The 89,145-nt window shown below is 41.9% G+C and carries 87 protein-coding genes, 5 tRNA genes, 1 rRNA gene and 1 other RNA gene; 9 read left to right on the forward strand and 85 right to left on the reverse strand.

The window, feature by feature from the left end; translation table 11 throughout:
• From B5Y67_RS09830 to pth, 34 genes are all read right to left on the reverse strand, one after another.
• A 16S ribosomal RNA gene (locus B5Y67_RS09830) occupies positions 1-113 on the reverse strand; the annotation flags it as partial.
• Between the two features lie 589 nt (positions 114-702).
• The gene (gene lysS / locus B5Y67_RS09835) at positions 703-2,193 is read right to left on the reverse strand and encodes a lysine--tRNA ligase (RefSeq protein WP_088226350.1); all 1,491 of its coding nucleotides are present in this window, start codon (positions 2,191-2,193) and stop codon (positions 703-705) included.
• A gap of 277 nt (positions 2,194-2,470) precedes the next feature.
• The gene (gene greA / locus B5Y67_RS09840; protein ID WP_088226274.1) at positions 2,471-2,941 is read right to left on the reverse strand and encodes a transcription elongation factor GreA; all 471 of its coding nucleotides are present in this window, start codon (positions 2,939-2,941) and stop codon (positions 2,471-2,473) included.
• 219 nt (positions 2,942-3,160) lie between these two features.
• On the reverse strand, positions 3,161-4,126 hold the full coding sequence (gene dusB, locus B5Y67_RS09845; RefSeq protein ID WP_088226275.1) for a tRNA dihydrouridine synthase DusB: 966 nt from the start codon (positions 4,124-4,126) through the stop codon (positions 3,161-3,163).
• A gap of 17 nt (positions 4,127-4,143) precedes the next feature.
• The gene (locus tag B5Y67_RS09850; RefSeq protein WP_088226276.1) at positions 4,144-4,911 is read right to left on the reverse strand and encodes a type III pantothenate kinase; all 768 of its coding nucleotides are present in this window, start codon (positions 4,909-4,911) and stop codon (positions 4,144-4,146) included.
• A gap of 17 nt (positions 4,912-4,928) precedes the next feature.
• A complete protein-coding gene (locus B5Y67_RS09855) occupies positions 4,929-5,480 on the reverse strand; it encodes a biotin transporter BioY (protein WP_088226277.1) in 552 nt (183 codons plus the stop codon).
• A 100-nt stretch (positions 5,481-5,580) separates the two neighbouring features.
• Positions 5,581-6,561: a biotin--[acetyl-CoA-carboxylase] ligase gene (locus tag B5Y67_RS09860; protein WP_088226278.1), complete on the reverse strand. Its 981-nt coding sequence runs from the start codon at positions 6,559-6,561 to the stop codon at positions 5,581-5,583.
• A gap of 26 nt (positions 6,562-6,587) precedes the next feature.
• Positions 6,588-6,971: an aspartate 1-decarboxylase gene (gene panD, locus B5Y67_RS09865; RefSeq protein WP_088226279.1), complete on the reverse strand. Its 384-nt coding sequence runs from the start codon at positions 6,969-6,971 to the stop codon at positions 6,588-6,590.
• On the reverse strand, positions 6,964-7,821 hold the full coding sequence (gene panC, locus B5Y67_RS09870) for a pantoate--beta-alanine ligase (protein WP_088226280.1): 858 nt from the start codon (positions 7,819-7,821) through the stop codon (positions 6,964-6,966). Before panC ends, panD begins: the two co-directional genes overlap by 8 nt.
• Positions 7,822-7,855: 34 nt before the next feature.
• Positions 7,856-8,740: a Rossmann-like and DUF2520 domain-containing protein gene (locus B5Y67_RS09875; protein WP_088226281.1), complete on the reverse strand. Its 885-nt coding sequence runs from the start codon at positions 8,738-8,740 to the stop codon at positions 7,856-7,858.
• 276 nt (positions 8,741-9,016) lie between these two features.
• Positions 9,017-9,478, reverse strand: a complete 462-nt coding sequence (folK, locus tag B5Y67_RS09880; protein ID WP_088226282.1) for a 2-amino-4-hydroxy-6-hydroxymethyldihydropteridine diphosphokinase — start codon at positions 9,476-9,478, stop codon at positions 9,017-9,019.
• Complete coding sequence (gene folB, locus B5Y67_RS09885) at positions 9,475-9,852, reverse strand: dihydroneopterin aldolase (RefSeq protein WP_088226283.1); 378 nt, start codon at positions 9,850-9,852, stop codon at positions 9,475-9,477. Before folB ends, folK begins: the two co-directional genes overlap by 4 nt.
• Complete coding sequence (gene folP, locus B5Y67_RS09890; protein ID WP_088226284.1) at positions 9,839-11,053, reverse strand: dihydropteroate synthase; 1,215 nt, start codon at positions 11,051-11,053, stop codon at positions 9,839-9,841. Before folP ends, folB begins: the two co-directional genes overlap by 14 nt.
• Before the next feature lie 17 nt (positions 11,054-11,070).
• Positions 11,071-11,553 carry an HD domain-containing protein gene (locus tag B5Y67_RS09895; RefSeq protein ID WP_088226285.1) on the reverse strand — a complete coding sequence of 161 codons (483 nt, stop codon included), beginning with the start codon at positions 11,551-11,553 and terminating at the stop codon, positions 11,071-11,073.
• A gap of 213 nt (positions 11,554-11,766) precedes the next feature.
• Complete coding sequence (locus tag B5Y67_RS09900) at positions 11,767-12,468, reverse strand: DUF881 domain-containing protein (RefSeq protein ID WP_088226286.1); 702 nt, start codon at positions 12,466-12,468, stop codon at positions 11,767-11,769.
• Positions 12,468-13,178, reverse strand: coding sequence for a DUF881 domain-containing protein (locus B5Y67_RS09905; RefSeq protein WP_088226287.1), 711 nt, complete (start codon positions 13,176-13,178; stop codon positions 12,468-12,470). Before B5Y67_RS09905 ends, B5Y67_RS09900 begins: the two co-directional genes overlap by 1 nt.
• Positions 13,179-13,314: 136 nt before the next feature.
• Positions 13,315-13,764, reverse strand: coding sequence for a nucleoside-diphosphate kinase (gene ndk, locus B5Y67_RS09910; RefSeq protein ID WP_088226288.1), 450 nt, complete (start codon positions 13,762-13,764; stop codon positions 13,315-13,317).
• Positions 13,765-13,790: 26 nt separating this feature from the next.
• A complete protein-coding gene (gene ftsH, locus B5Y67_RS09915; RefSeq protein ID WP_088226289.1) occupies positions 13,791-15,695 on the reverse strand; it encodes an ATP-dependent zinc metalloprotease FtsH in 1,905 nt (634 codons plus the stop codon).
• A gap of 95 nt (positions 15,696-15,790) precedes the next feature.
• A complete protein-coding gene (gene tilS / locus B5Y67_RS09920; protein ID WP_088226290.1) occupies positions 15,791-17,203 on the reverse strand; it encodes a tRNA lysidine(34) synthetase TilS in 1,413 nt (470 codons plus the stop codon).
• Positions 17,204-17,448: 245 nt separating this feature from the next.
• Positions 17,449-19,209 carry a formate--tetrahydrofolate ligase gene (locus B5Y67_RS09925; protein WP_088226291.1) on the reverse strand — a complete coding sequence of 587 codons (1,761 nt, stop codon included), beginning with the start codon at positions 19,207-19,209 and terminating at the stop codon, positions 17,449-17,451.
• A gap of 161 nt (positions 19,210-19,370) precedes the next feature.
• Complete coding sequence (locus B5Y67_RS09930; RefSeq protein WP_088226292.1) at positions 19,371-21,470, reverse strand: SpoIIE family protein phosphatase; 2,100 nt, start codon at positions 21,468-21,470, stop codon at positions 19,371-19,373.
• Positions 21,471-21,692: 222 nt separating this feature from the next.
• Positions 21,693-22,082, reverse strand: coding sequence for a S1 RNA-binding domain-containing protein (locus B5Y67_RS09935; RefSeq protein ID WP_088226293.1), 390 nt, complete (start codon positions 22,080-22,082; stop codon positions 21,693-21,695).
• A gap of 99 nt (positions 22,083-22,181) precedes the next feature.
• Positions 22,182-22,493, reverse strand: a complete 312-nt coding sequence (locus B5Y67_RS09940; RefSeq protein ID WP_088226294.1) for a septum formation initiator family protein — start codon at positions 22,491-22,493, stop codon at positions 22,182-22,184.
• Positions 22,468-22,710, reverse strand: coding sequence for a sigma factor-like helix-turn-helix DNA-binding protein (locus tag B5Y67_RS09945; protein WP_088226295.1), 243 nt, complete (start codon positions 22,708-22,710; stop codon positions 22,468-22,470). The genes B5Y67_RS09940 and B5Y67_RS09945 overlap by 26 nt, the downstream gene beginning before the upstream one ends.
• A gap of 148 nt (positions 22,711-22,858) precedes the next feature.
• Positions 22,859-23,353, reverse strand: coding sequence for a spore cortex biosynthesis protein YabQ (yabQ, locus tag B5Y67_RS09950; protein ID WP_088226296.1), 495 nt, complete (start codon positions 23,351-23,353; stop codon positions 22,859-22,861).
• 63 nt (positions 23,354-23,416) lie between these two features.
• Positions 23,417-23,695 carry a sporulation protein YabP gene (gene yabP, locus B5Y67_RS09955; RefSeq protein ID WP_088226297.1) on the reverse strand — a complete coding sequence of 93 codons (279 nt, stop codon included), beginning with the start codon at positions 23,693-23,695 and terminating at the stop codon, positions 23,417-23,419.
• A gap of 99 nt (positions 23,696-23,794) precedes the next feature.
• Positions 23,795-24,061, reverse strand: coding sequence for an RNA-binding S4 domain-containing protein (locus B5Y67_RS09960; RefSeq protein ID WP_088226298.1), 267 nt, complete (start codon positions 24,059-24,061; stop codon positions 23,795-23,797).
• A 103-nt stretch (positions 24,062-24,164) separates the two neighbouring features.
• Positions 24,165-24,440, reverse strand: a complete 276-nt coding sequence (locus B5Y67_RS09965; RefSeq protein WP_047809015.1) for an HU family DNA-binding protein — start codon at positions 24,438-24,440, stop codon at positions 24,165-24,167.
• Between the two features lie 83 nt (positions 24,441-24,523).
• A complete protein-coding gene (gene mazG, locus B5Y67_RS09970) occupies positions 24,524-25,981 on the reverse strand; it encodes a nucleoside triphosphate pyrophosphohydrolase (RefSeq protein ID WP_088226299.1) in 1,458 nt (485 codons plus the stop codon).
• Between the two features lie 134 nt (positions 25,982-26,115).
• Complete coding sequence (gene spoVT, locus B5Y67_RS09975; protein WP_088226300.1) at positions 26,116-26,682, reverse strand: stage V sporulation protein T; 567 nt, start codon at positions 26,680-26,682, stop codon at positions 26,116-26,118.
• A gap of 157 nt (positions 26,683-26,839) precedes the next feature.
• Positions 26,840-27,808, reverse strand: a complete 969-nt coding sequence (locus B5Y67_RS09980; protein WP_088226301.1) for a peptidyl-prolyl cis-trans isomerase — start codon at positions 27,806-27,808, stop codon at positions 26,840-26,842.
• Between the two features lie 36 nt (positions 27,809-27,844).
• Positions 27,845-31,420 (reverse strand): transcription-repair coupling factor, encoded by a 3,576-nt coding sequence (gene mfd / locus B5Y67_RS09985; protein WP_088226302.1) that lies wholly within the window; start codon positions 31,418-31,420, stop codon positions 27,845-27,847.
• Between the two features lie 123 nt (positions 31,421-31,543).
• Entirely contained in the window at positions 31,544-31,720 is a 177-nt protein-coding gene (locus B5Y67_RS25315; protein WP_170932655.1) for a hypothetical protein, read from the reverse strand.
• Positions 31,721-31,776: 56 nt separating this feature from the next.
• Complete coding sequence (gene pth / locus B5Y67_RS09990) at positions 31,777-32,334, reverse strand: aminoacyl-tRNA hydrolase (protein ID WP_088226303.1); 558 nt, start codon at positions 32,332-32,334, stop codon at positions 31,777-31,779.
• 92 nt (positions 32,335-32,426) lie between these two features.
• Between pth and B5Y67_RS09995 the strand changes: the two genes are divergently transcribed.
• A complete protein-coding gene (locus B5Y67_RS09995) occupies positions 32,427-33,155 on the forward strand; it encodes a PRC-barrel domain-containing protein (protein WP_088226304.1) in 729 nt (242 codons plus the stop codon).
• A gap of 19 nt (positions 33,156-33,174) precedes the next feature.
• Here the strand turns inward: B5Y67_RS09995 and B5Y67_RS10000 are convergent, their stop codons facing one another.
• The 8 genes from B5Y67_RS10000 to B5Y67_RS10035 form a co-directional block, all read right to left on the reverse strand.
• Entirely contained in the window at positions 33,175-34,116 is a 942-nt protein-coding gene (locus tag B5Y67_RS10000) for a ribose-phosphate pyrophosphokinase (protein WP_047809009.1), read from the reverse strand.
• Between the two features lie 2 nt (positions 34,117-34,118).
• On the reverse strand, positions 34,119-35,492 hold the full coding sequence (glmU, locus tag B5Y67_RS10005; protein ID WP_088226305.1) for a bifunctional UDP-N-acetylglucosamine diphosphorylase/glucosamine-1-phosphate N-acetyltransferase GlmU: 1,374 nt from the start codon (positions 35,490-35,492) through the stop codon (positions 34,119-34,121).
• 210 nt (positions 35,493-35,702) lie between these two features.
• Entirely contained in the window at positions 35,703-35,957 is a 255-nt protein-coding gene (spoVG, locus tag B5Y67_RS10010) for a septation regulator SpoVG (RefSeq protein ID WP_009617236.1), read from the reverse strand.
• Between the two features lie 97 nt (positions 35,958-36,054).
• Positions 36,055-36,903, reverse strand: a complete 849-nt coding sequence (purR, locus tag B5Y67_RS10015; RefSeq protein ID WP_088226306.1) for a pur operon repressor — start codon at positions 36,901-36,903, stop codon at positions 36,055-36,057.
• Between the two features lie 2 nt (positions 36,904-36,905).
• Positions 36,906-37,601, reverse strand: coding sequence for a GntR family transcriptional regulator (locus tag B5Y67_RS10020; RefSeq protein ID WP_088226307.1), 696 nt, complete (start codon positions 37,599-37,601; stop codon positions 36,906-36,908).
• A 20-nt stretch (positions 37,602-37,621) separates the two neighbouring features.
• Complete coding sequence (gene ispE / locus B5Y67_RS10025) at positions 37,622-38,488, reverse strand: 4-(cytidine 5'-diphospho)-2-C-methyl-D-erythritol kinase (RefSeq protein ID WP_088226308.1); 867 nt, start codon at positions 38,486-38,488, stop codon at positions 37,622-37,624.
• 156 nt (positions 38,489-38,644) lie between these two features.
• Positions 38,645-41,296, reverse strand: coding sequence for a cyanophycin synthetase (cphA, locus tag B5Y67_RS10030; RefSeq protein ID WP_088226309.1), 2,652 nt, complete (start codon positions 41,294-41,296; stop codon positions 38,645-38,647).
• A gap of 91 nt (positions 41,297-41,387) precedes the next feature.
• Positions 41,388-42,188 (reverse strand): cyanophycinase, encoded by an 801-nt coding sequence (locus tag B5Y67_RS10035; RefSeq protein WP_088226310.1) that lies wholly within the window; start codon positions 42,186-42,188, stop codon positions 41,388-41,390.
• Positions 42,189-42,310: 122 nt separating this feature from the next.
• On the opposite strand from B5Y67_RS10035, the gene B5Y67_RS10040 reads away from it, so the two are divergent.
• Positions 42,311-42,649 (forward strand): L,D-transpeptidase, encoded by a 339-nt coding sequence (locus B5Y67_RS10040; RefSeq protein ID WP_088226311.1) that lies wholly within the window; start codon positions 42,311-42,313, stop codon positions 42,647-42,649.
• A 93-nt stretch (positions 42,650-42,742) separates the two neighbouring features.
• On the opposite strand, the gene yabG is transcribed toward B5Y67_RS10040, so the two are convergent.
• Complete coding sequence (yabG, locus tag B5Y67_RS10045) at positions 42,743-43,579, reverse strand: sporulation peptidase YabG (RefSeq protein ID WP_088226312.1); 837 nt, start codon at positions 43,577-43,579, stop codon at positions 42,743-42,745.
• A 93-nt stretch (positions 43,580-43,672) separates the two neighbouring features.
• Between yabG and B5Y67_RS10050 the strand changes: the two genes are divergently transcribed.
• Entirely contained in the window at positions 43,673-44,551 is an 879-nt protein-coding gene (locus B5Y67_RS10050; protein WP_088226313.1) for a glycosyltransferase, read from the forward strand.
• A gap of 10 nt (positions 44,552-44,561) precedes the next feature.
• Here B5Y67_RS10050 and B5Y67_RS10055 read toward each other — a convergent pair whose 3' ends face one another.
• The 9 genes from B5Y67_RS10055 to metG form a co-directional block, all read right to left on the reverse strand.
• Positions 44,562-45,128: a hypothetical protein gene (locus tag B5Y67_RS10055; RefSeq protein ID WP_088226351.1), complete on the reverse strand. Its 567-nt coding sequence runs from the start codon at positions 45,126-45,128 to the stop codon at positions 44,562-44,564.
• Positions 45,129-45,348: 220 nt separating this feature from the next.
• Positions 45,349-46,179, reverse strand: coding sequence for a 16S rRNA (adenine(1518)-N(6)/adenine(1519)-N(6))-dimethyltransferase RsmA (rsmA, locus tag B5Y67_RS10060; RefSeq protein WP_088226314.1), 831 nt, complete (start codon positions 46,177-46,179; stop codon positions 45,349-45,351).
• Positions 46,163-46,714 carry a ribonuclease M5 gene (gene rnmV / locus B5Y67_RS10065; RefSeq protein ID WP_088226315.1) on the reverse strand — a complete coding sequence of 184 codons (552 nt, stop codon included), beginning with the start codon at positions 46,712-46,714 and terminating at the stop codon, positions 46,163-46,165. Before rnmV ends, rsmA begins: the two co-directional genes overlap by 17 nt.
• A 220-nt stretch (positions 46,715-46,934) precedes the next feature.
• A complete protein-coding gene (locus B5Y67_RS10070) occupies positions 46,935-48,107 on the reverse strand; it encodes a glycosyl hydrolase family 18 protein (RefSeq protein WP_088226316.1) in 1,173 nt (390 codons plus the stop codon).
• Positions 48,108-48,217: 110 nt separating this feature from the next.
• Complete coding sequence (locus tag B5Y67_RS10075; RefSeq protein WP_088226317.1) at positions 48,218-48,925, reverse strand: N-acetylmuramoyl-L-alanine amidase; 708 nt, start codon at positions 48,923-48,925, stop codon at positions 48,218-48,220.
• A 221-nt stretch (positions 48,926-49,146) separates the two neighbouring features.
• Positions 49,147-50,319, reverse strand: coding sequence for a 3D domain-containing protein (locus B5Y67_RS10080; RefSeq protein WP_088226318.1), 1,173 nt, complete (start codon positions 50,317-50,319; stop codon positions 49,147-49,149).
• A 79-nt stretch (positions 50,320-50,398) separates the two neighbouring features.
• Positions 50,399-51,340, reverse strand: coding sequence for a 3D domain-containing protein (locus B5Y67_RS10085; protein ID WP_088226319.1), 942 nt, complete (start codon positions 51,338-51,340; stop codon positions 50,399-50,401).
• A gap of 77 nt (positions 51,341-51,417) precedes the next feature.
• Positions 51,418-52,182 (reverse strand): TatD family hydrolase, encoded by a 765-nt coding sequence (locus B5Y67_RS10090; RefSeq protein ID WP_088226320.1) that lies wholly within the window; start codon positions 52,180-52,182, stop codon positions 51,418-51,420.
• Complete coding sequence (gene metG, locus B5Y67_RS10095; RefSeq protein WP_088226321.1) at positions 52,179-54,110, reverse strand: methionine--tRNA ligase; 1,932 nt, start codon at positions 54,108-54,110, stop codon at positions 52,179-52,181. Before metG ends, B5Y67_RS10090 begins: the two co-directional genes overlap by 4 nt.
• A gap of 212 nt (positions 54,111-54,322) precedes the next feature.
• Between metG and B5Y67_RS10100 the strand changes: the two genes are divergently transcribed.
• Positions 54,323-54,601, forward strand: a complete 279-nt coding sequence (locus B5Y67_RS10100) for an AbrB/MazE/SpoVT family DNA-binding domain-containing protein (RefSeq protein WP_041276183.1) — start codon at positions 54,323-54,325, stop codon at positions 54,599-54,601.
• Between the two features lie 91 nt (positions 54,602-54,692).
• Here the strand turns inward: B5Y67_RS10100 and rsmI are convergent, their stop codons facing one another.
• From rsmI to dnaA, 33 genes are all read right to left on the reverse strand, one after another.
• Positions 54,693-55,529 (reverse strand): 16S rRNA (cytidine(1402)-2'-O)-methyltransferase, encoded by an 837-nt coding sequence (gene rsmI, locus B5Y67_RS10105; protein WP_088226322.1) that lies wholly within the window; start codon positions 55,527-55,529, stop codon positions 54,693-54,695.
• Between the two features lie 36 nt (positions 55,530-55,565).
• Positions 55,566-55,871, reverse strand: coding sequence for an initiation control protein YabA (locus B5Y67_RS10110; protein WP_088226323.1), 306 nt, complete (start codon positions 55,869-55,871; stop codon positions 55,566-55,568).
• Positions 55,868-56,680, reverse strand: coding sequence for a stage 0 sporulation family protein (locus B5Y67_RS10115; RefSeq protein WP_088226324.1), 813 nt, complete (start codon positions 56,678-56,680; stop codon positions 55,868-55,870). Before B5Y67_RS10115 ends, B5Y67_RS10110 begins: the two co-directional genes overlap by 4 nt.
• On the reverse strand, positions 56,673-57,551 hold the full coding sequence (locus B5Y67_RS10120; RefSeq protein ID WP_088226325.1) for a DNA polymerase III subunit delta': 879 nt from the start codon (positions 57,549-57,551) through the stop codon (positions 56,673-56,675). The genes B5Y67_RS10115 and B5Y67_RS10120 overlap by 8 nt, the downstream gene beginning before the upstream one ends.
• Positions 57,548-58,987 carry an amino acid decarboxylase gene (locus tag B5Y67_RS10125; protein WP_088226326.1) on the reverse strand — a complete coding sequence of 480 codons (1,440 nt, stop codon included), beginning with the start codon at positions 58,985-58,987 and terminating at the stop codon, positions 57,548-57,550. Before B5Y67_RS10125 ends, B5Y67_RS10120 begins: the two co-directional genes overlap by 4 nt.
• Positions 58,988-59,139: 152 nt before the next feature.
• Positions 59,140-59,403: a sigma factor G inhibitor Gin gene (locus B5Y67_RS10130; protein WP_088226327.1), complete on the reverse strand. Its 264-nt coding sequence runs from the start codon at positions 59,401-59,403 to the stop codon at positions 59,140-59,142.
• Between the two features lie 32 nt (positions 59,404-59,435).
• Complete coding sequence (locus B5Y67_RS10135; protein WP_088226328.1) at positions 59,436-60,662, reverse strand: Ger(x)C family spore germination protein; 1,227 nt, start codon at positions 60,660-60,662, stop codon at positions 59,436-59,438.
• Entirely contained in the window at positions 60,652-61,752 is a 1,101-nt protein-coding gene (locus tag B5Y67_RS10140) for a GerAB/ArcD/ProY family transporter (protein WP_088226329.1), read from the reverse strand. The genes B5Y67_RS10135 and B5Y67_RS10140 overlap by 11 nt, the downstream gene beginning before the upstream one ends.
• A gap of 2 nt (positions 61,753-61,754) precedes the next feature.
• Positions 61,755-63,329, reverse strand: a complete 1,575-nt coding sequence (locus B5Y67_RS10145) for a spore germination protein (RefSeq protein ID WP_170932656.1) — start codon at positions 63,327-63,329, stop codon at positions 61,755-61,757.
• Positions 63,330-63,446: 117 nt separating this feature from the next.
• A complete protein-coding gene (locus B5Y67_RS10150; RefSeq protein ID WP_088226330.1) occupies positions 63,447-63,941 on the reverse strand; it encodes a CBO0543 family protein in 495 nt (164 codons plus the stop codon).
• A gap of 160 nt (positions 63,942-64,101) precedes the next feature.
• Positions 64,102-65,031 (reverse strand): DUF2935 domain-containing protein, encoded by a 930-nt coding sequence (locus B5Y67_RS10155; RefSeq protein WP_088226331.1) that lies wholly within the window; start codon positions 65,029-65,031, stop codon positions 64,102-64,104.
• Positions 65,032-65,208: 177 nt separating this feature from the next.
• Positions 65,209-68,736, reverse strand: a complete 3,528-nt coding sequence (gene nifJ / locus B5Y67_RS10160; protein WP_088226332.1) for a pyruvate:ferredoxin (flavodoxin) oxidoreductase — start codon at positions 68,734-68,736, stop codon at positions 65,209-65,211.
• A 262-nt stretch (positions 68,737-68,998) separates the two neighbouring features.
• Positions 68,999-69,253, reverse strand: coding sequence for a pro-sigmaK processing inhibitor BofA family protein (locus B5Y67_RS10165; RefSeq protein ID WP_088226333.1), 255 nt, complete (start codon positions 69,251-69,253; stop codon positions 68,999-69,001).
• A 226-nt stretch (positions 69,254-69,479) separates the two neighbouring features.
• Positions 69,480-70,076, reverse strand: coding sequence for a recombination mediator RecR (gene recR, locus B5Y67_RS10170; protein ID WP_088226334.1), 597 nt, complete (start codon positions 70,074-70,076; stop codon positions 69,480-69,482).
• Between the two features lie 7 nt (positions 70,077-70,083).
• Positions 70,084-70,428 (reverse strand): YbaB/EbfC family nucleoid-associated protein, encoded by a 345-nt coding sequence (locus B5Y67_RS10175; RefSeq protein ID WP_088226335.1) that lies wholly within the window; start codon positions 70,426-70,428, stop codon positions 70,084-70,086.
• Positions 70,429-70,477: 49 nt separating this feature from the next.
• Positions 70,478-72,148: a DNA polymerase III subunit gamma/tau gene (gene dnaX / locus B5Y67_RS10180; RefSeq protein WP_088226336.1), complete on the reverse strand. Its 1,671-nt coding sequence runs from the start codon at positions 72,146-72,148 to the stop codon at positions 70,478-70,480.
• Between the two features lie 144 nt (positions 72,149-72,292).
• Positions 72,293-72,558: signal recognition particle sRNA large type (gene ffs / locus B5Y67_RS10185), an RNA gene on the reverse strand.
• Between the two features lie 60 nt (positions 72,559-72,618).
• Positions 72,619-72,710: transfer RNA gene (locus B5Y67_RS10190), tRNA-Ser, on the reverse strand.
• 329 nt (positions 72,711-73,039) lie between these two features.
• A complete protein-coding gene (gene spoIIR / locus B5Y67_RS10195) occupies positions 73,040-73,876 on the reverse strand; it encodes a stage II sporulation protein R (protein ID WP_242975925.1) in 837 nt (278 codons plus the stop codon).
• Between the two features lie 137 nt (positions 73,877-74,013).
• A tRNA-Ser gene (locus B5Y67_RS10200) sits at positions 74,014-74,104 on the reverse strand.
• 103 nt (positions 74,105-74,207) lie between these two features.
• Positions 74,208-74,654, reverse strand: a complete 447-nt coding sequence (tadA, locus tag B5Y67_RS10205; RefSeq protein ID WP_088226337.1) for a tRNA adenosine(34) deaminase TadA — start codon at positions 74,652-74,654, stop codon at positions 74,208-74,210.
• 13 nt (positions 74,655-74,667) lie between these two features.
• A tRNA-Arg gene (locus B5Y67_RS10210) sits at positions 74,668-74,745 on the reverse strand.
• A gap of 117 nt (positions 74,746-74,862) precedes the next feature.
• A tRNA-Arg gene (locus tag B5Y67_RS10215) sits at positions 74,863-74,939 on the reverse strand.
• Between the two features lie 79 nt (positions 74,940-75,018).
• Positions 75,019-75,108, reverse strand: a tRNA-Ser gene (locus B5Y67_RS10220).
• Between the two features lie 109 nt (positions 75,109-75,217).
• Entirely contained in the window at positions 75,218-76,483 is a 1,266-nt protein-coding gene (gene serS / locus B5Y67_RS10225) for a serine--tRNA ligase (protein WP_088226338.1), read from the reverse strand.
• 28 nt (positions 76,484-76,511) lie between these two features.
• Positions 76,512-77,099: a pyridoxal 5'-phosphate synthase glutaminase subunit PdxT gene (gene pdxT, locus B5Y67_RS10230; protein ID WP_088226339.1), complete on the reverse strand. Its 588-nt coding sequence runs from the start codon at positions 77,097-77,099 to the stop codon at positions 76,512-76,514.
• A 2-nt stretch (positions 77,100-77,101) separates the two neighbouring features.
• Positions 77,102-77,986, reverse strand: a complete 885-nt coding sequence (gene pdxS, locus B5Y67_RS10235) for a pyridoxal 5'-phosphate synthase lyase subunit PdxS (protein ID WP_088226340.1) — start codon at positions 77,984-77,986, stop codon at positions 77,102-77,104.
• 111 nt (positions 77,987-78,097) lie between these two features.
• The gene (gene gyrA, locus B5Y67_RS10240) at positions 78,098-80,566 is read right to left on the reverse strand and encodes a DNA gyrase subunit A (RefSeq protein ID WP_088226341.1); all 2,469 of its coding nucleotides are present in this window, start codon (positions 80,564-80,566) and stop codon (positions 78,098-78,100) included.
• Between the two features lie 14 nt (positions 80,567-80,580).
• Positions 80,581-82,515, reverse strand: coding sequence for a DNA topoisomerase (ATP-hydrolyzing) subunit B (gene gyrB, locus B5Y67_RS10245; RefSeq protein WP_088226342.1), 1,935 nt, complete (start codon positions 82,513-82,515; stop codon positions 80,581-80,583).
• A gap of 151 nt (positions 82,516-82,666) precedes the next feature.
• Complete coding sequence (locus tag B5Y67_RS10250; RefSeq protein WP_088226343.1) at positions 82,667-82,918, reverse strand: extracellular matrix/biofilm biosynthesis regulator RemA family protein; 252 nt, start codon at positions 82,916-82,918, stop codon at positions 82,667-82,669.
• Positions 82,919-84,016 carry a DNA replication/repair protein RecF gene (gene recF, locus B5Y67_RS10255; protein WP_088226344.1) on the reverse strand — a complete coding sequence of 366 codons (1,098 nt, stop codon included), beginning with the start codon at positions 84,014-84,016 and terminating at the stop codon, positions 82,919-82,921.
• 7 nt (positions 84,017-84,023) lie between these two features.
• Positions 84,024-85,127: a DNA polymerase III subunit beta gene (gene dnaN / locus B5Y67_RS10260; protein ID WP_088226345.1), complete on the reverse strand. Its 1,104-nt coding sequence runs from the start codon at positions 85,125-85,127 to the stop codon at positions 84,024-84,026.
• A gap of 250 nt (positions 85,128-85,377) precedes the next feature.
• Entirely contained in the window at positions 85,378-86,739 is a 1,362-nt protein-coding gene (dnaA, locus tag B5Y67_RS10265) for a chromosomal replication initiator protein DnaA (protein WP_088226346.1), read from the reverse strand.
• A 358-nt stretch (positions 86,740-87,097) separates the two neighbouring features.
• Here dnaA and rpmH point away from each other — a divergent pair, with 358 nt between their 5' ends.
• The 5 genes from rpmH to B5Y67_RS10290 all read left to right on the forward strand — a co-directional run bounded on the left by rpmH (position 87,098) and on the right by B5Y67_RS10290 (position 89,052).
• On the forward strand, positions 87,098-87,232 hold the full coding sequence (gene rpmH, locus B5Y67_RS10270; protein WP_007777819.1) for a 50S ribosomal protein L34: 135 nt from the start codon (positions 87,098-87,100) through the stop codon (positions 87,230-87,232).
• A gap of 232 nt (positions 87,233-87,464) precedes the next feature.
• Entirely contained in the window at positions 87,465-87,803 is a 339-nt protein-coding gene (gene rnpA, locus B5Y67_RS10275; RefSeq protein ID WP_088226347.1) for a ribonuclease P protein component, read from the forward strand.
• A gap of 7 nt (positions 87,804-87,810) precedes the next feature.
• On the forward strand, positions 87,811-88,020 hold the full coding sequence (gene yidD, locus B5Y67_RS10280) for a membrane protein insertion efficiency factor YidD (RefSeq protein WP_088226348.1): 210 nt from the start codon (positions 87,811-87,813) through the stop codon (positions 88,018-88,020).
• A gap of 11 nt (positions 88,021-88,031) precedes the next feature.
• Positions 88,032-88,706 (forward strand): YidC/Oxa1 family membrane protein insertase, encoded by a 675-nt coding sequence (locus B5Y67_RS10285; RefSeq protein ID WP_088226349.1) that lies wholly within the window; start codon positions 88,032-88,034, stop codon positions 88,704-88,706.
• Positions 88,707-88,737: 31 nt separating this feature from the next.
• The gene (locus tag B5Y67_RS10290) at positions 88,738-89,052 is read left to right on the forward strand and encodes a Jag N-terminal domain-containing protein (protein WP_242975926.1); all 315 of its coding nucleotides are present in this window, start codon (positions 88,738-88,740) and stop codon (positions 89,050-89,052) included.
• Positions 89,053-89,145: the final 93 nt, after the last annotated feature.

The following is an 89,145-nucleotide window of genomic DNA, read 5'->3' on the forward strand; positions in this document are numbered from 1 at the left end:
CCCGTCCGCCACTAAGATCTTTCTAAGTAAACTTAGAAATCTCTCCGTTCGACTTGCATGTGTTAGGCACGCCGCCAGCGTTCGTCCTGAGCCAGGATCAAACTCTCCAAAAAAGTTATCTCAACTTCTCTTGAAGAAGATGATATCTTGCTCATGATTTCATGATTCTTTTGAAACTCTTGCGAGTTTCTCTCATTGGCTGTCCTTGTTGTTTAGTTTTCAAAGACCAGTAATATAATTTATTAGCTGATAAGATAACAGATCTCTTGTCAAGCTAGATTTCAATCATACCATTAATGACCACAAAAGTCAATATCTATTTTAGATCCATCTAACTTGAATTTCTTTTGTTTTACTTCAGCTCACAAATTACCAAGCGAACATTGACTAATATACCATACTTATATTCACTATTTCAACTATAATAATTCAATGTTTCTTAGGTTTTATAGCATTAATTATTATATATGCTCTCATATTCTCGGCATAGGTAAGCGTATCGCCCTTTTATGTTTTTTGTTTCTGTAGCCCAGATAACAATGCATCTTATGAAAAAGAGTCCGACTTCTGTTAGTCAGACTCTCAATCCTTAAACAAGTAGAAATAACTCTACAGCAATATCCATAATATGATCTTAATCAATTTGTCTTAATTCAGATATCTAACCAATTCTAAGCTATCTCAACATCCGCTAAGACAAAATTATTCTTCGCTATCGGCATCTAGAACACTCTCGTCTCGCGGACGCATGGTTGGGAAGAGGATTACATCTCGAATGGACGCAGAATCCGTTAATAACATGACTAACCGATCAATACCAATTCCCAAACCTCCTGTCGGCGGAAGACCATATTCCAAAGCTTGTACGAAGTCCTCGTCCAAAATGTGTGCCTCGTCATCTCCCTTGGCTCTTTCTGCAGCCTGGGCTTCAAAACGCTGCCTCTGGTCGATAGGATCATTAAGTTCCGAAAAAGCATTAGCAAGCTCACGCCCAAATATAAACGCTTCAAAACGATCCGTATATTCCGGATGTTTGGCATTACGCTTAGCTAAAGGAGAAATTTCAACAGGATGCCCAGTAATGAACGTTGGTTGAATCAAATTGGGTTCGACAAAAGCTTCAAAAAACTCATTAATAATTTTTCCACGTGATGTTCCTTCATCAACTTGAATTCCCTTTTCCTTAGCTATCTCTTGTGCCTGCTCATCTGTTACAATCTCGCGAAAATCAACGCCTGAATACTCAAGAATACCCTCTAACATGGGTAATCTGCGCCAAGGCGTTTTAAACTCAATAGCTTGTCCTTGATAAGTTATCATCGTCGTTCCGTGAACCTTTGTAACAATATAGGAGATCATCTCCTCAGTTAGTTCCATAATATCTTCAAAATTTGCATAGGCCTGATAGAGTTCCATCATCGTAAATTCAGGATTATGTTTGATCGAAATTCCTTCATTACGAAAGGTTCGGCCAATTTCAAAGACTTTTTCAAATCCCCCGACAATAAGACGCTTTAAAGGAAGCTCCAGAGCAATCCGCAAATAAAGATCGATATCAAGGGTATTATGATGAGTGATGAAAGGACGAGCCGCCGCTCCCCCTGGTATGCTGTGCAGAGTTGGTGTCTCAACTTCAAGAAACTCTTTCGCTTCAAGATATTCTCGCATGCAGCGAATAATCTTGCTCCGTGTCACAAAAACTTGACGAACCTCAGGATTCATAACTAAATCCAAATACCGCTGGCGATAGCGTGTTTCTACATTAGTCAGTCCATGGAATTTTTCCGGAAGAGGTCTCATTGCCTTAGAAAGCAACTTGACATCTCGTGCATGAATCGAGATCTCCCCGCGTTTGGTACGAAATACCTCTCCTTCAACTCCAATAATGTCCCCAACATCAAATTTGGAAATCAAATCAAAGGGAGTCTGGCCTAAATCATCCTTGCGCATATAAATCTGAATCCGTCCACTTAAATCTTGACTGTGGACAAAAATAACTTTTCCCTGATCTCGTTTGCTCATAATTCTGCCGGCAATGCTAACCTTCTGACCTTCAAGATTTTCAAAATCATCCAGAATTTCTTGAGCTTTATGAGAACGAATATAGCGGTCTGCATAAGGTTCCAGACCTGCTTGGCGGAAAAGATCAAGCTTTTCTAAACGTATTCGCCAAAGGTCGTTAGTATTATCCATCTTAATTCCTCCATCATTTACTCTTATCTTATCAATTTTACCAAATATAGACGCAGTTAAACAAGAAGAATCAAGATTTTGAACGTAAAACCAACGATCATTCATCATTTTGGCTGCGTTTCCCATAATATGGCTATCTTAAGATCAATAAACAAAGTGCAGGATCTGTATTTGATTAACCATACAGAAACACTGCACTCTGCAAAAAGCTTATTTTTTCTGTCCTAATTTGATAATGGAATTTAAGAATCCATCTCCATCAGAATGTTCCTAATCCTTACTTGATGTCGAGGATTTGATAGTGTAGAATCCCCGCCGGTACATTAACTTCCACGATAGATCCTTTTGTTTGACCCAAAACGGCTTTTCCTACCGGAGACTCGTTCGAAATCTTATTTGTACCCGGATCTGCCTCTGCTGATCCGACAATATAGTACTCTTCTTCGTCTCCATAGTCAACGTCTTTTAAACGCACCTTTGCACCTAAAGTTACAACATCCGTTCCTTCAACCTCATCAATAACCCGTGCATTCCTGAGCATTTTTTCCAGGGTAATAATTCGACCTTCGATAAAAGCTTGATCATTCTTAGCATCGTCATATTCAGAGTTTTCGCTAATATCGCCAAAGTCAATGGCTTGCTTGATCCGCAAGGCAACTTCCCGACGCTTTACTGTTTTTGTTAGTTCTAACTCTTCCTCAAGTTTTTTGAGGCCTTCCAAGGTCAGAATGACTTCTTTTTCAGGCATAGTTTCTCGCTCCCTTTTCTCGTCCTACGCATTGTGCTATTTATAGTACTTTGCACTTTCTAACAGCCTTTAGCGTACTTCATTTAAACCAGGAACTGTAAAAAATAATTCCTCAAATACATTACTCGTTATTATAAGGACCTTGCAAAATATTGTCAAGGATACCACATTCCCTCTTAGCGAGCAATGTTCCCATAGTTTTTCTCTCTTTGACAAAATCTATTCTCCATTTTGTAATATTCGACGCATGATGGTTCTCATTTCATCAGCGGATCTTGTTTGCATAATAATATCTCTGAATTGTGCCGCATTTCGTACTCCTTTGATATACCAAACAGCATGTTTTCTCATTTCGTTAAGACCAATATGTTCGCCCTTATAGCGCAGCACTCGCTCGAAATGTTGCATGGCTACCTTAATACGTTCTTCAAGGACTGGTTCAGGTAATATTGTGCCGTGTTCAAGGAAATACTGAGTTCGGGGAATAAGCCAGGGGTTTCCTAAAGCTCCGCGGCCGATCATGACACCGTCACATCCCGTCTCCTCGATCATTCTGCGCGCATCTTCCGGACAAAATATATCCCCGTTGCCAATAACAGGGATTTTGACTTTGCTCTTAACGTTCTGGATCCAGGCCCAATCAGCCTGTCCCGAATAAAATTGTTCTCGAGTTCGGGCGTGTAGAGTTAACATTTGAACTCCCACAGCCTCAAGCCGGCGAGCCATCTCCAAAGCCACGATTTCATCGTGATTCCAGCCAAGACGAATCTTTACCGTAACCGGAATACTAACAGCCTTTACGACAGCGTCCGCAATAGCTTGTGCCTGCGGCAAATCTCTTAGCAGGGCCGAGCCCTCACCATTTTTAGTGATTTTAGGAGTAGGGCATCCCATGTTAATATCAATAACATTTGCGCCGGCATCTAAAGCCAAAATTGCTGCCTGAGACATTGTTTCCGGATCAGAACCGAATAGCTGAACAATCCTGGGCTTAGGTTCATCTCTCAAATCTAACATGCTCAATGTTTTTGAATTACGATAATTCAATGCTTTGTCGCTGATCATTTCTGTCCAAACAGTTCTTCCGCCTAAAGCACATACCGTTTCGCGAAAGGCCTTATCCGTTACTCCTGCCAAAGGTGCTAAAAATACAGGAACTCCAAGGTTATAGTTTCCTAGATTCATATTCATTCCTCGACTAATTATTTCTGATTTCGTTCATAAATGATTAATAACCCTTCGAGAGTCAGAAAAGGGTCCACTGTTTCAATGGTTTCAGATTCATGAGAAATCATCTTCGCCAACCCGCCGGTTGCTACAACTTTAGTTTCCGATCCTAATTCCTCTTTCATTCGTTTAACAATCCCATCGACTTGGCCTGTAAAACCATAGTATATGCCAGATTGCATTCCGGCAACTGTATTTTTAGCAATTACAGAAGTAGGTTTTACCATCTCGACCCTTGGTAATTTGGAAGCGCGCAAAAAGAGGGCTTCCGTTGAAATCCCAATCCCCGGCGCAATAGCTCCTCCCAAATATTCTCCCCGTTTGGAAACAACACAAAACGTTGTTGCTGTACCAAAATCTACAATCACCAGGGGACCGCCGTATTTGGCATAAGCTGCAACAGCGTTTACAATCCGATCTGCTCCTACTTCCCTTGGGTTATCATAAATAATCGGCATGCCCGTTTTGATCCCCGGCCCCACTACAAGCGGTTCTACGCCAAAATATTTTCGGGCAAGCGTTTCTAAGGTCGGCATAACAGGCGGGACAACGGAAGAAATGACAACAGCAGTTATCTCCTTAAAGCTTAAGCCACTAAAGTCAAAAAGATTTTTAATCACAACCGCATACTCATCAACAGTTCGAGACTTTTCGGTTGAAACTCTCCAATGATGAGTCAATGTCCTTTCATCGTAAACCCCTAAAACAATATTCGTATTTCCTACATCGAATAGAAGAATCACACTACCACTCCTTTTGCCTAACGATCTAAGGCGTTTTGGCGCCGACGAACGACTTCTTGGCCAACCCAGACTGCAATCCCGGCCTTAATCAAATCCCCCATAAAAAGTAAAGGGACAAATCCGATCGTCAGAACACCCACTATATTTGTTGTTTGATGCAAAACCCAATGTAAAATCACATAAAGATAACTTAAACCGAAGAGATATAAAATGATGAGGCCTGAGAACACACCAACAATCGCCCGCCAAAGGCTTCCTTCACGATAAATGCGCCCCACGGCATAAGCCGCCGCAACATAACCAACCAGAAAGCCAAAGGTAGGTTTCAAAATATATCCCAACCCCCCGAAGGGCGCGGAGGCAAAAACAGGCAGTCCAAACAGCCCCAATACCAGATAAACCAGCATAGCCATGGCACCATATTCAGCTCCAAGAATAAGGCCTGAAAGATACACAAAAACCGGAAGTATACTAAAAGGAATCAAGGCAGGTGCCCAATGTACCAGCATACCTGTTAAGCACATTAAAGCCGCAAAAACCGATGACATAGCTAATTTCCGAACATTCATAAATCTCGCCCTCCATTGTAAACTTAATTTATATTTTGAGTTTACAATAAGGGCCGCTGACTTGCAATATATTTCTAATTTATCAATAAGAAATAACTCCTTAAAAATATGCTCCCAGCTTAGATCTCAACTGAACTTCTCCGGCCGAAAACCGCTCCTCACCTTGTTCTGTGCTTAGGAGTAATTCACCATCCTGAGAAATCCCCTTAAACACTCCGACAATGACCTCCTCACCGCGCAAAACCCTTACTTCTTCCCCAAGGCCAACCGCTCGAGCCATCCAGTTAGAACGCAGCTCCTGAAAGAGATTTTCTTCCAGGGCCATAACCTGTTTTTCTAAGTACTTTAAAATCGTGGCCGCTAACCTATTCAAGTCAACCTCGTACCCCAATATTTCCTGTAAAGTTGCAACCGTTAAGCCAGAGCCCAATTTTTCACTTGTAAAATTGGCGTTAATGCCAATTCCTAATATTAAGGTCTGTACCCTATTCCATTCTCCAACAACTTCCCCGAGTATTCCGGTAATCTTTTTGCCATTATAGAGAAGATCGTTGGGCCACTTAATTCCAACCCGCAATTGATATAACTCTTCTATAGCATCCACAATTGCCACACTTGCAGCAAGAGTTAGCTTTGAAGCATTGGCTAAGGACAAATTTGGCCTGATAATTACCGACATCCATAATCCTCCCAGAGGAGACTGCCATTCTCTCTGCATTCTTCCCCGACCTGCATATTGGGTTTTTGCTATAACAACCTGACCATGAATTCCTTCCTCACGTGCTAATTCCTTTGCCTTAGCATTTGTTGATGTCAGTTTGTCCTCAATAGCTAGAACATGCCCCAAGGATATGGTTTCTAACATTTGCTCAATAACCCAGGCATTTAACGAATTGGGAGTTTTACGGAGGCAATATCCTTTTTTGGTATGGGCCTCAATATCAAATCCTTCTTCTTTTAGCTGTTTAATCTGCTTCCAAACTGAAGCTCTAGTGACATTAAGTTGTTGACTGATTCTTTCACCCGATACGTACTCTCCGGGAAGAGAGACGAGAAGCTGAAGAATATCATGACTTGCCATTCGCTTTCGCTCCCTGCTTGATCCGACTAAGATTTTTGTCCATGAATTTCTTCGGAATCAATCTTAGTCGGCCGATTATTCTCATCCACAAAAACAACATCTGGCTTGTAATTATGGGCCTCCTCATCCGTAAGCAAACAATAGGAAATAATAATTACCTGATCCCCGATCTGCACCTGTCGTGCTGCGGCACCATTGAGACAGATCACGCCGGAATGAGGCTCCCCGGGAATGACATAGGTTTCAAACCTTGCACCGTTATTATTATTGACAATCTGTACCTTCTCATTAGGTAAAATATTCGCCTTTTGCATCAAGTCTGAGTCTATCGTCACGCTCCCCACATATTGAAGGTTAGCTTCAGTCACAATCGCTCTGTGAATTTTCGATTTCATCATCATTCTAAACATTCGTTTCAACCTCCACAACGATATTATCAATCAAGCGCGTCGGACCGAATTTTACCGCCAGCGCAATCAGTACTTGTCGATTGATTTCTGTAACTTCCGAGAGATCCTCAGCGTCCCTGACCTCTACGTAATCGATAACTCCTTGACTGTCACGCATAATGGCATTGCGAATAAAATCTTCAATGTCTCGGCCTGAGCGTTTTCCTTGTTGAATCAATTCTGCCGCTTCTTTAAGACTCCTGGACAGTACCAAGGCTTCCTGACGTTGTTCGGGCGATAAAAAGACATTACGCGAGCTGAGAGCAAGACCATCTTTTTCTCGAACAATAGGTACACCTCTGACCTCAATAGGAAGATTCAAATCACTAACCATTCGTCGGATAATCAAGTATTGTTGATAATCCTTTTGCCCAAAAAAGGCTATATCCGGTTGAACAATATGAAACAATTTGCTGACAACAGTGGTGACTCCTCGGAAATGTCCGGGGCGATTAGCACCGCATAATACCTTGTCCAATTGAGTTACCTCAACAAACGTTACCATGGGCCTGGGATACATTTCTTCCACAGATGGGTGAAAGAGAAGATCAACGCCGCATCCTTCCACTAATTGTGCATCCCTTTCTAAATCTCTCGGATAACTTGCATAATCTTCATTAGGCCCAAATTGCAGGGGATTGACAAAAATACTTACAACAACAAAAGCTCCTGTTTCTTTAGCCTTCTCAATTAACGTTAAATGGCCTCTATGCAAGTAACCCATTGAGGGAACAAGAGCGATGGTTTTCCCCCTTTGTTTTTCCTCTTTGATGATTTTACGAAGTTCTGAAACTTTAGCAGTTCTAAGCATACCTTTGTCCGCCTTTCTTACCTTATATTAAACATTAATGTCCGGATAGGGGCTGTTCTAACATTCCCAGCATCGACTTCAACTTAGTTAAATCTTCCGGAGAATAGGTCAATCCTTGAAGAGCCTTTTTGTCTTCTCCGAGCTCCAGAGCTTTTGACCCTAGTTCCCTGTATATTTTCTTGAGCTTCGAGGGCATATGTTCTAAATGGCCTTGTACCACCTTAACATCGCCTCGCGCCACCGGCCCTGTCAAGGCTTGAGGAAGTCCCACCTGCTCCAGATTGTAGAGAGTCCCTCGCATCAAAGGGATTAATGAGGCCAGGGCTTCATCCTCCCGGAATCCAGCCTCGGCAAAAAGTTCCACAGCCAAAGAAGCCAATACTACCAAATAATTTGAAGCAACTACAGCCCCTGCATGATACATTGATTTCTGAGACGCTAAAATGCGATGAGGGATTCCCCCCAAATCGTTGACAATACCTACCCCAAACTCCTCATCATCACCTTCAATTCCGAAATGAGTCCCGCTTAAGATCTCCAAAGCCTTTTCTATGCTGGCAAAAGCCTGGAGAGGATGCAGAGAAAGACAGCGTACAGATAAACTCTCTTTGACCCTCAGTACATTCGAAGGGAGTGAACCTGAACAGTGAATCCATAGCTGTTTTGATTTAATAGAAGGTCTGACACTAAGGTTTTCAGCCACCGTGCGGATTAAGTCATCTTGGGTAGTTATAAACAATCCATCCGCAGTTGAGGCGAGTTCATCCAATGTAAGATGATTTTTAGGCAAATACCGGCAAAAGCGTTCATAAGAGCTGCAACTTCGCGTGTGAACACCAATACAATAGTGCCCCTTCTCCTCTAACCGAAGAGCCAAAGCAGTCCCGACAATCCCTGCTCCGATAATCCCAAACTTCATTCTTTCCCCTCCCTACTCCATTTAGACTACTCTCAAGACTGGTTTTACAACAATCTGCGATGCACTGCGCTGCCTCGCGGCATGAGCGTCTGATAGTGAAAAAAATGCCCTCACCAAGGTGAAGGCACTTTTTTCTACCCTCCGTCTCGGTCCCATGATCCAAGCGGTGTTTGTTCAATAGTATTAGGTTGGTAGGTGTGATTCATTCGTTAACACCAAAACCACCGTACAACTCCTTCGATGTCGTCGGCTAATCTGGTGATTATTTATTCCTAATTATAAAGGAAACACCTTTCCCTCTCCAAAGACCTGACTGATCGGTCTTCCCGAAGGTAAAACAAGATTTGGTGCGATTTCACGCAGGGGAGCCAGCACAAACTCCCGAAACTCCAGATAGGGATGAGGTAATGTCAATTCCTTTGAATCACTAACCACATTATCATAAATTAGAAGATCAATGTCAATCGTTCTGGACCCCCAATGTTCCTTACGCACTCGTCCAAATCGCTGTTCAATTTCTTGACAGACATGGAGCAGATCCAAGGGAGGGAGAGTGGTATCCACCTCAACCACCTGATTCCAATACAGAGGCTGCTCCTGAACCCCCCAAGGTTCAGTTTCATAGATTCGTGACAGTGACAGAATAGCAATGGCGGGACGCTTTAAAGCCGAAACAGCCTCGCTAAGATAGTAGCCTCTGTCCCCAAGATTACTGCCCAATCCTAAAAATGCTTTCATACTGTTCCTCCTGCCGGTCGCCAAATCTCCACGGAAACATCTCGAAAAATGCCGGCAACCGGTGCTTGGGGCTTATGTACTTCTACCCGAATAGATTTGCAATTAAATTGGGCCAAAACTGCTTGGGCAATTTTTTCCGCCAAATATTCTATCAACTGATGTTTATGATCCTTCACACAAGTTTTAATAACATTATACACTTCACCATAATGAATAGTGTCCTGAACTTGATCTGAATTCCCCGCCCGGCTGAGATCCACAAAAAGATCAATGTCTATTATGAATTTCTGCCCAAGAACCTGCTCCTCAGGCAGCGCCCCATGATAAGCATAAAACTCAAGGCCTCGAAGGTGAATAGCATCATGCCCCGACATAATTAACTCCTCTCTGTCCTCGTACGATGGCATCCGCCATTTCTACAGCTCTGCGATTCTCTTGAACATCATGAACCCGTACAATGTCTACTCCGGCAGCCACGCCAAGAATGCTCGTTGCCAGCGTCCCTTCCAAACGTTCATCAACTGCTAGATCCAACGTTTTTCCAATCATAGATTTGCGGGATGTTCCCAATAGTACGGGATGACCTAAGGTCTTGAATTCTGCTAACCGGGACATAACCTCAAGATTTTGCTCCAGGGTTTTGCCAAAACCGATTCCCGGGTCTAAGATAATTTGGTCTCCCGTTAAACCACAGGCTTCGGCTAATCCAATACTCCGTTTTAAAAATGTCAGAATATCCCCCATTAAATGATGATAAGTTGTTCCCGCTTGATTATGCATAATAATTACAGGGGCTCGATAGTCACCAACAACTCTTGCCATTTCGGGATCTTTCTGCAGACCCCAAATATCATTAATTATATGGACTCCAGCTTCAAGGGCCTTAGCCGCCACCTTTGCTTTGTAGGTATCAATGGAAAGCGGTAAATCAACACGTTCCGCTAAAACTTTGAGAATAGGCTCCAAACGCTTCCATTCTTCATCCTCACTAACTTCAAGATGGCCTGGACGGGTGGATTCTGCCCCGATATCCAAAATATCCGCCCCTTCAGCGGCCATTTGCTCTGCTTGAGCTATTGCATCCTCAAGATTATTATATCTCCCTCCATCGGAAAAGGAGTCAGGTGTTACATTTAAAATTCCCATAATTAAGGTTCGTTCTCCAAGTCTTAATTTTTTACCACGGCAGTCTAATATTCTGGGTTTAGGAGGTTCAAGATTTACCAGCAAGTTCCTTAAATCATGACCAATTTGCTTCAATCCAAAGGGTTGGGCTAAAACTTTTGTTGAAAGCCTCTCAAGCTGCCGAACCGTTCCAAGCAGCATAATATCTGTCGTCTCAATTTGGTTTACAATCACATTACGATGGACCGCCGCATCTCCGCCCAAAGAAAGCATCTCTTGCTTTAGAATATGGGCCACGCGCAAGGGCACCTGCTCTAGTTTTATTCCCCGCCCCAGTCCTTTTCCGGCCATATGAGCAATTCCCGCAGGATCTGCGCCAATTTCTTTTAAGGCCATATTGGCCTCTGCCAGATTATCCATACTAACCCATCTCATGCCATAGCTTTGCATCTGTTAAACCCTCCAAATTAATACGTAATAAGTCTCATTGCTTGATTATATTTATAACATTGTTTTTGTGTTCGGCAATGGCGGCAGTCTCTTGCCCAATTATCAGCTAAAGCCAGAGCATTACCCAGTATACTTAGGCCATCTGCGCAGTGTTGGCGATGTTCACGTATTCCCTTAAGAATAATCGTGATTTCTTCACGATTAAACTTACAAGCCTCAAGTATCGGCAGTGCCAGTTTAGCACTCGCTTCGGCGTGGTCTTCTCCGCTTTGATACTCCACCCATCGTCCTATATCATGAAGAAAGGCAGCGGCATAAACAATTTCTTTAGTAAGAGCATGACCATCTTGCTCTAAAATATAGGCATAAGCGATACGAGCGACACTTATCCCGTGATCAAAACCATGCTTACAGAACTCCCGATTTTTTTCTAACTGATCAATTGTCTCCTGATAGGCACCATAATCCCGATGATCCAAGAGCTGATTTATGCGAGCCATCGAATGTAGTATTTTGACCCACTCCCTACCTTCAATCAAGATAACTGGTTATAAAGAAGGTAAGCCTTGGGAATTCACCCAAGGCCTGCCTTCACATACTTCTACCATCAGTAACTTCACCTTGATCGAATTATTCCAATAATACTTTAAATTCGATAAACTAAGTGAATTCCCTTCTCTATAAAGCCATTAATTCTCATAATTCGGAAATCATTAAGGAACTATCGGTTTTGCATTTTTGAAGGTGTATGAACCTTTGAAGGAGGGAATCGTTAGGGTTTTTCGAGTAATACTTACTATCTGTCCATTCTGTTTCAAAGCAGGTGCTTCCACTTTAGAGAAATAATCCAGAAGAGTGTCTTGATCTCCAATGGCATCCAATTCATAAGGGACTCCTTCGACTCGATTAATCGGAACTTGGTTTATGAGAATTGTCGAACTCCCGCTGAGCACAATAGCTGTTGTACTCACAATTCGTTGTCCGTTCACACTAATTGCTTCAGCTCCAGCAAATTTCAATGTATTGACCATCCTGGCAATATCCTCAGTACTTACAGGAAAGAGCGTGTTTTTACCCCGATCATCTATGCTTATTTGTATACCTGGACCCTCGACAGCTTGTGTCCCCTCAAGAATCTGTAATTGCTTCAGTCGATCCAGCAATTGAGGATCAGTTCCAACTTTTTTGCGCGCTGTATCCAACTCCGTTAATAAATTCTGATGTTCCTTCTGAAGTTGGGCATTTTGAGCCTGAGAATTATCTAATACTGATTTCATTTGGTTTAAACGCTCAGCACTAATTTGTTCTGCGGCAGAAACATTTTTTTGAGTGTGTACCTGTAACGAGACGAGGAAACCTAAAGCAATAGCTACCATTGTAACAGGGAGGGCTAGACTTCTTTTCCAGCGATGCATCATGTTCCCTCCTTAACTGGTTGAGCAAAGCGATATGGCTTCAGTTTTCCGGCTGGCAAGATTAAATTTTGCTCGCTCTCGAGTTTTCGTGTAATCCCATACTGTTGTTGAAAATCCCCCAGTCTATCCCATCCATAAAACTTGAGTGCCGCAGTAAGATTATTCTTATCACCAATCGCTTCAATGACATAGGGCGGCATTTGTCGCGTGCCATTAATTTGGATAAAAGAACCCCCGCAAAAGACTTCAGTATTCGAGGTTACACGCTGCCCGTTAACTGCAATAGCCTCTGCCCCGCCATTCCATAGAGCATTAAAAACCTCCCGGATATATTGCTCATGAATATAATAATTGTTTAGATCATCTTGACCCTGGACCGTTCGCTTTGAATCATCAAGGGTAATTCGTATCCCCGGTCCTGAAACGGCTACCAGGCCGCCATTCATTTCAGCTTCTTGAAGCTGTTGATTCGCTAAAGACGAAGCGCTTTGCCCTTGAGCATATTTCCCAAGTTCTTGCCGCAGCTTATCATTTTCCACTGAAATCTGCTGATTTTCAAGCTCTGTTTGAACTAAACTCGGTACAGCAGTCTCTTGCCCTATAGATTCCTTGCCGGCAATCCCATGAGCCTTGAGCAGCATTACAAACAGAAACCCAATTAACACAGACCCTAAACCTAGTAAAGATCGTTCCCTAATCTCCAACTGCATATCATTGCCACCTCCAAAAAGAGAGCAAATTTTTAAAAAGGACACCCATCAGGGCGTCCCTATTTGTATACAAAAAGTATAAATCTTTAAGAGCGCAAACGCAACCTACATTGATCAAGGCAATTCAGCAAGATTTCTACTCGCTTAACCAATCTTCCCCGGCTTTGGTATAGTCGACAAGCTCTTCGGGTTTAAAATAAAGGGCAATTTCACGTTCGGCACTCGCAACAGAGTCCGAACCATGTATTACGTTGCGGCTAATGTCCATTCCATATTTACCCCGAATTGATCCTGGATTAGCATTAGCGGGATTTGTGGCTCCCATCAGCTCTCTTGCCAAAGCCACAACATTCTTGCCTTGCCAAACCATAGCAACAACAGGCGAAGACATAATATAAGCCACGGTTGGTTCGAAGAACCCTTTGCCCTTGTGTTCTGCATAATGAGCTTCAGCCAAAGCACGATCCACTTGGATCAGCTTTAGTCCAACGAGCTTGAATCCCTTGTCTTCTAACTTAGCAATAATTCTCCCGACCAGCCCGCGTTGAATGGCATCCGGTTTCAACATCAGGAATGTTCTTTCCATACATAATCTCCCTTCACTAATAATCTTTATTCAATCTTATTTAACTCTTCTTCAAGGGTTTGTGTTGGCAGATCTTCTGGTTCCTTTTCCAAATTGATCGTTATGTCCTTTGGGGCTTCATCTGCAGGCTTGGCAAATCGAGCCATTATTGAAGCAAAACTGTTTACATCTAAAGTTTCTTTTTCCATTAAAGCTTGGGCAATAGCATGGAGCTTGTCAATATTTTCCCGGATTAAAGTTTGAGCCTTCTGATAACAGTCATCAATAATACGACGAGCCTCTTTGTCTATAGCATAGGCTACTGCATCGCTGTAACTGCGATCACGAGAGATATCTCTTCCCAGAAAAACTTGTTCTTCTTTATGTCCGAAGGTCAGAGGTCCTAATTCCTCAGACATCCCAAGTTCAGTAATCATTTTACGCACAATACCGGTTGCACGCTCCAAGTCGTTAGAAGCTCCCGTACTTATTTCATGCAGGATCACAGATTCAGCCACACGTCCGCCCAATAACATCGTAACCTGATCGAGCAGCTGAGATTTTGTCATATAATTGCGATCTTCTTTAGGAAGCAGGAGGGTATATCCACCGGCTCTCCCACGCGGGATTATGGACACTTTATGCAAAGGATCAGTATGAGTAAGCAGTTCTCCAAGCAATGCATGTCCGGCCTCATGATAGGAAACAAGTTTCCTCTCAAAAGCACTCATGACCCGAGTTTTCTTCTCCGGACCGGCAATAACTCGTTCAATCGACTCCTCGATAGTTTGTTGGCGAATTTGATTCTCTCCCCTTCGCGCGGAAAGAAGGGCAGCTTCATTAAGTAGATTTGATATATCGGCCCCGGTGAAACCAGCAGTTCGACGTGCTATGACTTCCAAATCAACTTCATTAGTAATAGGCTTGCCTTTAGCGTGAACTTTTAGGATTTCTTCACGCCCCTTTACGTCGGGGGCATCAACAACGATCTGCCGGTCAAAGCGACCAGGGCGTAAAAGAGCAGGGTCTAATACATCAGCCCTATTCGTTGCCGCAATAATGATAACGCCGTCATTTCCGTTGAAACCATCCATCTCCACGAGAAGTTGGTTCAAAGTTTGTTCCCTCTCATCATGGCCGCCGCCTAAACCGGCGCCCCGCTGCCGCCCGACAGCGTCTATTTCATCGATAAAAACAATACATGGCGCACTTTTTTTAGCCTGTTCAAACAAATCACGAACCCTCGAAGCGCCGACTCCGACAAACATCTCTACAAAATCAGAACCACTTATACTGAAGAACGGGACACCAGCCTCCCCGGAAACAGCACGTGCCAGTAATGTTTTACCAGTCCCCGGAGGGCCGAATAATAATACTCCTGTAGGAATCTTAGCCCCTAATTCGTTAAACTTTTTAGGGAACTTTAGAAACTCAACGACTTCTTGCAGTTCTTCTTTAACCTCATCAGCACCCGCAACATCGGCAAAGGTTACTTTCTTCTTGTCCTCACCGACAAGACGGGCCTTACTTTTTCCAAACTGCATGACGCGATTGCCGCCGCCCTGACTTTGCTGCATCATAAAGAAAAACAGACCCACGATAGCGAGAGTTGGCAGAAGCGTGGATAAAAGCCCAACCCACCAAGGCGACTCAGTCGGTTCGGATAAATTAAGCGGAACTCCATGGGATAACAAATCAGAGGCAAGCTGTGGATCATCGGCATAGCCAACCACATCGTGCTTCGTATCGTCTTTTAATGTAACCGTATACTTAATGGTATTGTTTTCAATGATACCCGAAACATCTTTAACTTGGTTATCTACTACATCTCTTTTAAATGTAGTATAGTCCATTCCCACGTCTTTGTTCACGGGAGGGGCCGACCATTTAATTAAAACAATTGCCATAAGAATTATGAGCACATAAATTGTTGCGTTCTTAAAGACCTTCAAATATGGTCCTCCTCTCTAGTTGGCAAACCGCTTAATCTTACAAAGCAATTCCACATATTATACCATGCTGAATTTCCTTTTACAATGAATTCAAATTAGAGCTCCCGGTTTGTAGCTATAATCATGCAGTATACTTTTGGGGAGTGTTTCTGCGGCGGCCACAATCCGCTCTGACGAAGACCCGGAATCCAGAGCACCTCGTCTCCAACGGCAACAAGCGGAAAGTTACTCCTCTTAGAGGCAGAAATTTTACCCTCCTGAAATACCTTTTTTAAAGCCTTGTGCCCTACACCCGGGAACCACATTTTGTCGCCTTGTCGCCGTGTTCGACACACAAGACGGCCATGTGTTTGCATCAATAACTCTTGATCGAAGATTGCCACTTGGTTTTCGGAGTCTTTCAAACTTTCCTCCGCTAATTTGAATTCTTTTTCTGTAAAAAACATAATCTCAGCCTCATAACCAGGGATTTTGATCCGCCTTCCCAGTTCTAAGATGATGTCCGAAATTAAAGGTTTAGAGTCCTTCTCTATAGACTGGACTTTATTGCAAAACCATATACCCTCTTCATTAATTTTTACAGTCAAACCCGGCAGATCTTGTCTCCATCCCGGCTTGCCTTGAGAGGACATAATCTTGGTAATGTAAGCATAGCTTAACCCCCTGCGTTCCCGGGTAACTATCATTGCCGCGTGTCGCAGCAGACGCGAAAGAATCGCAGCCGGTTCAGCAAAGGCCGCTGGCTTTAAGCCAATCGCTTGTTGGCTTTTCAAAACATATACATTCCAAGCTTTTTCCACTTGCTGAGCTAAATAATCCTCATCCCAGCGCAGAAGTTCCCCCATCCTTCCCAAGGCTTCCTGAAGCCTTGGATTATACTCTCTCTCCAACAACGGTATTAGTTCCAAACGAATTCGATTTCGGACATAAACCGGCTGCTGATTCGTCTGATCGATGGCATAAGGTAACCTCTCCTGCTCACAGTATTGGAAAATATCTGCCTTTGTAAACGTCAACAAGGGACGAATTATGGAGTCTCTTGACGGATATATACCTGCTAAGCCGGCAGCACCGCTTCCTCTCAGTAGGCGATAAAGAATAGTCTCAGCTTGATCGCCTAAATGGTGTGCCGTTGCTAAAAGAGTACATCCATCTTCTTGCATATCCTCCCGCCAACGAGCATACCGCCACTCTCTCGCAGCTTCTTCAAAGGATTGCCCCATGGCTTGAGCATATCCAAGAGAGTCGAAACGATGAATCCGGCAAGGAACTTCCCATCGCTCTGCTATTTCTCGAACAAGTTCCAATTCCTGATCCGATTCTTTCCGAACCCCGTGATGAACATGGGTAATAACGAGTGAAATTCCCTGAGCAGGATCTCCCCGCATATATCGCCAAAGTATATGCCCTAAAGCCATAGAATCAGGGCCTCCCGACACAGCGACCAGCAATTTTGTGTTTTTCGGAATCAGATTAGGCAATATGTAAGTACGCAATTCTTCGAACATCGTTGATTCTCCGCTCTGATCAGAAACTCTTATTAAACAGTATAACCTTAACATTCTCTCCGAATAAACACAACGCCATACTTCCATAAAACTTTCGTTTAACGAAAAAATTATTAATAATTATTAAGGTGTATCCTCTAAAATTTTTCAAAGCCTTCCGGCAAATTGCAGGATGTCGAAGGAAAAGACCCCGATTTCTCGGGGCCAGATATGTTTCGAAGCCTATTGAGTTATTCCCCTTTGTTTTAGAATAAACCGCTGACTTTACCTGTTTTGGTATCAACATCGATTCTTCTGTAAGCGGGATCAGATCCCGTACCGGGCATTAAGGTGATTGTCCCTGCCATTGGGCAGAGGAATTTTGCACCGCCATATACTAAAATGTCACGAATTGGTAACCTCCAGCCCTGAGGAACTCCTTTTAATGCAGGATCATGGGATAAACTTAAATGGGTTTTTACCATCATCGTGGAAAAGTCGGCATAGTGGGGATCTGATTCAAACTTTTTAGCTTTAGCTTCTGCCTCCGGAGACCAATCGACACCGTCTGCACCATAAACCTCTTTAGCAATAAGCTCGACACGTTGACGAAGCGGCATTTCAAGAGGATAGAGACATTTGAATTCTGACGTTTCCTGACAAGCATCCATGACCGCGTCTGCTAATTCCAGAGCGCCATCGCCGCCTTCGAGCCAATGGTTGGAATAGGCGCAGCGTGCCCCAGCTTCTTTCACGATCTTCTTAACCAAATTGATTTCAGCTTCTGTATCCGTGTAGAAGCCATTGACGCAGACTACTGGCACAATGCCCGATTTTTTAACAGTCTTCAGATGATGAAGTAAATTGGCACACCCTTTTTCCACAAGTTCGAGATTTTCTTGCACATATTCTTCCGGAATTGGACGTCCAGGTATAACAGCAGGCCCGCCTCCATGCATTTTTAAGGCACGGATTGTTGCCACGAGGACGGAAACGTTTGGTTTCAGACCGCCCAACCGAGCCTTGACGTTCCAGAACTTTTCAAATCCAATGTCTGCAGCAAATCCGCTCTCCGTAACGTGATAATCAAACATCTTAAGTCCTATGCGGTCTGCAATAATCGAAGACTGCCCAATAGCAATATTAGCAAAGGGACCGGCATGAACCATAACAGGCTGCCCCTCAGCGGTATAGCAAATTGTTGGATTTATCGTATTGCGCATCCACGCAGTCATTGCACCGTCGACTTCCAGGTCCTTGGTAGTTACAGGTTCACCTTTCTTGTTATAGGCTAAAATAATATTGCCAATCCGTTCTCTTAAGTCCGGAAGATCCTTGGCAATTGCTAAAATGGCCATTAACTCCGAACTTACTGCAATTCCAAATTTTGATTGCATTTGTAAGCCGTCTTTCTTTCCGCCAATCCCTATAATAATATTTCTTAACCCTTGAGCCGCAAAATCAATAACCCAGCCCATTTCAACATTTTTGGGATCTATGTCCAGACGTTTTAAGCCTCGTTTGGCAAGTTCTTCATCTGTGTAGTTAGCCTCATGCTGCATGCGAGCATTAAGAGCAACCATTGCCAGATTATGGGCATTCATAATATCATTGATATCACCGGTTAAGCCGAGAGAAAATTCGGTCATAGGAATCAGCAGAGCATTGCCGCCGCCAGCAGCAGTGCCTTTAATGTTCATGGTCGGTCCTCCGGATGGCTGACGAATTGCGCCCCCAACCTTAACACCCCGTTTAGCAAGCCCCTCAATCAGCCCTAATGATGTCGTTGTCTTTCCTTCGCCAAGAGGTGTGGGTGTAATTGCTGTAACTTCAATATAATAACCGTCGGACTTGTTTTTGAGACGTTCCATTACCTTCAAAAAATCAACCTTCGGCGTTTTCCCATAAGGAATCAATTCGTCCTTTTCAAGGGATAGTTTTTCTACCAATTGATCAATAGTGGGCATGGTCTTTTCGGCTTCTTCGGCAATTTGCCAATCTTTGAGTTTTGTTGCATCCCAAGCCATAATAAATCCGCTCCCTTATTATAATTTTTTCTTTCTGATTGACAGTTACAGAAAGTTTTACCAACTGGTATAAATCCGATTTCGCAAAATATCATAATAGTTTGATTCGACATACATTTCTGATTTCCTGCCGCACAAATAATTATATATGTAAATAATTCTCATTCATTCCAACAATTTTTCCTGATGACGAGAACTATTCCATCATCCTCTAATACTCCCTCCGAAAGCCGTCTAGCCTCATTACTAATTAAATCCGCCAGTTCCTGTGATTTTAGCGAAGCAGGTTGTTTCAAAATATCCTGAATCCAGTCCGCTCCTTCTTTCAAAACATCTTGCACTCCGTCGGTGATTAGGACAAGGGTTTCCCCTCCTTGCATCTCTTCATCAATTATTGGAATTTCGATTTGATTCAATATTCCCACCGGAAGGCCCGAGGAAACAAGTCTTTTTACCTCCTCAGAGGTAATGAGGTAAGAAGGCGAAGCTCCTGCTTTAATTAATTTTAAGTTCGATGATTCCAAATCGAGAATTGCCATATCAATCGTTACAAAACTCTCTTCAGGTGAACGCAATACCAGGATAGAATTTAAGGCTTGAATTGAGCCTATCGGATCAAAGCCCGTAGTGAGCAACTGTTCTAGAAGAGCTAAAGCTGTTGCGCTCATTTTTGCTGCCTTCTCCCCCACTCCCATTCCATCACTTAAAATAAAAGCATGCTGGGTTGATGAAAAAGCAATCGAAGCATAATTATCTCCGCTTAGTCCGTTGCCCGATTTCGTGAAGGCAGCAACTCCGACATCAAGAAAATTGCGCCGCCGTCGTGCTAAATTTGAAGGTTTTACTACTTCCCAATTACGTTGGGTATGAAGCTCCTTAGCGAGATTCCCTATGACCTGAGAGACATTCAGAAATTGCCGCGATAAAGCCTCCTGATTGAGGACCAAGCGCCGCCGCCAGGTCTCCTGATTCTTTTCTTGTTCCAGAATAAATTGAACCCCTAACAACATCTCTTTGAGCCGGCCGCAATGCCGCTTCCACTCAACCGGTAAAGATTGCAGCTTAACGTCAGGCTCATTTTCAACGAGCCTAAAGAGTTCAAAGAAAATATGATAGGTTTTATAAAATTCTCTCTTCCAGCAGACGTCAACTGTAGGACAATTATAACAAACACGTTCAACCAAAACATTCATAAGTTCAGGGACTTCCTGCCGTGTCTCGAAAGATTCCGTTTCTGCGGCCTGATAACTTAACGCAATTTGATCGAAGATCTCTGCCATAGCTTTTACTTTTGAAACTGTTGTTTCAACTTCAGGTATAACCTTAGGTTTCAGGAAATCTCTTTGCGGCGATATGCCCGGCCAGAGGAAAAAGAGAAATAAACCGACAACCGAAGAGATTAACTGGGAATAAACCGCATCCTGGCGCAGAAAGACGGTTAGCATCAACATAACAGCAATAAATGCCGTTCCAAGTCCAATTTTTCCGAACCTCCGAAAAGCTCCTGTACAGAAACCTGCCAGCCCATAAATACCGGCAGCCATTAAATTTTCATTGCTTACGGTCAGCTGCGGCAAAAAGCCCAGGATAGCGCCGACACCCGCTGAAGTACCAGCTCCGTAACGTTCAGATACAAATAAGGTGAAAAAGCTCATCAACACAATGGAAAAGTTTATCTCCCTTACTTGAACCCCCTGCAGTCCACTAATAATACCAACAAGAATGATCAGCCAGGCTATTCCTTGCTCACGTTGAAACTCTCCCCTCCAAATCGCCTCTTTATGCCTCATGGCAAACCAAATAATAATTGCAAAACCACCCGCTAAAATACTCTGAAGGCCTACTAGAAATAGGGCATAAGTGTCCGGTTTTGACAAACTCACAGCCAAAGAAGCAACGATTGCCACCATTACACCGGTAGTAAGAATCAAATAGGTTCCCTCATGTCTTTTCTTACGAATGAAAGGCAGCAACACGGACATGGCTGCTAAAATCACAATGATTTGAACCACGAAGGACACATCGTTTAATGAGGTTATACCGAGAGAAATTGTCCCCAGTACAATCCCTAATAAACCAAACAAGGTCCCACGCTCGCCAAGTAAAATGACAGCAGCACCGAAGGCAATTCCAAAGGGATGGAGGCCTAAGATTGTGCCCCTCGCTAAGCATCCGCCAAAAATAATAGGCAGAAATGTGCTTTCCAGAGAAATCCCGCTGCGCAGACCTTGGTTAACTTTTAAGGTTGCCCACTCAGCCATAATATCACCTCTTACCTTTTTATGGTAATATTATAGCTTAAAGGATTAGCAAAGCTTGTCTACTATAGTCAGGCGTTTAGAACAACTTTCGACGTCATTCATAGATAATCTCTTCACGACTGCGCCATATGCCCACGGTCTCTTAAAAACGCCAGCATTTTCAAATCTTCTTGCCGTTCCTGCCTTCTAGTATAAGAAAAACCGCCTTGCGGCGGTTAGTTCCTAGTATCTGCTTGAGCCTCTGCCTCCACGTTTGGATTCTGTGGCCCGGCGAAATTCTGTCTGACGTTCATCACTATCTTTAATAAACTTGGCCAATTTATCCTCAAAGGATACCGTTGGCGGAACTCGGCGTTCACGACTAGTATTGCGAACAGTAGGATTAGCTTGTTTAATCGAGAGACCGATTTTACCCTTTTCATCGACGTGAATGACTTTTACCTTAACATGATCCTGTTCCTTTAAATAGTCCCGAACATCCTTGACATAAGCATCAGCAACTTCCGAGATATGTACAAGTCCGGTTACCCTATCCGGCAATTCAATAAACGCTCCAAAGTTCGTGATCCCGGTAACGACTCCTTCAACAATACTGCCAACGTCAACGGCCATACGAAGTAAACTCCTCCTTGTGATGATCTATCTATACATGGTTATATTATATGCAGTAAATTTCGTAACTGTCAAGGTTTTCAAAAACAATGTTACTTACTAATTTTTGGGAGAGATGAGAATTTCGCCATGCTTAACAAGGCCTAATTGTTCCCGGGCTAATTGTTCAATATAACTGGGGGTATTTAATTGAGCAATCTCCTCATGAAGTGACTTTTCTTGCTGCGTTAGTTCTGCTTTTTCTTGAGTCAATTGATTAATCTGCTGCTCAATTGAAACATGAAGTTTCCAAAGCTGCCAAGCAGAACTGCCAACCCCTAGAAAGACAAGAAGCAAAAGGGCGAGTGTTCCTGGCCGAAGATGAGACTTTTGTCGTTTTTGCGGTTTAATCTTCTGATAAGATTTCTTCATCCCAATCTGCTCCTCCCAAACCAAGCTCTCCACTTGGGATAATGCATACGATTTCATACCCTTTGCTGCGGGCACGATTTAGTAAAGTGGCTACAGAGCTTGAACTAAGTTGAAGCTGCTTGGCGATGGTCTCCAAAGATTTCCCGCTTTCTTTAAGGATCACTGCTTGACGTTCACGAAAGCTAAGTTTTTCCAAGCCTCTGATTTCAATCTGCACTGCGGCACACCCTTGCTCAATAGTTATACACATTATGTGGATAACTCTGTGGACAAATCTACTACAAAACAACTACAAAGAATTTACAATCGGTTATACAACTCATTATAGCTACTCCTTAGGAACGAATCAACCCCTTTGGAAATTTTTACCCATTGGTCCTAGGGGGCCATAATTGTTTCCACCACTCCTTTATAGTGATTTGCAGGTTTACCAGGGGCCGGTAAATAATATGTTCTCCAATACGGAAACAAAGCAAACTAAACCAACATAAAATTGCATAGGGTGGGCGCATAAGAAGAACGAGTCCTCGGACCGGGATCATAATTCCTCCGGCGAAAAGCTTTAAGAGTGCGGCAATTAGTTGAAAAAGTTTAAAATAGCCTTTTGTAAGATAGCTGCTGAAAATTCTCAAATATAAGGCAAGGCCCAAAAGGCTGCCCCAAACATTATAAAACCTGAAGGCCAGTGCATTTGCTCTAAAAAATAATCGATATAGGATAACCAAAGCAATAAGAGAAAAGAGGATATCTCCCAGGAACGTTACGACAGGCCCCCATTCCTGCCAACGCCTGAACGTGCGAAAAAAATCAAACACTACTCCGACCATCAATCCTGCTGCAACAACCCAAAAAAAAGCCATAAATTCCGAGATAGTCTTCCCCTCCTCTCCTTAATCTGGAGAAAACTTTTCAGGATCCTTTACCTACCGAAAAATTCTATGCATTATACCTTGCCGGGAGTTTCCTCCGGTACTCCGATGATAAATGAGAGCACTAACATATCCTTCAATGTCCACCATACTTTCTTCAAGGTTAAGTTGTTTAATTCCCAATTGCTCCCCTTTAATGCTAAGAATCCCTAATTCCGTTTCTAGAATAATTTCTTTCGGATCAAAGGACTGAACCTTCTTCACTCCTGTCAATGCAATCATTTCCCGGTTTTCCATGACAAGGCGATGTCCTTTACCAAAACTGTCTGCCATGCCCCATCCCCCCAACACTTTTTTCTTCTTAAACCCTATTCAGTTCGACTGTCCTTTAGACATAACGAAACACTTTAAAAAACTAAAAGACAGAGCCTTTTAATAAGACTCTGTCTTTCGTTCATCTCTAATTAATTCATAGAGGGTGTGGGCTTCATTAGCCTTTACGCTGTTGGGGGTCGCCAAAACTTTTACTTCCACAACATGGCTGGCCATTTCCAGGATGACTTGGTCTCCCGGTTTAACTTCCGCGGAAGGTTTAACAATTCGTCCATTGATACTGATTTTTTCTCCTACACAAACATCTTTGGCAACGGTGCGTCGTTTAATCAGGCGAGAAACTTTTAAGTATTTGTCAATCCGCATAAGTTACTGTCAGTAACCCTCCCTTTTCGAAACTTGGACTCAGTGTCTATTAAAAATCAGGTTCCAGTATAACCGGAACCTGATTTCTCAAAAGTCCAAATCCTTACTTTTGGACTGCATCCTTCAGAGCTTTTCCTGCTTTAAAACCAGGCACCTTAGCAGCAGGAATGACAATTGTCTCCTTAGTTTGCGGGTTTCTTCCCGTTCTTTCAGCACGTTCTTTGACCTCAAAAGTCCCAAAGCCCACTAATTGGACCTTTTCATTTTGTGCTAAAGATTCTTCGATCGTAGCGAAAACGGCACTTACGGCCTTTTCTGCGTCCTTCTTGGACATTTCTGCCTTCTCAGCAACTGCACTTACTAACTCAGCCTTATTCAAACTAGTCCCTCCTAAATAACTGATCTTATCTCGTAAACTATATTTCGCGATAAAAAATCAATCTCCTGCTTATTCGGGTAAGATTACATTAATTTGCCGCCTTTTTCTTGGGATTTTGCCTTTTCCCAATAGACATCCATTTCATTAAGGGATAGTTGCTCAATTTTTCGACCTTCTTCGCGGCTTAATTCCACCATTTTAAGGAAACGCGCTTGAAACTTATGTACTGCCTCCCTTAGAACTTCCTCTGCGTCCAATTTAAGGAATCTCGATACATTGACCATTGCAAATAATAAATCCCCAAATTCCTCCCGAATACCTACTCCGGTTTTTAAGGCATTCTGCAGCTCTAGTAATTCTTCCTGAACCTTCTGGTATGGTCCCTCCAAATCAGTCCAATCGAACCCTATTTTAGCCGCCCGGCGCTGCGTTGAGGAAGCCAGCATAAGGGCAGGCAATCCTTTAGGATCACTGAAAAAGCCTCTCTCTTCCTTTGTGTCAGCCTTTTCCTCTTGTTTAATTCTATCCCATGACCGAATCACATCATCGGCAGTTTCAAGCACTTCTTCACCGAATACGTGAGGATGCCTGCGGAGCAGTTTTTGAATAATCCCCTGTAAAACATCCTGACTTTCAAATACCCTGTTCTCTGAGGCAATTTGAGCATGAAATACAACTTGCAGTAATAAGTCTCCCAACTCTTCACATAAATTATACATATCCTCTTTTTCGATTGCCTCTAATACTTCATAGCTCTCTTCAATCAGACAAGGTTTTAAGGTCTGATGGGTTTGTTCACGGTCCCAGGCACAACCATCCGACGAACGCAGGATTTCCATGATTTGAAGTAATTTTGTCCAAGAAATGACCTCCGAACAAGGCGGCAAGACTACTGTGGTTAGGTGATCAAAGGAACCATGATCCATTTCGAAAAGAGGAAGCTTGTCCACCCGCTCATTGGAAGTGCCCAATCCCTGTACAATAAATACATTTGCCTCATCGGGATAGGAACTCATGAGATCGAGTTTTGCCTCAGAAGCGATGAGTTGATTATAAACCTGAGGAATTATGAGCCACTCCCTCCCTGTTAGTCCTGTATCTTTGAGAGCATCATAATTTCGAATAAGCATCCCTTCAATGGGATCAAAATTCAGTACCCGGAAAATCTCATCAACAAAGCTCATCGCAGGATGAACAATTACTTCATACTCCGGTCTTAAATTTTTCCAGAGGAGCTGAATAGTTTTCTCAGCTACCATAGGATGACCCGGAACGGCATAAATCACTTCCGAGTCCTTTTCTAACTCTGTTCTTAATCGTTCCGTTATTTTTTGATACACCTCTTCAAAGGACTCCTCCGATTCATAAACTTCATCAAAGGATTCTAACTGAACACCTTCCGCCATTAATTCCTGAACACAGGGATGATGCAAAGTTCTTACAAAAACTTTCTTGGCATTACAGAGACGGCGATAGTTTCCTAACGTTAATTGTTCAAGCCCCGAAGGACCAAGACCAATGACATGAAGACACGAGGACATTCTTTCACCTCCTAACGCTAGTGTAGCATAAAGTAAAATAAAGCGGGAGTACCGCTTTATTCCTACGACCAGAAATTCAATTAATATATAATTACATTCCGGTAGTATAAGAGCAACTAAACCATTAGTAACGCCTATTGTTCCATTTGTTTGGCCAAAAATACTGCTGCCGTCTCGACCAACTTAATTTCTAAATCTCCCATCTTGACATTTGCCTCTTTCGATATAATCATAACCGCCCCAATAGGGTCTCCTTGAGAAATTATGGGAGCAATGACTTCACAGACTATATTTGATTTATCATCTTCCTCGTTGTCGCTTATTTTCGGTACATTGGTCTCACCGGAGTTCGTCAACCCGATTTGAATAGTTCTCCTTTCTTCCATGGCCTGTTCTACAGGGGGATCAATTGGTTTATTTAAATACTCTTTCTTCGAAGCGCCTGCTACTGCAATAATAGTATCTCTATCCGAAATACAAGTAATGTGTCCGGTTGCTTCAAACAGCGAATCGGCATACTCCTTGGCAAACTCCCCCAATTCCCTGATCGGAGAGTATTTTTTCAGGATAACTTCCCCTTCACGATCTACAAAAATCTCTAACGGATCTCCTTCCCGGATACGAAGAGTCCGACGAATTTCCTTTGGAATAACGACACGACCGAGGTCATCAATTCTTCTAACAATACCTGTTGCTTTCATAGGCGCACATTCCTCCTTTGTTCCCGAAGACTCATTTCGTCCTTCCTATTACTATTTCAGATCAATGATAGTATATATCTAGAGATTGCCAATTATTCATTATTTTCCAATGCACAGAAAAAGAAGGCAAAAATTTTGCCTTCTTTTAGTTTCACCCTTAACTTGCCGGTTGATATCCTTGAGCATATTCAATCTTAGCTTTTTTACGCAGGTCATCAAAAAACGTCTGAAATTTGGTGTCCTTAGCCTCATTAAAAGCATCCTGGGTCACTTGAGCCTTTACTTTCGCAAAATCCGGAGTAGTAGCAGGCGTATGTGCTTGAACGTAAATAACATGATAACCAAACTGCGTTTTAACTGGAGTAGTGGAAAATGTCCCTACCTTCTGAGCAAAGGCCGCAGTTTCAAACTCGGGTACCATTTTTCCCTTCGTAAAGGTACCAAGATCTCCTCCCGACTGCTTGGCTCCCGGTTCAATAGATTTTTCTTTCGCTAATTGTTCGAACAGAGGAAGAATCTGCTTGTTACTTTTTTGAGCTTGTTCTAACTGAGCAATAATTGCTTTGGCCTCGTCTTCAGTCTTGAGCAAAATGTGATGAGCAGTAACACTCTCAGGCTGACCATAATTGGCTTTGTTTTTTTCAAAATATGCTTGAACTTCGCTGTCTGTCGGCTGCTTGACATCCGAGGTTATCTTGGTATAAACCGCTAAGAAGTTCTTTAATTCCGGTTCGCTCATTCCTTGTTGGTTTAGCATATCCTGAAATTTAGCATCCGTACCCATATTTTTCTTTATCGTGTCTTCTTGAGTCTTGATAGAAGAATCTTCTGTGTTCAGCTTTAGATTCTGGACTTCTTGGGTGAGAAGTTTACCTTCAATCATTCGCTCAAGAACTTGACTTTTGATTTGAGTTAAAGCTTGCTTCCCTTGGTCCGTGTCAAACTTCATACCCTGATTCTCGTAGGTTTTTTGAGCCTCTGCCACACGAGCATCATAGTCCTTAACTAAGATCGAGTCCCCATTAACTTTAGCCGCCCATTTGCCATCAACCAGCGAGGAACAACCTACAGTTGTCAGCATCACCATAAGAATACCCACTAGTATCCCCAGCCGGGATTTTTTCATTCCGACACACCCTTTCAATTCACTTAGTCCAGTATATCAGGGAGTTCCCCGTGAAGCAATGTTCCCAAAAATTATAAGAACACGCCGTACCGCCCCAATTACTTCTTCTTGATCAAGCGTACGAATGCGAACCTTACATTCCAGATTTCCATTGGGCAAAGATTTAAATGACAGGGGCAAGGGAGATGCTGAAGCGATAGCCATTAACCGCTCCCCGGACATCCCCAGATCTGCTCCAAAGCGAAGGCTGATATTTTGTTTCGTCTGCTGAATTTGTTCTATGCGAATCGGACCGGCTAAAAGCTTGATACGGATAATTTCAATCAAATGTTCCACCTCACGAGGCGGCGTTCCAAAACGGTCGACTAACTCATCAACCATTTCCCCAAGTTCTGCCTCGTCGGCAACCTTGGCCAGTCGTTGATACAAGGAAGCCTTAGTTTGCTTATCAGCGACATAAGAATCCGGCAAATAGGCATCAATTTGCAGCTCAATGCTCGGTTCTGCAGCTTCTTCTACCGTTTCTCCCCGCAATTCCTGGACCGCTTCCTTGAGCATCTGACTGTAAAGTTCGAAGCCGACAGCTGCTAAATGTCCATGCTGTTGAGCTCCAATCAGGTTACCGGCACCACGAATTTCTAAATCCCGCATCGCAATCTTAAAGCCTGCTCCAAATTCGGTAAACTCACGAATGGCAGCCAGTCGTTTCTCAGCTATTTCCGTAAGAACCTTCTGAGGCTTATACAGAAGATAAGCATAGGCTTTGCGGTTTGACCTTCCTACCCGGCCGCGGAGCTGATATAACTGGGACAAACCCATGCGGTCAGCTTCATCAATAATCAGTGTATTGACGTTGGGCATGTCAAGACCGGTTTCGATAATCGTAGTTGAAACTAAGACATCAGTCTGCTGTTCCAAAAAGTCCAGCATAACCCGTTCCAGCATGGATTCCCGCATCTGTCCATGAGCCACACCAAAACGGGCTTCCGGAACTAATTGACCTAAAAAGTTAGTAACTTTATCCATATCCTCAACTCGATTATGAACAAAAAATACCTGTCCTCCCCGTTGAAGTTCTCGTCTTATAGCATCCCGCACCACATCAGGCCGAAACTCTGTGACATAGGTTTGTACGGGATATCTTCCTTCCGGCGGAGTCTCTATTACGCTCATATCCCTGACTCCGACCAGAGACATATGAAGAGTTCTGGGAATCGGTGTTGCCGACAAGGTAAGAACATCAACATTACCCTTAATGGTTTTCAGTTTTTCTTTATGGGCAACTCCGAAACGTTGTTCCTCATCAATAATCAAGAGTCCCAAATCCTTAAATTTAATGGCATCGGCCAAAATGCGATGGGTTCCTACGATAACATCAATCCGTCCTTCTTTTATGCCCTGGATGATTTCTTTCTGCTCCTTAGGCGAACGAAACCGACTCAACATATCAATCGTTATAGGATAGCCTGTAAATCGTTCGCGCAGAGTGTTGAAATGTTGTTGTGCCAAGATGGTGGTTGGAACTAAGAAGGCAACCTGCTTGCTGTCCATAACCGCCTTGAATACTGCTCTGAGAGCAACTTCTGTTTTTCCATAGCCTACATCTCCGCAAAGGAGCCGGTCCATAGGACGAGGAAGCACCATATCCCGTTTAATATCGGCAATACACTGCAGCTGATCGTCTGTTTCTACGTAGGGAAATTTCTCTTCGAATTCTATCTGCCAAACGTTGTCCGGGGAAAAAGCATATCCTTGGGTAGCCTCCCGCTGCGCATAAAGTTTTAGCAAATCAAAAGCCATTTCTTTAACCGCCGAGCGGGTTTTGCTCTTTACTTTATGCCACTCAGTTCCTCCGAGCTTGTAGAGCTTGGGCAAACTCTCCGCAGCACTTCCTAAATACTTTTGTAAAAGATGAAGTTGGTCCAAAGGAACGTAGAGACGATCCTCCCCGGCATAGCGAATCCCGAAGTAATCCTTTTCTATCCCTGCAACCTCTAAGCGTTCAATTCCGGTAAATTGCCCAATACCATGATGAACATGGACGACATAATCTCCCGGCTTAAGGTCCGAGACGTAAACATTCTTTGCTGAGGCGGGACTCGGTTTTTTCCCGACAACCTTACTCTCACGTTTATAAATTTCAGCTTCCGTAAGCACCACGAGTTTTCCCAGGGGCAGTTCAAAGCCTTGATCCAAGGAATACGGGTAGACATATATATGCCCATCTTCGATTGTATCTTCGAGCTCTCTGCGGCTGGCTGTGACTCCCCGGTCCTTCAGACCTTGGATCAAACGCTCAGTATGTTCCTCATCCCCCACAAAGAGAGCAACAATATTACCTGCATCCTTAAAATGTTCAATTTCATCCACTAACTTGCTTGTTTTCCCCATAAAACCGGTTAAAGAACGAGCGTTGAGATTGAAAACCCGTCTGGGAGTCAGACCCGGCGTCTGCCTTATTAACGTAGAGAGGCCAATTAAGGGGTTTTTTTGACCATGCCTCAGCAAATCTTCATACCTGATAAACAGAGTCTCAGGGTGAACAAATCCTTCACCCTGTTCTAATTGCTGGGTAAATTCCATCAATCGTTCATTTGCCTGAAACTCCAACTGCTCTTTTAAACGCAGCGGTTCATCTAAGATGACATAGTGATTCTCTGCCAGATATGAGAAAAAGGGAACGAGAGGCGTATTAACCAAACTTAGGAATGGATAGACATTCTCATCAAGAATTCCTTGCTGCAAACGTTCTTCGAGGAAAACTACCCTGCTGCGCAAACGTTCTGCTGCCTCTGTTCTGCCTGCTCGCTGCAGACGACCTGTTGCTTTACGGGCTTCTGCCCGAATAGTAAAGCGCAGTTCTTCAAGTTCTTCCCTTGTTACCACATATTCCATTGCCGGGGAGATCAAAACCCTCTCTTGAGACGAAACCGACTTCTGAGTTTCAAGGTTAAAGGTTCGAATAGAATCTACTTCTTCATCGAAAAATTCTATACGCAGGGCTTCTCCATCAAGGGGGGCAATATCTAAAATCCCCCCTCTTAGGGCAAACTGCCCCTTTCCTTCAACCGTTTCGACACGTTCATATCCTCCGGAAATCAGGGTTGAAAGAATATCATTGAGCATATACCCTTTCCCCACTTCTAAGGTCAGGGAATAATCCTTCCAGCGCCGGAGAGGAAACACGCGCCGCTCTAATGCTAATACAGAGGCAACAACCGTGCAGTCTTGATCCAATGACAGACGATTAAAAACGCGAATTCTCTCCGCCGTGGTTTCTTTGCTTTTTCCCAAAACTTCAAAGGGCAGCCACTCAGTAGCGGGAAAATGTAAGATCGTTTTTTGAGGGCACCATGTTTTTAAATCCGCAGTCCACTTTTGAGCCTGTTCTTCAGAATAGGTCAGCACTAATCCCGGGGTTGAATTCTGTAATAGTTGGGAGATCATAGCTGCCTTTTGACTGCCGCTTAAATCATAAATCATTTGAGGCCATTCTCCAGACCTAAGGGACCCCTCAATCTTGTCAATATCCAATCCCCGGCGGAGGTAATCACGGATTATTTTCAAAACACCCATCCTTTCGGGCGGCAAAAAAAGATGAACGTCCATCATGGGACCCCCACTTGCCTACTCCTCTAAACTGATAATAAGGCATGGCGTCAAACGACATGCCTACATTTTACAAATTATTGTCCGCCCTGAACTCTTAGTTCTGAAATCAGTTCTGAAACCTCTTTAATGGAAAACATTCCCGGACTCCGTTTTCATTTCATTCAGACAACTTGGACAAAGGGTATAAGAGACATTTCCAACGATATCCATTATAGAGTCCGAATCAGCGCTGGTCAAGTCATCAAGCTCTATCTCTCCCAGAATCCTGTCACAGGCATGACATACTTTCATGACCCTCATCCCGCAATCACCTCCCTAGCACTAGAATTACCCCTAGCGCGAAAGGTTATACCCGGTTAACGATGGTATAAATTCATAGCCCGGCTTGTATCTCCCTTAATCCAGAGACCTACTACTTTTTCTGCTCTTTCTAATAAGTCTTCGATAATTGGCAGCTCACTTTCCCCGAAGGTCGAAAGGACATAGCGTGCAGGATCCCACTCTTTTGGCGGCCGGCCTATACCTAATTTGATTCTCCAAAAAGATTCTGTACCTAACTCAGCCAATATTGATTTAATTCCGTTATGCCCCCCGGCACTCCCGTGATCACGCAAACGCAGTTTGCCCAAAGGCAAATCCATATCATCGTAGACAATCAGGACATCTTCTGCTGCGACTTTATAGAAATTAACAAGTTCTTTAACTGAACGTCCGCTTAAATTCATAAAGGTTTGAGGCTTCAAGAACAACAAACGCTCCCCTTGTAGGAAACCTTCTGCCCACAATCCCTGAAATTTGGCTCGAAACTGAAGCCCTAAGACTTCGGCCAGACCGTCAACAAACAGAAAGCCAACATTATGACGTGTCTCTGCATATTGAGGTCCCGGATTGCCCAAGCCGACAATAACCTTCATTCAAATACCCTCCTAAGCATATTCATCTTCATCTCTGAATACATTCATTATGAATAAGCAACGAATAATCTTCACCATAAGGGGGTGAGCTTTTGAAGCCAAGTCGAAAATTTTTATCCTTACCCATTATCTCCCTTCAAGAAGGACAGCAAATAGGATTTGTAAAAAGTCTGGTCCTCGATGCCGGAACAAAATCGCTTGCTGCAATTATTGTGGACCCCAAAGGATTCTTTAAAGATCAACGCATTATTCCCTACGCCAAAGTCATCAGTGTCGGCGATGACGCAATCACCATCGATAAAGAAACTCACGTGGAAAAAACCGCAAATCTTCCTGAACTGTTAGAATTAGTTAAAGAAAAGCTAGCAATTATTGGCACGAAAATAATCACAGAATCCGGAAAAACCCTCGGAACAGCTGATGAATTTTATATCGATCCGGATTCAGGGAAAATAACCCAAATTGAAATCTCATCCGGAAAACTCAATGGGTTCCTGAGCGGCAAGGCTTGGATGTCCGCAGAATATGTTACGACCCTGGGGCATGATGTTATAGTTACTCAGCGGGGAAGCGAAAATTATCTGTCCGTTGCCGACAAGGGACTTAGTGAATCCTTTAAAAATCTTTTACATTCAACGTCCCATCGCGCCTCCGAAACCACCCATGCTTTTGGTAATTACTTCAAAAAGCAAAAAAATGACAACGATGATTTGGAAACTCAGGAAGAAAAACCGCCTGTAATTGTAACTGAACTGGACATAACACCGACAGAAGATCAAGATCCGCCGGAAAATCCTCAAACCAAAGAACCCCTGGGGTAATACCCCAGGGGCCTTCTTTTTAACTAAAAAGTTTACTCACTGAGAGATCTTCGTGAATACGAACGATTGCTTCTCCTAAAAGCGGAGCTACTGAAAGAACTTTAATTCGAGGAATTGTTTTCTCTTGACCAAGAGGAATTGTATTCGTAACCACAACTTCCTGCAGCACTGAGTTCTCGAGACGTTCGATAGCCGGCCCGGATAGGACAGCATGCGTACAGCAGGCGTATACTTCTTTAGCACCACGCTCAAGGAGCGCTTGAGCACCTTGGGTAATCGTTCCGGCAGTATCAATGATATCATCAATCATGATTACCGTTTTCCCCTTTAATTCACCAATAACATTCATAATTTCTGAAACATTAGGTTCAGGCCGTCGTTTATCAATGATAGCAAGGGAAGCTCCAATGCGTTCCGCAAGATTCCGGGCCCTGGTAACTCCTCCCAAATCCGGGGAAACAACACAGAGATTTCCCAAACCTTTTTCGCGGAAATACTCCGCAAGAATCGGAACACCGGGTAAGTGATCAAGAGGGATATCAAAGAAACCTTGGATTGCAGGGGCATGCAAATCCATGGTTACAACACGGTCAGCACCTGCGGTGGTTATTAAATTAGCCATAAGTTTGGCAGTAATCGGGTCTCTGGCCCTTGATTTACGTTCTTGGCGAGCATAGCCGTAATAAGGCATTACAGCAGTAATTCGGCGTGCCGAAGCTCGGCGCATCGCATCAATCATAATAAGCAATTCCATAATGTTGTCATTGGTTGGAAAACAGGTCGGCTGAACCACATAAATATCTGAGCCCCGGACACTTTCGTCAATGACAATAGAGATTTCTCCGTCTCGGAATCGTTTTATTTTGGCGTCCCCAAGAGGTACTCCCAGATAATCCACAATTTCCTGTGCTAACGGCCGATTGGCATTTCCACAGAAAATCTTAAATTCTTTTGCTGCCATGCCTATTTTTGCCCCCTATTTCTCTTTTCGCGCTGCCATTGTTCCTTAATGATTTGTTGACTCCGTTCCACTGCTAAGGCTTTTGCAGGAACATTTTTTGTAATTGTTGAACCTGCGCCCGTTACGGCATAGTCTCCCACTTCAACGGGAGCCACTAAATTCGTATTACTGCCAATAAAAGTATGGTCTCCAATTTTCGTAGGATGTTTACTGCTGCCGTCATAATTGCAGGTAATCGTACCTGCCCCAATATTTGCAGACTTTCCAACCTGCGCGTCACCTATATAACTCAAGTGAGGGACTTTAGCCCCTGCTTCTATTTTACTATTTTTAATTTCGACAAAATCTCCAACCTTTACATCTGCCTCCAGGCTTGTACCCGGCCGTAAATACGCAAAAGGCCCAATGTGACAACGCACGCCAATATTCGCATTTTTGGCAACCGTATAGGTTACTTCAGAACCACTTCCTACCTCACAGTTTTCCAACGTTGTCTGAGGACCAATTACAGCATCTTCCTGGACCTTGGTGTTTCCCAAAAGACGGGTGAAAGGCAGGATAGTGACATCCTGGGATAGCCTTACATCAATATCAATAAATGTGGAAGCAGGGTCAACGATCGTTACTCCCTCTGCCATCCAATGCTCAAGATTGCGCTCGCGCAGAATCCTTTCTGCCTCTGCCAGCTGGCTCCTGCTATTAATCCCCAGCGCTTCATGAGAATCTTCGGTGCAATAGGTCAGTATTCGTTCTCCTTGCTTTAAAAAGATATCAAAAACATCGGTAAGATAATATTCTCCTTGAGCATTTTTAGGAGTAATTTTTGCCAAAGCATCTTTGAGCGCTGATCCTCTGAAGCAATAGGTACCGGTGTTAATTTCCTTAATTAAGCGTTCAACAGGAGTTGCGTCTTTTTCCTCGACAATCCTCACAAGTTGATCACCATCTTTAAGGACCCGCCCATAACCAAACGGCTGATCTAAATAAGCCGTTAAGACAGTAGCACAGGCTTCCCCATCTTGATGCAATTTTAAGAGAGCTTGAAGTGACTCGGGTTTAAGTAACGGCTGATCTCCGCTTAGAACAAGTACCGTTTGAGCGCCTTCCAAATAGGGCAAAGCTTGCATGATAGCGTGTCCTGTTCCCATTTGTTCAGTTTGAACTACTATCTCTGCGCGTTCTTGAACTTTGGCCGCAACAGCCTCACGGCCATGTCCGACAATCACGAAAGGTCGTTCAATCCCAACTTGGTTGGCCACGTCCAAGACATGTTCAATGAGCGGTTTCCCTGCTAATGAATGCATGACCTTTGGCAATTTTGATCGCATTCTTGTTCCTTTTCCAGCAGCCATGATCACCGCTACCAAATCAGGCATGTCTATTCGCCTCCAATTTAGTTTAACCTCTACAGAATTTTACATTCCAAAAGTTCTTTATTCGTCAAATATGCCCAAAATCCTTTTTTAATACAACGATATATCAAAAAGAAAACGTATAGCTCGAGTATACAGACTTTTCAAAAATCCGCTTTCTTTTTGCCCAACAAAAAAAGAAGACCCCAAGGTCTCCTTAATCTTTTAAATTAATTAGATCGCTTCTTGGTACGCTTTTAAAACAGCAGTCTGAATGACTTCCCGTGCTGCAGCGGAAATAGGGTGAGCGATATCACGAAATTCTCCCTCAGGTGTTTTTCGGCTAGGCATCGCAACAAAGATACCATTCATCCCTTCGACTACTTTGACATCATGCACAACAAACGCATTATCAAAGGTCACGGAAACCACTGCCTTCATCTTACCTTCCGTGTTAATCTTTCGAACCCTCACATCAGTAATATTCATTATGAATCACCACCCTTCCCTTTGCTTTCCAGGTCTGTCCATAATGTTATTCTCTGCATGGTAAAAAAATCCTGCCTGCAATTCGGGAAAATTTTGATTAGGTTGAATAATTGCCTAATATTTTATCGAATAGTAAATCATCAGGGACTATAGTTGACTTTCCGCTGTTCAGATCGAGTTCGCGCAGCTTCAAAAGTGATAAATACCCATCGACAAGCTTCGCCTCAGAGGTTATTTGAGTTTCTACCAAAACTCCGATACCGATAACATCTGCCTCAAATTCGTGCATTAGATTCTTAATGCCTAAGGCAGTACCTCCTGCTTTCATAAAATCGTCAATCACCAGAACTTTTCGTCTGGGATCCAGTGCCCTGCGTGACAGGGACATGGTCTGAATACGACGAGATGATCCGGAAACATAATTAATACTTACCGAGGACCCCTCAGTTACTTTATTTCCCGTACGAATAACCACCATGGGCAAGCCGAGGGCTTCTGCTGTTACCAGGGCCAAAGGAATACCCTTTGTTTCAATGGTAACGACAACTTCAGGTTCTTTCTCTCTGAAAGCACTTGCAAAAATCAGTCCCAGTGGGCGAAGAACTGCCGGATTATAAAGGAGATCAGTCATATAAAGGAAACCACCCGCTAAGATCCTTTCTTTCTCGCTAAGCCGCTGTGCCAGGCTGCTTAAAAAGTGAGCCGCTTCTTTTCCCGAAATTTCCGGAATATAACGCACCCCGCCTGCTGCTCCGGAAATAGTTTCCAAACGGCCTTGTCCGGAAAGCTGAAAACTCCCTTTAACCGCCATAAGATCCTCACTAATGGTAGATTTTGCAGTACCAAATCGTTCTGCAAACAAGGTCAGTGGAGTCAGAACATTCGGGTTTGCCATTAATAATTGGGTGATAGCCACCATACGTTCCGCTCGTTTCATCTTTTCCACAATTATTGGTCCGCCTTACCGGGATCGTTGTTAATTCTTAAAGTCTCAAACATAACATTCTCGGCAGTCACGATATGAGCCATGGCCAGTGCTTGGGCCTCTTCACTGTTGTGATTTCTTAAGGCTTCCACAATCATGCGATGTTCTTCGATAGCATCCTTGTTTCGACCGGGAACTGCCAAAGAAGTTGCCCGAAAGCGTTGAATTTGTTCGCGCAAATTCGCCAGGATCTGAATTAAACGTTCGTTGCGGCTTGCTTTATAAACAAGGGCGTGAAAATCCGTGTCCGATTTAACAATTTGTTCTAAATCTATCTCGCCTTCATTCACCCGGTAAAATAATGCCTGCTCCATTTGTTCTAATTCTTCATCAGTAACCCGCTCCGCGGCCAAGCCTGCCGCCAGGCCCTCCAGGGCTGAGCGTATTTCAAAAACATCCGCAACGTCTTTGAGGGAAACTCCCGCTACATAGGCACCTTTCCGAGGAATCATAACGACGAAATTTTCCAGCTCCAATTTGCGTATAGCTTCGCGCACAGGGGTTCTGCTGACACCCATTTCTTCAGCCAGCTGAATTTCCATTAATCTCTCCCCAGGTTCAAGGACTCCATTAAGAATAGCCTCCCGCATAGACTCAAAAACAATCTCCCGCAAAGGTTTATAACCATCAAGCACTACTGGTAACAATCGTTTTTCCATTTAACAGCTCCCCTTTCACACTAAATTGGTTCACTACCTACAGTTTTAGTCACCCAAACGTTTTTGCAGCCTCTTTTTCTCATTTTTTCGGCAACATTTCGTGCATGTCCTTCGTCTTTAGCAATCCCAAAAACGCTCGATCCGCTGCCTGACATTAAAGCCCCACAACATTTCTCTTCCAGCAATTGCTGCTTAAGTTCGGAAATCTCCGGAACCATTAGAATCGAAGCACTCTCTAAATCATTAGCTAACAACGCTGCAATCTGCTGTGGCGACGATTCCTTTAATGCTTTCTGCCAATCCGATCTCGAGAGAAATCCACGTTTACCCTCTTCGTCAAACCTTCGATAAGCTTCCCCAGTATTCACGCCTAGCGTTGGTTTAACCAAAACCAGGTCGATATTAGGAACATTTGGCATTAATTCAAGCTGTTCCCCGCGTCCCGTAGCCCACATGGTTCCGCCTCTAAGACAGAAGGCCACATCGGCGCCACACTCCCCTGCGAGGTCTAACAGTTTTTCCGCTGTCAAAGGGTTATTATAAAGTTGATTCAATAGCCGGAATGTCGCCGCCGCATCGCTGCTCCCGCCGGCTAAACCGGCCTGAATTGGAATTTTTTTGTCAATATCAATTTCTACACCATCTGAGAACCCAAGCTCCCTGAAAAATAATTCGGCAGCCATATACGCGAGATTTCCTCTGCCGCTTAGCTCTCCACAGTGACACGTTATAGTCTCACCCCTACGCCTCACCTGTACAATGTCATGTAAATCAATCGATTGCATTACACTTTGAAGTTCATGATATCCATCATCCCTGATTCCTAGAACCGCTAAGGCAAAATTTATCTTAGCATAAGCGAACGTTGTAAGGGAAGGATGTTTCATTACTATAACCATCTCCGAACGTTAGGAATGCATTTCCTTTTATTATACATGTTTTCTCGAAGGATTCCAGCATTCTCTCATGAATCAAAAAGAAAAGAAGCGAGGGACATCCCATCGCTCCATGATTTGCACAGCTTAATTTTTATTTTTTAACGATTAACCTCCGACCGCCAACTCATGGGTGATAGATTTTTGGCTTTCAGTTTGCAGCTCCAATCTCCGCTGAATTTCTTCTTCAATCGGTTCAAGATGTTCATAAAACATGACAAAGGTATCTCCGGATTTACAACTATCGAGACCTTGCTTAAATGCTTCAATCTCGGGCAGAACTATCATAATTTTATTTTTATCCATTCCGGAACGAACCGCTTCATCATAAAGGATATTAGCAATCTCTCCGGGTTTTCGTCCCCGTAAGTCTGTATCCTCGCGAATCACAAGCCGATTAAAACCTTGAGCGGCAACCCTGCCAACTTCGCGCACCAGCTCATCGGGACGGTCGCCCGGAACGGTAATACACCCTACTAAGGAGTTATTACGGCTAAGTTGTTTTAGGGTCTTACATACTTCCTGAATTCCGGCGGCATTATGTCCATAATCAATAACAGCTTGAACCCCGTTTAACTCGTAAAGATTTAAACGTCCCCGGTTGCAATTTATATCTGAAGAGAATGTTTTTAAAGAATTTCGTATGGTTACAGCGCCTAACCCTAAAGCCCACCCTGCTGCAACTGCCGCTAACGCGTTTTGGAGGTTATGTTTCGCCTTTCCATCCCATGTAACCGGAAGCTGTTTTACTGAACAGATTCGAGAACTTTCTGAGCCCTGACAAAGTACAATCATTCCGCGTATGACGAAGACAGCTGTTCCGCCTAAACCCAGGTGTTTTCGAACATGACTATTACCCTTCTCTGTACTGAATAAAATAACTCGTCCCTGTGTGCGTTTAGCCATAGCAACAACCTGGGGATCATCAGCATTTAATACAACATAACTATGTGGTTTAACGACCTCTGCGACAAGACTCTTGACATGGGCAATATCCTCAAGAGTTTCGATTCCATACTGGCCGAGATGATCTATTGAAACATTGGTGATGACCGCGACATCAGCATAGTCGTAACCTAAACCTGCCCGCAGTATTCCTCCCCGTGCGGTTTCCAGAACTGCCACCTGGACATCCGGATGCCTTAAGACAATCCTGGCGCTTTCCGGTCCTGTCATATCCCCTTTGATCCATAATTTTTGCTTAAAATAAATGCCATCTGTTGAAGTCATACCTACCTGAAGCTGTTGGTCACTCAGCATTTTGCTGATCATACGAGTTGTTGTGGTTTTCCCATTGGTACCAGTAATGGCGATTATGGGAATTCTCCCGTTTCCTGTTGGCATGATATGGTCAAGAATAGCCTTTCCAACGTCTCGAGATTGACCGATACTTGGAAAATGGTGCATGCGAATACCTGGTGCTGCGTTAACTTCAATAATATGCCCATTATTATTTCGATAGGACTCTTCTATATCTTCGATAACTATGTCTACCCCTGCAACGTCCAACCCAATTAATCGAGCAGCATGTACGGCTAACTCGACATTATCAGGATGGACCCGATCTGTCACATCCAGCGCTATACCTCCGGTACTGAGATTAGCACTATCCCGCAAATAAACAATCTCTCCCAAGGACGGAATGGTGGAGGTAGTCATTTGTTTTTGAGATAGTGTTAGAAGTACTACAGGATCAATCTTAATTTTCGTTAAAGCTTTCTCATGATCATCCCCACGCTGTGGATCCTGGTTAATCTTATCTACTAATTCTGCAATGGTTGATACCCCGTCACCTGCCACATGTGCCGGAATTCTCTGGGCTGCAGCTATCAAACGATCTCCCACAACGACTAAGCGATAATGTTGTCCGGAAATATATTCCTCAACGATAACCCATTCTCCATAATTCTGAGCAACCTTAAAGGCAGCTTTAACTTCACTGGCACCTGGGAGCTGTAAAGTAACCCCCTTTCCTTGATTACCTCGCAAAGGCTTGATCACTACAGTGGTATTCATTTCAAGAAAGGCCTGTACAGCATCTTCTTCCGTGTTAACGATTACTCCCCAGGGAACCGGAATTCCTCCTTCACTAAGGATCTTCTTCGTTAATTCTTTATCACAGGCGATATCTACCCCAATACTTGAAGTTTCTCCGGTAACGGTCGCCTGAATCCGTCGTTGATTGCGGCCATAACCCAATTGGAGCAAGCTGCCGCCATTTAAACGGCATACAGGAATACTCCGCTCTTGGCAAGCATTTACAATCATTTGCGTTGAAACTCCAAGTTTATAGTCATCCATTACCTTTTGAATTCTCCGAATTGCCTCCGAAACATTATAGCTTCCGTTCTTCAAAAGAGTTTCAACTAAAGCAAATCCTTGGCGAAAGGCTTCAATTGCCCCCTCTTTTGCTTCATAGTTAAAAATAATTTCATAACAACCCGGTTCTTCGAGGACAGCCATTGTTTTTCCGTATTTAACAGTTTGCCCCGCTTGGGTCAGCAATTCAATAGTTACGTGCTCAATCACATGTCCTATTAAAGTGCCTTCATGCAAACGCTCTAAAAAGCCTCCCGGTTTCCCTCTGGAGCAATAGTGCTCACCTAATGATGGCAGCGTTTGGGTAAGACGAGAAGAAAAATCTCCTAACTCATTACTGAAGCGTTCCTTCCATTCTTGGAGATCCACAATCGCTCGAATAATTGGCCGATGGCAGTAAACATTAGCCCCTTCGATCGCTTGGATTTCTCTTATCTCCATTATGTTGTTTTTCTCCCTTCAATAGCATGGATCATACTACAATAGTTTTAACCTTTTTTCCGTTTGGTATTCCTCACTTTAAATCAGTCCTTTAAAGTAAGGATTCCCTTCGTTTTAGGTCAAAACCATAACCATCGGATAGAACATGCAGCAAAATCGGACTTAAAACTAAAGACTGCCCCGGGCTTGTTTCAGAAACATTAGTTGTGGTGGAGGAAGACGCATCTGCCACCGTTACTGTATTACTGCCCACCACAGAAAACCTTGCATCATCTTGAACTAAAATTGCTGTATCTTCATCGATTCCGACTCCAAGAACATATGGGTTGTGAGATATCGCCGATAAAAGGCGCCCTATCCGTCCCCGTTGGGCAAAATGCTGATCAATAACTACAGAACGCAAAAGGCCGAGTCCCGGCGCCATTGTTAAAGAATCTTTTTTAGCAGTCCCTGCTTCGCCGCCTACGATCATCGTATCTGACATCACAGAAGCCCCTGCGCTGGTTCCTGCAATAATTACTCCGCGTTCATATAATTGTTGGAGTGTGCTTCCCAAGATAGTTCCGCCCAACAAACCGGTAATTCTTAATTGATCTCCGCCGGTAAAGAAAACTCCCGTTGAGTTTTCAAACTCCTTGCCGATCCCTCTCCTGTTGGCCTGTATGCGATCAGAAACATCGAGAACCTGTACCTCCAGCGCCCCTAATTCAAGAAATAAGGAATGATACTCATTTCCCACTTGCAAAGGCAATTCTGTCGCGGCTGTCAAAACCGTAATCCTGCTCTCCTTTCCTCCTGCTTCTTGAACAAAGCGCTTGAGAATTTTACATTCATTTTTTTTATCTTCAGCACCGCCAATGATGAGCAGCTTTCCTTCCACATGTTCTGTCAAATAAAATCCCTCCAGTCCTTTTTATTTTCCGCCTAAAGAAGGGGTATTATGCAACGAACATTCAAGAATCCCTTACATACCATGAACTATACCCTTTGATGAAGAAAGGAGGCATAAGATCAATGTCCAGTTCTTCTCTTGTAATTCATACCCAGCGCCGTCAACTTGAGCTTTACGAAGACAACCGCCTGATAAATCGTTTTCCAATTGCCGTTGGCAAAAACGAAACTCCCACGCCCCATGGTTTCTTCTACATCGCAACTAAAGCTATGTATCCCGGAGGGGTCTTTGGCAGCCGCTGGATGGGCCTTTCTCTTCCTGAATATGGGATTCACGGCACAAATAACCCAGCCAGTATTGGTCAAGCTGTATCTAAAGGCTGTATCCGCATGTATAACCATGATGTGGAATTTGTTTATCAACATGTAGAAATAGGAACACCTGTTAAAATTCAATCTTAGAACAAGGAACTATCCATTTATACAAGTTAATAAGAATGAGATTAAGAGAAAAGAGAGCGGACTGTTAAACAAACACAACCGCTCTCTAACACATTAATAAGGACTTCTTGGATAACCTCGCCGCATTTGCCCTCGTGTCTCGATCCCGCCAACCCCGTCCGTTCCTGTGATTGTATGCATCAAGATATCTTTGACCGAGACAATTTGATCCATAGGAGTAAAGGCTATTCTCTCGACTATGAACACCGGATCAAAAGCATGAATCAACATTCTCTTCGGTGATGAGGCAAAATTTGCCCCTGCTTCCAGAATAGCCTCATAGTTGGATTGACAGGCCCCAGCGAAAATCACCAGACCATCTCGATTAGGCTGAAAGCGGCGGGCCTCTAAAACTGACTCTACAAAATACCTCGAACTCCGATAACTGTCCAGACTATGAAAATCCTTCTTCCCACGTAAAAATCCATCATGACCAGTTAACACTAAAATATCCGTTGGATTTTCTTGCAAAATTTTGCGAATAACTTTAGGTTGTTCAACCTCACTTTTACAAATTCCCTTGGCTTCAATTCCCATTTGACGGTAGGTCCTTATACATTGATTTAAATACTCTTGATCCCCATCCAGCTGCAGAACCCGGCCGGGAATCTCAAAATATTCCTTTAAGTCGTCTTGTACTGCCTTTCTCTGACTTGTAAGCTTGTGTAACTTCTGATAGATCATTTTATTATCTTCTCGTTCGTAGTTCATAACTTCGACTGGACTTTTAGACACAAGATCTGAAAACGGAGCATCAGCTAGCAGTCTTAAATTAAGTCCTTTGATAATTGCTGAACGCTCGCCTTGATTACCATCAATAACATTAACGATGTGAAAATAAATATCCTGCTGATGAGAAAGTCTCGCTACAATATCCCCGACTCGAAACATGGACTCCCCTCCTTCCCCTTTTCGCTATATCTTATGTCGCATACCAGCAAACGACATATACTATAACTAGTAAATCCCAAAGGAGGAGCAAGGATGTTCTCAGCAATTATACCCGCCAAAAATGAGGAGAAGAGCATTTTGGCAGTTTTAACTACGGTGTTGCGCCTTCCCGTAGATTATATTATTTTGGTACTCAATGGCTGTACAGATCAGACCCTAGGACTTGCTCGTTCCATTCCTGATTCCCGTATCCATATATTGTTCTTTTCAGACCCTTTAGGCATTGATATACCTCGAGCGGTAGGAGCCCTTTATGCCCGCTCTTTAGGCGTAGATGGAACCCTTTTTGTCGATGGCGATATGTCCGGCGATATCTATGAAAACCTGCTTTCTCTCATCACAACAGTAAACTCCGGAGTTGATGTCGCCCTAACAAATTGTTATCCCTATATCACCAATCGTCAAAAGCTTGCCAATCTTGTTCTGAAATTTCGTGCCAAACTCAATCGCGAACTCGATTTATTTAAAAACCTCGGCCTATCTACCCCAACACACGGACCCCATGCCCTTTCCAAGCTGGCTTTGTCAAATATCCCTCCTGAGGCTATAGCGATTCCGCCTCTCACCTTATTTTGGGCCAAAAGATTGGATCTCATGATAAAAGTAGCAACTTCCATTCCTCATCAAAGGCTTCACTCTCCCAGAAAACACCGGGGCCATGCCCGCTTAATTGCCGAAACCATTATCGGCGATTGCCTTATGGGAATAACTCTAAGCCAAAATCTTCCTTCGGCCCGTTCACTTGGCAAGCATCAGTTACTTGGTTATCACCCAGAAAGACGTTTCGATCTGCTCCACACTTGGGAACAAGCGTTGAAATCCCGGGGCCTATTTTACGAACAACATGTTATTCTTCCCAGGACTCCTGCCTTGGCTTGCAGTTTAATATCCTCAGACGAAACCAATGTTTAACCGTGAACCGCTAACTTCTTTCTTTGAGATCTATCCCATGTTTTTGAAAGTATTGTAAAATTTTCGCCTTTTCATCGACCCGAACGTGAACCGTTGGCTGAACCTTACCTTTTTCAATCCCATTCCATTTCATATAAATAGTTTGGTTATATGATTTATTTAAAATTGGATCTCCATATTGTAAGTCAACAACAACGTAATGAGGCGTGATATCACTTTGCTGATTATTAGGCTTCTCACTTGGAAGTGTCATTACCAGACTTGACAGAGCATCTTTGGGAATTTCATTGACAATAGCCGATTCATCATGATGAATCGGCTCTCCCGCTAAACTTTCCTCAAAAACAATGGTTTCACTTGATAAATTCACCGCCGGATGAACCCCAACATTATTGAATTTTAATTCTAAATTCAGCTCATTCCCCAGAACTACTTGAGGTGATTCCTTTAAAACAAAGTATGGCCGCGCTGTTTCTTGCTGTACTTTCCAGGCGGCTACCGTCAAATAAACAGTTATTAAAGCGGTTATCGCCAATACGGTTGTCGCTAGTGTTGCAACAATATTTGACCACTTCATTAACCGGTGGTTGCTTGCTTTACTCAAACCTATCCTCCTTTAATCTAATCCTTATATTAAAACAAAAGATACGCTTCCATAGAATTCGGAAATTTCTCCAATTTTATGCTTGCTTCTGAAAAGATAGACATCGCTGATCGTACAAAAAAGGAAAGGCCCCTTGATTTAATAGGCCTTTCCTTGTTAAATATATTTTAAAAACCTTTTTTTACTTCTGTGGTCAACTATCAGTAAATAACTTCGTTATAACCTGAAATTCCTCAATACTTAATGACTCCGCCCGTCGTCCATCTGAGATTCCAGCCTTATTCAATTCTTTAACTATAACTTCCTTATCCATGGCTAAACCTGCAGAAAGAGAGTTTCCCAGGGTTTTACGGCGCTGGCTGAAAGCAGCTTTTACAACTCGAAAAAACTTTGTTTTATCGACTTCGAGACCTGGATAAGGACGAAGATCCAACCGAAGTACAGAAGAAGTCACTTTCGGAGACGGCCAAAAATCCCCGGGCATAACATCCATTACTTTTGTAACCTGAGCCGAAACTTGAACTGCTACGGATAAAACCCCGTAGGTTCTACTCCCCGGGGGGGCAGCTATCCTGTCTGCTACCTCTTTTTGAACCATGATTGTCATTCCACTCAGAACGTCTTCTTGATCTAAAAAATGCATGATGAGAGGACTTGTAATGTAATAAGGCAAATTACCAACCAAATATCCCTTTTGATCCCCCCAAAGTTCTTTTAAATTAAGTTCAAGAGCATCCATATGTACAAATTCGATGGGAAGTCCCTGCAGCTCTTTCTTCAATGTATCGATTTTCTGGGAGTCTAATTCAACAGCCCACATCTTTTCGACCTTAGGGGCCAAAGCTCGTGTTAAGACACCCAGACCAGGGCCAATTTCCACCAGGGGCACATCCTGTCTAAAAGTACTTGCTTTAACAATCCCCTCAATTGCCTGATCGCTGACAAGGAAAACTTGTCCCAGGGATTTATAAGCACGTGAACCACTTCGTACTAGGCGTCTGACATATTCAGCAGTGCTCTCCATGCCTAACCTCCTCAACTGCCTTAAAAAATAATTCTCGAGATATCCCAAACCGGTTCAAGCGATGAAGAAATTGTTTAGCATTACTGTCACCTATCCCTAATCGTCTCCCTAAGGCCAAGCGAAAATCACTAGCCCCGCTCGAACCCACAAGGCCTGCCGACCATAAATCTTCCATGTTAAATGTCTCAACTGAACTCCCTTGCTCCTGTTGAATATGAGCAAAAGCACGGCGAATTTCCTCGGGACTGGCATTCTCCACCCCAATGTCTCCCCGCTTCGTCGCAGCCTTTTTGCTAAGATAAGCATGCTTAGCCTGAGGAACATAGCTGCCTATACGCTTGCGAATCTGCTCTCCAACGGTATCCGGGTCTGTAAAGACAATGACACCTTGGCGAACTGCCATTTCAGCAATATATTCCAGTTTTTTCTTAGTTAGTCCGAAACCTTCAGTCCAAAGAATATCAACATTTCCCAGGGCCAGGCGAACTGCATGGGCGTCATTTTTCCCTTCTACCACTATAAGTTCCTTGATCACTACAATATTCCCTCCGTTTCCAACTCTTTTATCTTACCCGAGATTCAGCTAAGACTCAAATTTTAGAAACAAAGAAAATCAACCATGGCTTCGGGGACACTCGGCCATCCATAACCAGCGGTTTACCTTAGGTATTACTCGGAGATTTAGCGATAAAAATGAAAAAGAAAAGGGGGTTTACAACCCCCTCCAAAAATTTCGATATCTGATTTAACATTTATTACTTAGCTGTTGATTTATTTGTTCCAAAGGTACTCGAGACAGAGTTCCAAATTGAGGGATCCTCCATTCCAAGCCGCCAAATAGCGACACCGTGCAGCTTGTGTTGTAATGTATACTTCATCTTTGTTTTTAAACTTGCTGCATTTTCAAAAAACACTTCGTGTCGGACTCCATTTGCCGTATAGGTAAACTGTGGAACTTTAGCACTGGGATCTGTTAAAATTTGAACACCATGTTTTTGGGCTCGTGCGATAGCCTGAGCATAGGATAAATAATCCGGCATCACTGGCTTGTTTGATCCCCAGTCGTAAGCATACACGGGAAGCCCCATAACAATCTTATTACTTGGTATCTTTCCAACTGCAAAGGTAATAACACGATCAACCCAACCCTGTGAAGCAATAGGTCCTTGTGTTGTTCCCATACCATGTTCATCATAGGTCATGAGAATAACTTGATCGGCTGCCTTACCAATTGCTGCGTAATCATAGGCACCTGACCACAAATCAGAGGGATAATCCACAAATTTTGCAGGAATAGAGATATTGAGAACTTTATCTTTGGCTTTCAATGCTTTGCCTAATTGCGCGACAAATGCTGAAAAGTTGTTGCGGTCACCGGGTGGTGTTTTTTCAATATCCACAGATATTCCATCCCAGTTATCCTTCATTGCAAGATTGACCAAATTTGTAATAAAATTGGAACGTGCTCCGGCATTTGCTAAAACACGATGCGCTAAATTGGCATCAAATCCTACACTTCCGCTCATATTCATGTTATGAACCAAGGCATAGACTTTGGAACCATTTTTTTTCGCCGTGTTTTTGGCACTCATATCAACGTTTCCTGCTGGAATTACTTTTCCCGAACCATCAAAGGAATACCAGAAAAAGGCAACTTCATCAAGCATCTTTCCGTTTTTAGTCATGGATGCCTTTGAACCGGGAGTCGGCCCTTCCGGGTCCGTGTAAAATCCCATAACAACTCGTTTGTCTGATCCCAAAACAGAATCCCGAGTGGCTCCAGCCTCAGCTTTCGGGGGTTGTGTACTCTTTGAAGTTTGCTGTTGTTGATTTGATGGCGTGTTAGGAGTCGGTACATTCGAACATCCTGTTAAGGCAAGTCCCAGAATCAAGGTACTGCTCATCATAAAAGTCAGAAACCGTTTCATGCTGCGCTTCAACTCCTTCGAATAGATTCGGTTACTGACTTTATTCTCCCCGCTTCAAACAACGTTATGTATGATAGTGCCAAGAGTATAATTTATCCTATATTTATTAATTATGGTATTTCGAAATAACGGGCAATTCCCTTTGCAACTGCTCTGGATAATTGTTCTTGATACCATGATTGCTGAAGCTTTTCTTGTTCCTTAGAGCTGGATAAATACCCTACTTCTACAATAACTGCCGGCATTGTTGTATTATTGATGACATAAAAATCTCCCGGTTTAGCAATTCTTCGATTCATTGCTGGTATTTTTATCAGTTCTTGTTGAATTAATTCAGCTAATTCTTTACCTGATTTTGATTTATAATGATAAAATGTCTCAGCTCCGGAATTCTGTCCTTGAGGTGTAGCATTGACATGAAGGCTGACAAACACATCAGCTTTTGCTTGACTGGCCATTGCTATGCGGCGGTTAAGATCAATTTGTTTTTTCGTAATTTTTCCTTTAACTCCGGCAGGCACATAGTCGATATCTTCCTCTCTCGTTAAAAAAACCTCAATACCGGAGGGGCTAAGCATTTCCTTAACTTTTTGAGCAATTTGCAGGTTGATCGATTTTTCATAAACGCCCTGAGATGAAATTGCTCCCGGATCATACCCACCATGCCCTGGATCGAGCATTACCGTATAATGTTCTTCGAAATGACTAACGACTGCTGTGGAACCCTGCCAAAGTACTGAAAAAATTAACAAACTCATAACCCCGAGAACAAAACCAATTGCCATTTTCTTTCCCGGCACTCCCAAAAGCAGACGCATTTAAATTCCCCCGTTTCTTAGGTTACCCTAAAGACTATGACTTTAAGTTAAAAGTTATAACTTCTCATCTTAGGTATTATCCGGAGGTTTAGCACCAAAAGGTCCGGTGGACATTTTTGATAGTAAAGAGAAAAGCCCCTGAATAAACTTTTCAGGAGCCTATTGGGAACATAATATTAATTTGATTTTCATCAAACTTCCTACGCAAAAATTCTTCAAGATTACTGAAGGTAAACTAAAACATAACGAACACCCCAAGACATTGCCGCCGCTTCAGAATCCATATAGAGATCAATTCTATTGCCTTGTATAAGGCCTCCTGTGTCCAAAGCACGTGCACTCCCATAACCATCTACATAAACTTTCGAGCCTAAAGGAATAACCCTCGGATCAACAGCGACTACTCCCCATTGAACCGGCGCTCCAGTTTTCGTGATACCGCCAGGAATACAGTAAGCCGTTGCTCTCATGATATAGGCCCTTTTAAAATTAATCGTCTGCCCGCCGCGAGAAACAGATGTTTGTGCTCCCCGGGAAACCAGTTCATTGATAGGAGCGGCAACCACACGCTGCCCAAGAATTTGCCGATCGACTTCTTTTCCATCTTCGAGGGTTAAACGTATGGTCTGTTCCTGAATACCGTTAGAACCGCAGCTAATAACTTTATCAGGCAATCCAACGGGATAATCCCCTGGCTGAGTTACCATCTGATAAGGAATCTCACTTTTCTGAGTTTCCACCTTTTCAGCCACTCTTACTACCTTAACCTTTTCATTAGCCGTCAATAAGTGGTTAAGCGCGAGAGAAACCTTATCCTTTGCTCCTAAAACAATATTCAACTTCTTCAAGGCCTCAGCTACTGTGCGGGGAGCCAAATACGTATTGATTGTCTTCCCATCCGCTTGCACAACAACCGGAACAGCCCTTCGCACTTTAATATCCATTTGCTCTTTAAGATCTTCAGAACGTGGTTCGTTAACTTCATCAACGTCTTTAATTTGTAAGCCATAGCGTTCTGACAAATCATTAATTGCCTCACCGACAGTCTTGGCTGTAGTCCTCGCTGACAAAGTCTGTTTATCTACCGTCAGGTGAATCGGTATGCTTCTTGTAACAACGACTCTCATACCTTTAGTAATTCTTGAATTTCGAGGAGGATCCACAACATCCTCAGGATTAAACTCTAAGTTGGAATGCGCAAGAGCTTGCCCGACAGTATTAAAAATCGTTGTTACAGGTATAACTTTGTCATCAACTTCAATATTAATTGTTTTCATATTGAAGGCCAGAATTCCGCAGGCAATCAGGAAAAAAATCACGAGGGCAACTGCAGCTTTACCTAAGCGACCTCTGCGAACTAACGCCAAAACCGTAGTTCGAGAATTCTGAAACATTGAATCCCTCCAAAACCCATAGCAATCAACCAACTTCATTTTAATTGATAAGTAGTTGGTTGTCAAAAACTTTTTTCCATTATATGGATTTTAGAATGTGAATGAGAACAGGCTTTCTTCCCCAATCCAAGCATTGTCTAAGGTTTGTAAAAAACAAATCGATCCTGTTACCTTTGATATCTCCGCCCGTATCAGCTGCTATAGCATACCCATACCCTTCTACATATACTTTACTTCCCATAGCGATGACTCTGGGGTCTACGGCTATGATGCCTTGTCTGGGCGTTAATCCCGTTGCCGTTTTGTTGCCTGTATAAGTATAGGCAGTTGACTCCATTGTTAACGTTTTACTAATATTCAATTTGTCAATTTCAAAGTGCTCTCCGACAACCGGCTTTGAGTTCTGAATTACAACTTTTTTCTTAGGTCCCTTTAATTCAAAGGAAAATTGTATTTGTTGATTCAATGGTTGTCCATCTACCTTATAGGTCTTAACCACCTGTCTTAAAACACCAGTTTCCCCGTCTTCCTGAACCTTGCTCATTCCGGGAAGAAGCTGATCTGATTCTATAACCTTCGTAGCATAGGGGATTTCTTTGTCGACAACTTGAATATCGCTTGTCATCATACTTCCTGAACCCTTAAGAGAATTACCCGCCTTGTCTTCACTTAAAAGTTCCTCTTGGGACTCCCCCCCCTTTACAACTTCCAGGCTGCTTCGCTCTAAAATGGGCGATTTTGAATTACTGCCGCCTAAGGCTGGAGCTCCACGACTGATATTTCCGACACGTAGTAATTTCCTGCGTGAGTCTAAAAGACCTATCTCAAGTTTGGGTTTTTGAATCGTCTGTGGTTGTTTTACTTGTTGATAAGGAACAGACATGGTCTGGGGTATATCTGGAGCTTTCAGTGCTGAATATCTTGTACCAGCCGCAAACACTGCTAAACCGCCCAGATACGAACCCCAAGTCTTGGTTGCCCGCCAATAATCGGAATACGTGGTGATCGGTAGCGAATACATCCTATCCCTCCTTAATCAGAAGGTATGAAGCAAATTCAAAAAAAAGAACCTTCTCCTGAAGGTCCTTTTTAACAAGCCTAAACAAGCTTAAATATTGTTTCTGCATTATGCATTGTCTGTAGAGCCATTTCTTCAATGCTCAGTTCCTTGATTTCAGCGAGTTTCCTGACAACCTCTCTTACATAAGCAGGTTCGTTGCGTTTACCTCTGCGCGGTTCCGGGGTTAAATAGGGAGAATCTGTCTCAGCAAGAATACGGTCGATGGGGGCATTTCTGGCCACCTCAACGGTATGGCGGGCATTTTTAAAGGTTAAAGGCCCGGCAAAAGAAAGATAGAACCCAAGCTTTAAAAGAACCTTCGCCATTTCCCAGGATCCTGAATAGCAGTGCAAGACACCTCCATGTTTCGGCGGGTGAGCTTTGACAATTTCCAAAACATCCTGATGGGCGTCCCGATCATGAATTACAATCGGCAGGCCAGCCTTGTTGGCCAATTCAATCTGTTGAATAAAAACCTCTTGTTGAATAGCTCGAGGAGATAAATCCCGATAATAATCAAGGCCAATTTCCCCCCAGGCCAAAACCTTGGGATGTTGAGCCAAAGCCTGGAGTTGAACCATAACGTCATCGCTGAACTCTTCTGCATTATGAGGATGGATACCAATAGCTGCATAAATGAAATCGTAATCCTGGGCAAGCTGCACTGACCTTAATGAAGAAGGAAGGTCATAGCCAACATTCGTAACTCGAGAAATTCCCGAAGACTTAATTCTTTCTAAGACATCTTGAAAATCTTCTTGATATACCTCGTCATCAAGATGCGCATGCGTATCCCAAATCATTTCACTCGCGCTCCGCCAGGGAGTTCTTTGTCAAGCATAAGTACTTCAAGAACTTCTCCCTGTGATGCTGCCAAAATCATACCTTGAGAGGTTATTCCTCTTAACTTTGCCGGCTTTAGATTGGCAACAACTACTACGGATTTATTAATCAAGTCTTTCGGTGCATAATGTTGAGCAATACCGGAAACAACCGTACGCACTTGTCCGGAGATTTCGATTTCTAATTTCAGGAGTTTATCTGTCTTGGCAACCTTCTCGGCACTCAGAACTTTTCCAACTCTTAGATCAAGTTTCGCAAACTCCTCGATACTAATTTCTTCCTTCATTGGTTCGAATTCCAAATCTTTAGCTTCTTGCTTAGATCCAGACTCTACTGGTGTCGTCACCTCTTCTGCATATTGAGAAATATCAATTCGCGGGAAGAGCTGTTCACCCTTTTGGATGCTGGCACCCGGATTTATAATTCCCCATTGATCCGCCTCTTCCCAGCGAATAAGATGCTCATCGCTGCTAAGGAGCGAACATATTCGAGGTGTAATGCCCGGCATAAAGGGAGCGGTCAAGATGGCCATAATGCGAATACATTCCACAAACGTATAAAGAACAGTATCAAGACGCTCCTGTTGATCTTCTCGCTTTGCTAAGGCCCAAGGAGCAGTTTCATCAACATACTTGTTGCATCGAGCAATAAAACGCCAGATTTGTTCCAGGGCACTTGCCATGTCACAGCGTCCAAGGCTTTCGTCTACGCCCTTTTTAACTTCCGAACTTAAGGTTTTCAATTCCATCTCTAAGGGACCATCTTGACCTGGCCGAGGAACAACTCCTCCCCTATACTTAACGACCATAGCCAAACTTCGAGAAACAAAATTACCAAAATCATTAGCCAAATCACTATTAATTCGTTCCACTAAATTGTCCTCAGAGTATGTTCCATCAGTCCCAACCTGCATTTCACGCAACAGGAAATAGCGGATAGCATCTGAGCCATACCTTTTAATTAATTCGAAGGAATCCTGGACATTCCCCCGCGATTTTGAGATTTTTCCTCCATCTTTCGACAAATACCACCCATGCCCATAAACAAGGCGCGGGAGAGGAAGGTCAAGAGCCATCAAAATAATTGGCCAAATGATCGCATGGAAGCGAACAATATCTTTCCCCATGATTTGAACGTTAGCCGGCCAGTATTTTTTATAATTTTCTCCATCCGGGTAACCTAAAGCGGAAATATAGTTGATTAGGGCATCAAGCCAAACATAAACCACATGCTTTGGATCAAAAGGTACCTTAATCCCCCACTTGAATGTCGTTCTGGAAACACAAAGATCTTCTAAGCCGCTTTCAATAAAACGGATCATTTCGTTGCGCCGGGAAAGGGGCTGAATAAAATCAGGATGTGCTTCAATGTATTGAAGGAGCGCATTTTGATATTTTGATAAACGGAAAAAATAGCTCTCTTCTTTTAACAATTCCACACTGCGTAAGCAATCTGGGTTGGGACATTTTCCATCAATCAGTTTGCTTTCAGTCCAAAATGTTTCACAAGGTGTACAATACCAGCCTGAATACTCTGATTTGTAAATATCGCCTTGTTCATACAATTTGGCAAAAATTTGTTGAACCACTTTTCCGTGACGTTCTTCTGTCGTCCGGATAAAATCATCATTGGAAATATCCAAGGCTTTCCATAACTCTTTAAAGCGCTGGACAACACCATCTACATAAGTTTGCGGATCAAGGTGATGGGCTTCCGCAGTACGAACAATCTTTTGCGCATTTTCATCAGTACCCGTTAGAAAATGAACCTGATCTCCCAACATTCTATGATAACGAGCCAGAGTATCTGCAGCAACCGTAGTATAGGCGGTACCAATATGGGGACTTGAATTGGGATAAAAAATTGGGGTTGTGATGTAATAGTTCACGTTAGATCTCCTCTCAATCTATGAATTCGACACATTAACTCATATTTGTCAAGTATATCCATAATAAAAATTTATTATGTAAATGTAATTTTTTATTCAAGAAATTTAATTCCTAATCACCTTTAAAAGTGGTTGACTTTAATTGGAACCATTGGTATCATAAGGTTGTAGTTTTCTGTCGAAAGTTGTAGTAAAGGGAGTGAGTGAAGATGATGAAATCAACAGGAATCGTGAGAAAAGTAGACGAACTTGGCCGCATTGTTTTACCTATCGAACTTCGCCGTACATTGGGAATTGACGAAAAAGACGCTCTGGAAATTTATGTGGACCAAGAAAGAATCATTCTTAAAAAGTATGAGCCGGCTTGTGTATTTTGTGGTAATGCCAGTGACAATCAACTTTTCCATGGCAAAAACGTTTGCCGTGAATGTGCTGTTGCGATGGGAGAAGCTATCCTTGGCAACGTAGATACCGGTTCTAAAGCTGTCTAAGTTTAGGAACAGTTTTACATAGATATAAGTTTGTGTGTAATGATATTATTCAAACACTCTCTTCGAAGGCCTGATTGGCCTTCTTTTTATTCTACTTTAATTCTTCAATTAAGGCTTGATACACCTCTGACTTTTTCACTCCATAACGCTTGGCCACTTCTTTCATGGCTTCTTTCTTGGTTAACCCCCGCTGTACTCCCTCGTTGACCTCAATACACCACTCTTGAGGCCCGCCTGCTAATTTTTCCGGAACAAAAGGAGCAATGACGATGCAGCATTCTCCCCGCGGAGGGGTCTTTTCAAACTCTTCTCTTAGCTTAGAAAGATAATTCTTGTGAACTTGCTGATGCACTTTTGTTAACTCACGAACAACTGCAGCTTCACGATCACCAAAGGATTCCGACAATCCTTGTAAGGTGCTTAACAATCGATGAGGAGCCTCATAAAGGATCAATGTTTCTTGACGATTTGCCAAGTCTTCCAAAATACGTTTTCTCTCCCCTGCTGAAGTTGGCAAAAAACCATAAAACGTAAAATGTTCAGCCGGCATACCTGATAAAATCAAAGCCGTCAGAGCCGCATTTGGTCCTGGCAAAACATCCACCGGAATATTTTCTTCAAGGCACAGGCGAATAACCTCACCTCCCGGATCAGAAATTCCAGGTAATCCGGCATCACTAATAAGAGCGACTGTTTGGCCTGCTTTAAGTCGTTCTACTAGTTCTAAGGATTTCTTCTTCTCGTTGTGCTCGTGATAACTCGTCAAATGGGTACTAATTTGAAAGTGCTGTAAAAGCTTACGTGAATGGCGAGTATCTTCAGCGGCTATTAAATCAACATTCCGCAATGTATCTAAGACTCGCAGCGTTATATCTGACAAATTGCCGATTGGGGTCCCACATACATATAATGTACCTTTAACTAACATGTCTAAAGACTCCCGACCTTAAAATATCCTTTAATTCTAGTCTTTCCGTAAAAAGCCCATACAAAACAGACAATCCCCTTCTAAAGGCTGCCCGAAATGAAGATGACAGACGTGAAATCCTTCATGATAGAGGCGCTCTAAATTATCATGGGCGACACCTTGAATATGTTCGGCATTGGCAATAACCCGCTCCGTCTCTTTTTCCGGAAAGGTGCTCTCACGTTTTAGTTTGATATTTTCTTCTTCTAAGGCCTTTACGTAAGGTATTAAATGGTTAACTTCCTCCAGCAGGGAACGTAATTTTTCTTCCACTTCTGTAAGGGCTTGAGTTAACTGACTCATACCTTCTCACTCTTTCCTTTGGGCTTTTCCCCTTTCCTATTACAACGCTGTTTGCCATTCATTTTACTTGCATTGGCAGCAGGGCTATCAACAATACTATTCGATTCATCCAGAATTTCCAGCATCTTAACGTCTTCCAAATCCTGGACGTACATTTCCTTATCATCAGGTTTATAACAGCCATTTTCATACTTCAGACAACACATAAGCCGACCGCAAATTCCAGAGATCTTGGTTGGGTTTAGAGATAATTTTTGATCCTTGGCCATGCGGATGGAAACCGGTTCAAAATCTCCTAAAAATGACGTACAGCAAAGTATCCTTCCGCAAGAACCGACTCCTCCCAGCATCTTAGCTTCATCTCTAACTCCTATTTGCCTTAATTCAATACGCGTACGGAAAATGGCCGCCAAATCTTTCACTAATTCCCGAAAGTCAACCCTGCCTTCAGCGGTAAATGAAAAAATAATCTTATTTCCGTCAAAGGTATACTCGACGTCAACCAATTTCATCGGCAGCTGGTGTTCGGATATTTTCTTTAAACAGATTTGAAAAGCATCTTTTTCCTTTATTCTATTTTGTTCTACAAACTGTTCATCAGCCGGTGTGGCTTTTCTAATAACCTGCTTTAAAGGAAGTACCACTTCCTCATCAGCTACCATTCGAGGAGGGATCACCAATTCACCGAATTCAATACCTCTTGCGGTTTCAACAATCACCCGGTCCGAGGCCTCAAGCTTAAGATCTCCCGGAGAGAAATAGTATATTTTACCCGCGTTTTTAAAGCGAACACCGACAACCTCAATCACAGAGAACCCCTCCTTGTTGAAATAGTTCTAAAGCCAATACTTCTATAACCAATCTCGGATTTACTTGTTGTCTTAACGCCTCATTAGCTTTACCAATTGCCAGAAGTTCAAAAGGTTGGTTCGTGCCATTGCGAATGCCTTCCTGTATCCTAACAGCTAAAACCTGCAGATATATACTTACTTGATTTTTGTCTAAGGGAAAAAGAGAAAAAAGCGCCAGAAAATCCTTATCCTTAACAACCTGAAAGAACCTACGAACCCATTCTTGAAGAGCAAAAACACCCTGCTCCATTATTGCAGTCGCCAGAGTTTGGTTTTTACCGCTTAACTCCAGGGCTAATTTGGCCTCCTGCTGATTTATCGCTCCCAATTCCTCAAACCACTCATCTTCGGAAGGATCAGGATAATAAATTAACTGAGCTCGGCTTTGTATTGTAGGCAATATTCCTTCCGCATTTCCAGCACTGAGGATAATAACACAATGCTCCGGAGGTTCTTCAATAACTTTTAAAAGTGCATTCGCCGCAGGCAACGTTAACGTGTCCGCCTGTTCAATTATGGAAACTTTATAGTTCCCTTCATAATGCTTTAAATAAGCCTTTTCCTGCCAGGCAAGAACTTGTTCAATTCCAATCGTTGTCTTAAGCGGTTTCAGCCATAGTACATCCGGATGGTTAAGACTGGAAATTTTATGGCAGGCTGGGCAATTTTGACACGGCCTTTCTGATTTTGGTGAAAAACAATTTAAAATCTGTGCGATACGGAGAGCCTCTTCCCGCCGGTGTAATTCGCTTCCCCCATGGAAGAGTAAAAGATGTGCCAAGTGTTCTTCTCGAGCCGCCTTTTCTAAAAGTGCCTGTGCTAGATTCATGACATTCCTTTTTCCTCCTCCACGACCCAAATTGTTCGGCTTTCAAAACCTTCCCACCCTTGCCAACGTCCTTCTCCAGCAACAAGGAGTGTCTCGAGAACTTCTGGGGTCATTTGTTCTCCCATGACAACGATTGGAATTCCCGGGGGATATGGCGAAATAGTTTCCCCGACAATATGGCCTAAACTCTCTTTCAGAGGAATTTTCCGTTTTTTAGCTAAAAAGGCCTCTCGTGGCCTAAGAATCTGGGGCGGTAAAAAAAAATCGCCGCTTCTGTCATATCGGTCGTTTCTTCTAAAACCTTCAGATCCTAAGGACAATGATTGAGCACTATCTGCCAACCTGTCTAACCCCCTCGTGAGTCTGCGAATGTCCTCGGGGGTATTGCCGATTCCCAGCAAAAACAAAATATTCTCTTCATCCCATAATTCAGGTTCCAGGCCAAATTCTGTACGCAGAAATTCAACACAGCGAGAAGCAGGTAATCCCAGCGGCCGTGTATTAATCAAAATTTTTGACCAATCCAGGGCATCAATACCGTAAGTCCCGACATCGTTCTGAGAGAGTATACGGAATTTCTCCCCAACCCTTTGCTGAAGATTCCCGACTTCATCTTTAAGGCGTTCCCACCGGCTTAAATCCAAGGCATATTCCCCAGCTCGTTCCAGAGACGCTAATAATAGGTAGCTGGGACTTGATGATTGAAGCAGTTCCAAGCTTTGTCTTAATCGAATACGGGAAACTCTTGAGCCTTGAACATGGAGCATAGCTGACTGAGTTAAGGCGGTTAGCGTCTTATGAGTACTATGTAAGACAAGATCCGCACCCAACGTTAAAGCACTCGCAGGAAACAAGAATCCCAAAAAATGAGAACCGTGCGCTTGATCAACAAACACCGGTACATCCGGTGCTAAATCCGCCCTTTTATTTAAAAGGTCTCGCAGCTCAATACACGTTCCATAATAACTAGGATAAGTAACATGACAAGCAGCGGCATTTGACCAAGGAAATCGCTCAGGGCTTATGTCCAAACCCAAGGGAAGATTAAAATCCGGATGAATAATAGGTTTTATATAGTCCGGTTTTAGTCCGCTGAGAACTAAAGCCGACATTACAGAGCGATGGGAACTTCTTTCAATAATAACCTGATTCATCGTACCCGTGAGGGACATAAACATAGCCTGATTGCCGACAGTTCCCCCGCCAACTAAAAAAAATGTTTCATCCGCTCCAAAAATTTCGGCCGATCGTTTCTGCGCTTGATCTATAATTCCCTTCGGTGAATGAAGCATATCGAGTCCCGGAAGTTCTGTTAAATCAAACCCGCAGAAATCAAAGTCATGAAAAAACTCCTGTTGCCCTTTATGGCCAGGAGTATGGAAAGAGCAAAACCCCTGTTTCCGATATTGACTCAATCCTTCTCCCAGATCACCCACCAATGAACCTCCATTAAATGGTTTATAACTCTTTATATCAATATCAATATCAATACAGATATTCATACTATTTTATCACATCTAAGTCAATATTTCATCTACATTTCATAACCCGAGATTTGAATCAATATCCCGGGTTATGATCAGAACTATTAAAATAAAAGTCCTTGGATTAAAACTAAGAATTCCTGATATTCCGGAGTGTTCTGGTCTGCTGAGTACAACTCCTGTTGACAATCAGAACAGAAAAACATTCCTCGTATCCTAAATCCGTCATAGAGTCCATTTTTAGGAACTTGAGCGCAGCGATAACAGACCGGATAGACCTTTCCTTTATTGATAACCATCTCCTGATCCTTTATTGCGACGGTTCCCGCACTTAGGCCCTGTGATTGACTATTAAATGGTTTTATCATAGTTATGTTCCCCCTAGTACTTCCTTCTGCACCTATTCTTTCCCTTCTTCTACCGAATTAGTCGTAGAACTGCTGCTTGACATTCCTGAATGATGTACAGAAACCTGTACATTCACGGTAAGAGGGAAATCTGCAATCTTCTCTTCCCATTGGTCTTTAATGGTCTTCCAATACGAAGAATTTCTCTCTTCAATCAGCCGCCCAATCCCTAAAAAATCAAGACTCAAATCCCTCTCTTTTATAATTGACAGCTCGCATTCTTCTTTAATAACTTTTGCATAACTATTTTCAGCCTGATTCATCAGATCGACCCATTCCGGTTCCGAAAGTTGTTGCTTTATGCCTATTACTTCGTCGACGGAAATACTCGCTTGGATCTGGTACTGGAGACCGATTACTCCGTTGTTATTGACTAATTTATATCTAGTCTTGGATTTTAAAACTTGCCCGCCAAAGCTAACGTTGCCTTTATCATCCATAGTGTTAATTAAGCGATTCTGAACATTGTTTTCAAGCCACATATACCCTTTGGTTTCTTGATCCGTAAGGTAATCCACTAACTGATCTCCGTGCAAAACACCTGCACCTTGTATGTGCAGTTCCTTTCCCTCCTTTTCGTTATTATATTCAATGCCATCCTCTCCTGACTTTATACTTTCAACGATGGGAAGAATTGGAGCCGTACTCTGTGTACCTAGAATTGTTAAGTAATGTCCCAGACGAACGGTTGGAAAGGTAGAAAGGTTATTTCCTTGCTCCATATGATTCTTAATGCTCATAGCCGGCAGTTCCCCATCGCGCAATTTCATATTTAAAAGAGTTTGAGCCTTTCCTTTTGTCAAAACAAGAAACATTGTCCGTCGAAACTCTGAAAAGCGCTGAGCAAAATCAATGATATCGTTAAAACCGGCTTTGGCCGCGCCTTCACCAATAACAATGACCTTTAAAGAACCCATAAAGGGTATACGGCTGGAAATCTTGTAAACCATTTCTGTTGCTTCTCGAGCGCTGGCGACTTCTACACTAAAGGTTCGATCTTCGATTTTGGCCACGGATTCTCCTCCGCCTTGTTTAGGTTTGGCTAATTGCATTGTTATCAGAAATGTTCCCGGTTTTTTTCCGAGATCAAATCCTATGCCAATGAGAGGCGCCAATTCCTCAACTTCCCGTTTTCCCCAGCATCCCGGCAAAAATAAAAGACATACTATTAAAATTAAGGCTGCAATTCGATTAACTTTTTGATGTCTTTTAGTTTCCACGAATGTTTTTTCCCTTCTTCCAGCGCACTGCTCCCCAAAGCCCTAATATCCAAATAGCGGCAAATGGCAAAATAAGGTAGTTATCAACGAATGCAATTTCGGAAATCAATGCTGATCCCCTTACAAAACCAAAGGCAATCCCCATAAAGACTGAACAAACCGCAATCTGCCATTTTAGACCTTTAAGGTTCATTACAGTCTCCAGGCCCCAAACTGTAGTGAATAAAAAAGCACTAATCTTTATGACCAAGGCTCCAAGCCAAACCCCCAAAAATAATGATTCAACACCTGCCACTGTGCGGCTTACTTCTACCATTTTTCCTAAAACTAATAAGCCATACACAACTCGAGTCGTTTCGAAAGGCCCAAATACAAGGATTTGCTGGAGTGCCACAAACATGTCCAGGATCCCCACCAAAAATACTGCCCGGCAAACCTCTCTCCTTAATTGTCCAATCTCCTTCATATCGGTTGGCAGGAACGCTGAAATCCCGGCCATAAATAGTATATATTCCATAGCGAAGGGTGCCACTTTAAGGCCTCCCCAGAAAAGCGGCATTACCCCTTCACTTAGAATAGGCAGCAGTTCCCCCGGCTCGATTCGAGAGATCGAAAGTGTTAAGTTCAAGATTAATGCTAAAAGGATCAAAGGAAAAACGGCTTCGGAAAACCGGGCAAATACTTCAATTCCGGACTTACACAAATAGAAGACCAGAATTATTGTCCCTAAATAAAATAGACCGATGGGGGTCAAGGGCATAATTGAACGTTCATAGATGTCTCCTGCTTGCCCCAAAAGCAAACCGCCAAAATAACCTGTTATTAGAATATAGAAAACACCTATCAATTTCCCTATCCATTTGCCAAAGACTATCTCCGAAATCTGTAATAAATTTTTATTAGGAAATTGAGATAATAACGAAAGTACCATTAAGCCATAAGGTATACCCAAGACAAAGGCGGGTAAGACAATCATCCAGCCGTCTCGACCGCAGGCAGCGCTGACGATGGACGCAACCGGGAGAAATGTTGTACCCATGAGCACAGCTCCCCCTAAAGTCATGAACTGATGTGGAGAGATTCTTTCCATGGCTATTCTTTTCCCTTCCCTCCTGATCGGGGGTTCTCTATTTCCAAAAGCTGAGGTCTTCGTTTCATCGCCCACCATGGAGCTCGTACAAACGTATCCTGTAACAAGGACCGAATGCGCATAGGGGCAATAGGGCTCATGTAGGGTACGCCGAAAGAACGAAGACTCAGGAGGTGGATTAAGCCTGCATAAAGGCCGACGGAGACGCCGAAAAAGCCAAGACTTCCTGCTAAAACCATAAGCGGAAAACGTGTGAGCCGTACCGCCAAGCTCAAATCGTAGTAAGGGATAGCATAGCTCGATACGGCAGTTATTCCAATAACAATAACCATCAATGGACTCACTAAGCTAGCCTTTACTGCAGCATCTCCTATAATTAAAGCACCGACAATACCAATAGTTTGACCAATCGGTTTCGGCAAACGCAGCCCGGCTTCTTGTAAGATCTCTAAGACTATTGTCATAAGTAAAGCCTCTAAAAGAGCCGGAAAAGGCACTCCTTCCCGTCCTGCTGCAATGCTCATCAAAAGATCAGTAGGAATGATTTCTTGATGAAAAGTAGTCACTGCAATATAAACACTTGGCGCCGTAATAGCAATAAACGCCCCAATATAGCGAACAAAGCGAAACAATATTGCCGTCATAGCACGTTGATAGTAATCTTCATTGACATTTAAAAATTGGGTTAAAATGGCTGGGACTACTAAAACTATTGGAGTTCCGTCAACCATAATACCAACTTTACCTTCCAAAAGCTTACCTGCCAGTACATCGGGTCTTTCTGTATAAGCAATTTGGGGAAAGGGCGAATAGGGGAAATCCTCAATCATTTCTTCGACATAGCCGCTTTCTAATACCCCGTCCATCTTAATGACGCTCAGCCTTCTCAATACTTCGGAAACAACATCAGGGCTGGCGACCTTGTCAATATAGGTGACAACTATATCTGTATTGGTTAACTCACCAAGCTTTAATGATATCAGCCTCAAGGAGGGATGTTTGATCTTTCGCCGTAAAAGAGATGTATTAATTCTTAGTGTTTCTGTAAATCCCTCATGAGGGCCTTTAATTACTGACTCTGCCACAGGTTCGTTAATCCCGGAATTAGCCCACCCTCTGGCTCCGATAACAATTGCTTCTTTAGACTCGCCAAAAAAAATCACCGCATCGCCGGACAAAATTGCGTTAATGGCATCACCTAATTTGGAGATTTTTTTGATTTCAAGACCAGGCAGAAGGTATTGAATAGTACTATCCACTACATTGGCCAACGTCACCTGAGCTAATTCCCGGCGCCCAGGCAAATCAACCATAAGAGGTTTTAAAACAAATTGATCCAAGAGGTTTTTATCAACCAGGCCATCAACCCCTGCCATTATGCAGGGAATAGATTCCTTTCCCTGAAGATAGAATTCCCGAAATACAACATCACTGCTCTTAGACAAGATTTCTTTTACTTTAGGCCCTGAAACTGGCTTATTAAGGTCTTCATCGAAGGAATAGGCAGGGGTTTTTCTAACCTGCCGACCCTTAGGACGAAGGGTAAGTTCTTTGAACATTTTCATCCAGCTGCGCAACAGTTTCTCCTCCTTATCAGCTTATTTTGTCCCGCACCCCATTGATTATGCACAACATTTAAATGTATAAGAAAAGGGCTGCAAGCATAAAAAATTGCAGCTCTTTTTCTCTGAATTTTATAAAGGAACTTCAAAATAAACCATTATAAAAATGCCGGCAGCACATGAAATTAACCATGCCCAGCGTGGATCCTCATAGTGTATTTTAAGGAGAATAAACATGCCAAAATTAAAAATCACAGAATATGTTAAGGTCCAACCGTTAAAATGAGCAAAGCGGTGCATTCGTAATGCCCACCATTCAATCAATGAAAAAATGAACGTCCAGAAGCAGACATACATTAATTGCTTCATAAATCCCTTTCTCGGAAAATAAGGGAGAAATAATAAAATAACGCAGGGAAAAATAACAACAATCATCAGAATATTGGCCATTGATTCGGGAATAATTGTCGTAAATTTCCACAAAGGCTTTTTGACCGTAAGATTACAATAAATAATATTACCCAAGTCCCAAAATACAATTGTAGAATAATATTGCTTCCACTTTTTCCAATCACCCCAAAGCCAGGTAACTAGAAGAAAACTAAACGTGAGTAAAGCGTCTTCCATAAGTTCCTCCATCGTTGAAGCATCTCAACCTAGGATTCTGCTAAATTCTTATAATTTATTCAAAAAGACTTGGTTAATTTTATTAACCAAGTCAAAAAAGCGAACTTTGAAACCTTAACGTTTCTTTCGTTCGCTTTAAGTACTATGACCTTCTGCCTGACTAACCCCGTCCAAGATAAACTAGTTTTAAAGTCTTTAAAATTCTTAAATAATAATAAGCTTCTCGCAAAGTATGATCCGTCAATAAAGGAGTAAGCATAGATCGTATTTGACAGCCCAGAAGAAGGTCTGTACTCATGGCTTTAAAATTTGCGATTGCCGTGGTCGCCTGAATATTCTCCTGTCTCAATTGTTCAAGCTGTGTTGCCCGTGCCCCCTCACCTTTTAATTTCCGCTCTAATCTCTTAAACAGACGATCAAAATCTTCTGCTTTACTAATAAGATTCTTCTCCGAAGGATCCAGAAGATGACTAATAACCTGGGCATGCTCTCCCATGATATCGTCCCAAAATACCTTCTGCTCATATAACTCAACTCGTGAATTTACAAATTGGTTGTTTTGTAAACGGTTTATTAGTTTTAGATAAAAAAGAGCCTCCTTATGAATGTGGGAATATTGGGATGGCAGGAGATTTGTAAATAAACAACATTTCGTCACTTGGTCTAAAACCATAGCTTTGAACTCAGCAAAAGAGGTCGTTAAAGTTTTTGCCTTTTCATTTAAAGCCTGAATATTAGGAATAATCTCAGGGGGGATTGTCCCCGGATCGGGATGAAATTTCAACTCCTCGGCCGTTAGTGAACATTCAATATAGATTCCCGTCAATTCTTGAGTCTTTTGCTCTGCCCCAAGTGTTTTATCCGTTACCAATTCCCCTGATTGCAGTACGCTTTCTGACGCCGTACAATCGCCAAGCATTATAGCTTCCTTAAGAATTTCATCGTATTGACATTTAAACTCCTCTGCTTGAGCGGTGTAAGTAACATCTTTAGGCAGAAATCCTATTTGCATAAACGTTGCATGTTCTTTCATGATCCGAGCCATAAATAGATGTAAATCCAGCGATTCCCTTACGAAATCTCCAACCATTGGTATACTGCTCGTCGTAAAACACCTCCCTCTTTCTTTTGAACATTCTATTCCTAAGTTTATAGTTTTGTTCACAATATACTAATGAAGGTATACTTTCCCCCAGCATAAAAAAAAGAGAGCAGAAATTCTGCTCTCAAAACATAGTTAAATTACTTTTAGAACAATCTGGTTAAATTATTCTCCCCATTTTTGTTCCGCTAAACGTTTATAAGAATCGTAACGTACCTTAGCATATTTTTCTGCTCCGCTGAAGAGTTCTTCTGCCGTTTCAGGGAAGGTATTCATCAATGACGTATAACGTACTTCGCCCATGATAAAGTCACGGAAAGGTATCGTTGGTTCCTTGGATTCCAGGCTAAATGGGTTCTTTCCTTCTTCTGCCAAATCGGGATTGAAGCGATAGAGATGCCAGTACCCAGAATCAACAGCTTTCTTAGCTTCTTGAACGCTCTTCGTCATACTAGCTTTAAGGCCATGGTTAATGCATGGAGCATAAGCAATAATTAATGAAGGTCCTTTATAAGCTTCAGCTTCCTTAATAACTTTGATGGCTTGGCTCATATTGGCACCAAGAGCAATTTGAGCGACATAAACGTAGCCGTAACTCATAGCCATCATACCAAGATCTTTCTTACGAATCTTCTTACCTGCGGCAGCAAACTTAGCAACAGCTGCACGAGGCGTTGATTTTGAAGATTGACCACCGGTATTGGAATATACTTCAGTATCGAGAACGAGGACATTGACATCGTCGCCGGATGCTAAAACATGATCTAAACCACCATAGCCGATATCATAAGCCCATCCGTCTCCACCAATAATCCATTGGGATTTCTTGATAAGATGGTCTTTCCTACAAAGGATCTCTGCTAATACTTTATTGTCTCCATTATAGCCTTCAAGAGATGCCTTAATTTTTGCTGCAGCTGCTTTTGAAGCATCTGCATCATTCCAGCCTGCAAGCCACTCTTCAAAGGCACCTTTAAGCTCAGCACTGATTTCCATTTCAAGTGCCTGCGTCATTAATTCAGCTAATTTTTCACGTTGCTGACGGACTCCCAAATACATGCCATAACCAAATTCAGCATTATCCTCGAATAAAGAGTTAGCCCAAGTCGGTCCTTTACCTTCTTGATTCGTGGTGTATGGAACTGCAGGAGCACTTCCGCCCCAAATTGAACTACAACCGGTGGCATTAGCGATCATCATACGATCACCATAGAGTTGAGTTAGAAGCTTAACATAAGCGGTTTCTCCGCAGCCTGGGCAAGCACCGTTAAACTCGAGTAAAGGCTGCGCAAATTGGCTTCCTTTAACAGTCGTAACATCAAAGAGATTCGATTTATTTTTAAGGGAAAGGGCAAATTCCCAGTTTGCCGTTTGTTGTTCAAATTGTTCAGCAGCAGGTTTCATTACCAGCGCTTTTTCTTTAGCCGGGCAAACTTCCGCACAGTTTCCACAACCGGTGCAATCCAAAGTACTTACTTGGATACGGAATTGCAGACCTGCAGCTTCTTTACCAATAGCCTTCTTACCAACAAAGGATTCCGGAGCATTTTTTGCCTCTTCTTCATTCATAAGGAAAGGACGGATTGCAGCGTGAGGGCAAACATAGGAACATTGGTTACATTGAATGCAATTGTTCATTTGCCATTCTGGAACTGTAACTCCAATACCACGTTTTTCGTAAGCCGTGGTACCAACCGGGAAGGTACCATCTTCACGACCATTGAAAGCACTGACGGGAAGATCATCTCCCTCCATGGCATTCATTGGACGAAGAATATTTTTAACGAAATCGGGTTCATCAGCAGCAGCGGCGACTTCCCCGTCTTGAGCATTAGCCCAGGATGCAGGAATTTCCACTTTGACGAGTGCAGAAACACCTTGATCTATGGCTGCATTGTTCATGTCAACAATGTTTTGGCCTTTTTTACCATAGGTCTTTAAGACGGAAGCTTTCAAATAATCGATTGCCTCTTCAACAGGAATAACATTAGCAAGTTTAAAGAAAGCAGCCTGCATGACCATGTTAATCCGTGAACCAAGACCAATTTTACGGGCAATAGAAACTGCATCAATGATATAGAAGTTAACTTCGTTACGAGCAAGTGCCTGTTTCATTGCTGCCGGAAGTTTCTCATCCAATTCTTCAGGCGTCCACTGACAATTCAAAACAAAATTGCCCTTTTTCTTCAAGCCCTTTAAGAGGTCATATTGGTAGACATAGGTTTGGTTATGACATGCAATATAGTTTGCACCTGTCACATAGTAAGGGGATTTAATCGGCTTCTTGCCAAAGCGAACGTGCGAAATGGTAATACCGCCGGATTTCTTACTGTCATATTGGAAGTAAGCTTGAGCATAAAGGGAAGTATGATCCCCGATAATCTTGATAGCTTGCTTGTTAGCCCCAACAGTACCGTCTGCGCCAAGACCCCAGAATTTACAAGCAATAGTTCCCTCTGGAGCGGTATCAATGATTTCATCTTCGGGAAGAGACTTAAAGGTTACATCATCAACGATTCCAATGGTAAATCCATTGACCGGCTTTTCGGCCTTAAGATTTTTATAAACAGCCAATATTTGAGAAGGCGTTGTATCTTTAGATCCTAAGCCGTAACGGCCTCCCACAATAACGGGTTTTTGCTCATGATTATAGAAAACTTCTTTAATATCTAAATAGAGAGGTTCACCTAAAGAACCAGGCTCTTTTGTTCTTTCAAGAACTGCAATCTTTTTAACAGTTTTGGGCAATACGTTAAAGAAATATTTGCTGGAGAAAGGATTGAAGAGGTGAACTTTGACAACTCCGACTTTTTCTCCTTTGGCCATAAGATAGTCGATGGTTTCTTCAATCGTATCACAGGCTGAACCCATAGCAACAATTACATATTCGGCATCTTCCGCACCATAATATTGGAAAGGATGATATTCACGGCCGGTCAGTTTTTTATACTCTTGCATATAGTGCTCAACAATATCAGGAACCTCAGCATAAAACTTATTAGACGCTTCACGGCTTTGGAAATAAACATCAGGATTTTGAGCTGTTCCGCGTAAAACAGGATGTTCTGGGTTTAAACCACGGTCGCGGAATGCTTGAACCGCGTCCATGTCTATTAATTTGCCAACTTCATCATATTCCGGTATCTCAATCTTTTGAATTTCATGAGATGTACGGAATCCATCGAAGAAATGTACAAAAGGAACTCTTGCCTTAACTGTTGCTAAATGAGCAATAAAGCCCAAGTCTAACGCTTCTTGGACACTATGTGAAGAAAGCATTGCAAATCCAGTTGCACGAACAGACATTACGTCTTGATGATCACCAAAAATCGAAAGAGCATGGGTTGCTAAAGCCCGGGCACTTACATGGAATACACTTGGAAGCAGCTCACCGGCAATCTTATACATGTTAGGAATCATCAAAAGTAAGCCTTGTGAAGCAGTATACGTAGAGGTTAATGCACCAGCCTGGAGTGAACCGTGTACTGCACCTGCGGCACCTGCTTCGGATTGCATCTCCACGACTTTAACAGTTTGCCCATAAATGTTTTTCCTTCCATGAGCAGCCCATTCATCAACCAATTCGGCCATCGTCGAAGAGGGGGTGATGGGGAAGATGGTGGCGACTTCAGTAAATGCATACGATGCATGAGCCGCAGCTTCATTTCCATCCATGGTTTTCATTTTAGCCATTTTTTGTTTCCTCCTAATCATGTGATAAATTTAATTTTCCGGGAGTATAATGGAATACCTTTTCTATTTTTCCTCATATTTTTCAGAAAACGAACTATTAAACTTTGAGGAAGAAATAGAATTTTCATAAAACGCCCGTAAAAACAGACGTAGGGAACTACTTCGCAATTACGTCGAATAGTTCCCTTAGCAATTTTTAGTATACCTCCAACTTGTCGAGGGAGTCAAGAACTTAATTTAAAAAATCTTTGAGTTAGAAAATTTAAATTCCTAATAACTGTAGGATTGATAAGGTTAATACTCCAGGAAAACCTAAAAGTCCGACAATAATTATTGTAAAAAAATTAATTGGAATAGAAAAACCAAGAATACTTAAAAGAAAATTAAATAACCAAAGTCCGACAATTCCGCCTAGACTATGAATTATGATTTTTAAAATAATATTTGGTTTTCCGAGAATCGAACGAATCGTTAATCCTATCAATATAATAAAAAATCCTAGAAAGACCAGTGTCATATAGTTTCCCCCTCGTCCGGTGCTAGTCCATAAATATGCACTTCACGGATAAAGAAGAACACTTTAATCTTCCCCATGATAAAAAATAATTAATCCTGGTATTTTTCGCTTTTGATGAATTATTAGTGAAGTTAACGAAGGAACCACCCCCACTTATAAAAGTGGAAGTGGTTCCTATACCTTGCTTAACTATCATTTAGCCAGAACTCTATGACCTTACTTTCAATTAAAGCTGGCGTCTCCCTTCCAACGCTCGTGCAATGGTTACTTCATCAGCGTATTCCAAGTCCCCGCCGACGGGTAACCCATGAGCTATACGGGTCACTTTAATTCCTAATGGCTTTAGTAAACGAGCTAAATATAAAGCAGTTGCTTCTCCTTCTACCGTCGGATTAAGAGCCATAACAACTTCTCGAACACCTTCCAAACGTTTTAAAAGAAGGTTAATAGTTAATTGCTCCGGTCCTATTCCTTCCATAGGTGAGAGCACACCGTGCAAAACATGATACCGACCTTTGAATTCTTTGGTTTTTTCTAAGGATACCACATCTCTCGGATGTTCCACGACACAAAGTTCTGAGGAATCTCGTTGTGGGTTCTGACAAAGTGCGCAAGGATCTTGGTCCGTAAAGTTGGAGCAAATTGAACATTTTTTAAGCGAATGATTTGCTGCCAGAATCGCCTGAGCCAAATCCTGCGAAATTTGTGGCTGCTGCAGAAGGTGAAATGCCAATCTTCCTGCTGTTTTGGGACCAATCCCCGGCAAACGTGCCAAAGAGCTGATAAGATCTGCCAAAGGCTGAGGATAGTTCAAAAAATCCATAGTTCACCTAGAACAAGCCGGGGATCTTCAAACCACCGGTTAATTTTCCCATTTCATTACTAGCCATTTCCTGAGCTTTTCTTAACCCTTCATTCACTGCGGCCTTAACGAGGTCTTCCAGCATTTCTACATCCTCAGGATCAATAGCTTCGGGATTGATTTTCATTTCTACTAATTCCATTTTTCCACTTACAACAACTTGAACCATCCCGCCCCCAGAAGAGGCATCCACAGTTTTATTTTGCAATTCCTCTTGTGCTCTAGCCATGTCCTCTTGAAGCTTTTGGGCTTGCTTAATCATTTGATTCATATTTCCACCCATACCGCCGCCCATTCCTTTAAAACCTGCCATATTAACACTTCCTATCTTAATTTTATCATCAGTATTTGAAATTTGATATTTAATCTCGAACGGTTACAAGATCTTCGCCGAACATATCCCTTGCTTTATCGATAAGAGCTTGTTCTTCAAGTTCTTTATTCTGCAGCTCTGAAAGGTCTTTCTTTTGGAATTCGTTTTCCATAACGTTGTTTAAAGTAATAGTTATTCCAAATAGTTGCTGCAAAGCCTCTTCAATTGTCTGGCGATTTTCTTGCTGATTAACCTTATCTTTGTGGAAGGAACACCCTTGACGAAAAGCAATGGTCAAAATGTTTCCTTCAAGATAAACCGGTTTTCCTTCTAACAAAAAAGCTTGAGTAGATTTCTTTCGGCGTTTAACCTGATCTAAAATCTCGTTCCAGCGTTCCTGAACGATCTCTATGGCTAAAGATTCCGTTTTTGCTATAGGTTTCCTTTCAGCAGAGGCAGCTGGCTCAATTTCCAGAGCAGTTTTTGTCTGAGATTTATTATTTTCTTGCTCACCAGACCCTACTGAGGCCGGAATTTTTAATGTACTTTTCCTAGGAAGATCCTTACCTGACAAAAGATTTTGCAGTTGAAGTTCAAGCGATGTCAAGCGTTTAATAATCTCATCCTGATCATTAATAATACCTTGCCCTTCATGAATTGTCTGAACTATTAAAAGTTCGGCTGCTAAGCGAGCATTAGATGCATATTTCAACTGTCCTTCGCCCTGCATTAAAAGCGAAATCCAATGTAATAAACGGGATATTGGAATTTTTTTACATTGTTCAACTAACCGCTCTTGAATTTCGGGAGCAACTAGCGGAGTGCCGCCTGTAGTTAAGTTCAAGAGCATTTGCCGAAGATACTCTAAAAGCTCCCGAATAATCTGTCTCGGATCTCGACCTTGCTGTATTCCCCCCGTCAGAGTTTCTAAACTCTTTCCATAATCGAGGGCAATTAACCCATCAACTAATTCCGAACTAAAGGTCTCACCTACCATTCCTAAAACCTGATAGACCTCCTTAACACCAAGGGGATCATCCTGAAGCAGACATTGATCTAAAATACTTAAGGCATCGCGGAGACCGCCTTCAGATTTTTGGGCAATCACTAATAAGGCACTTTGCTGAACCTGACGCCCTAATGATTCACAAACAACAGTTAATCGTCTTGTTATATCCTCAATTGAAATACGGTGAAATTCAAAACGTTGAACACGCGAAAGAATTGTTAGGGGTATTTTCTGAACCTCAGTTGTAGCTAAAATAAAAACTACCTGTGAGGGTGGCTCTTCCAAAGTTTTAAGCAGAGCGTTAAAAGCCTCTGTTGTCAGCATATGCACTTCATCAATAATATAAACTTTAAATTTGCCTTGTATCGAGCTTAGCTTGATGTTTTCTCTTAAATCTCGAATCTCATCAATTCCTCGATTAGACGCGGCATCGATCTCAAACACTTCAATTGCAGAACCATGATCAATACTAGTACATGAAGGACATTGATTACAAGGTTCAACCCCATTTCGCTGTTCGCAATTCAAAGCCTTGGCCAAAATTTTGGCAGCTGTTGTCTTACCTGTACCTCTCGGCCCGCTAAATAAGTACGCATGAGCTATTTTATTTTGCTTAAGGGCATTTATCAATGTCTGTGTAACATGTTCCTGACCCACAATACTTTGAAAAGTTTTTGGTCTCCATTCACGGTACAATGCCAAATAAGCCATAAATTCACCCTCATAATTCGAGCGTTTTGAAAAGTAAGTATTAAGTATAAAGAAAACTTAGCTGCTGCTCGAAGAGTCTGTCTTCTCACTTTCCTGATAGTACAAAAAAGATGGTACCAATACCACCTTTATCTTAAATAATAGCCGTACACCTTTGATCGATCCTTCACCTCCGAACGTTACCTTGGTCGAACGGTTCGATTCAGGCAACCTTACGGCACACAAAACATCCTCCTTAGTGCTGCTTCCGTCAAGACCTGACACGGTTCGGAGTGTTCTGTTGCGTAAGACCAAAATCTCATTACCATCTACCAAAGACAGCTTCACAGATGAGGACCTTTCGCAGGAATTCCACCTTGCTAGAGCGGACTGCAAGTTACAAGGAACCGCTACCTCCCCGTCTAGTACGGCTAAATCAATTATAGCAAAATAAAAAGCCGAAGTCGAATACTTTGGCTCCCTTTCCAATATGGCGGAGAGAGAGGGATTTGAACCCTCGACACCAGTTACCCAGTGTACCCGCTTTCCAGGCGGGCGCCTTCGACCACTCAGCCACCTCTCCGTGCTCTCTAACTCTTACAAACATATTAATTTGCAAAAATTTTAGTGAACAAAAAGAATTATAGCTTATACTGACAAGGGAGTCAAGGATAAAGTTCTGTAAATTTTTTGCAACACATTTCAACGCTATTGCTTTACACTAAGTGCGTGTTTTATCCAGTTTTTAAGACCCCCACTTCTATAAGTGGGGGTGAGTCCTTCATTAACTTCAGGTGAGGCAGAGTCCTCCTTCGCCGCTAAGTATTCCTATTGGGAAAGGCGGCTCAGCAATAATGTCTACTGGACGTTATTGTATCTGAAGCCCCGATGTTCAGCTTTAGCTGAACGAGTTCACTTCCTGCTTATTAGCCTTTCTACAAGTTCCCAAAAATAAAATTTAACCTTAAGCGAATTCGCAGGAACAGAACTTTCAATTCTATTATTCACCGATTTATTGGTTGAATTGACGGCCCCTTTATTATTAACTTGTTCGGTTTGTTGATTTACTGTTTGTTGTCTTTCTGAATAAAGGGGAGCTTTATCATTTATTGGTATCCCTGGTTTTCCATCCACTTGGACTGCTGTTGAATGCTCAATATCGATAAAACACAATGGAGGAAAAAGGACACACCACCAGTTAGATCCTTTGCCTTCCCCAATAACGACTCTTAATGCTTCATAATTTCCTGCCGGCAAGATCAAGGTACCATAAGATTTCGTCGGAAAACTAAAATGACCGTACTCCGTGTGAACACTGTAATTCTTACCCCAAGTTTTAACTACCGCGCGTCCAATTTCCTCCATTTCCGGACGAAGACCCGCAAGAATTTGCCGAGATTCTTGCAAAGATCCCGACGATGCAAGTTTAGGGGAAACTTCTTTTAAGATGGCATCTCTTACAGCTCTTTTCAAGGCTTGGTCCTGCTCGCTATCTGAATTAGCAAGGACATGAAATCGAATCAATTGATCAGGAGTCTGCGCTAATTTTCCTTCATCATAGATAACCTTTTCAGATATTTTTGTGGGTATATATACTTTTTCCTTCCAAATCATAGCACTAAGAGATCCATAACCTAAAATTCCAAAGATACAGAACACCATTGATACTCCAATTATTTTTCTCCATTTAATTTCTCTGGTTTGGAGCCTTGATTGCAGGCCTTGAAAGCTATTTATTATATGATCCATTCTTGTTAAAACCTCTTTCTGGACACAGTACATGTTTATCTCTATTTCTTATACTTTGCCCAGAATGTGAAATTTTAAACAAATAGTTGCAAAATAAAAGAGCCCTTTTCTTAGAAAGGCTCTTATTTTTATAAGTATGGCGGAGGAGGTGGGATTCGAACCCACGGACGGCTTACACCGTCAAACGATTTCGAGTCGCTCTCGTTATGACCACTTCGATACTCCTCCGTGTAATATAACTGCTAAGACAACTATGAACTTACACCAAACTATATAATTATCATAAAATTTCACAGATGCTTAGAGGTTAACCATTTTTTAAATTTTATCGTCACCTTAGAGATTTAAAAAACTGCTTTAAAATATCTGTACATTCTTCTTCTAAAATTCCAGCGAATATCTCTACTTTATGATTCCATAAGGTATAATCAAGCACATTGATTACTGAACCAACAGCCCCGCCTTTTAAGTCCATCGATCCATAAATAAGTTTCTTTAGGCGTGACTGAAGTATAGCGCCTGCACACATAGGACATGGCTCTAAGGTTACATACAAAGATGCATCACTTAATCTCCAAGATCCTAACGTTTCAGCGGCACGTTGAATTGCTAAAATCTCAGCATGGGCTGTAGGATCATGGCGAAGTTCCTTTTCGTTGTGTGCTTCTGCTATAACAGTATCATTTTGAACGATTACAGCACCAATTGGTACTTCACCTTGTTCAAAGGCCAATTGTGCTTGTAAAAGCGCTAAACGCATCCAATCTTGGTGGCGCATAAATACCTCAAAGTGGTGACCCCGGGAGGAGTCGAACCTCCGCAAGACAGGGTTTAGGAAACCCCCGCTCTATCCACTGAGCTACGAGGCCTTAGTTTTTATTAATCACTGAATCTAAAGCAATTGTCAATTAGGCAATGACCTGAATTATTCAGTGAACAAATGTGCGATATTCGTATATCGATTATCGCACTAAAACTATCAATAATGGTGCGCTCGGAGGGATTCGAACCCCCGACATCCTGATTCGAAGTCAGACGCTCTATCCAGCTGAACTACGAGCGCAAAATGAACTCTTTAAGCTAAAACTATTACTCTTGTTCACTTACTTCAAAGATCGAGCTTCGAACATCGATCTTCATTCTGGCGGAGGGGGTGGGATTCGAACCCACGGACCCCTCACGAAGTCACCGGTTTTCAAGACCGGCTCCTTAAACCGCTCGGACACCCCTCCATGTAAGACGAACAACATATAGAATAGCATAATTAGGGATGAATGGCAACTAAAAATTTCTGTAAATTTCTAAAATATTTACCAAATATTTGCCAATTTTCCCTCGTCCTTAACCAATATATTCTACACCCATATAGGCTTGCAAGGCTTTTGGAATATGAATTCTGCCCTTTGAATCCTGACAATTTTCCATAATAGCAGCGACTGTTCGCCCGATTGCTAAACCACTGCCATTTAGGGTATGGACAAATTCAGGTTTTTCCTTTGGTCCCCTGCGGAAGCGGATGTTTGCTCGACGAGCTTGAAAATCTTCAAAATTACTGCATGAAGAAATTTCACGGTATGTATTAAAGCTCGGCAGCCAAACTTCTAAATCATAAGTTTTAGCGGAAGAAAATCCGAGATCCCCAGTCGATAACGTCATTACCCGATAGGGAAGCTCTAATTCCTGAAGAATACTCTCGGCATCGTTCGTTAATAACTCCAGCTCCTGGTAAGAATTCTCCGGAAGTGAAAATTTAACAAGCTCAACCTTATTAAATTGATGCTGACGAATCAAGCCTCGTGTATCACGGCCTGCTGATCCTGCTTCTGAGCGAAAACATGCACTGTAAGCACAATGTCGAATAGGCAGGCTGTTGCCATCTAAAATTTCATCTCGATAGAGATTCGTAACAGGTACTTCAGCAGTAGGAATCAAAAAATAATCAGTACCCATGACTTTAAAGGCATCATCTTCAAATTTCGGGAGTTGCCCAGTTCCAAACATCGAAGTACGACTTACCATATAAGGCGGTAAAATCTCTGTATACCCCTTAGCTGTATGTTTATCAAGCATAAAGGAGATGAGAGAGCGTTCCAGCCTGGCACCTAAACCTTTATAAAAGGTAAAACGTGCCCCTGTTACTTTTCCGGCCCGTGTAAAATCGAAAATGTCTAAGTTTTCCCCGAGCTCATAATGTGCCTTTGGCTCAAAATCAAAAGAGCGCGGAGTTCCCCAACTGCGAACTTCGATATTCGCACTCTCATCTGTGCCTACCGGCACCGAAGGATGGGGTATGTTCGGAATTTCATAAAGAACCTTTTCCATCTCTTGAACAATTTCCGAAGATTTTTGTTCTAAGCTTTTAACAGTTTGGCCAACTTCACGCATTTCCAAAACAAGTGCTTCCGCGTCTTCTCCCTTTTTCTTAAGACGTCCGACTTCTTCGGATACGGCATTACGTCGAGCTTTTAAGGTTTCAATTTCAAAAAGAAGGCGACGCCTTTCTTCTTCTTGTTCTAAAAAATGATCTAAGCTAATAGAAACATGACGTTTTTGCAAAGCTTCTTTTACCAAATCAGGGTTGCTGCGAACAAACTTCAGATCTAACATACTAAATCCTCCCATACCATGAACGCTTTTACTTTACCCAATGTTCATCAATCATACCCAAAAAGTATTGATGGACCCTATGATCCGGGGTAAGCTCAGGATGAAAGGCACTGGCCAATAAATTTCCTTGTCGGGCAAAGACAATCTTTCCCTCAAACTCAGCTAAAATACCTACATTAGGAGCAACTTCCCGAAGATAAGGTGCTCTAATAAAGACAGCGCGCAAAGGATGAGTGCCCATAGCAGGCACCTGAAGATCTGTTTCAAAACTAGCTATTTGCCTGCCAAAGGCATTACGTTCTACTGTTGTATCCATTAAATTTAATCGATACTGATCACTGTCTATAATTGTTTTACTGAGCAGAATCATACCGGCACAAGTCCCAAAGATTGGCAAGTCTTTTGCGCCCAGCTCTTTTATTTTTTCACCGAGATCATTAATCTGCAATTGTTTACCTATTGCTGTACTTTCACCACCGGGAATAATCAAACCATGGATTCCCTCAAGGTCACTTGTTTTACGCACTTCAACAACATCGCAGCCTAGTTGTTTCAAAACCTGCCGGTGCTCGCGAAATGCTCCTTGTAAGGCTAAAACGCCGACACGTTTTTTCATGTTTACCAACCCCGATCTTGCATACGCTGAGCATCCGTCAGAGTTGAAATTTCAATACCTGTCATAGGTTGTCCAAGGTCCTTAGACACTTCCGCTAAAATCTTTGCATCATTATAATGAGTTGTTGCCATAACAATAGCTTTAGCTCTTGCTTTGGGATTATCTGATTTAAAAATTCCGGATCCAACAAAAATCCCATCTACTCCAAGCTGCATCATGAGAGCTGCGTCCGCCGGTGTTGCTATTCCGCCGGCAGCAAAGTTAACTACAGGAAGTTTGCCATGTTCTGCTACGTAAAGTACCAGCTCATAAGGTGCCCCCATAGTTTTAGCTGCCGTCATAAGCTCCTCTTTAGGCATAACCGATAAGGCGCGCATATCACTCATGACAGTTCTCATATGTCGTACAGCTTCAACAACATTTCCCGTTCCTGGTTCACCCTTGGTGCGAATCATAGCTGCACCTTCGCCAATTCTGCGCAATGCTTCGCCAAGATTACGACATCCACAAACGAAAGGAACTTTAAAGTCATGTTTATTAATGTGAAAGGCGTCGTCGGCTGGAGTCAGAACTTCTGATTCATCAATATAATCAACACCCAAGGATTCTAGGATTTGAGCTTCCACAAAATGACCAATTCTTGCTTTTGCCATCACCGGAATAGAAACAACTTCCATAATACTTTGAATAATAGTGGGATCTGCCATACGCGCAACCCCACCTTCTGCACGAATATCGGAAGGAACACGTTCTAAAGCCATAACGGCACATGCTCCTGCTTCTTCAGCAATAATAGCCTGTTCAGGAGTCGTCACATCCATTATGACGCCGCCTTTTAACATCTCTGCAAGCCCAGTCTTAACTTTTAATGATCCGAATTCTGCCATCTGATAATTCCTCCTAAAATTTATGTTAGTACCAGTATTATCTCTTATCTGGCTTCTAAACCCTGACTTCTGATTCCAGACATGGTAACACCTTGCGTTAATTTTGTCAATTTAATCCTCAGATTCTGTCTCCTCAGAGCCGTCTTCCTCTCTCATGACAATCTTAGCCATGGCAACAACTTTACTGTCATCACCAGTTCTCATAGCCAAAACCCCGTGGGCCGTTCGGCCTTGATTGGAAATACCTGAAACTTGGAGACGCAGCATGATTCCATTATTTGTAATTACCATTAGTTCATCTTCCGCTTTAACGACTTTTACACCAATGAGCAAACCAGTTTTAGAATTTAACTTCATAACAATAATCCCTTTGCCGCCCCGTCCTTGAACCCTAAATTCCTTAAGATCTGTACGTTTAGCAAAGCCATTTTCGCTCATAGTCAGAAGTTCGCCTTCATCTCCGATAACTTCCATTCCTACAACTTCATCATTATCTTCAAGTTTTATTCCCTTCACGCCTCGTGCAGTGCGGCCCATATATCTTACTTCATCTTCCGGGAAACGAATCGCAATTCCTTGACGTGTTGCCAGCAAAATATCATCTAAACCTTGGGTTAATTTTACTCCTATTAATTCGTCACCTTCATCAAGGGTTAACGCTATTAAACCCTCACGCCGTGACGAATCGTATTCTTGCAGAGCTGTTTTTTTCATAATACCCTTTTTCGTGGCGGTAATTAAGAAATAATCCGGACTATAATCTTTAATGGCCATCACGGCCGTAATCATTTCATTTGGGCTTAAACTTAAGAGATTAATGATAGCCGTTCCTTTTCCTGTGCGACTGGCTTCTGGTATTTCATGAGCTTTCAGACGATAAACTTTACCTTGTGACGTAAAAAAGAGAATATAATGGTGAGTTGAAGTAATAAAAAGGTGTTCGACAAAATCTTCTTCTTTGGTAGCCATTCCATGAACACCTTTTCCACCACGATTTTGACTCTTATAGGTGTTTAAAGGCAAACGTTTTATATAGCCGTAGTGGGTAACTGTCACTACGACTTCCTCTTCAGCGATAAGATCCTCAATATCCATCCTGCTGACATCAACGGTTATAGAAGTTCTTCGTGGATCACCAAACTTTTGCTGAACTTCTCTAATTTCATTTTTAATAATTTCAATAACCATACTAGGTGAAGCAAGAACTGACTTAAGATAGGCTATCGTTGTCATAAGTTCATGATACTGACTTTCTAATTTGTCACGTTCTAAACCTGTTAAACGTTTCAGACGCATATCAACAATTGCTTGGGCTTGTTTCTCACTTAAACCAAAACGACTCGACAGATTTACTCGAGCCTCTGCCTCATCAGCAGAAGAACGAATTGTTTCTATGACTTCATCAATATGATCAAGGGCAATTCTCAAACCTTCAACAATATGTGCCTCAGCTTCTGCTTTATTAAGTTCAAACCGCGTTCTTCGAACAATAACATCCTTTTGATGTTCAATAAAGTAGTGAATCATATCTTTAAGGGTCAGAACTCTCGGCTGATTATTAACAAGTGCCAGCAAATTAACCCCAAAAGTTTCTTCCATCTGAGTATGTTTATAAAGCTGATTCAATATAATTTGAGGATTAACGTCCCGTCTAAGCTCAATGATAATATGCATCCCTGTACGATCGGACTCATCCCGCAGATCGGTAATACCATCGAGTCGTTTATCCCGCACAAGTTCAGCAATTTTTTCAATAAGTCTTGCCTTATTAACTAAAAAGGGAATCTCAGTAACAACAATTCTTGTCTTACCTGATTTTTCCATATCTTCAATATCAGCTTTAGCCCTAATTTTAATTGAACCTTTTCCTGTTGAATAGGCAGCCTTAATTCCTTCATGCCCCATAATTATTCCGCCGGTCGGAAAATCAGGACCTTTGACATAATTCATTAAATCCGTACAAGTCAGATCAGGATTATCCAACAAGGCAACCGTAGCATCAATAACTTCGCTTAAATTATGAGGAGGGATATTAGTGGCCATACCTACAGCAATTCCCGAAGAACCGTTAACTAAAAGGTTGGGAAATTTAGCAGGTAAGACTGTAGGTTCGTCCTGCTTTTCATCATAGTTTGGCGCAAAGTCAATGGTATCTTTATCAATATCTGCCAGCATATACGTAGCAATTTTAGCCATACGAAGTTCTGTATAACGCATAGCAGCCGCAGAATCCCCATCAATAGATCCAAAGTTACCATGGCCGTCAATTAAGGGATAACGACTGGCAAAATCTTGAGCCATGCGCACGACGGCATCATAGATTGAACTATCTCCATGAGGATGAAATTTAGCCATACAATCCCCGACAAGCCGAGCAGATTTGCTGTATGGTTTAGTTGGGGTCATACCTAATTCATGAAGTGTATATAAAATTCTGCGATGAACCGGTTTAAGTCCGTCCCGTACATCCGGCAAAGCCCGGCTGACAATAACACTCATAGAATAGTCGATAAAGGACTTTTTCATTTCATCTGCAATTTCAACAGGAAGAACTTTTCCCCCTTGGATTTCATCCGACATGAACGAGCACTCCTTTAAGTATCCAAATTACGTACATCTTTAGCGTGCCGATGAATAAAATCTCGGCGCGGTTCCACTTTATCGCCCATTAAGATTGAGAACATATCTTCAGATCTGAGGGCATCTTCGATGGTCACCTGTAATATTGTACGTTTTGCTGGATCCATCGTGGTTTCCCATAATTGTTCAGGATTCATCTCTCCTAAACCTTTATAACGTTGAATCTCTACTTTATCCCGGCCTATAGTGTCTAAGGTTTTATTAAGTTCATCATCTGAATAAGCATATTGTATATCTCTCCCTTTTTTGACTTTAAAAAGAGGAGGCTGCGCGATATATACATAGTGATTTTCAATTAATGGTTTCATATAGCGATAAAAAAACGTTAATAAAAGAGTCCGAATATGAGCGCCATCGACATCAGCATCTGTCATAATAATCAGCTTGTTATAACGTGCTTTGCTAATATCAAAATCATCCGATATGCCGGTTCCCATCGCCGTAATCATAGCTCGTATTTCAGCATTTGCTAATATTTTATCCAACCTTGCTTTTTCAACATTTAAGATTTTCCCACGCAAAGGTAAAATTGCTTGAAAACGCCGGTCACGTCCTTGTTTAGCCGAACCTCCCGCACTATCGCCCTCAACGAGATACATTTCACATAAATCAGGTTCCTTCCAAGAACAATCCGCTAATTTACCGGGCAAAGACGTTCCCTCAAGAGCGCTTTTGCGGCGAGTTAGCTCTCGCGCTTTCCGGGCTGCATCCCGTGCCCGGGCAGCTTGAAGTGATTTTTCGATAAATTTCTTGGCCAAGGCTGGATTTTCCTCCAGAAAAACACTTAAACCTTCACCTGTTGCGGAATCCACAATTCCACGAATTTCACTATTGCCAAGTTTTGTCTTTGTCTGTCCTTCAAACTGGGGATCAGGTACTTTAACAGAAATAACTGCCGTCAAACCTTCCCGAATATCATCCCCGGAAAGATTGGAATCTGAAGATTTTAATATATTATTTTTTCGGGCGTAATCATTAACTACCCGAGTAAGCGCCGATTTGAAGCCTGCTTCATGTGTTCCGCCTTCTTGAGTATTAATATTATTGGCATAAGAATATAAATTTTCGGAATAACTATCATTATATTGCATGGAAACTTCTACTTGCACTCCATCTTTACTGGTTTCAATAAAGATGGGTTGGGGATGTAAACAATCTTTTGTCTTGTTAAGATACTTGACAAAATCTTGAATACCTCCTGTATGAAAGAAAGTTTCTTGACTATCCGTTCGTTCATCCGTTAAATTTATTTTTACACTTTTGTTCAAAAACGATAATTCTCTCAGCCTATGAGCCAGGACATCATAGTCATAAACTGTATCTTCAAAAATTTCCGGATCTGGTATGAAAGATATTTGTGTACCAGTCTTATCTGTTACACCTAGATCCAGAAGCTCTGTAGTTGGCTTACCTTGAGCATATTCCTGATGATAAACATGTCCGCCTTTAAAAACTTCCACAATTAACCATTTTGAAAGAGCATTGACAACGCTAAGCCCGACACCATGTAGACCGCCGGATACTTTATAGGCACTTTCACTGCCGCCAAACTTGCCTCCGGCGTGTAATACCGTTAAACAAACTTCGACAGTAGGTTTACCCATTTTAGGGTGAATATCAACGGGAATACCTCGTCCATTATCAATAACAGTAATGCTATTATCCTTACGAATAATAACATCAATTAGGTCACAAACACCAGCTAATGCCTCATCAATACTATTGTCAACGATCTCGTAAACAAGATGATGAAGACCCCTGCTGCTTGTTGATCCGATATACATTCCAGGGCGCTTACGTACAGCTTCAAGTCCTTCCAGAACTTCAATTTGCCCTGCATTATAATTATCACCTGGGTCTGGAATATTAATATCTGTATTATCTTGCAAAGCTGTTTCCTCCCAAATAATACCTTCAACTTATTATTGTACACTAATTATAACTTTGTTTCAATTTTGACTATGAATAATTGCCACTAAACGTCTTTTTTGAGATGTTATTTAGTGGCTAATTAGTTAAATTGCATAAATTTCACAATTATTATTCATCTATAGCAAATAACGATCTTTTAAATAAGGTTGTTGATGAAATTGGAGATAGAAAATAATTTTCTGTTGTAATAACAAGTGATTTTTCTTTACCAGGTTCAGAAATATAAATAATTTTATTATTGTCTTTTATATTGGATAGAAACCTATTATTTCCTTTACCCTCAGATGCTATTTCAAGATCTATGATTGCCACAACTTTATCTTTTTTTATTAACATATCACCGCCAAGATGCAAATACATTTATCGTTCCCTCCTTATATGCCCCTTATCGACTTGGAATAATGTCCCAGCTCCAAGTTGACTCTCAGCACTTGTCATGGTGATTATCGTTTGAATATGTGAGGATTCAATAAACTCTATTAGATAGTTTCTCCTAAAACTATCAAGTTCAGACAATACATCATCTAATAAAAGAAGAGGATACTCCCCTTTTTCTTGACGTATTAGCTCTAATTCACCGAGTTTCAAACTTAAAACCAAAGATCGCTGTTGACCCTGTGAAGCATAAAGACGCGCGGGTTTATCATCTAAAAGTATCTGTAAATCATCACGGTGAGGACCGATAAGAACCATCTGGCGTTCAATTTCCTGATCCATTTTCTGATTTAACAAATCAGGAAATTCTAACAGTGCATCCTGAATATTCCTTTTTCCTAATGCATAATAACTAATATCAAGTTTTTCATTTTGTGAGGTCAGATTCACGTAGATCTGGTCAGCAACTTTTTGTATTTGCTTCGTTAATTCATCGCGCCGAAGAATAATTTTTGTACCAAGTTCAACAATTTGTGTATTCCAAAGCTGTAATTGAGAATTCTTCAGAGATTTATCGTTATTATATGTTTTAAGAAGAGCATTTTTTTGTTGAATTACTTTGTTATAAGCATTTAACAAGCTTACATAACCAGGTCGTATCTGAGCAATATGCAAATCTAAAAATCGCCGGCGTTCGGATGGCCCGCCCTTAACCATAATGAGATCATCTGGTGAAAAAAAAACCACATTTATGGTACCTACAAAATCTGATAAACGTTGACAGGAAACTTGGTTGACTTTTACTCTCTTTTTACTGTTTTGGTAGTGGCTCTCTAAGAATATTTTATGGTGATTTACAATAAAATCACCATACAGATGAAATTCAGTTTTATCCCATTTTAAAAGCTCATGTTCTCTTTTTACTCTATATGACTTGCCGGTTAAGAGATAGTATATTCCTTCGATAATATTAGTTTTTCCTTGTCCGTTATTTCCAATCAATGTATTAATTCCGGGAACAAATGTCACAGCCTCATTGTCATAGTTGCGGAAATTTTGTAAACGAAAATTAATAATATTCATAGGTCATTTATGAAATTCTGACAGGCAAAACAAGATAAAGGTAATTTGGATTATCTATGGGACGCATAACCCCTGGACTATAAGGCCCGGAAAGTTCAAAAATTATTTGTTCTGTATCAATAACTTTTAAGGCATCTATTAAAAATTTAGCATTAAAAGCAATCATTACATCATTTCCTTGAGTAGTTACCTCAATTTGTTCAGATATTTTTCCTAATTCCGTTGTTTGATCAATTTTTAATTGTGTACTTTCGACTTTAATTCTAATAATATTTGCTCCTGTTTTATCATGTGATAATAATGATGCTCTTTCTACCGCTTCAAGAAAATTCTTTACTGACAAATTAATTTTTGTTTCACAAGTTTGGGGAATGACTTGTTTATAATTCGGAAACATTCCGTCAATTAATCTTGATACTAGATATATCAGACCAAACTGGAAAACAACTTGTGTCTTATTAAAGCTAATTTGGATCGATTCGTCTTCATCTTTTAATAAACGATATATTTCTGCTAATGTTTTAGCCGGTATGATCCCATTAAAACTTGCATCTTCTGGATTATCTACTTCTGAAATACTATAAGCTAAGCGATGGGTATCGGTTGCCACTAATCGAAGATTTGATCCTTCTATTTGCATCAGAGTTCCATTAAAAACAGGCCTGTTTTCTTCGGACGCACAAGAAAATATAGTCTGTCTTATCATATTTTTAAAAATAGATGTAGGGATAGTATAAGACATCGGGTCAATTAAATCAGGAAGTAAAGGATATTCTTCTGGATCGTAACCTCTTAAAGTTATTTCAGATTGGTAGTAATAAATAGTAATTGCTAGATTTTCTTCTTTAATAGTTATCATGGTATCTGGTAGTTTTCGCACAATCTCTGCAAACAATTTGGCTGGAACTACTATTGTCCCTTCCTCTTCTATCTGAGCAGGTATTTCACATCGTATTCCTAATTCAAGGTCAGTTGCTGCAAAACGTAAACTTTGATTCTCAGCGCTTATCAAGATTCCTGAAAGAACGGGTAGTGTATTCTTGACAGATACTGCACGTTGCACCGCATTTACTCCAGAAATTAATGAATCCTTTGAACAGAAGATTTTCATCTTGAATCCTCCCATGTTATTTCCCGGTTCTAAACGACGATTATTAATAATAAGATAATATTTAGTAGTTATAGTAGTATTCCTTGTCTATGTGTGGATAACTTTCGTAAGGCGTTGAATTTGCTTAAGTTTAGGGTGTTGAAAAATTGGTGGACAAGAGGGACTGTTTGTCCACATGTCCACATTCGTTAATTTTGCTTTAGGTTATTAAGATACTATAAACAGGTTATCAACATTTAAAACCGTTAATTTAGTCATTTTGGATACGTTGTATCAATTCATTAATTTTCTTTTCTAAAATAGGGTCATCTTGAATTGCCTGAGAAATCTTTTCATGGGCATGCATAACTGTAGTATGGTCTCGCCCTCCAAATTCATCACCTATTTTCGGTAATGAAGAATCTGTTAATTGACGTGATAAGTACATAGCGATTTGCCTTGGAAATGCTACTGCACGCGTTCGTTTTTTGGCTTTAAAATCGTTTGGTGAAAGGTGATAATAATCGGCAACAGCTTTTTGGATAATGTCAATAGTTATTGGTTTTGATGAATTAGAAGGTAAAATATCTTTTAATGCTTCCATGGCAACTTCGGCTGTAATTGGCATTGAGCTTAACGACGCGAAAGCAATAACTCGAATTAAGGCACCTTCAAGTTCTCGAATATTGGTATGTATTTTATCAGCAATATAAACCATTACTTCATTCGAAACTTGTAAGTTTTCAACTTTAGCTTTTTTTCTCAAAATGGCAATTCTGGTTTCTAAGTCCGGCGCCTGAATATCTGTGATCAGGCCCCATTCAAATCTGGAGCGCAAACGATCCTCTAAGGTAGGAATTTCTTTAGGGGGCCGGTCTGATGAGATAATTATCTGCTTGTTGGCTTCATGTAAGGCATTAAACGTGTGGAAAAACTCCTCTTGTGTTCGTTCTTTTCCAGCTAAAAATTGAATATCATCAATTAGGAGAATGTCGACATTTCGATAATGATTACGAAATTCAATGGCATTTTCATCGCGAATTGAATCAATGAGTTCATTTGTAAATTTTTCGCTGGATACGTAAAGTACTCTCGTATTTGGGGAACGCTGCAATATATGATGCCCAATGGCATGCATAAGATGTGTTTTGCCTAAACCTACGCCGCCGTAAATAAACAGAGGATTGTAAGATTTAGCAGGAGATTCGGCAACAGCAAGTGATGCAGCGTGCGCAAAGCGATTACTATTCCCAATAACGAATGTATCAAAGGTATATTTTGCGTTAAGGCAATTTGGCAATTGTTCATTTTGTTTTGGAGTACTTTCTGATATAGGGGATTCCAAAACCGGGTCTTTTTTTAAGGAATCCTCTGGTGAAGGGATAATAAATCGGAGGCTAACCGAGTGGCCTAAAATTGATTGTACGGAGGACCTTATTAAAGATGCATACCGACTTTCTAACCAATCTTTAGCAAAATCATTGGGAACACTGATTACTAATGTATCCCCATCAATCTCAATTAGCTGAGTTGAACTTAACCATGTTTCAAAGCTTGGTCTGGTAAGTTCATTTTTCAGTTTTTCGAGTGTTTCCTGCCACAATAAATGAGGTGTGATTGGTAGTGGTGGCATGAATGGACCTCCCTTATTTTAAGAAATTAGTAATTACGACAATAAAAAAAGTTATACACAAACTTATACACATTTGTGGATAACTTGGTCAAAATTCGAACTGTGGATAATATAAACTATGATTTGCAGGACGTGTATGATGGTGTGAAATTATAATATCAAGTTTTCCGAGGGTTATCAACAGGAAGATTTCGTGTTTTTATAAATTATTCACAAGTGGATAACCTTTTTCATTCCTATATTATCCACATCCTTCTCAGCATGGTTGCTTGACAGAATAAAAATTGTTAGAGTATAATCTGTAAGTAAGTCTGTTGCTTAGAAAGTTTCTTCGTTTTATAAAGGAGGTGTCTTTAAATTGAAAAGAACATACCAACCGAAGAATCGCCGCCACAAGCGAGTTCACGGTTTTTTAAGTCGTATGAGTACGCCAACTGGGCGAAATGTTATAAAACGCCGTCGATTAAAAGGTCGTAAAAAGTTATCAGTCTAAGGCCGCAATTATGTGGCCTTTTTTAGTATATCTAGTAATTAGTCACGGCTTTTGCTCTAATCTAAGTGAACTCGTTCAGCTTAAGCTGAACATCGGGGCACTCCCACTTGTAGAAGAGGGAGTCTTACGATTTGATAAATTTAATTTGCTCCGCTAAGCAAAAAGGGTTTAATTTTTAGCTTAAGGAGTTAAAATATGATAGAATTGTCTCTTATTTAAGCCTGGAGGGTTTATGCTTAAAAAAGAATTTCGACTACGCAAAAAATCAGGCTTTAAAGCAATTTTTGATAATGGCAATAATTTTTCTGAGAAATATGCCGCTATCTATATTTTAAAAGGCAAACAACAACGGTTTGGTTTTATTGCTTCAAAAAAAATAGGTAATTCTGTTCAAAGAAATCGTGCTAAGAGATTACTTCGTGAAGTTGTTCGATTACATATCTCTGAAATTAAGCCTGATGTTCAAATTATTTTTATTGCAAGGCCTAGGATCAGAGGAGTTTACTTCCCGGAAGTCGAAACTTCAATATTGATGATGTTGAATAAAGCTAAGGCTTTAATCACGAAATGAGTCGTTAATGATGAGAAAATTATTAATTCTGCTTTTGCGGATCTACCAAAAATTTATTTCTCCTCTGAAAGGACAAACATGTCGTTTTTATCCGTCCTGTTCTGAATACGCGATTCAGGCGCTGCAAAAGTATGGCTTATTTCGAGGAAGTTTTAAATCACTTGTGAGAATATTGAAATGCCATCCGTTTCATCCGGGAGGGCATGATCCAGTTTAAGGAGGGCTTTTGTGAGTATTATTGTGCAATGGATGACCTATTTATTAAATATATTTTATAATTTGTCTTCTGCCTTGGGTCTTCCTAATTATGGTGTGGCTATTATCTTATTAACGATTTTGATTAAAACCATTATTTATCCTCTAACCTATAAACAAATGGCTTCGATGCGTAAAACCGTTGACTTACAGCCTAAGATTAAAGCCATTCAAGCCAAACATAAGAATGATAAAGAAAAAGCTAATGCGGAAATAATGGAGCTGTATAAAGAGAACAAAGTGAATCCTATGGGTGGTTGTTTACCTATTGTCATTCAACTGCCGATTTTTTGGGGTTTGTACAGTACTCTGCGGAATTTTCCTTATGGAGCATCTGCTAATGCTGCACATTGGTTTCTAGGATTTGATTTAACAAAAATTTATGGTTTTAGTTTAAGTTATCATATTATTTTACCTCTTTTTGCCGCTGCTACGACGTATTTGCAAACGAAGGTCACGAATCCGAATGCATCATCAGATCCTACCCAAAAAACAATGTTGTACGTAATGCCTATATTTTTTGCCTATATCAGTGCTACGGTGCCGTCAGGTTTAGCCTTATATTGGGTTACGATGAATTGTGTTTCAATTCTGCAGCAGCTTTATATTAATCGTAAATTGACAAATCAAAAGAAAAGCGTTGCATAGATAACGGGGAAGACGTGAGGAGGGATCGTTCATGAGAGTTGTAGAGAAAACCGCCAAAACGGTTGAAGAAGCGATCGCCGCTGGGGTTCAAGAGTTAGCTGTTGACAGAAAATATGTTCAGGTTGAAATTCTTGAGGAACCTACGAAAAAAGGATTATTTGGTCTTTTCGGTACAAAATTTGCAAAAGTTAGAGTTACATATGAAGATGATCCGGGACTTCTGGCAACTGTATTTATTCAAACTATCTGTAAAGCTATGGGAGTCAAGGCAGAAACTCAAGTAACTAAGGATTCAGAAAACTGGCATGTTAATACTGAAGTTTCGCACCTAATAAATCAGCTCTAATTCCGGCTTAATTGGGTCAAACAGATATAAAAATTCCGCATGAACACAGGGTTTTGGTATAATTTGATTGCGTACAAATCTACCAAAATTGAG

Source organism: Desulfosporosinus sp. FKB (genome assembly GCF_002196705.1).
Lineage (GTDB): Bacteria > Bacillota > Desulfitobacteriia > Desulfitobacteriales > Desulfitobacteriaceae > Desulfosporosinus.

What these genes read in the sequence shown, in the direction of transcription:
- B5Y67_RS10085 (WP_088226319.1), bottom strand. Translation starts at nt 51,340, where the DNA reads ATGTATTCGCTACCGATCACCACGTATTCCGATTATTGGCGGGCAACC.
- B5Y67_RS10155 (WP_088226331.1), bottom strand. Translation starts at nt 65,031, where the DNA reads ATGGTTGGAGATTTCGTAAGGGAATCGCTGGATTTACATCTATTTATG.
- B5Y67_RS09960 (WP_088226298.1), bottom strand. Translation starts at nt 24,061, where the DNA reads ATGCGGATTGACAAATACTTAAAAGTTTCTCGCCTGATTAAACGACGC.
- spoVT (WP_088226300.1), bottom strand. Translation starts at nt 26,682, where the DNA reads ATGAAAGCAACAGGTATTGTTAGAAGAATTGATGACCTCGGTCGTGTC.
- B5Y67_RS09855 (WP_088226277.1), bottom strand. Translation starts at nt 5,480, where the DNA reads ATGAATGTTCGGAAATTAGCTATGTCATCGGTTTTTGCGGCTTTAATG.
- B5Y67_RS10070 (WP_088226316.1), bottom strand. Translation starts at nt 48,107, where the DNA reads ATGAAACGGTTTCTGACTTTTATGATGAGCAGTACCTTGATTCTGGGA.
- B5Y67_RS25315 (WP_170932655.1), bottom strand. Translation starts at nt 31,720, where the DNA reads ATGAGGGTCATGAAAGTATGTCATGCCTGTGACAGGATTCTGGGAGAG.
- folP (WP_088226284.1), bottom strand. Translation starts at nt 11,053, where the DNA reads ATGCAAAGCTATGGCATGAGATGGGTTAGTATGGATAATCTGGCAGAG.
- mazG (WP_088226299.1), bottom strand. Translation starts at nt 25,981, where the DNA reads ATGTCCTCGTGTCTTCATGTCATTGGTCTTGGTCCTTCGGGGCTTGAA.
- rnpA (WP_088226347.1), top strand. Translation starts at nt 87,465, where the DNA reads ATGCTTAAAAAAGAATTTCGACTACGCAAAAAATCAGGCTTTAAAGCA.
- recR (WP_088226334.1), bottom strand. Translation starts at nt 70,076, where the DNA reads ATGGATTTTTTGAACTATCCTCAGCCTTTGGCAGATCTTATCAGCTCT.
- rsmA (WP_088226314.1), bottom strand. Translation starts at nt 46,179, where the DNA reads ATGGAGAGCACTGCTGAATATGTCAGACGCCTAGTACGAAGTGGTTCA.
- yabP (WP_088226297.1), bottom strand. Translation starts at nt 23,695, where the DNA reads ATGGCAGACAGTTTTGGTAAAGGACATCGCCTTGTCATGGAAAACCGG.
- B5Y67_RS10165 (WP_088226333.1), bottom strand. Translation starts at nt 69,253, where the DNA reads ATGACACTGGTCTTTCTAGGATTTTTTATTATATTGATAGGATTAACG.
- recF (WP_088226344.1), bottom strand. Translation starts at nt 84,016, where the DNA reads ATGAATATTATTAATTTTCGTTTACAAAATTTCCGCAACTATGACAAT.
- yidD (WP_088226348.1), top strand. Translation starts at nt 87,811, where the DNA reads ATGATGAGAAAATTATTAATTCTGCTTTTGCGGATCTACCAAAAATTT.
- ispE (WP_088226308.1), bottom strand. Translation starts at nt 38,488, where the DNA reads ATGAAACATCCTTCCCTTACAACGTTCGCTTATGCTAAGATAAATTTT.
- B5Y67_RS09900 (WP_088226286.1), bottom strand. Translation starts at nt 12,468, where the DNA reads ATGCATCGCTGGAAAAGAAGTCTAGCCCTCCCTGTTACAATGGTAGCT.
- nifJ (WP_088226332.1), bottom strand. Translation starts at nt 68,736, where the DNA reads ATGGCTAAAATGAAAACCATGGATGGAAATGAAGCTGCGGCTCATGCA.
- B5Y67_RS09895 (WP_088226285.1), bottom strand. Translation starts at nt 11,553, where the DNA reads ATGGCTCGCATAAATCAGCTCTTGGATCATCGGGATTATGGTGCCTAT.
- B5Y67_RS10000 (WP_047809009.1), bottom strand. Translation starts at nt 34,116, where the DNA reads ATGGCAGCAAAAGAATTTAAGATTTTCTGTGGAAATGCCAATCGGCCG.
- B5Y67_RS10250 (WP_088226343.1), bottom strand. Translation starts at nt 82,918, where the DNA reads ATGTATTTGCATCTTGGCGGTGATATGTTAATAAAAAAAGATAAAGTT.
- B5Y67_RS10120 (WP_088226325.1), bottom strand. Translation starts at nt 57,551, where the DNA reads ATGAATCTAGCACAGGCACTTTTAGAAAAGGCGGCTCGAGAAGAACAC.
- B5Y67_RS10130 (WP_088226327.1), bottom strand. Translation starts at nt 59,403, where the DNA reads ATGATAAAACCATTTAATAGTCAATCACAGGGCCTAAGTGCGGGAACC.
- B5Y67_RS10040 (WP_088226311.1), top strand. Translation starts at nt 42,311, where the DNA reads ATGTCCAGTTCTTCTCTTGTAATTCATACCCAGCGCCGTCAACTTGAG.
- B5Y67_RS09905 (WP_088226287.1), bottom strand. Translation starts at nt 13,178, where the DNA reads ATGCAGTTGGAGATTAGGGAACGATCTTTACTAGGTTTAGGGTCTGTG.
- B5Y67_RS10140 (WP_088226329.1), bottom strand. Translation starts at nt 61,752, where the DNA reads ATGGAAAGAATCTCTCCACATCAGTTCATGACTTTAGGGGGAGCTGTG.
- B5Y67_RS10290 (WP_242975926.1), top strand. Translation starts at nt 88,738, where the DNA reads ATGAGAGTTGTAGAGAAAACCGCCAAAACGGTTGAAGAAGCGATCGCC.
- B5Y67_RS10050 (WP_088226313.1), top strand. Translation starts at nt 43,673, where the DNA reads ATGTTCTCAGCAATTATACCCGCCAAAAATGAGGAGAAGAGCATTTTG.
- B5Y67_RS10020 (WP_088226307.1), bottom strand. Translation starts at nt 37,601, where the DNA reads ATGGAAAAACGATTGTTACCAGTAGTGCTTGATGGTTATAAACCTTTG.
- tilS (WP_088226290.1), bottom strand. Translation starts at nt 17,203, where the DNA reads ATGTTCGAAGAATTGCGTACTTACATATTGCCTAATCTGATTCCGAAA.
- dnaN (WP_088226345.1), bottom strand. Translation starts at nt 85,127, where the DNA reads ATGAAAATCTTCTGTTCAAAGGATTCATTAATTTCTGGAGTAAATGCG.
- gyrA (WP_088226341.1), bottom strand. Translation starts at nt 80,566, where the DNA reads ATGTCGGATGAAATCCAAGGGGGAAAAGTTCTTCCTGTTGAAATTGCA.
- panC (WP_088226280.1), bottom strand. Translation starts at nt 7,821, where the DNA reads ATGCTTAGAACTGCTAAAGTTTCAGAACTTCGTAAAATCATCAAAGAG.
- pdxS (WP_088226340.1), bottom strand. Translation starts at nt 77,986, where the DNA reads ATGGCAGAATTCGGATCATTAAAAGTTAAGACTGGGCTTGCAGAGATG.
- folB (WP_088226283.1), bottom strand. Translation starts at nt 9,852, where the DNA reads ATGTCGGGGCATGATGCTATTCACCTTCGAGGCCTTGAGTTTTATGCT.
- dusB (WP_088226275.1), bottom strand. Translation starts at nt 4,126, where the DNA reads ATGAATCTAGGAAACTATAACCTTGGAGTTCCTGTATTTTTAGCACCT.
- spoVG (WP_009617236.1), bottom strand. Translation starts at nt 35,957, where the DNA reads ATGAATATTACTGATGTGAGGGTTCGAAAGATTAACACGGAAGGTAAG.
- ndk (WP_088226288.1), bottom strand. Translation starts at nt 13,764, where the DNA reads ATGGAAAGAACATTCCTGATGTTGAAACCGGATGCCATTCAACGCGGG.
- B5Y67_RS09980 (WP_088226301.1), bottom strand. Translation starts at nt 27,808, where the DNA reads ATGAAAAAATCCCGGCTGGGGATACTAGTGGGTATTCTTATGGTGATG.
- glmU (WP_088226305.1), bottom strand. Translation starts at nt 35,492, where the DNA reads ATGCCTGATTTGGTAGCGGTGATCATGGCTGCTGGAAAAGGAACAAGA.
- dnaX (WP_088226336.1), bottom strand. Translation starts at nt 72,148, where the DNA reads ATGGCTTATTTGGCATTGTACCGTGAATGGAGACCAAAAACTTTTCAA.
- lysS (WP_088226350.1), bottom strand. Translation starts at nt 2,193, where the DNA reads ATGGATAATACTAACGACCTTTGGCGAATACGTTTAGAAAAGCTTGAT.
- B5Y67_RS10100 (WP_041276183.1), top strand. Translation starts at nt 54,323, where the DNA reads ATGAAATCAACAGGAATCGTGAGAAAAGTAGACGAACTTGGCCGCATT.
- B5Y67_RS09935 (WP_088226293.1), bottom strand. Translation starts at nt 22,082, where the DNA reads ATGGCCGTTGACGTTGGCAGTATTGTTGAAGGAGTCGTTACCGGGATC.
- B5Y67_RS09875 (WP_088226281.1), bottom strand. Translation starts at nt 8,740, where the DNA reads ATGAAGTTTGGGATTATCGGAGCAGGGATTGTCGGGACTGCTTTGGCT.
- serS (WP_088226338.1), bottom strand. Translation starts at nt 76,483, where the DNA reads ATGTTAGATCTGAAGTTTGTTCGCAGCAACCCTGATTTGGTAAAAGAA.
- B5Y67_RS09860 (WP_088226278.1), bottom strand. Translation starts at nt 6,561, where the DNA reads ATGGCAAGTCATGATATTCTTCAGCTTCTCGTCTCTCTTCCCGGAGAG.
- rsmI (WP_088226322.1), bottom strand. Translation starts at nt 55,529, where the DNA reads ATGTTAGTTAAAGGTACATTATATGTATGTGGGACCCCAATCGGCAAT.
- yabQ (WP_088226296.1), bottom strand. Translation starts at nt 23,353, where the DNA reads ATGGCTTTTTTTTGGGTTGTTGCAGCAGGATTGATGGTCGGAGTAGTG.
- dnaA (WP_088226346.1), bottom strand. Translation starts at nt 86,739, where the DNA reads ATGCCACCACTACCAATCACACCTCATTTATTGTGGCAGGAAACACTC.
- B5Y67_RS10075 (WP_088226317.1), bottom strand. Translation starts at nt 48,925, where the DNA reads ATGCGTCTGCTTTTGGGAGTGCCGGGAAAGAAAATGGCAATTGGTTTT.
- B5Y67_RS09930 (WP_088226292.1), bottom strand. Translation starts at nt 21,470, where the DNA reads ATGGCTGAGTGGGCAACCTTAAAAGTTAACCAAGGTCTGCGCAGCGGG.
- panD (WP_088226279.1), bottom strand. Translation starts at nt 6,971, where the DNA reads ATGTTTAGAATGATGATGAAATCGAAAATTCACAGAGCGATTGTGACT.
- B5Y67_RS10150 (WP_088226330.1), bottom strand. Translation starts at nt 63,941, where the DNA reads ATGGAAGACGCTTTACTCACGTTTAGTTTTCTTCTAGTTACCTGGCTT.
- greA (WP_088226274.1), bottom strand. Translation starts at nt 2,941, where the DNA reads ATGCCTGAAAAAGAAGTCATTCTGACCTTGGAAGGCCTCAAAAAACTT.
- B5Y67_RS10090 (WP_088226320.1), bottom strand. Translation starts at nt 52,182, where the DNA reads ATGATTTGGGATACGCATGCGCATCTTGATGACGAGGTATATCAAGAA.
- B5Y67_RS10175 (WP_088226335.1), bottom strand. Translation starts at nt 70,428, where the DNA reads ATGGCAGGTTTTAAAGGAATGGGCGGCGGTATGGGTGGAAATATGAAT.
- mfd (WP_088226302.1), bottom strand. Translation starts at nt 31,420, where the DNA reads ATGATGGACGTTCATCTTTTTTTGCCGCCCGAAAGGATGGGTGTTTTG.
- B5Y67_RS09940 (WP_088226294.1), bottom strand. Translation starts at nt 22,493, where the DNA reads ATGAAGAAATCTTATCAGAAGATTAAACCGCAAAAACGACAAAAGTCT.
- B5Y67_RS10080 (WP_088226318.1), bottom strand. Translation starts at nt 50,319, where the DNA reads ATGTTTCAGAATTCTCGAACTACGGTTTTGGCGTTAGTTCGCAGAGGT.
- yabG (WP_088226312.1), bottom strand. Translation starts at nt 43,579, where the DNA reads ATGTTTCGAGTCGGGGATATTGTAGCGAGACTTTCTCATCAGCAGGAT.
- B5Y67_RS10055 (WP_088226351.1), bottom strand. Translation starts at nt 45,128, where the DNA reads ATGAAGTGGTCAAATATTGTTGCAACACTAGCGACAACCGTATTGGCG.
- tadA (WP_088226337.1), bottom strand. Translation starts at nt 74,654, where the DNA reads ATGCGCCACCAAGATTGGATGCGTTTAGCGCTTTTACAAGCACAATTG.
- B5Y67_RS10110 (WP_088226323.1), bottom strand. Translation starts at nt 55,871, where the DNA reads ATGAGTCAGTTAACTCAAGCCCTTACAGAAGTGGAAGAAAAATTACGT.
- B5Y67_RS09925 (WP_088226291.1), bottom strand. Translation starts at nt 19,209, where the DNA reads ATGGCTTGGGATGCAACAAAACTCAAAGATTGGCAAATTGCCGAAGAA.
- cphA (WP_088226309.1), bottom strand. Translation starts at nt 41,296, where the DNA reads ATGGAGATAAGAGAAATCCAAGCGATCGAAGGGGCTAATGTTTACTGC.
- pdxT (WP_088226339.1), bottom strand. Translation starts at nt 77,099, where the DNA reads ATGAAAAAACGTGTCGGCGTTTTAGCCTTACAAGGAGCATTTCGCGAG.
- pth (WP_088226303.1), bottom strand. Translation starts at nt 32,334, where the DNA reads ATGAAGGTTATTGTCGGCTTGGGCAATCCGGGACCTCAATATGCAGAG.
- folK (WP_088226282.1), bottom strand. Translation starts at nt 9,478, where the DNA reads ATGAAAGCATTTTTAGGATTGGGCAGTAATCTTGGGGACAGAGGCTAC.
- spoIIR (WP_242975925.1), bottom strand. Translation starts at nt 73,876, where the DNA reads ATGGATCATATAATAAATAGCTTTCAAGGCCTGCAATCAAGGCTCCAA.